The 93,488-nt window shown below is 65.7% G+C and carries 93 protein-coding genes and 1 pseudogene; 52 read left to right on the top strand and 42 right to left on the bottom strand.

The features are described 5' to 3' along the window. Positions 1–166: 166 nt before the first annotated feature. Together TBU01S_RS10585 and TBU01S_RS10580 are read right to left on the bottom strand one after the other, a co-directional pair. Entirely contained in the window at positions 167–1,162 is a 996-nt protein-coding gene (locus TBU01S_RS10585; protein WP_068636605.1) for an MBL fold metallo-hydrolase, read from the bottom strand. A 64-nt stretch (positions 1,163–1,226) separates the two neighbouring features. Then, positions 1,227–2,234 carry an LLM class flavin-dependent oxidoreductase gene (locus TBU01S_RS10580; protein WP_068636604.1) on the bottom strand — a complete coding sequence of 336 codons (1,008 nt, stop codon included), beginning with the start codon at positions 2,232–2,234 and terminating at the stop codon, positions 1,227–1,229. A 46-nt stretch (positions 2,235–2,280) separates the two neighbouring features. Here TBU01S_RS10580 and TBU01S_RS10575 point away from each other — a divergent pair, with 46 nt between their 5' ends. After that, positions 2,281–3,195: an ATP-grasp domain-containing protein gene (locus TBU01S_RS10575; RefSeq protein ID WP_068636618.1), complete on the top strand. Its 915-nt coding sequence runs from the start codon at positions 2,281–2,283 to the stop codon at positions 3,193–3,195. Between the two features lie 106 nt (positions 3,196–3,301). Here the strand turns inward: TBU01S_RS10575 and TBU01S_RS10570 are convergent. From TBU01S_RS10570 to TBU01S_RS10560, 3 genes and pseudogenes are all read right to left on the bottom strand, one after another. Then, positions 3,302–3,523, bottom strand: a pseudogene (locus TBU01S_RS10570) (MFS transporter); the annotation flags it as partial. 89 nt (positions 3,524–3,612) lie between these two features. Then, on the bottom strand, positions 3,613–4,602 hold the full coding sequence (locus TBU01S_RS10565) for an HpcH/HpaI aldolase/citrate lyase family protein (protein WP_068636602.1): 990 nt from the start codon (positions 4,600–4,602) through the stop codon (positions 3,613–3,615). A 96-nt stretch (positions 4,603–4,698) separates the two neighbouring features. Next, entirely contained in the window at positions 4,699–5,688 is a 990-nt protein-coding gene (locus tag TBU01S_RS10560; RefSeq protein WP_068636601.1) for a malate dehydrogenase, read from the bottom strand. A gap of 232 nt (positions 5,689–5,920) precedes the next feature. Here TBU01S_RS10560 and TBU01S_RS10555 point away from each other — a divergent pair, with 232 nt between their 5' ends. From TBU01S_RS10555 to zapE, 11 genes are all read left to right on the top strand, one after another. Next, positions 5,921–6,649, top strand: a complete 729-nt coding sequence (locus TBU01S_RS10555; protein WP_068636600.1) for a GntR family transcriptional regulator — start codon at positions 5,921–5,923, stop codon at positions 6,647–6,649. A gap of 110 nt (positions 6,650–6,759) precedes the next feature. Further along, a complete protein-coding gene (gene sdhC, locus TBU01S_RS10550; protein WP_068636599.1) occupies positions 6,760–7,149 on the top strand; it encodes a succinate dehydrogenase, cytochrome b556 subunit in 390 nt (129 codons plus the stop codon). Beyond that, a complete protein-coding gene (gene sdhD, locus TBU01S_RS10545; protein WP_068636598.1) occupies positions 7,143–7,490 on the top strand; it encodes a succinate dehydrogenase, hydrophobic membrane anchor protein in 348 nt (115 codons plus the stop codon). Before sdhC ends, sdhD begins: the two co-directional genes overlap by 7 nt. 2 nt (positions 7,491–7,492) lie before the next feature. Beyond that, positions 7,493–9,286: a succinate dehydrogenase flavoprotein subunit gene (gene sdhA / locus TBU01S_RS10540; RefSeq protein ID WP_068636597.1), complete on the top strand. Its 1,794-nt coding sequence runs from the start codon at positions 7,493–7,495 to the stop codon at positions 9,284–9,286. Positions 9,287–9,305: 19 nt separating this feature from the next. Further along, the gene (locus TBU01S_RS10535; protein WP_068636596.1) at positions 9,306–10,016 is read left to right on the top strand and encodes a succinate dehydrogenase iron-sulfur subunit; all 711 of its coding nucleotides are present in this window, start codon (positions 9,306–9,308) and stop codon (positions 10,014–10,016) included. Between the two features lie 15 nt (positions 10,017–10,031). Continuing rightward, positions 10,032–10,268 carry an FAD assembly factor SdhE gene (locus TBU01S_RS10530; RefSeq protein WP_068636595.1) on the top strand — a complete coding sequence of 79 codons (237 nt, stop codon included), beginning with the start codon at positions 10,032–10,034 and terminating at the stop codon, positions 10,266–10,268. A 60-nt stretch (positions 10,269–10,328) separates the two neighbouring features. Further along, a complete protein-coding gene (gene gltA, locus TBU01S_RS10525) occupies positions 10,329–11,624 on the top strand; it encodes a citrate synthase (RefSeq protein ID WP_068636594.1) in 1,296 nt (431 codons plus the stop codon). Positions 11,625–11,788: 164 nt separating this feature from the next. Continuing rightward, the gene (locus tag TBU01S_RS10520) at positions 11,789–14,641 is read left to right on the top strand and encodes a 2-oxoglutarate dehydrogenase E1 component (protein ID WP_068636617.1); all 2,853 of its coding nucleotides are present in this window, start codon (positions 11,789–11,791) and stop codon (positions 14,639–14,641) included. Positions 14,642–14,679: 38 nt separating this feature from the next. Next, the gene (odhB, locus tag TBU01S_RS10515) at positions 14,680–15,873 is read left to right on the top strand and encodes a 2-oxoglutarate dehydrogenase complex dihydrolipoyllysine-residue succinyltransferase (RefSeq protein WP_068636593.1); all 1,194 of its coding nucleotides are present in this window, start codon (positions 14,680–14,682) and stop codon (positions 15,871–15,873) included. An 83-nt stretch (positions 15,874–15,956) separates the two neighbouring features. Next, positions 15,957–17,381, top strand: a complete 1,425-nt coding sequence (gene lpdA / locus TBU01S_RS10510) for a dihydrolipoyl dehydrogenase (protein WP_068636592.1) — start codon at positions 15,957–15,959, stop codon at positions 17,379–17,381. Positions 17,382–17,466: 85 nt separating this feature from the next. Further along, the gene (zapE, locus tag TBU01S_RS10505; protein WP_068636591.1) at positions 17,467–18,579 is read left to right on the top strand and encodes a cell division protein ZapE; all 1,113 of its coding nucleotides are present in this window, start codon (positions 17,467–17,469) and stop codon (positions 18,577–18,579) included. Positions 18,580–18,759: 180 nt separating this feature from the next. On the opposite strand, the gene TBU01S_RS10500 is transcribed toward zapE, so the two are convergent. The 13 genes from TBU01S_RS10500 to TBU01S_RS10440 form a co-directional block, all read right to left on the bottom strand. Then, on the bottom strand, positions 18,760–20,715 hold the full coding sequence (locus TBU01S_RS10500; RefSeq protein ID WP_068636590.1) for a PhoX family protein: 1,956 nt from the start codon (positions 20,713–20,715) through the stop codon (positions 18,760–18,762). 106 nt (positions 20,716–20,821) lie between these two features. Beyond that, the gene (gene gspN / locus TBU01S_RS10495; protein ID WP_068636589.1) at positions 20,822–21,580 is read right to left on the bottom strand and encodes a type II secretion system protein N; all 759 of its coding nucleotides are present in this window, start codon (positions 21,578–21,580) and stop codon (positions 20,822–20,824) included. Continuing rightward, on the bottom strand, positions 21,580–22,062 hold the full coding sequence (locus tag TBU01S_RS10490; RefSeq protein ID WP_068636588.1) for a type II secretion system protein GspM: 483 nt from the start codon (positions 22,060–22,062) through the stop codon (positions 21,580–21,582). Before TBU01S_RS10490 ends, gspN begins: the two co-directional genes overlap by 1 nt. A 159-nt stretch (positions 22,063–22,221) precedes the next feature. Beyond that, positions 22,222–23,571 carry a type II secretion system protein GspL gene (gspL, locus tag TBU01S_RS10485; RefSeq protein ID WP_068636587.1) on the bottom strand — a complete coding sequence of 450 codons (1,350 nt, stop codon included), beginning with the start codon at positions 23,569–23,571 and terminating at the stop codon, positions 22,222–22,224. Beyond that, on the bottom strand, positions 23,568–24,506 hold the full coding sequence (gene gspK / locus TBU01S_RS10480) for a type II secretion system minor pseudopilin GspK (protein ID WP_245650894.1): 939 nt from the start codon (positions 24,504–24,506) through the stop codon (positions 23,568–23,570). The genes gspL and gspK overlap by 4 nt, the downstream gene beginning before the upstream one ends. Next, positions 24,493–25,056 (bottom strand): type II secretion system protein GspJ, encoded by a 564-nt coding sequence (locus tag TBU01S_RS10475; protein WP_068636585.1) that lies wholly within the window; start codon positions 25,054–25,056, stop codon positions 24,493–24,495. The genes gspK and TBU01S_RS10475 overlap by 14 nt, the downstream gene beginning before the upstream one ends. Next, positions 25,053–25,430, bottom strand: coding sequence for a type II secretion system minor pseudopilin GspI (gspI, locus tag TBU01S_RS10470; RefSeq protein ID WP_068636584.1), 378 nt, complete (start codon positions 25,428–25,430; stop codon positions 25,053–25,055). The genes TBU01S_RS10475 and gspI overlap by 4 nt, the downstream gene beginning before the upstream one ends. Continuing rightward, positions 25,427–25,912, bottom strand: coding sequence for a pilus assembly FimT family protein (locus TBU01S_RS10465; RefSeq protein WP_068636583.1), 486 nt, complete (start codon positions 25,910–25,912; stop codon positions 25,427–25,429). Before TBU01S_RS10465 ends, gspI begins: the two co-directional genes overlap by 4 nt. Positions 25,913–25,930: 18 nt before the next feature. Beyond that, entirely contained in the window at positions 25,931–26,416 is a 486-nt protein-coding gene (gene gspG / locus TBU01S_RS10460) for a type II secretion system major pseudopilin GspG (RefSeq protein WP_169802964.1), read from the bottom strand. Between the two features lie 2 nt (positions 26,417–26,418). After that, positions 26,419–27,621 (bottom strand): type II secretion system inner membrane protein GspF, encoded by a 1,203-nt coding sequence (gspF, locus tag TBU01S_RS10455; RefSeq protein ID WP_068636582.1) that lies wholly within the window; start codon positions 27,619–27,621, stop codon positions 26,419–26,421. A gap of 13 nt (positions 27,622–27,634) precedes the next feature. Beyond that, positions 27,635–29,098 (bottom strand): type II secretion system ATPase GspE, encoded by a 1,464-nt coding sequence (gene gspE, locus TBU01S_RS10450; RefSeq protein ID WP_068636581.1) that lies wholly within the window; start codon positions 29,096–29,098, stop codon positions 27,635–27,637. After that, positions 29,095–31,362 carry a type II secretion system secretin GspD gene (gene gspD / locus TBU01S_RS10445; RefSeq protein WP_083953561.1) on the bottom strand — a complete coding sequence of 756 codons (2,268 nt, stop codon included), beginning with the start codon at positions 31,360–31,362 and terminating at the stop codon, positions 29,095–29,097. Before gspD ends, gspE begins: the two co-directional genes overlap by 4 nt. 38 nt (positions 31,363–31,400) lie before the next feature. Beyond that, a complete protein-coding gene (locus TBU01S_RS10440; protein WP_068636580.1) occupies positions 31,401–31,898 on the bottom strand; it encodes a type II secretion system protein N in 498 nt (165 codons plus the stop codon). Positions 31,899–32,078: 180 nt separating this feature from the next. Between TBU01S_RS10440 and TBU01S_RS10435 the strand changes: the two genes are divergently transcribed. The 3 genes from TBU01S_RS10435 to yoaA are packed head-to-tail and all read left to right on the top strand — an operon-like array spanning position 32,079 to position 34,713. Next, on the top strand, positions 32,079–32,336 hold the full coding sequence (locus TBU01S_RS10435) for a FitA-like ribbon-helix-helix domain-containing protein (protein ID WP_068636579.1): 258 nt from the start codon (positions 32,079–32,081) through the stop codon (positions 32,334–32,336). Continuing rightward, entirely contained in the window at positions 32,333–32,755 is a 423-nt protein-coding gene (locus TBU01S_RS10430; RefSeq protein ID WP_068636578.1) for a type II toxin-antitoxin system VapC family toxin, read from the top strand. Before TBU01S_RS10435 ends, TBU01S_RS10430 begins: the two co-directional genes overlap by 4 nt. Then, positions 32,752–34,713 (top strand): DNA repair helicase YoaA, encoded by a 1,962-nt coding sequence (yoaA, locus tag TBU01S_RS10425; protein WP_068636577.1) that lies wholly within the window; start codon positions 32,752–32,754, stop codon positions 34,711–34,713. The genes TBU01S_RS10430 and yoaA overlap by 4 nt, the downstream gene beginning before the upstream one ends. Before the next feature lie 48 nt (positions 34,714–34,761). Here the strand turns inward: yoaA and TBU01S_RS10420 are convergent, their stop codons facing one another. Further along, positions 34,762–35,109: a WD40/YVTN/BNR-like repeat-containing protein gene (locus TBU01S_RS10420; protein WP_068636576.1), complete on the bottom strand. Its 348-nt coding sequence runs from the start codon at positions 35,107–35,109 to the stop codon at positions 34,762–34,764. Positions 35,110–35,262: 153 nt separating this feature from the next. Here TBU01S_RS10420 and mobB point away from each other — a divergent pair, with 153 nt between their 5' ends. From mobB to moaE, 4 genes are read left to right on the top strand one after another with little or no spacing between them, the layout of a single operon-like run. Continuing rightward, entirely contained in the window at positions 35,263–35,772 is a 510-nt protein-coding gene (gene mobB / locus TBU01S_RS10415; protein WP_068636575.1) for a molybdopterin-guanine dinucleotide biosynthesis protein B, read from the top strand. Beyond that, positions 35,769–36,974: a molybdopterin molybdotransferase MoeA gene (locus TBU01S_RS10410; RefSeq protein ID WP_068636574.1), complete on the top strand. Its 1,206-nt coding sequence runs from the start codon at positions 35,769–35,771 to the stop codon at positions 36,972–36,974. Before mobB ends, TBU01S_RS10410 begins: the two co-directional genes overlap by 4 nt. A gap of 11 nt (positions 36,975–36,985) precedes the next feature. Continuing rightward, positions 36,986–37,234 carry a molybdopterin converting factor subunit 1 gene (moaD, locus tag TBU01S_RS10405; RefSeq protein WP_068636573.1) on the top strand — a complete coding sequence of 83 codons (249 nt, stop codon included), beginning with the start codon at positions 36,986–36,988 and terminating at the stop codon, positions 37,232–37,234. Between the two features lie 3 nt (positions 37,235–37,237). After that, positions 37,238–37,711, top strand: a complete 474-nt coding sequence (moaE, locus tag TBU01S_RS10400) for a molybdopterin synthase catalytic subunit MoaE (RefSeq protein ID WP_245650893.1) — start codon at positions 37,238–37,240, stop codon at positions 37,709–37,711. Positions 37,712–37,816: 105 nt separating this feature from the next. On the opposite strand, the gene TBU01S_RS10395 is transcribed toward moaE, so the two are convergent. From TBU01S_RS10395 to TBU01S_RS10380, 4 genes are all read right to left on the bottom strand, one after another. Further along, positions 37,817–38,320: a phasin family protein gene (locus TBU01S_RS10395; protein WP_068636571.1), complete on the bottom strand. Its 504-nt coding sequence runs from the start codon at positions 38,318–38,320 to the stop codon at positions 37,817–37,819. 250 nt (positions 38,321–38,570) lie between these two features. Beyond that, on the bottom strand, positions 38,571–39,107 hold the full coding sequence (locus tag TBU01S_RS10390; RefSeq protein ID WP_068636570.1) for a TPM domain-containing protein: 537 nt from the start codon (positions 39,105–39,107) through the stop codon (positions 38,571–38,573). After that, positions 39,108–40,049 (bottom strand): TPM domain-containing protein, encoded by a 942-nt coding sequence (locus TBU01S_RS10385; RefSeq protein WP_068636569.1) that lies wholly within the window; start codon positions 40,047–40,049, stop codon positions 39,108–39,110. Between the two features lie 63 nt (positions 40,050–40,112). Beyond that, positions 40,113–40,736, bottom strand: coding sequence for a LemA family protein (locus tag TBU01S_RS10380; RefSeq protein WP_068636568.1), 624 nt, complete (start codon positions 40,734–40,736; stop codon positions 40,113–40,115). A gap of 227 nt (positions 40,737–40,963) precedes the next feature. On the opposite strand from TBU01S_RS10380, the gene TBU01S_RS10375 reads away from it, so the two are divergent. Further along, on the top strand, positions 40,964–41,287 hold the full coding sequence (locus tag TBU01S_RS10375; protein WP_068636567.1) for a DUF2249 domain-containing protein: 324 nt from the start codon (positions 40,964–40,966) through the stop codon (positions 41,285–41,287). A 76-nt stretch (positions 41,288–41,363) separates the two neighbouring features. Here TBU01S_RS10375 and ppk2 read toward each other — a convergent pair whose 3' ends face one another. Beyond that, positions 41,364–42,596 carry a polyphosphate kinase 2 gene (gene ppk2 / locus TBU01S_RS10370; protein WP_369404202.1) on the bottom strand — a complete coding sequence of 411 codons (1,233 nt, stop codon included), beginning with the start codon at positions 42,594–42,596 and terminating at the stop codon, positions 41,364–41,366. A 155-nt stretch (positions 42,597–42,751) separates the two neighbouring features. On the opposite strand from ppk2, the gene TBU01S_RS10365 reads away from it, so the two are divergent. Continuing rightward, complete coding sequence (locus TBU01S_RS10365) at positions 42,752–43,696, top strand: alpha/beta hydrolase (RefSeq protein WP_083953560.1); 945 nt, start codon at positions 42,752–42,754, stop codon at positions 43,694–43,696. 65 nt (positions 43,697–43,761) lie between these two features. On the opposite strand, the gene TBU01S_RS10360 is transcribed toward TBU01S_RS10365, so the two are convergent. Beyond that, complete coding sequence (locus tag TBU01S_RS10360) at positions 43,762–44,622, bottom strand: HDOD domain-containing protein (RefSeq protein ID WP_068636566.1); 861 nt, start codon at positions 44,620–44,622, stop codon at positions 43,762–43,764. A 220-nt stretch (positions 44,623–44,842) separates the two neighbouring features. On the opposite strand from TBU01S_RS10360, the gene TBU01S_RS10355 reads away from it, so the two are divergent. Continuing rightward, positions 44,843–46,690, top strand: a complete 1,848-nt coding sequence (locus tag TBU01S_RS10355) for an SLC13 family permease (protein WP_068636612.1) — start codon at positions 44,843–44,845, stop codon at positions 46,688–46,690. Here the strand turns inward: TBU01S_RS10355 and TBU01S_RS10350 are convergent. Beyond that, positions 46,687–47,490: a DODA-type extradiol aromatic ring-opening family dioxygenase gene (locus tag TBU01S_RS10350; RefSeq protein WP_068636565.1), complete on the bottom strand. Its 804-nt coding sequence runs from the start codon at positions 47,488–47,490 to the stop codon at positions 46,687–46,689. The genes TBU01S_RS10355 and TBU01S_RS10350 overlap by 4 nt on opposite strands. Before the next feature lie 211 nt (positions 47,491–47,701). Between TBU01S_RS10350 and tadA the strand changes: the two genes are divergently transcribed. The 4 genes from tadA to TBU01S_RS10330 are packed head-to-tail and all read left to right on the top strand — an operon-like array spanning position 47,702 to position 49,889. After that, positions 47,702–48,166: a tRNA adenosine(34) deaminase TadA gene (gene tadA / locus TBU01S_RS10345; RefSeq protein WP_068636564.1), complete on the top strand. Its 465-nt coding sequence runs from the start codon at positions 47,702–47,704 to the stop codon at positions 48,164–48,166. Beyond that, the gene (locus TBU01S_RS10340; protein ID WP_068636563.1) at positions 48,167–48,646 is read left to right on the top strand and encodes a L,D-transpeptidase; all 480 of its coding nucleotides are present in this window, start codon (positions 48,167–48,169) and stop codon (positions 48,644–48,646) included. Continuing rightward, the gene (locus tag TBU01S_RS10335) at positions 48,643–49,119 is read left to right on the top strand and encodes a GNAT family N-acetyltransferase (RefSeq protein WP_068636562.1); all 477 of its coding nucleotides are present in this window, start codon (positions 48,643–48,645) and stop codon (positions 49,117–49,119) included. Before TBU01S_RS10340 ends, TBU01S_RS10335 begins: the two co-directional genes overlap by 4 nt. Beyond that, positions 49,116–49,889, top strand: coding sequence for a spermine/spermidine synthase domain-containing protein (locus TBU01S_RS10330; RefSeq protein ID WP_068636561.1), 774 nt, complete (start codon positions 49,116–49,118; stop codon positions 49,887–49,889). Before TBU01S_RS10335 ends, TBU01S_RS10330 begins: the two co-directional genes overlap by 4 nt. 33 nt (positions 49,890–49,922) lie before the next feature. Here TBU01S_RS10330 and TBU01S_RS10325 read toward each other — a convergent pair whose 3' ends face one another. Genes TBU01S_RS10325 through ygfZ form a run of 3 tightly spaced genes read right to left on the bottom strand, consistent with a single transcriptional unit; the run spans position 49,923 to position 52,190 of the window. Beyond that, the gene (locus TBU01S_RS10325; RefSeq protein WP_068636560.1) at positions 49,923–50,714 is read right to left on the bottom strand and encodes an NRDE family protein; all 792 of its coding nucleotides are present in this window, start codon (positions 50,712–50,714) and stop codon (positions 49,923–49,925) included. Between the two features lie 4 nt (positions 50,715–50,718). Next, positions 50,719–51,096 carry a DUF4936 family protein gene (locus TBU01S_RS10320; RefSeq protein WP_083953559.1) on the bottom strand — a complete coding sequence of 126 codons (378 nt, stop codon included), beginning with the start codon at positions 51,094–51,096 and terminating at the stop codon, positions 50,719–50,721. Between the two features lie 44 nt (positions 51,097–51,140). Next, complete coding sequence (gene ygfZ, locus TBU01S_RS10315; RefSeq protein ID WP_068636559.1) at positions 51,141–52,190, bottom strand: CAF17-like 4Fe-4S cluster assembly/insertion protein YgfZ; 1,050 nt, start codon at positions 52,188–52,190, stop codon at positions 51,141–51,143. A gap of 135 nt (positions 52,191–52,325) precedes the next feature. Between ygfZ and mltG the strand changes: the two genes are divergently transcribed. The 7 genes from mltG to TBU01S_RS10280 are packed head-to-tail and all read left to right on the top strand — an operon-like array spanning position 52,326 to position 57,291. After that, on the top strand, positions 52,326–53,342 hold the full coding sequence (gene mltG, locus TBU01S_RS10310; RefSeq protein ID WP_068636558.1) for an endolytic transglycosylase MltG: 1,017 nt from the start codon (positions 52,326–52,328) through the stop codon (positions 53,340–53,342). Further along, positions 53,339–54,007: a dTMP kinase gene (gene tmk / locus TBU01S_RS10305; protein ID WP_068636557.1), complete on the top strand. Its 669-nt coding sequence runs from the start codon at positions 53,339–53,341 to the stop codon at positions 54,005–54,007. Before mltG ends, tmk begins: the two co-directional genes overlap by 4 nt. Next, positions 54,004–55,062 (top strand): DNA polymerase III subunit delta', encoded by a 1,059-nt coding sequence (gene holB / locus TBU01S_RS10300; RefSeq protein ID WP_068636556.1) that lies wholly within the window; start codon positions 54,004–54,006, stop codon positions 55,060–55,062. The genes tmk and holB overlap by 4 nt, the downstream gene beginning before the upstream one ends. Next, positions 55,059–55,424: a PilZ domain-containing protein gene (locus TBU01S_RS10295; protein WP_068636555.1), complete on the top strand. Its 366-nt coding sequence runs from the start codon at positions 55,059–55,061 to the stop codon at positions 55,422–55,424. Before holB ends, TBU01S_RS10295 begins: the two co-directional genes overlap by 4 nt. A gap of 37 nt (positions 55,425–55,461) precedes the next feature. Next, positions 55,462–56,238 carry a TatD family hydrolase gene (locus TBU01S_RS10290; RefSeq protein WP_068636554.1) on the top strand — a complete coding sequence of 259 codons (777 nt, stop codon included), beginning with the start codon at positions 55,462–55,464 and terminating at the stop codon, positions 56,236–56,238. Further along, positions 56,219–56,941 (top strand): ankyrin repeat domain-containing protein, encoded by a 723-nt coding sequence (locus TBU01S_RS10285; protein WP_068636553.1) that lies wholly within the window; start codon positions 56,219–56,221, stop codon positions 56,939–56,941. The genes TBU01S_RS10290 and TBU01S_RS10285 overlap by 20 nt, the downstream gene beginning before the upstream one ends. A gap of 11 nt (positions 56,942–56,952) precedes the next feature. Next, a complete protein-coding gene (locus tag TBU01S_RS10280) occupies positions 56,953–57,291 on the top strand; it encodes a zinc ribbon domain-containing protein YjdM (protein ID WP_068636552.1) in 339 nt (112 codons plus the stop codon). 23 nt (positions 57,292–57,314) lie between these two features. Here the strand turns inward: TBU01S_RS10280 and TBU01S_RS10275 are convergent, their stop codons facing one another. The 9 genes from TBU01S_RS10275 to murJ all read right to left on the bottom strand — a co-directional run bounded on the left by TBU01S_RS10275 (position 57,315) and on the right by murJ (position 71,099). Further along, the gene (locus tag TBU01S_RS10275; RefSeq protein ID WP_068636610.1) at positions 57,315–57,872 is read right to left on the bottom strand and encodes a mechanosensitive ion channel family protein; all 558 of its coding nucleotides are present in this window, start codon (positions 57,870–57,872) and stop codon (positions 57,315–57,317) included. A gap of 17 nt (positions 57,873–57,889) precedes the next feature. Beyond that, a complete protein-coding gene (locus tag TBU01S_RS10270; RefSeq protein ID WP_083953558.1) occupies positions 57,890–63,247 on the bottom strand; it encodes a DNA repair ATPase in 5,358 nt (1,785 codons plus the stop codon). 274 nt (positions 63,248–63,521) lie between these two features. Beyond that, positions 63,522–65,585: a flotillin family protein gene (locus tag TBU01S_RS10265; protein ID WP_068636551.1), complete on the bottom strand. Its 2,064-nt coding sequence runs from the start codon at positions 65,583–65,585 to the stop codon at positions 63,522–63,524. Between the two features lie 68 nt (positions 65,586–65,653). After that, positions 65,654–66,292 (bottom strand): OB-fold-containig protein, encoded by a 639-nt coding sequence (locus tag TBU01S_RS10260; protein ID WP_068636550.1) that lies wholly within the window; start codon positions 66,290–66,292, stop codon positions 65,654–65,656. Positions 66,293–66,324: 32 nt separating this feature from the next. Further along, positions 66,325–67,017, bottom strand: a complete 693-nt coding sequence (locus TBU01S_RS10255; protein ID WP_068636549.1) for a PspA/IM30 family protein — start codon at positions 67,015–67,017, stop codon at positions 66,325–66,327. Between the two features lie 37 nt (positions 67,018–67,054). Beyond that, positions 67,055–67,687 (bottom strand): biofilm formation regulator BacA, encoded by a 633-nt coding sequence (gene bacA / locus TBU01S_RS10250; protein ID WP_068636548.1) that lies wholly within the window; start codon positions 67,685–67,687, stop codon positions 67,055–67,057. A 40-nt stretch (positions 67,688–67,727) separates the two neighbouring features. After that, a complete protein-coding gene (locus TBU01S_RS10245; RefSeq protein ID WP_068636547.1) occupies positions 67,728–68,582 on the bottom strand; it encodes a DUF429 domain-containing protein in 855 nt (284 codons plus the stop codon). Positions 68,583–68,607: 25 nt separating this feature from the next. Further along, positions 68,608–69,528, bottom strand: coding sequence for a histone deacetylase family protein (locus tag TBU01S_RS10240; RefSeq protein ID WP_068636546.1), 921 nt, complete (start codon positions 69,526–69,528; stop codon positions 68,608–68,610). Positions 69,529–69,560: 32 nt separating this feature from the next. Then, positions 69,561–71,099, bottom strand: a complete 1,539-nt coding sequence (murJ, locus tag TBU01S_RS10235; RefSeq protein ID WP_068636545.1) for a murein biosynthesis integral membrane protein MurJ — start codon at positions 71,097–71,099, stop codon at positions 69,561–69,563. A 170-nt stretch (positions 71,100–71,269) separates the two neighbouring features. Here murJ and rpsT point away from each other — a divergent pair, with 170 nt between their 5' ends. Beyond that, on the top strand, positions 71,270–71,536 hold the full coding sequence (rpsT, locus tag TBU01S_RS10230) for a 30S ribosomal protein S20 (RefSeq protein WP_068636544.1): 267 nt from the start codon (positions 71,270–71,272) through the stop codon (positions 71,534–71,536). 135 nt (positions 71,537–71,671) lie between these two features. On the opposite strand, the gene TBU01S_RS10225 is transcribed toward rpsT, so the two are convergent. Then, a complete protein-coding gene (locus tag TBU01S_RS10225; RefSeq protein ID WP_068636609.1) occupies positions 71,672–71,962 on the bottom strand; it encodes a DUF3579 domain-containing protein in 291 nt (96 codons plus the stop codon). A gap of 232 nt (positions 71,963–72,194) precedes the next feature. Between TBU01S_RS10225 and TBU01S_RS10220 the strand changes: the two genes are divergently transcribed. The 17 genes from TBU01S_RS10220 (at position 72,195) to TBU01S_RS10140 (ending at position 88,289) form a co-directional block, all read left to right on the top strand. Next, complete coding sequence (locus TBU01S_RS10220) at positions 72,195–73,370, top strand: aspartate aminotransferase family protein (protein WP_068636608.1); 1,176 nt, start codon at positions 72,195–72,197, stop codon at positions 73,368–73,370. 9 nt (positions 73,371–73,379) lie between these two features. Beyond that, the gene (argF, locus tag TBU01S_RS10215) at positions 73,380–74,306 is read left to right on the top strand and encodes an ornithine carbamoyltransferase (RefSeq protein ID WP_068636543.1); all 927 of its coding nucleotides are present in this window, start codon (positions 73,380–73,382) and stop codon (positions 74,304–74,306) included. Positions 74,307–74,374: 68 nt separating this feature from the next. Next, complete coding sequence (locus TBU01S_RS10210; RefSeq protein WP_068636542.1) at positions 74,375–75,607, top strand: argininosuccinate synthase; 1,233 nt, start codon at positions 74,375–74,377, stop codon at positions 75,605–75,607. Between the two features lie 35 nt (positions 75,608–75,642). Then, complete coding sequence (locus tag TBU01S_RS10205) at positions 75,643–75,873, top strand: DUF2788 domain-containing protein (protein ID WP_068636541.1); 231 nt, start codon at positions 75,643–75,645, stop codon at positions 75,871–75,873. Between the two features lie 13 nt (positions 75,874–75,886). Continuing rightward, positions 75,887–76,210 carry a pyrimidine/purine nucleoside phosphorylase gene (gene ppnP / locus TBU01S_RS10200; RefSeq protein ID WP_068636540.1) on the top strand — a complete coding sequence of 108 codons (324 nt, stop codon included), beginning with the start codon at positions 75,887–75,889 and terminating at the stop codon, positions 76,208–76,210. 25 nt (positions 76,211–76,235) lie between these two features. Further along, positions 76,236–76,721 (top strand): YajQ family cyclic di-GMP-binding protein, encoded by a 486-nt coding sequence (locus TBU01S_RS10195; RefSeq protein ID WP_068636539.1) that lies wholly within the window; start codon positions 76,236–76,238, stop codon positions 76,719–76,721. A 122-nt stretch (positions 76,722–76,843) separates the two neighbouring features. After that, positions 76,844–77,050 carry a YjfB family protein gene (locus TBU01S_RS10190; protein WP_068636607.1) on the top strand — a complete coding sequence of 69 codons (207 nt, stop codon included), beginning with the start codon at positions 76,844–76,846 and terminating at the stop codon, positions 77,048–77,050. A 263-nt stretch (positions 77,051–77,313) separates the two neighbouring features. Further along, entirely contained in the window at positions 77,314–77,769 is a 456-nt protein-coding gene (locus TBU01S_RS10185; protein WP_068636538.1) for a type IV pilin protein, read from the top strand. Beyond that, positions 77,763–78,275 carry a GspH/FimT family pseudopilin gene (locus tag TBU01S_RS23020; RefSeq protein WP_245650891.1) on the top strand — a complete coding sequence of 171 codons (513 nt, stop codon included), beginning with the start codon at positions 77,763–77,765 and terminating at the stop codon, positions 78,273–78,275. Before TBU01S_RS10185 ends, TBU01S_RS23020 begins: the two co-directional genes overlap by 7 nt. 50 nt (positions 78,276–78,325) lie before the next feature. After that, positions 78,326–78,697: a type IV pilus modification PilV family protein gene (locus TBU01S_RS10180; RefSeq protein WP_088178861.1), complete on the top strand. Its 372-nt coding sequence runs from the start codon at positions 78,326–78,328 to the stop codon at positions 78,695–78,697. Continuing rightward, complete coding sequence (locus TBU01S_RS10175) at positions 78,681–79,814, top strand: PilW family protein (protein ID WP_068636536.1); 1,134 nt, start codon at positions 78,681–78,683, stop codon at positions 79,812–79,814. Before TBU01S_RS10180 ends, TBU01S_RS10175 begins: the two co-directional genes overlap by 17 nt. A gap of 23 nt (positions 79,815–79,837) precedes the next feature. Further along, on the top strand, positions 79,838–80,464 hold the full coding sequence (locus tag TBU01S_RS23015; RefSeq protein WP_083953555.1) for a pilus assembly PilX family protein: 627 nt from the start codon (positions 79,838–79,840) through the stop codon (positions 80,462–80,464). Positions 80,465–80,473: 9 nt separating this feature from the next. Beyond that, positions 80,474–84,724, top strand: a complete 4,251-nt coding sequence (locus tag TBU01S_RS23010) for a pilus assembly protein (protein ID WP_083953554.1) — start codon at positions 80,474–80,476, stop codon at positions 84,722–84,724. Between the two features lie 23 nt (positions 84,725–84,747). Continuing rightward, positions 84,748–85,407, top strand: coding sequence for a TIGR02281 family clan AA aspartic protease (locus TBU01S_RS10155; RefSeq protein WP_068636606.1), 660 nt, complete (start codon positions 84,748–84,750; stop codon positions 85,405–85,407). A 127-nt stretch (positions 85,408–85,534) separates the two neighbouring features. After that, on the top strand, positions 85,535–86,056 hold the full coding sequence (locus TBU01S_RS10150; RefSeq protein WP_083953563.1) for a CoA pyrophosphatase: 522 nt from the start codon (positions 85,535–85,537) through the stop codon (positions 86,054–86,056). A gap of 96 nt (positions 86,057–86,152) precedes the next feature. Continuing rightward, entirely contained in the window at positions 86,153–87,079 is a 927-nt protein-coding gene (locus tag TBU01S_RS10145) for a CobD/CbiB family protein (protein ID WP_068636531.1), read from the top strand. 28 nt (positions 87,080–87,107) lie between these two features. After that, a complete protein-coding gene (locus TBU01S_RS10140; protein ID WP_068636530.1) occupies positions 87,108–88,289 on the top strand; it encodes an acetyl-CoA C-acyltransferase family protein in 1,182 nt (393 codons plus the stop codon). A gap of 75 nt (positions 88,290–88,364) precedes the next feature. Here TBU01S_RS10140 and msrB read toward each other — a convergent pair whose 3' ends face one another. The 3 genes from msrB to ppsR all read right to left on the bottom strand — a co-directional run bounded on the left by msrB (position 88,365) and on the right by ppsR (position 90,931). Continuing rightward, positions 88,365–88,778 (bottom strand): peptide-methionine (R)-S-oxide reductase MsrB, encoded by a 414-nt coding sequence (gene msrB, locus TBU01S_RS10135; RefSeq protein WP_068636529.1) that lies wholly within the window; start codon positions 88,776–88,778, stop codon positions 88,365–88,367. Positions 88,779–88,812: 34 nt separating this feature from the next. Continuing rightward, positions 88,813–89,982, bottom strand: a complete 1,170-nt coding sequence (locus TBU01S_RS10130; RefSeq protein WP_068636528.1) for a DUF2863 family protein — start codon at positions 89,980–89,982, stop codon at positions 88,813–88,815. Positions 89,983–90,097: 115 nt separating this feature from the next. Next, positions 90,098–90,931 (bottom strand): posphoenolpyruvate synthetase regulatory kinase/phosphorylase PpsR, encoded by an 834-nt coding sequence (gene ppsR, locus TBU01S_RS10125; protein ID WP_068636527.1) that lies wholly within the window; start codon positions 90,929–90,931, stop codon positions 90,098–90,100. Positions 90,932–91,059: 128 nt separating this feature from the next. Here ppsR and ppsA point away from each other — a divergent pair, with 128 nt between their 5' ends. Further along, a complete protein-coding gene (gene ppsA / locus TBU01S_RS10120) occupies positions 91,060–93,426 on the top strand; it encodes a phosphoenolpyruvate synthase (RefSeq protein ID WP_068636526.1) in 2,367 nt (788 codons plus the stop codon). The last annotated feature ends 62 nt before the right edge of the window (positions 93,427–93,488 follow it).

Raw genomic sequence — 93,488 nt, 5'->3', positions numbered from 1 at the left:
AATGTTCCAGGAGCCGCGAGTGAGGTATGGATGAAAGTCGAGCGCATGGAGTTGCTGCTGGATCTCTGCCGGCCATGATCTTGCTACCGAGTCTCGTGGTCGCGAGTACCCGGTTCAGGTGCAGGTTCGCAGTTCGTGAACTGCGAACCTGGGCATTGCCCGTGCTTCAATCCCCCGATTGGGCATTCACCGGTCCGAACTCCAGCGGCACCCACTCATAAGCCTCACCTTCGGCGCGGACATGGCCGATGCCCGGGAAAGGCAGGTGCATGCCGCCGACCAGCAGTTTTTCCTCTGCCGAGCGGGCGAAGATCTGCTTGCGTGTCGCCACTGCCGCTTCGCTGTCCACGTCGAATCCGATTGCGACCTCGGGCTGGGCGAACTGCACCGCGTGGTTATGCACGATGTCGCCCCAGATCAGCAGCTTGTGCTCGCCGCTGCCGACGAGGTAGCCGCTGTGGCCCGGCGTGTGGCCGGGCGCGGCGACGCTGGCAATGCCGGGCACGATGTCGCGGTCGGTACCGAAGGTCTGCCAGCGGCCGCTGGCACGATAGGGCGCGGCGGCGTCACGGGCCATCTTGAAGAAGGGCTGGACCTCCTGCGCGGCCTTGGCGGCGGCTTCTTCGTCCAGCCAGAAGTCGTTGTCGGCTTGGGCCGACCAGATTTCGGCGTTGGCGAACACCGCCTTGCCGTCGGCGTCGATGAGGCCGTTGATGTGGTCGCCGTGCAGGTGGGTCAGCAGCACGACATCGACCTGGGCGGGATCGTAGCCGGCGGCGCGCAGATTGCCGGCGACGTGGCCGAGCGAGGGGCCGAACAGGTGGGCGGCGCCGGCATCGACCAGCACCAGCTTGTCACCGGTGTTGATCAGGTAGGCATTGACGGCGGTCTGCACTTTCGGCGCTTGCAGGAAGTGGCGCGCGAGCAGGCGGTCGCGGTCTTCGTCGCGCAGGTTCTTCAGCAGCCCGGTGTCGATCTCGATGGCGCCGTCGTACAGCGCGGTGACTTCGATGTCGCCGAGCATCATCCGGTAGTAACCGGGCACCTGGGTCTGGACCTGGGGGGCGGCCGCCGTGGCGAAGCCGGCGCCGGTGGCGATCAGCACTGCGGCGGCGCAGTGCAGCAGCGGGCGGAGCAGGCGGGATGGCGTGTTTTTCTGCATGGGATTCCTCCATCGGGGTTCGAGCGCCGAGTATCCCATAGGCGTGCAAGCGCGCGGCGCCCGTTCAAGCGCTGGTCAGCTCCCAGGCTTCGGCGAGGATCTCGAAGGAGCGGCAGCGGGCGGCGTGATCGAAGATCTGGGCCGTGACGATCAGTTCGTCGGCGCCGGTTTCGGCGATCAGTCGTTCCAGGCCGCGGCGCACGGTGTCGACGCTGCCGACCGCCGAGCAGGCGGTGGCTTCGTCGGCGTATCGCCGTTCTGCCGGCGTCCAGCCCTGTTCCTCATCCGGCGCAGGCGGCCGCAGCAGGCCGCGATCGCCGCGGGCGATGCCGGCGAAGCGGTTGCGCAGCGAACTGAACAGGAGCCGGGCTTCGTCGTCGGTGTCGGCGGCGATGGCGTTGGCACCGACCATGACGTAGGGGCGTTCGAGCGCCGCCGAGGGCCGGAAGCGGCTGCGGTACAGGTCCACCGCGCGCAGCAGGAAGCGCGGCGCGAAGTGCGATGCGAAGGCAAAGGGCAGGCCGAGGTGGGCGGCCAGTTCGGCGCTGAAGAGGCTGGAGCCGAGCAGCCAGATCGGCACCTCCAGGCCGGCGCCGGGCACGGCCTGTACTTTCTGGCCGGGCTGGGCCGGCTTGAAGTAGCTCTGCAGTTCCAGCACGTCCTGCGGGAAAGTCTCGTCGCTGTTGCCCAGGTTGCGGCGCAGTGCGCGTGCCGTCGTCTGGTCGGTGCCGGGCGCGCGGCCGAGGCCGAGGTCGATGCGGCCGGGGAACAGGGCTTCGAGGGTGCCGAACTGTTCGGCAATCACCAGCGGGGCGTGGTTGGGCAGCATGATGCCGCCGGCACCGACCCGGATGCGCCGGGTGTGCGCGGCGACGTGGCCTATGACGACCGCGGTGGCGGCGCTGGCGATGCCCGCCATGTTGTGGTGTTCGGCCAGCCAGTAGCGGTTGTAGCCGCTGCGGTCGGCGAGCCGGGCGAGCTCGCGCGTGTTGCGCAGTGCGTCGGCGGCGGTGCTGCCGGACGTGACGGGGGCGAGATCGAGGACCGAGAGCGGGATGGGAGAGCGGGGCATGGGGCTGCTGCTAGAATCGCGGCCTTTCATTACGCCACAGCCGCCGATGACTGCCAAGCCGATCGACGTGGTGATCCTGACCGAGGATCGTTACGTGCACCCCGACCCCGACGATTGGTATCAGGCGCAGATCGCTCGCGAGGACGGCCTGGTGGCTGAAGCGCTGCAGGCACAGGGCCTCAGCGTGGCGCGGCGTTCCTGGGCCGATCCGACGATGGACTGGCGCGCATGCGGCAGCCTGCTGTTCCGCACGACCTGGGATTATTTCGACCGCTTCGCCGAGTTCTCGCGCTGGCTGGACGCGGTGTCGGCGCAGACGCGCCTGTTCAACGACGCCGGCCTGATCCGCTGGAACGTCGACAAGCATTATCTGGCCGACCTGGCGGCACGTGGCGTGGCGATCGCGCCGACGTGCTTCGTCGAGCGCGGCGAGGCGATGACGCTGGCGTCGATCATGGCGGCGCAGGGCTGGGACGAGATCGTCTTCAAGCCGGCGGTGTCGGGTGCGGCGCGGCTGACCTGCCGTGTGGATCGGGCTTCGCTGGCCGGGCACGAACCGGTCTTCGCCCGCTGCGTGGCGCAGGAGGCGATGCTGGTGCAGCGCTTCGAGCCGGCCATCCTCGCCGACGGCGAGCTGTCGCTGATCGTGATCGACGGCCGCTGCACCCATGCCATCCGCAAGACCGCGCGTGCGGGGGATTTTCGTGTGCAGGACGATCATGGCGGTACGGTGCACTCGCACGCGCCGTCAGCGGACGAGCGTGCCTTCGCCGAGGCCGCGGTCGCTGCCTGCCCGTCCTTGCCGCTGTATGCGCGGGTGGATTTCGTGCGCGACGGCGGCGGCTTCCGGCTGATGGAGCTCGAGATGATCGAGCCCGAGCTGTTCTTCCGCTTCGATCCGCCGGCGGCAGAGACGCTGGCCGCGGCGCTGGCCAAAAAGCTGCGCGGGGTTCGCGCGTGAGATCTCCAGCCATCCTGCACCAGGGCCTGGCGGAAGAAAGCGGGCCGCCTGCGCAGCTTTTCGGCCAGCCGAAGAGCGAGCGCCTGCGCGTTCCTGTCCGGCAACCTCAAGCAGGCAGGCGGCGCAGCCGGAGCGCGACCGCGCCGGTCCCGAGCACGCAGATCCCCTGCAGCGCGGCGAGGCCGGGCCAGTGTCCGGCCGTCCACGCGGTGCCGGCGAGGCTGCCGATGACGCTGGCGCCGAGGTAGTAGCTCGACAGGTAGAGCGCCGAGGCCAGTGCGCGCCGCTCGCCCGCGCGCCGTCCCACCCAGCCGCTGGCGAGGGCGTGCCGGCCTCGAGATGCGTGGAGCCGGCAGCGCCCGGCACCTTGCTGGGAGCTTGCATGGACGTGATCGGAATGCTCGTGCTGCGGCGGACTCAGGCGGCAAAGAAACGCTGACGTGCCTCGCCCGGCAACTCCATGCCGGTATTGCGCGCACGCTGCAGCAGTTCCCAGTAATAGCGGTAGGAGGCGCGGTCGTGCAGCCGTCCGCCATGCTGGATCGGCCCCCAGTCGGCATCCTGGGCGGCGATCAGGATCTCGGCGGCTTCCTCGACTTCGGAGAAGTCCGGCTGCATCGCGGCGACGATCGGCAGGATCTGGTTGGGGTGGATGCTCCACATGCGCAGGTAGCCGAATTCGCGGCGTGCGCGCTCGGCGTCGTGGCGGATGACGGCGACGTCCTGCAGTTCGGTGGTGACGTTGTGCGAGGGCACGACGCCGTTGGCGAGCGCGGCGGCGGAGATTTCGGTCTTGGCGCGGGTGACCAGCGGGTGCTCGAACTGGCCCGGGCTCTTCATCGCGCTGCCGGGAATGGCGCCGTGGTGGCCGGAGACGAAATCCATCAGGCCGAAGTCGAGCGATTCGACGCCGTCGAGGGCGGCGATCTCCCAGGCTTCGCGCAGCGCACCGTGGGTTTCGATCAGCACGTGCACCGGCAGTGCGCGCACGCTGCCGCAGGCGGCCTCGATGCGGCGCAGCTCCTCGATCTGGGCGGCGGCATCGGCGGCCGAGCGGACCTTGGGCAGGGTGATGAAAGCCAGCCGCTGGCCGGCGCCGCGCACCAGGATGTCGAGATCCTGCATCCAGTGCGGGTGGGTGATGTCGTGGATGCGCGCGCCGACGCGGCCGAAGTGGTTCTCGGCGCCGTTCACCACGCCCACCACCATGCGTGCGTGCTCGGCTTCGGCGCCTGCGCGTGCGCCGTCCTCGCAGTCGCAGGTGATGTCGAACACCGGGCCGAGCTCCTGCTGCAGCTTGAGTGCCTTGAGCATCAGCTTCTCGGCGCCGGCGTAGTGGTCGACCGCGGGCAGGGCGGGGAAGGGCTTTTCGCCGGCGAACAGGACATCGGCAGGGTGCAGGCGCATGCGGGTTCTCCTCGAAGGCGGCACGGGAAACAAAAAGGGCCACGGATTCTACCCCGCGGCCCGGTGCAGACGCGGCCCGCAGGCCGCGTTGCGGTCTTACTTCAGCATGTCGGCAACGGCGGCACGCTCTTCTTCGAGTTCCTTCAGCGTGGCGTTGATCTTGCCTTGCGAGTACTCGTCGATCTCCAGGCCCTGGATGATCTTGAACTGGCCGTTCCTGGCTTCGCAGGGGAAGCCGAACACGACGCCTTCGGGGATGCCGTAGGAGCCGTCCGACGGCACGCCCATGGTGACCCAGTCGTCCGAGCCCAGCACCCAGTCGCGCACGTGGTCGATGGCGGCGTTGGCGGCCGAGGCAGCCGAGGACAGGCCACGGGCTTCGATGATGGCGGCGCCGCGCTTGCCGACGGTGGGCAGGAAGACGTCGTTGTTCCAGGCGTGGTCGTTGATCAGCGCCTTGACGCTGTCGCCGTTCGATTCGCAGAAGCGGTAGTCGGCGTACATCGACGGCGAGTGGTTGCCCCACACGACCATCTTCTTCAGCGACGACACCGGGCGGCCCGACTTGGCTGCCAGTTGCGACAGTGCGCGGTTGTGGTCCAGGCGCAGCATGCCGTGGTAGTTGTTCGGGTTGGTGCGGCCGACCTTGATCGCGGCCGAACGGGCGATGTAGGCGTTGGTGTTGCAGGGGTTGCCGACGACCAGCACGCGCACGTCTTCCTTGGCGTTTTCGGCGATGGCCTTGCCCTGCACGGTGAAGATCGCGCCGTTGGCGGTCAGCAGGTCGGCACGTTCCATGCCGGGGCCGCGCGGACGGGCGCCGACCAGCAGGCAGACGTCGGCGTCCTTGAAGGCGACGTTGGGGTCGTCGGTGGCGATCATGCCGGCCAGCAGCGGGAAGGCGCAGTCTTCCAGCTCCATCATCACACCCTTCACGGCCTTCTGGGCCTGGGGCAGGTCGAGCAATTGCAGGATCACGGGCTGGTCCTTGCCCAGCATTTCACCGCTGGCGATGCGGAACAGCAGGCTGTAGCCGATCTGGCCGGCGGCGCCGGTGACTGCGACGCGCATGGGGGCTTTGCTCATGTGAATACTCCCTCTATAAAGAAGACGGTCTGTGATGGCGGTATCGAGAATTCGTGCCCCGGCTGCATGGGGCGTGGATTCCGGCGCATCATGCCGGACATTCGCGTCGCACGCATCAGGGGCGCGGGAATACTAAGAAGAAATGCCGGAGCTGTCAAATCATGTCTTTTATCTTATATAAGACATAAGACGAGGTATGGACGACTTGTATTTTTTGTGCTCAAATGCGCGCATGTCACGGGAAGCTCCTACTTTCAGCCCGCTTTACCGCCAGATCAAGACCCTGATTCTTCAGGCTCTCGAGTCCGGTGAGTGGCGGCCTGGCCAGGCGATTCCGAGCGAGCAGGAGCTGGCGGCGCGCTTCAGCGTGTCGCAGGGCACCGTTCGCAAGGCGATCGATGAAATGGCTGCCGAGAACCTGCTCGTCCGCAAGCAGGGGAAGGGCACTTACGTTGCCTCGCACAATGATCCGAGGGCCCTGTTCCGTTTCCTGCGCCTGGTGCCGATGGATGGCGATCTGTCGCAGCCGCAGAGCGTACCGCTGGACTGCTGGCGGGCCAAGGCCGGCCAGGAAGCCTCGCGCATGCTGGGCATCGAGCCCGGGGCGCCGATCATCATCGTCCGCCGGTTGCTGAAGTTCTCGACCAAACCGGTGGTGATCGACGAAATCTATCTGCCCGGGGAAATCTTCCAGGGGCTGACTTCGGAAGTGCTGCAGGACTGGAACGGTTCCCTGTACAGCCTGTTCGAGACCCGTTTCGGTCTGCGCATGATCCGGGCGCAGGAACGCATCCGTGCCGTTGCCGCCGACCGCAATGCCAGCGAGGCGCTGAAGGTCGCCGAAGGCACGCCGCTGTTGTCGGTCGAGAGGGTCACCTACACCTACGGCGACAAGCCGGTCGAATGGCGGCGCGGCCTCTATTCGACGGCCGAGCACTTTTATCTGAATGAGTTGAATTGACGTAATGACGCACCGGGCGAGGGCGCTATAATTACTGATTACGTATAACGGTGTACGTATTTTCGAAGTCGACGGCGGATCTTTCGTCGTACATGTAGAGGGGAGTCTTCATGTCAGAAGTGACTGTACACAAACAGCGGCCGAAGCATCTGGCCGTGAATCAGATCCGGCTGCCGCTGCCGGGTATCGTCTCGATCCTTCACCGGATCAGCGGCGCGGGCCTGTTCCTGCTGCTGCCTTTCCTGCTGTATCTGCTCGATCGCAGCCTCGGCTCGCCCGAGACCTTCGAGACCTTCAGCGCAGTGGTGGGGCACCCGCTGGCCAAGCTGCTGCTGCTGGGTCTGCTGTGGGCCTACATGCACCACTTCTGTGCCGGCATCCGCTTCCTGCTGCTCGACCTGCACAAGGGAACGGAACTTCAGGCCGCGCGCAATTCGTCGCGCATCGTTCTGATCGTGAGCATCGCGCTCACCGTGATCATCGGGGTGAAACTATGGTGAGGCGTCAACCTGTCGGTGCGCACTACGGTCTGAAGGACTGGATCGCGCAGCGTGCCACTGCGGTCTTCATGGCCATCTACACGATCATCTTCGCGGTCTGTACGCTGACTCTGTCCGAGTTCAGCTATGAGGCCTGGAGCGGCCTGTTCTCCAGCGGCCCCTTCCGCTTCCTGAGCTTCCTGTTCTTCCTGTCGCTGTTCTACCACGCCTGGATCGGCGTGCGCGACATCTGGATGGATTACGTCAAGCCGGACGGCCTGCGCCTGTCGCTGCATCTCGTCACTCTCTTCCTGCTCGTCGGCTATGCCGGCTGGGTGGCCCAGATTCTTTGGAGGCTGTAAGCGTGAACGTCGCCAAGCGTACCTTTGATGCAGTCATCGTCGGCGCGGGTGGTGCTGGCCTGCGCGCTGCCCTGCAACTGTCCGAAGCCGGCCTGAAGACGGCCGTGCTGACCAAGGTCTTTCCGACGCGCTCGCACACGGTTGCGGCGCAGGGCGGTGTGGCCGCCTCGCTGGGAAACACCACCGAGGACAACTGGCACTGGCACATGTACGACACCGTGAAGGGGTCGGACTGGCTGGGTGACCAGGACGCCATCGAATTCATGGTCAAGAAGGCCAACGAGGTCGTCATCGAACTCGAACACTATGGCATGCCCTTCGACCGTACCGACAACGGCAAGATCTACCAGCGCCCCTTCGGCGGCCACTCGATGAACTACGGCCAGGCGCCGGTGATGCGCTCCTGTGCAGCCGCCGATCGTACCGGCCACGCCATGCTGCATGCGCTGTACCAGCGCAACGTGCGCGCCAACACCCAGTTCTTCGTCGAATGGAATGCGCTCGACCTGATCCGCAACAGCGAAGGCGACGTGCTCGGCGTCACCGCGATCGAGATGGAAACCGGCGAAGTCTCGATCTTCCACGCCAAGGCGACGATCTTCGCCACCGGCGGTGCGGGCCGCATCTTCTACAGCTCCACCAACGCCTTCATCAATACCGGTGACGGCCTGGGCATGGCGGCGCGTGCCGGCATCCCGCTGGAAGACATGGAGTTCTGGCAGTTCCACCCGACCGGCGTGGCCGGCGCGGGCGTGCTGATCACCGAAGGCGTGCGCGGCGAAGGCGGCATCCTGCGCAACGACTCCGGCGAGCGCTTCATGGAGCGCTACGCGCCCAACCTGAAGGATCTGGCCTCGCGCGACGTGGTGTCGCGCTCGATGGTGACCGAGATCAACGAAGGTCGCGGTTGCGGTCCGGACAAGGACCACGTGCTGCTCGACATCACCCACCTGTCGCCCGAGACCATCATGAAGCGCCTGCCCGGCATTCGCGAGATCTCGATCCAGTTCGCCGGTGTGGACCCGATCAAGGCGCCGATCCCGGTCGTGCCGACCTGCCACTACCAGATGGGCGGCATCCCGACCAACTACAAGGGCCAGGTCGTGGTGCCGAAGGACGGCAACCCGAACGTGCCGGTGCAGGGTTTCTACGCTGCCGGCGAGTGCGCCTGCGCCTCGGTGCACGGCGCCAACCGCCTGGGCACGAACTCGCTGCTCGACCTGCTGGTGTTCGGCAAGTCCGCCGGCGAGACCGTGGTCGAGGACTTCCAGTCCGGCAACCTGACGCTGAAGCCGTTGCCCGACGACGCCGCCGACATGTCGCTGGCGCGCATCGCCCGTCTGGAAAACCAGAAGAACGGTACCGACGTGCATGAAGTGCGTCTGGCCATGCAGCGCACGATGCAGAAGCACGCCGGCGTGTTCCGCTTCAACGAATTGCTGACCGAAGGCGTCACCCGCATCCTCGAAGTGGCCGAGCAGTCGCTGCACACCGAGATCGGCGACAAGTCCAAGGTGTGGAACACCGCCCGCACCGAGGCGCTGGAACTGGACAACCTGATCGAAGTCGCCAAGGCGACCATGATCTCGGCCGAGGCGCGCAAGGAATCGCGCGGCGCCCACGTCCGCGACGACGCACCGGACACGGCAGAGAACCCCAACGGCCGCGACGACAAGAACTGGCTCAAGCACACGCTGTGGTACCGCGACGGCAACCGCCTCGACTACAAGCCGGTGAACCTGAAGCCGCTGTCCGACGACGTGGAACCCATCGCGCTCGCCAAGCGCACCTATTGAGCGCGGGAGAACAAACGACATGAGCAAGCGTACCGTTCACTTCAAGATCTATCGCTACGATCCGGACAAGGACGAGAAGCCCTACATGCAGGACATCTCGGTCGAGCTGGAAGCTTCCGACAAGAAGCTGCTCGACGCCATGGTCCGCCTCAAGACCAAGGACGACACCTTGTCGTTCCGCCGTTCCTGCCGCGAAGGCGTGTGCGGTTCGGACGCGATGAACATCAACGGCAAGAATGGTCTGGCCTGCCTGACCGACGTCGACAGCCTGCAGCAGCCGATCACGCTGCGCCCGCTGCCCGGCCTGCCGGTCATCCGCGACCTGATCGTCGACATGACGCAGTTCTTCAAGCAGTACCACTCGATCAAGCCCTACCTGGTCAACAACGACCCGCCGCCCGAGCGCGAACGCCTGCAGTCGCCGGACGACCGCGAGGAGCTCAACGGCCTGTACGAGTGCATCCTGTGCGCCTGCTGCTCGACGTCCTGCCCGTCGTTCTGGTGGAACCCGGACAAGTTCGTCGGCCCGGCCGGCCTGCTTGCCGCCTACCGCTTCCTGGCCGACACCCGTGACCAGGACACCAATGCGCGTCTCGACAACCTCGAAGATCCGTACCGCCTGTTCCGCTGCCACTCCATCATGAACTGTGTCGACGTCTGTCCGAAGGGTCTGAATCCGACCCGCGCGATCGGCAAGATCAAGGATATGATGGTCCGCCGTGCGGTCTGAGGACGAGGTTGGCATATGAGCATCAACAGGGGGCGTGTCCGCTGGCAGTGTCGTCGGGCCTTGCTCGAGCTCGATCTCGTGTTCGAGCGCTTCCTGGAGCGGCATTTCGATCGTCTCGGCGACGATCAGATCGCGGATCTGGACGACCTGCTGCGTTGTGAGGACCACGACCTCTGGGCCATGGTCAATGGCAGCAAGGCATGTGAGACGGACCGCTGGAAGGAGATGATCGGTCTGCTGCGTCAGCCCTGACGCAGCAGACAGGATCACGATACGACAAGCAGTTAAACCGGCTAGTAGAAGGGACGATCTATGAGCACTGAACGCACTGCAACGCTGACCGTCGATGGCAAGACCGTCGAATTTCCGGTGATGACCGGCACCCATGGCCCGGATGTCATCGACATCCGCACCCTGGGCGGCAAGACCGGCCTGTTCACCTACGACTCGGGCTTCCTGTCGACTGCGAGTTGCAAGTCGAACATCACCTTCATCGATGGCGACAAGGGCGAACTGCTGTATCGCGGCTATCCGATCGAGCAACTGGCCGAGAAATGCAATTTCCTCGAAGTCGCCTACCTGCTGAAGAACGGCGAACTGCCGAATGCCGGGCAGAAAGCGGATTTCGAGACCACGATCAAGCGGCACACCATGCTGCACGACCAGATGACGAAGTTCTACTCGGGTTTCCGCCGCGATGCGCACCCGATGGCGGTCATGGTCGGCGTCGTCGGCGCGCTGTCGGCCTTCTACCACGAGGCGCTGGACTTCTCCGACGCCGAGCACCGCAGCATCTCGATCAACCGCCTGATCGCCAAGCTGCCGACGATCGTCGCGATGGCCTACAAGTACAACAAGGGCGAGCCCTTCATGTACCCGCGCAACGACCTCGACTACACCGCCAACTTCATGCACATGATGTTCGGCACGCCGTGCGAGAAGTACGAGCCGAACCCGGTGCTGGTGCGCGCGCTCGACGTCATCTTCACGCTGCATGCCGACCACGAGCAGAACGCCTCCACCTCCACGGTGCGTCTGGCGGGCTCTTCCGGTGCCAACCCCTTCGCCTGCATCTCGGCCGGCATCGCCTGCCTGTGGGGTCCGGCGCATGGCGGCGCCAACGAAGCCTGCCTGAACATGCTGGAAGAGATCGGCGACGTCTCGCGCGTCAACGAATACATCGCGCGCGCCAAGGACAAGAACGACAGCTTCAAGCTGATGGGCTTCGGCCACCGCGTCTACAAGAACTTCGATCCGCGTGCGACCTTGATGCGCAAGGTCTGCAACGAAGTGCTGGCCGAGCTTGGCCTTGAAAACGATCGTCTGTTCAAGCTGGCGATGGAGCTGGAAAAGATCGCGCTGGAAGACGAGTACTTCGTCGAGAAGAAGCTCTACCCGAACGTCGACTTCTACTCGGGCATCGTGCAGAAGGCGCTGGGCATCCCGACCTCCATGTTCACCTGCATCTTCGCCCTGGCGCGGACGGTGGGCTGGATCACCCAGTGGGAAGAAATGATCACCGATCCGGAATACAAGATCGGCCGCCCGCGCCAGCTCTACACCGGCGCGGCGCGGCGCGACGTTCCGGCGATCGCACAGCGTCCGTAAGAGACGATGGAGAGGGGAGGGAGACATCGCCGAACCTGACGAACAGCGGGATGAACGCGTGCGCGCGTTCATCCCGTTTTGTCATCGGGGCTCGATCGACGGTTTCTCCGATCACCGCATTACCTGCAAGCAGCGAAACAGACAAAATACAGGTGGCTTTCATCATGATGAAGCAACTCGAACAGACCTCGCATTTGTTCGGCTCGAACGCGCCGTTCATCGAAGAGCAGTACGAGAATTATCTCGCCGATCCGGGCTCCGTTTCGGACGAATGGCGCAACTATTTCGACCAGCTGCAGAGCCAGCCCGGCGTCGTGGCGCGCGACGTCGCGCACGGCCCGGTGATCGCGGCTTTCGAACAGATGGCCAAGCGCGGTCCGGTCCGCACCGTGGTCGCCGGAGAAGGCGAGGACAAGCAGCAGGTTTCGGTGCTGCAACTGATCAACGCCTACCGCTTCCTGGGCAACCGCTGGGCCAACCTCGATCCGCTCAAGCGTACCGAGCGCCCGCAGATCGCCGAGCTCGAGCCGTCCTACTACGGTTTCACCGAAGCCGACCTGTCGAAGAGCTTCAATGTCGGCTCCTTCCACGGCTTCTCGACCGAACGCGCCAGCCTGCGCGAGATCCTCGAAGCGCTGCGCCAGACCTACTGCAGCGCGATCGGTTCGGAGTACATGTACATCTCCGACATCGCGCAGAAGCGCTGGATCCAGAGCCGGCTGGAGAGCGTGCGCGGCACGCCGAAGTTCTCCGTCGAGATCAAGAAGCGCATCCTCGAACGCACCACTGCCGCGGAAACGCTCGAACGCTATCTGCATACCCGCTACGTCGGCCAGAAGCGCTTCTCGCTGGAAGGCGGTGAAAGCGCCATCGTCGCGATGGACGAGATTGTCCGCGTCGGCGGCAGCCTGGGCGTGGCCGAAACCGTGATCGGCATGGCCCACCGCGGCCGCCTCAACGTGCTGGTCAACACCCTGGGCAAGTCGCCGTCGATGCTGTTCTCGGAGTTCGAGGGCAAGGCCGCTGCCGACCTGACCGCGGGCGACGTGAAATACCACATGGGCTTCTCCAGCGACGTCATGACGCCGGGCGGCCCGATGCACCTGACGCTGGCCTTCAACCCGTCCCACCTGGAAATCATCAACCCGGTGGTGGCCGGTTCGGTCTATGCGCGCCAGATCCGCCGTGGCGACGCCGACAAGGGCCAGGTGCTGCCGGTGCTGATCCACGGTGACGCCGCCGTCGCCGGCCAGGGTGTCAACCAGGAAATGCTGAACTTCTCCCAGACCCGCGGCTACGGTACGGGCGGTACGGTGCACCTGGTCATCAACAACCAGATCGGCTTCACCACTTCCGATCCGCGCGACTACCGTTCCTCGCTGTACTGCACCGACATCTTCAAGATGGTCGAAGCGCCGATCTTCCACGTCAATGGCGACGATCCCGAAGCGGTGGCCTTCGTCACCGCGCTGGCGGTCGAATTCCGCCAGGAGTTCAAGAAGGACGTGGTCGTCGACATCGTCTGCTTCCGCAAGCTCGGCCACAACGAGCAGGACGAGCCGATGGTCACCCAGCCGCTGATGTACCGCAACATCCAGAAGCACCCGGGCACGCGCAAGCTCTACGCCGACCGCCTGGTGGCCGAAGGCAGCATCGGCGCCGACGACCCGGAGAAGATGATCGCCGAATACCGCGAGCACCTGGACCGCGGCGAGCTGCTGTACAACCCGGTGCTGTCGGGCCACAACCGCCAGTTCTCGGTGGACTGGACGCCTTTCCTGAAGCAGCCCTATACCGACGCAGCCGAGACCGCCATTCCGGTGCAGGAAATCAAGCGTCTCGGCGAACGCCTGAGCACCGTACCCGAAGGCTTCGCAGTGCATTCGCGGGTCAAGAAGATCATCGACGACCGCGCCGCGATGGCGCGCGGAGAACTGCCGCTCGACTGGGGCATGGGCGAGAACCTGGCCTACGCCAGCCTGCTCGCGCAGGGCTACGGTGTGCGCGTCTCGGGCGAAGACGTCAATCGCGGTACCTTCTTCCACCGTCATGCGGCGCTGCATGACCAGCGCCGCGAGCGCTGGGACGAAGGCACCTACAAGCCGCTGGATCACATCCAGGAAGGGCAGGCCCGCTTCCAGTGCTACGACTCGGTGCTGTCCGAGGAGGCGCTGCTGGCCTTCGAATACGGCTACTCCACCACCGAACCCAACGAGCTCGTGGTCTGGGAGGCCCAGTTCGGCGACTTCGTCAACGGCGCCCAGGTCGTCATCGACCAGTTCATCAGCTCGGGCGAAGCCAAGTGGGGCCGCCTGTCGGGCCTGGTGATGATGCTGCCGCACGGCTACGAAGGGCAGGGGCCGGAACACTCGTCGGCCCGTCCCGAGCGTTTCATCAGCCTCGCCGCCGAGAACAACTGGCAGATCGCGGTGCCGACGACGCCGGCCCAGATCTTCCACCTGCTGCGCCGCCAGATGGTGCGCCGCCTGCGCAAGCCGCTGATCATCATCACGCCGAAATCGCTGCTGCGCCACAAGGAAGCGATCTCGTCGATCGACGAATTGGCCAACGGCCACTTCCAGACGGTGATTCCGGAGGTCGAGAACCTCGACCCGAAGAAGGTCAAGCGCGTGGTGCTGTGCCAGGGCAAGATCTACTACGAACTGCTGGCGCACCGCCGCGACAACAACATCACCGATACCGCGCTGGTGCGTGTCGAACAGCTCTATCCCTTCCCGGCGGAAGCCTTCGGCAAGGCGATCGAGCAGTTCCCGAACGCCAAGGAAGTCGTCTGGTGCCAGGAAGAACCGCGCAACCAGGGCGCCTGGTACTGGCTCGCTTCGCGCCAGCATCTGGTCAACGTGCTCGGCACCAAGCGCAAGCTGCTGCTGGTCAGCCGCCCGGCCTCGGCATCGCCGGCGGTGGGCTACTACGCCAAGCACAACGAGCAGCAGAAGGCCGTCATCGAGAACGCCTTCGGCCCGATCCGCGACACCACGCCGCAGTCGCCGAACTGATGTCCCAGAACCGATAGAACGAACAGGGAGAGAACTCCATGCTGATCGAAGTGAAAGTACCGCAGCTTTCCGAATCCGTTTCCGAAGCCACCCTCGTGTCCTGGCACAAGAAGGTGGGTGACGCCGTCTCGCGCGACGAGAACCTGATCGACATCGAGACCGACAAGGTCGTGCTCGAGACGCCGGCGCCGGCCGACGGCGTACTGGTCGAGATCGTCAAGAACGATGGCGATACCGTGACCTCGGGCGAACTGATCGCCCGCATCGACACCGAAGCCAAGGCCGCCGCAGGTGCTGCGCCCGCCGCCGAACCGGTTCCCGCGGTGACTGCGCCGCCGGCTGCTGCCGCGTCGTCGGCCGCCGGTGCCGCGAGCCCGGCCGCGCGCAAGATCCTCGACGAGAAGGGCATCGCCGCCGCCGATGTCGCCGGTAGCGGCCGTGGCGGCCGCGTCACCAAGGGCGACGCCGTCGCCGCCCAGCCGAAGGCTGCCGCCGCCGCGCCCGCGCCCGCGGTGATCGCCGCCGTCGGCGACCGTCCGGAAGAGCGCGTGCCGATGACCCGCCTGCGCGCCCGCATCGCCGAACGCCTGATCCAGTCGAAGAACGAAAACGCCATCCTGACCACGTTCAACGAAGTGAACATGGCGCCGGTGATGGCGCTGCGCAAGCAGTACGGCGACAAGTTCGAGAAGGCCCACGGCGTGCGCCTGGGCTTCATGGGCTTCTTCGTCAAGGCCGCCGTGGCCGCGCTGAAGAAGTACCCGATCCTGAACGCCTCGGTCGACGGCAACGACATCGTCTACCACGGCTACATCGACATCGGCATCGCGGTCGGTTCGCCGCGCGGTCTGGTGGTGCCGATCCTGCGCAACGCCGAATCGATGTCGATCGCCGACATCGAGCTGAAGATCGCCGAGTTCGGCCAGAAGGCCAAGGACGGCAAGCTGTCGCTCGACGACCTGTCCGGCGGCACCTTCTCGATCTCCAACGGCGGCGTGTTCGGCTCGATGATGTCGACCCCGATCATCAACCCGCCGCAGTCGGCGATCCTCGGCATCCATGCCACCAAGGATCGTCCGGTGGCCGAGAACGGCCAGGTCGTGATCCGTCCGATCAACTACCTGGCGATGTCCTACGACCACCGCATCATCGATGGCCGTGAAGCCGTGCTGGGCCTGGTGACGATGAAGGAAGCGCTGGAAGATCCGGCCCGCCTGATCCTCGACGTCTAAACCACACGAACCGGGGCGCATTCCACCGCAGGGCCTGGAGCCGTGCGATGGGGTGGCGCCCCGTTTTTTCGCAGGAGAGATGAATGTCCCAAGAATTCGACGTCCTCGTCATCGGCGGCGGCCCCGGCGGCTATGTCGCGGCCATCCGTGCCGCCCAGCTCGGTTTCAAGACCGCATGCTGCGAATCCAACCCCTATGCCGACCCCAAGGGTGAACCCCGCCTGGGCGGCACCTGCCTGAACGTCGGCTGCATTCCGTCCAAGGCGCTGCTGCACACCTCGCACCTGTTCGAGGAAGCCGGCCACGGCTTCGAGAGCCAGGGCATCAGCGTCGGCACGCCGAAGATCGACGTCGCCAAGATGATCGCGCGCAAGAGCGGCATCGTCGATCAGCTCACCGGCGGCATCAAGGGCCTGTTCAAGAAGAACAAGGTCACGCTGCTGAACGGCCACGGCGCCTTCGCCGGCAAGGGCGACGCCGGCTGGCACGTCAAGGTCGGCGAAGAGCTGATCGTCGCCAAGCAGGTCATCGTCGCCACCGGCTCGGCGCCGCGCCACCTGCCGGGCATCCCGGTCGACAACAGGATCGTCTGCGACAACGTCGGCGCGCTCGACATCGACGCCGTGCCGAAGAAGCTCGCAGTGATCGGTGCCGGCGTGATCGGCCTCGAGATGGGTTCGGTGTGGCGCCGCGTGGGTGCGGACGTCACCGTGCTCGAAGCCATGCCCGACTTCCTCGCCGCCGCCGACCAGGACGTCGCCAAGGAAGCGCTCAAGGTCTTCACCAAGCAAGGCCTCAAGATCAAGCTCGGCGTCCAGATCGGCGAGGTCAAGGTCGGCAAGAAGGGCGTCACGATCAACTACAAGGACAAGGACGGCGCCGACCAGAAGCTCGAAGCCGACCGCCTGATCGTGTCGGTCGGCCGCGTGCCGAACACCGAAGGGCTGAACCCGGATGCCGTCGGCCTGAAGATCACCGAGCGCGGCATGATCGAAGTCGACGACCACTGCCGCACCAACCTGCCCGGCGTGTGGGCGGTGGGCGACGTGGTGCGCGGCCCGATGCTGGCGCACAAGGCGATGGAAGAGGCGGTGATGGTCGCCGAGCTGATGGCGGGCCAGGCCGGCCACTGCAATTTCGACACCGTGCCGTGGGTCATCTACACCAGCCCCGAGATCGCCTGGGTCGGCAAGACCGAGCAGCAGCTCAAGGCCGCGGGCGTCGCCTACAAGGTCGGCAAGATCCCCTTCCTCGCCAACGGCCGTGCGCTCGGCATGGGCGACCCGACCGGCTTCGTCAAGATGCTGGCCGACGCCAACACCGACCGCATCCTCGGCGTGCACATCATCGGCGCCAATGCCTCGGAGCTGATCTCCGAAGCCGTGGTGGCGATGGAGTTCGCCGGCTGCAGCGAAGACCTGGCACGCATCTGCCACGCCCACCCGACGCTGTCGGAAGTGGTGCATGAAGCGGCGCTGGCCTGCGACAAGCGCCCGCTGCACTTCTGATCGACCTGCAGCACCAGGAGGGGTGAGACGCGGGGACTGTCCCGCACTCACCCCTTTTTCCCGTCAAGCTCCCCCGCTTTCACCCATGCCCCATCGCACCCTCAACGTCCCCGAGCGCGGGATGATCGACGCCTACGAGGCCCAGCTCGCGGCACGCGGCTTCAAGTCCGACCCCGCCCAGCGCGGCGCGGTGCAGCGCCTGCAAGCGCTCTACACCGAACTGGTGGGCTTCAAGGCGGCTCGCCGCGGCACGCTGCGCAAGCTGTTCGCGCGGCCGAAGATGCCGCGCAGCGTGTATTTCTGGGGCGGCGTGGGGCGCGGCAAGAGCTTCCTGATGGACTGCTTCTTCGATTGCGTGCCCTACCAGCGCAAGCGCCGCGTGCATTTCCATGCCTTCATGCAGGAAGTGCAGAACGACCTGAAGCGCTTCAACAACGAGCCCGATCCGCTGCAGAAGGTCGCCGACCGCATCGCGGCGCAGACCCGGCTGCTGTGCTTCGACGAATTCCACGTCTCCGACATCGCCGACGCGATGATCCTCGGCCGCCTGCTGGAAGCGCTGTTCGCGCGCGGCGTCATCTTCGTGATGACCACCAACTACCCGCCCGACGGGCTGTATCCGAACGGCCTGATGCGGGTCAATTTCCTGCCGACCATCGAGTTCATCAAGAAGAACTTCGACGTCATCGAAGTCGATGACGGTACCGACTACCGCCTGCGCACGCTGGAGACGCTGGAGATCTTCCTGGTGCCGCACGATGCCACTGCCGAGCGCAAGCTCGAGGAGGACTTCGTCCGCCTCGCCGGCGGGCAGGGCGAAACCGGCGAGGTCGAGATCCTCGAGCGCAAGCTCAAGGTGGTGCGCAAGGCGCCGGGGGTGATCTGGTTCGACTTCGACACGCTTTGCCGCGGCGCACGTTCGCAGAACGACTATCTCGAGATCGCGCGCGAACACCACACGCTGCTGCTGTCCCGGGTGCCGAAGATGTCGCCGTCGGACGCCTCCGAGGCCAGGCGCCTGACCTGGCTGATCGACGTGCTCTACGACCACCGCGTCAAGCTCATCGTCAGCGCCGAGGCGCCCGCCTACGAGCTGTATACCGAAGGCCAGAATGCGCACGAGTTCGTGCGCACCGTCAGCCGCCTGATCGAAATGCGCACACGCGACTACCTGGCCGAGGCGCATCGGGTCGAATAGGGCCGGGTCGGGCAGGACTGGCTTGCCCTCGGAGCGCCCCGGAGGGCATGCTCGATCTCGCTGCGCACTGCCCCTGGGAGCTTTGAACAAGTTATCGATGCAGCAACGCCCGGTACCGCATGGTCCGGGCGTTTTTCCGACGAGGTGCCGATCCGGCCGCCGGGCCAGCCCTCTTCAGCCTCAACTGCCGATCACGCCACCGTCATCCTTGGTGATGACGATGGTCGCCGAGCGCGGCACCGAAGTGCCGCCGTCCGGCCAGTGGCTGTCGCCGTCCTCGCCCGGGTGCTGGATGTTGATGAACATCGTCCTGCCGTCCGGGGTGAAGCTCAATCCGGTCACCTCGCACTCTTTCGGGCCGACGAAGAAGCGGCGGATTTCCTTGCTGACCGGATCGGCGCACAGCATCTGGTTGTTGCCCTGGCCTTCGTATTCGCCGGCGTTGCTGTAGTTGCCGTCGGTCTGGATCCACAGCCGGCCGTCCGGGTCGAAGCCGAGGCCGTCGGGGCTGTTGAAGGTGTTGTCGGCGGTGACGTTGGCCGAGCCGGACTTCAAGTCGCTGCGGTCGGTGTATTTCACCGGGTTGCCGGCGAGCACGAAGATGTCCCATTCGAAGGTGGTCGCCTTCGGATCGTTGCCGGTTTCGCGCCAGCGCACGATCTGGCCGTAGCGGTTCTGTGCGCGCGGGTTGGCTTCGTCGGTGACGCTGCGGCCCGAGTTGTTCGTCAGCGTGACATAGACTTCGCCGCTGTCCGGATGCACCGCGACCCATTCGGGGCGGTCCATCTTGGTGGCGCCGACCGCATCGCCGGCGAGGCGGGCGTGGATCAGCACTTCGGCCTGGTTGGCGAAGCCGGCCAGTTCCGGCGTGGCATTGCGGTCGAGCAGCACCCATTCGCCATCGCCCATGAAGTCGCCGCTGGCCGCGCCAGACTTGAACTTCGCCACATAGAGCTCGCCCGAGTCGAGCAGGTTGGCGTTGTTGCGCTGGTCGCCGGCAACGTACTTGCCATCCGAGACGAACTTGTAGATGTAGTCGTCGGCCTGGTCGTCACCCATATAGACCACCACGGTGCCGTCTGCGGCGATGCGGTAGGCAGCGTTCTCGTGCTTGATGCGGCCCAGCGCGGTGCGCTTCTTCGGCGTCGATTCGGCATCGAAGGGGTCGATTTCGACGATCCAGCCGAAGCGGTTGGATTCGTTCGGCTCCTTCTTGTAGTCGAAGCGGTCGTGGAACAGCTCCCAGCCATAGGCGGTTGCGCCGGAGGACAGGCCGTAGCGCTTCTGCGCGGCGCTGCGGCCGTCACCGGCGATGGTGGTGCCGAAGTAGGTGTTGAAGTTTTCCTCGCAGGCGAGGTAAGTGCCCCACGGCGTCCAGCCGTTGCCGCAGTTGTTGAAAGTGCCCAGCACGAGGGTGCCGGTGGGGTCGGCACTGGTCTGCAGCAGCGCATCGCCGGCCGCCGGGCCGGTCAGGCGCATCGGCGTGGCGGCGGTGATGCGGCGGTTGTAGCGCGAGCCGAGCTTGATTTCCCACTTGCCCGCGGCATTCCTGGCGATGTGGATCACCGACACGCCGTGCGCGTTGATCGCCTTGTCGGCCTGGTCGAGCGTGGTGATCGTGGTGTCCTGGGTGCCGAACAGCCAGGTGTAGGTCGCAGCGCCGCTGGTGGTGACGTATTCGTGGTTCATCACCAGCAGGCCTTCGTCGCTGTTGCCTTCGGTCAGCGGGAAGAAGTGCATGCCGTCGTGGTTGTCGCCGACCTGGCGGGCCTGGGCGGCGGCATCGTCGCGGCCGTTCTGCCACGCCGGATCGCCGGCGAACAGCGGCGTGCCCCAGGGCGCGAACACGGTGGCGGTATAGCCGGCGGCAATGCGCACGTCGTCGCCGGTGAAGATCGGGATCGCCTGGAAGCCGAGCAGCGAAGCCGGTTCCTGCGGGGTTTCGGCGACGTCGTCATCGTCGTCGTCATCGCTGTTACAGGCCGACAGCGAGCCCGCCAGGAAAACGGCGGCCGACAGCCCCAGCCCGCTTTTCAGGAAGCCGCGGCGGCTGACGGCGCGTTCGACAACGGCCTGGAAGTGCTCGTTGTCGGAAGTGTTGCTCGGCAGATCTTCGAGCATTTCAAGCTTGTTCATTGGCTTCATTTCTCCAGGTTGGGATCCAGCGAGCGAGGATTCTCGTCATGCCGCGTTACGACACGGTGAAGCTTTCCTTACCGCTGTGTGCTGCGGGCGCGGCAACTCACCAGGTGACGCGCAGCGCACCGTCCGCAGCCGGGCGCGCGAGGTCGGCAGTCATCGCACCGATCTGGCGCAGCAGCTCGCGCTCGCCAGCCAGGGTGATCTCGCCCTGGCTGCGTCCGTCCGGCTTCACGTCGACCTTGCCGGTGGCCGTCAGCCGGTTGTGTTCGTCGCTGGCGAGGGCGAGCCGCAGGCTGCCGGCGCCGGCATCGGCGTCGAGTGTGTAGCTTCCCAAGCGCGCATCCGGCAGCACGTCCAGCGACAGGGCGGCCAGCGTGAGCTGCAGCCGACCATCGCAGGCGAATGCCCAACTGCAGTGTTCCAGCCTGCCGCCGGCATGCAGCCTGCCGTCCCAGCCGAGGCGGGCGGCCGGATGGGGCAGGGTTCGTAGCAGTGGCGCCAGCGGCAGGCTGGTGCCGGGCAGCTCGAGGTCGAAACCGCGTGGCGAGACGAGCAGCCTGGCGGGAGGCTGCTCGTCGACGGCAAGCGCAAGCGCGATGCGGCCTCGCCATAGCTCGCCGAAGTCGAAGCGCCAGGTAATGTCGGCCCAGGGGCGGAAATTGCCTGCCTCGCGCTCGACCAGCAGGCCGCTGCCGCGCCACAGCGTGCCCTGGCCGGTGCTCAGCCGGATGCGGCCTTCGCTCACGCGCTCCATGCCGCGGTCCAGCAGCGAGGCCGGTGCGCAGGCGATGGCGAAGCCCGCCACCAAGCCCGTCAGACACAGTGCGCGCAAGGCTGGGGAAGAGGCCAGCGTCCGCATCAGCGCGTCATGCCGTCGCGGTCGAGCACGGCGGTGTAGCGGCTGCCCGCAGCGCCGTCGAACTGCATCTCCACGACGCGCAGGCCGTATTCGGCGTGGATTTCTCCCAGCCAGGGCAGCAGGAGGGGGAGAGCAGCGTGGCCAGCGATGTGGAAAGCCTGGTCGCCGCCGACTTCGATGTCGACTTCGAGGCCGTGCGAAGTGGCGCTGGCGCCCAGCAGCGCGGCATCGGCCGCGGCGAGCGTGCGTGGCGCCTGGCGCAACCGGGCGAGTTCGGCTGCGTTGCGCTCCATGCGCACGAGGCTTTCGGCGAGCAGCGGAAGCTGGCGATCCAGGCGTTCCCGCTCGGCAAGCAGGCTTTCGGTGCCGAGCAGCAGGACCGCCGCCAGCACGACCGCGAGGGCGGCTCGCAGGGCGCGCCGTTCGCGTGGAGACAGGCGCTGTACGATCATGCGGCAGCGTTCGGCGGGAGTGAAAGTCATCAGGGTTCTCATATGGGCTAGCGCGATATCGGGATCGGATGGAATGTTGCCGGGGCGGCGATCACGGGCTGGACGGAAAGGAACTGCATCGATGCAGTGGGCCGGGAGCGGAGCCGAGTGGTGGAAACCGGGGAGGGGCGGGCCGGAAAAGGCATGGAATCAAGGGGCCGGAGACAGCGTCAGCCGCTGGCCGTCGCCTTCCGCTTCCACCGTGAAGCCGCGCCGGACGAGACGGGTGCCGAGTGCCGGGTTCGACGGGGTGGCGGTGCCGGGTGTGGCGGAGGACGCGGCCGGCAGGTCGACGCTCAGGCTCCGGTCGCGATAGCTGAAGGCGGTGGGCAGGGTGCCGCTTGCGTCGACGACGGCGCCGAGCATCGACAGCATGTCGTCTTCGACCAGTTCTCCCAGCATGCGGCGCGCATCGCGCAAGGCGCGCTGAAGCTGGCGTGCCGGCGCGACGGCGGGCATGCCGGGCAGGGCGCCGGCAAACACCCGTGCCTGGCGCTGCTCCAGCCGGGCGAGTTCGGTGCGGTCGGCGAGCAGGCTGGCAACCGTGATGATGCCGGCCAGCGCCAAGGCGCCAGCGGCGGTGAGGACAGGCCAGCGCAGCCGGGACCACAAGCCGGCGCCAGCGCCAGTTTTGGGTGTGAAGCCGCCGTGCAGCAGCGTATGCGCCTGTGCGCTGCGTGCCCATACCGCAGCGAAATCGATCGGCTGCATGGCGACGCCGGTGCGTCGGGCGAGGGTGTCGCAACAGGCCGGTGGCAGCGGCGGCACGAAGGCGAGTTCGATACGCTGCGGCATGCGGCTGCCCGGGTCGGCAAGGGCGAGGGCCAGCAAGTCGGCGATGGCTGCCGTCCGCCCGTCGCCGCTGCCGCCGTTATTTTCATCTTCGCCGTTTCCAGGCTCTCCATCCTTGTCGACGGCGGCAAGGCCGGGGGGCGGTAGATCAAGGGCGAGCGCGTCGCCGCCGCCGGTGCGCAGCGCCATGCTGCGGCTGTCGCCGCTTGCCAGCTGCCAGCATTCGGCGCTGGCCGCGAGGCATTCGAAGATGCTCACTGCGCGCTGCAGGGGCCGTTCGAGGGCGTCGAACTGGGCGCAGATCCGGCGCAGGCGGGCGGCATCGACCACCAGCAGCTCGAGCCGCCGTGCAGCCGGATTGCCGCTGCCGTTCGTCGTATCGCCTGTGCTTTCACTGGTCGCGCCGCCGCTGCCAGAGGATTCGGCGATGACGGTGAGGTGCTCGTGGTCGACGTCGCGCGCAAGCCGGGCTTCGAGCGCATAGGCGATCAGCGCCGGGCGGCCCTTGCGCTTGCCCGGCGGCACGGTGACGCTCAGCAGCCGGGTCTGGGCGCCGTCGAGGATGGCGACGTGTTCGTCCGCCGCCGGCCAGTGCCGGGGGGCGCTGCGGCCGTGCTGGCTGCTACCGTCGCGCATGCTCAGGCGCCACTCGCATTCGGGTATGCGTGGCCAGTGTTCGGGGATCAGCAGCGTGAGGCGGGATTTCATTCGTAGCGGTACCAGAGAAGAGTCGGCCAGTTCCGTTCGCGCTCGAGCAGCGCATGCAGGCGGGTCACGGCCTCGCCGTAGGCGGCATGGATGTCGACGCGGAAGTAGCGGCTGCGCACGTCGAGCACCTCGCGGCCGGGCGGCACCGCACCTTCGCCGAGGCGGGCGCGGAAATCGCCGGGATTGCGATACCAGATGCGTTCACGCTCGGCGGCGAGCAGGCGGGCCTGGTCGAGAGGCAGCCCTTCGACGACTGCTGCGAGCACTTCCGGCGTGGCGGTGTTGGCGTTGATCGGCGCACCGGCGGGCAGTGCGGCCAGGTGCGGCGCCAGTGCGGCGAGAATGTCGGCATCGAAGCCCGGCAGGCGCAGCAACTCGTCGACCGAAGCCAGCAGCGGGCCGTAGCGGGCCGCCGGTTTGCCATTTGCCGATATGCCTGTTTCGGTTGACGAAGGCGGTGTGCGCAGATGGACATCGAGCGCATGCACCAGCCGTGTTGCGGTCCCCGCATCGCCGAGCACGAGGCCGAACAGCCGCTCGCAATGTGTCCGTGCAGCTCCGTGCAGGCGCCGCGAGGGGTGCAGCGCATTGAGGTCGAAGCGCCCCGACAGCTCGCTGATGTGGCCGCCGATGATGCCTGCGGCGGGGTCGCCGTCGATCGGCGTCGGCGGAATCCGGATCGCCCAGGCTTCGCCCGGGTGGTCGCTGCTGCTGTTGCGTCCGTCCTGCGCCAGCACGCTGCGCGCCCAGTCCACTGCGCCGAGGGCGAGCTGGCGCGACTGGGCCTGCTCGTGGCGGCCGGCGTGGATGTCGTAGGCGTGGCCGAAATCGGCGAGCGCAGCCGCCGCCAGCATCGCCGCCAGGCTGGCGGCCAGCAGCGCGAGGATGATGGCGGCGCCGCGCTGGCATTTGCGCAGTCGCTCAGCGCAGCGCATAGGTCCGCAGCAGCGTGCCGGCATCGGGAAGATCCAGCTCCAGCGTGACCGCTGCCGGCAGCGGCGGCGCAGTGGCCGCGTCCTGCTGCGGCCAGCTGTCGTACCAGCGGCCCTCGTGCAGGAAGCGCCAGCGCACGGCATCGACCTCGTCCAGCAGCGTCAGCCGCTCGGGTGCGGCGCTAAGGTTACTACCGTCCCACATCCACCATTCGAGCCTGCGCTCGGTCAGCAGGAAGCGGGCGCGAGCGGGCAGGCCGTCCTGTCCTGCCGGCATGGTGAAATCCAGCGTGCCGGCCATGCCTGAAGTGCCGCCGGTGTCCAGCCGCAGCGCACCGGCTGCCGGCACGATCTGCTGCAGCTCGTTGCCGATGCGGTGCGTGGCGCTGGAAATCGCGCGCCAGCGTTCGAATTCGGCGCCGACGTGCTGGCGTGCATCGGCAAGCTGGCTGCTGGCTTGCCAGGTCAGCACGCCCAGCACCGCGAACACGGCCAGGGCGACCATCACTTCGATCAGGGTCAGGCCGCGTTGTGCGGCGGTCGTGGCGTTCATCGCGGCGGCCTCACGGCGAAGCCGGTCATGCTCGCCAGCGGTCTGCCGTCGGCGGCGTGAACCTCGACTTTCACTCGGCGAAACAGCGGATTCGGCGTGCCGCTGACCGTTTCGGTCCAGCGGTAGCGCTGCCTCCCCATCATGCTGTCCCCACGGCGCTGGCCGATGGCCGGCCAGGCCTGGCCGGCGCGCAGTTCGGCGAGGCGGTTTTCCGCCACCCAGGCCGCCAGTGTGTGCTCGCGCAGGCTGGCGGCGGCGGCGACGGTGCCGCCCATCGCGCGTGTCGCAGCGCTCAGCGCGAGGGCGACGATGGCGAGCGCGACCAGGGTTTCGAGCAGCGTGAAACCGGCGGCGGGATGTCTCATCGCTTTCATGCCGGCGGCCGTGCGGTGCCGTGCCGCACGCGGCCGCTCATGTCGCCGTCGAGCGTGTGCAGGGTGTTGCCGTGACGCAGTTGCAGGCGGTAGCGCGGCGGCCGGCTGCCGAAGACGATGCGGTGATGCAGCGGCGAGGCGAGGGCGCGTTTGCCGCCGATGTGCAGGCCGGCCCAGTCGAGGCCATCGGGCAGTTGCCTCGGCGCCAGCAGCGCATCGGTCTCCAGCGGGCGCCATTCGCCGTGGCGGTCGAGCTCGGCGAAACGGTAGCCGTCGGCAGCGAATTCGAGCGCCAGCCGATGGCCGCGGATCTCGGCGCGCGCGGCGGCGGTTTCCAGCGCGCGGCGCAGGTGATCGATGGCCGCCTGTGGATCGTGCGCGCGCACGCTGTCGACCATCAGGCCGACACCGCCGGCCGCGATGCCGAGCACCAGCAGAGTCACCATCAGCTCGACCAGCGTGAAGCCGTGCTGCCTGGACATGGCTTGGGGCTGGCGTGCTCAGGGTTGCCAGGAGCCGATGTCGGCATCGAAGCCTTCGCCGCCGCTGCGGCCGTCCGCGCCCAGGCTCATGACGTCGACCTCGCCGTTGATGCCGGGGTTGAGGTACTGGTAGGGATTGCCCCAGGGGTCGGCCGGCAGGCGCTCGACGTAGGGTTTCCAGTTGTCCGGCAGCGGTGCGATGGTCGGCCGCAGGACCAGCGCGTTCAGCCCTTGTTCGGTGCTCGGGTAGCGGCGGTTGTCGAGCTTGTAGAGCTTCAGCGCCTGCATCAGCGAGGCAATGTCCTGGCGGGCGGCGACCACGCGCGCCTCGTCCGGCCGGCTCATGACCCGCGGCACCACCAGCGCGGCGAGCACGCCGAGGATGACGGTCACGATCATGACTTCGATCAGCGTGAAGCCGCGCGGCAGTTGCGGACGGCGGAAACGCAGTGCCGAAGAGTGACGCGGGGCTGAATGGGCGGCAGGGCTTGGGATGGTGGACATGCTTACCTCATCAAGGTGTTGATTTCGATGATCGGCTGCATCACCGCGAGCACGATCAGCAGCACGACCGCGCCCATCAACAGCAGCAGGGCGGGTTCGATCAGGCTGGTCAGCGTCGCGGTGCGGGATTCGAGCTCCTGCTGCTGCAGGCGGGCGGCCTTGTCGAGCAGCGGTGCGATCTGGCCGGTGGCTTCGCCGTTGGCGATCATGTGCAGCAACAGCGGCGGGAAGGCGCGGGTCGCGGCCAGGGCGCGCGACAGGCCGACGCCTTCGCGCACCCTGCCGGCGGCGCTGGCGACCGCCTGGCGCAGCGGGATGCGCTGGACCACGCGGCCACCGGCTTCGAGCGCGGCCAGCAGCGGCACGCCGCTGCCGACGAGGATGGACAGGGTGCTGGCGAAGCGGGCGGCGTCGAGCGTGCGCAGGTGGCGGCCGATCAGCGGCAGGCGCAGCAGCAGGCGGTCGACGCGCAGGCGGAAGGCGGGCTTGCGCAGTGCGGCGGCGAAGGCGAGACCGAAGCCGCCCACGGCGGCGGCGAGCAGCGCGCCGTGGTGCTGGATGAAGGCGGACAACGCGATCATGATCCGCGTCAGCGGCGGCAGGCTCTGGCGGCCCTGCTCGAACACGCCGACCACCTGCGGCACGACCCAGACCATCAGCGCGATGACGATCGCCAGCGCGACGATGGCGACCAGCACCGGGTAGATCAGCGCCTGCAGCGTCTTGCGCCGCAGCGCCTCGCTTTGTTCGAGATGGTCGGCCAGTTGCATCATCACCCGCGGCAATTCGCCGGAGCGCTCGCCGGCGGCGACCGAGGCGCGGTACAGCGGCGGAAAGGCCTTGGGGAAGCGTTCGAGTGCGGCGCTGAGGCTGTGGCCGGCGACGATCTCGCTGCGCACGCCGGCCAGGATCCGCCGTGCCGATTCCTGTTCGGCCTGCTCGATCAGCGCCGCCAGTGCATGTTCGGCGGTGAGACCGGATGCCAGCAGCGTGGCCCACTGGCGCGACAGCAGCGTCAGTTCGGCGGCCGGCAGGCGGGCGCCCCTGGAACTGGTGGTCGTGCCGCTGCCGACCGGGTCGGCTTCCAGCGGCGCGAGGCCGCGTTCGCGCAGCGCGGCGCGTGCGGCGCGCGGGCTCTCGGCTTCGATGACGCCACGCTGCTCGCGGCCTGAGCCGTCGAGGGCGCGGTACTGGAATGCGGCCATGCCTGAGTTCCCCTCAGTCGCGCATCACGCGCTGCAGTTCGTCGAGCGAGGTGGTGCCGGCGCGCACGTGGCGCATGCCGTCGTCCACCAGCGAGCGCGCGCCGGCAGCGCGTGCGGCGCGGCGCAGTTCGGCTTCCTGGCGGCCGTCGTGGATCAGCGCCTCGAGTTCGCCGTCGACCCGCATCAGTTCGTAGATGCCGATGCGGCCGCGGTAGCCGCTGCTGCCGCATTGGCTGCAGCCTTGCGCGCGCCAGCGTGCCGGCGCGTCGTCGAGGCCGTTGGCGGCAGCGGCGGCCAGCGTGTCCGGTGTCCTGCACGCCGGGCACAGCTTGCGCACCAGGCGCTGGGCCAGCACGCCGCGCAGCGTGGAGGCGAGCAGGAAGGGCTCGACACCCATGTCGATCAGGCGTGTCACCGCCGACGGGGCGTCGTTGGTGTGCAGCGTCGCCAGCACCAGGTGGCCGGTCAGGCTGGCCTGCACCGCGATGCGCGCGGTCTCCAGGTCGCGGATCTCGCCGATCATGATCACGTCCGGGTCCTGGCGCAGGATGGCGCGCAGCGCGCGGGCGAAATCGAGCTCGATGCGCGGGTTGACCTGGATCTGGCCGACGCCCGGCAGATCGAATTCGACCGGATCCTCGACGGTGACGATGTTCAGGCGGCTGGCGTCGAGCGTGCGCAGCGCGGCGTACAGCGTGGTGCTCTTGCCCGAGCCGGTGGGGCCGGTCACCAGCAGGATGCCGTGCGGCTGGGCGAGCAGATCCTGGAAGGCGGCTTCGGTGTCGCCATCCATGCCGAGGGCGTCGAGGCCGAGCTGGCCGGCGGACTTGTCCAGCAGGCGCAGCACCAGACGTTCGCCGTGGGTGGTCGGCAGCGTCGATACCCGCACGTCGATCTGCCTGCCGGCCAGGCGCAGGCCGATGCGGCCATCCTGCGGCAGGCGCTTTTCGGCGATGTCGAGATTGGCCATGATCTTGATGCGCGAGGCCATCGCCGCATGCAGGCCGCGGTGCGGGCGGGCGATGTCCTGCAGCACGCCGTCGCGGCGCAGCCGCACCACCGAGGCCTGCTCGTAGGGTTCGATGTGCACGTCCGAGGCGCGGTCGCGCACCGCCTGTGCCAGCAGCGCGTTGATCATGCGGATGATCGGGGCGTCGTCCTGGCTGTCGAGCAGGTCCTCGACTGCCGGCATCTCGGTCATCAATTGCTCGAGATCGACTTCCTGGCCGACGTCGGCGACGATGTCTGCGGCGTTGCGTTCGCCGTTGCCGTAGGTCTCGGCAAGTTGGGCGTCGAACTGCGCGCGGGCGAAGGTGTGGAGTTTCAGCGGCCGCGCGAGCACGCGCCGCGCCTCTGCGAGCGCGCCGAGGCCGGCATCCTCGCGCAGCACGACTTCGGCATGGTCGGCATGCAGGGCGCGGACCAGCACGCCGTGGCTGCGGGCGAAGCCGTAGGGCAGCGGGGCGGCGCTGCTCATGGCTGTCCGTCCGCGCTGGCGCTGCCGGTCGGTGCGGAGCGAATCAGCAGTTCGGCCACGGGTGTGATCCGCGCCTCGACGATCGGCGGCAGTTCGGGGGGCGCCGGCTCGCCGCGCATCAGATCATCGGCCGAGGCGCTCGCGCGCTGCTGGCCGATCACGTAGTCGTAGCGCGACTGGCTCAGCGCGGCATGGCTGTCGCGGTCGCGCAGGATCACCGGGCGCAGGAACACCACCAGGTTGGTCTTGCTGCGCTTGCGCGTGCTGTAGCGGAACAGGCTGCCGGCGACGGGCAGGTCGCCGAGCACCGGCACTTTTTCCTCGCCGCCGGAATAGCTGTCCTCGACCAGGCCGCCAAGGGCGATGATCGAACCGTCATCGACCAGCACCATCGATTCGATCGAACGCTTGGTGGTGACCGGGCCGTTGGCGGCCTCGGCGCTGCCGAGCAACGCCGAGGCTTCCTGGTAGATCTGCAGCCGGATCGAACCGCCTTCGGAGATCTGCGGCCGCACCTGCAGCGTGAGGCCGACGTCGCGGCGCTCGATGGTCTGGAAGGGATTGGCCGGCGTCGTGCCGCCGCCGGTGTTGGTGTATTGGCCGGTGACGAAGGGCAGGTTGCGGCCGACGACGATCTTGGCTTCCTCGTTGTCCAGCGTGACGATGTTCGGCGTGGACAGGATGTTGGCGCTGACCTCGTTCTCGAGGAAGCGCGCCAGCACGCCGAGGCTGAACACTTCGCCGATGCCGGGGATGTTGACCCTGCCGCCGCCGATGGCGATGTTGAGGCCGTTGCCGGGCAGGCTGGGCGTGCCGCCATTGGCGGTGCTGCCGATCAACTGCAGCAGGTTGTTGCCGCCGCTGCCGAAGGCGGTGCCGCCGATGATGCCGACGGCGTTGCTGCCGCTGCCGCTCGAGCCGGCGCCGATCCATTGCAGGCCGAATTCTGCGGCGCGTTCGGTCGAGATCTCGGCGATCAGCGCTTCGATATAGACCTGCGCACGGCGGCGGTCGAGCTGGTCGATGACCTGGCGCAGGTTGCGGTAGATCGCATCCGGCGCATTGATGATCAGCGCGTTGTTGATCGGGTCGGCCTGCACCGCGCCGGAATTTTCGCCCTGGAGCGGGGCGCTGCGCTGGCCGGCGGCCGCTGCCAGGCCTGCGCCGGTGGCGAGGCCGCCATCTGCTTCGGTGGCCATGGTGCGCGTCAGCGGCGTGGTGCCGCTTGCGCCGTCCGTGCCGGTGCGCGCCTCGCCGGCGAGCGCGGCGTTCAGCGTCGCGGCGACCTGGCGGGCGTCGGCGTTGCGCAGATAGACGACGTGGATGTTGGCGCCGGCGCCGGGGCGGTCGAGCGAGGCGATCAACTGGCGGATCGAACTGAGGCGGCTGGGGTTGTCCACCCGCAGCAGCAGCGCGTTGCTGCGCGGCTCGGCCATGATGCGCGGTGCGTCCGGTCCGCCTTGCTGGCCGCCGCCAGTCTGTTCGCCCAGCAGCCGGGTCAGGATGGGGGCGAGATCGATCGCCGCGGCGTGCTGCAGCTCGAACACCGCGACATCGCTCTGGCTGACGTCGATGGAGGAGATCACCGCGGCGATCTGCTCGATGTTCGATGCGTAGTCGGTGACCACCAGGGTATTGTTCGAGGCGAAGGCGGTGACGCTATTGTTGGGCGACACCAGCGGCCGCACGACGCCGACCATCTGCGCGGCGGATTCGAACTTGAGCGGGAAGACCTGGGTCACCAGGCGGTCGCCGCGGGCTCCTTGGCTGCCACGGCGGGCGGCGGACACCGGCGCGGCGTGCTGCTTGGCATCGGCTTCGGGCACGATCTTGATCACGCCTTCGCCTTCCACCGCGGTGAAGCCCTGCAGGCGCAGCGCCGACAGCAGGATGGGATAGCTGAGTTCGCGCGCGATCGGGGTGTTGGTGACGATGTTGAGCTTGCCCTTGACGCGCGGATCGAGCAGGAAGTTGTGCCCGGTCAGGCGTCCGATCGCATGGATCACGTCGTCGATGTCGGCGTTCTGGAAATTGAGCGAGACCGGTTCGCCGGCAGCCTGCGGCCAGGCCGCGGCGGCGTGCAGCGACAGGGCACACAAACAGCATGCGCGCAGCCAGCGCCCGATTGCCGAGCGTCTGGCGGTGTGCCCTGTGGTGGCGCGCCCTGCGGCAGTGCTGATCGCCTGTGCATTGCGCGGTGCCGGTGACAGCGCATGAGCATGGCCAGGCGGACAAGGCGTCGGCGGACAGGAAGGCATCGTCATCGGGGAAGAAGGATTCAGGGCGTGTAGGTATCCGGAGTTCATGGCCTGGACGGGGCCTCGTCGGAGGAGTCCGGGCTGCGCGCTTCGGCAAGGGCGAGCTCGACAGTCCGTCCGGCGCGTTCGAGCACGACGCGGTCCGGCCGGATCGCGATCAGCGTCCAGCCCTCTGCCGTGCCGTCGCCGGCAAGCACGGCACGGCGCTGGCCATCGACCGTCTCGAACAGGGCGAAGCCACGCTCGCTGCCGAAGCCGGTCGCCAGGCCGACCAGCGTGAATGGTGGTGCGGCGGCCTGTGTTGCAGCGGCCGCGGATGCGGATGGCGCGCCGCCGGCATGGCGCATGATCTTCGCCGCCACCGAGCGTGGGTCGGCGTCGTGCTGGGGCAGGGCAATGAGCGGCGGCGTGTCCCGCCACGCCCAGAATGCGCCGGCCGCGAGCCAGGCGACCAGGCCCAGCGACAGCAGCCAGGCCAGCGCGGGCAGCCAGGCCGATTCCACCACTGCAGTCCATCCGCGGTGGTTGCCAAGCCATTGCATGCCGTCTCCCGAGTCATTGTTGCAAGTACGTTTCTGTCACATTTCCGACTCGCCGGATCGTACAGAGCGGACATGACGGAAATGTGATGGCTCGTGGCGCGCAATCTCTCCGCTCATTGAAAGATGATGTCTATTCGGATAAGTTGACAGCATTGAAAGCGATTCATAGGACAAGACGACATGGCCACGGTGACGGTAAGAAATCTGCCGGATGAAGTGCATCGCGCGCTTCGCGTACGGGCCGCCCAACATGGCCGCAGCACCGAGGCCGAAATCCGCGAAATCCTGGAAGCCGCAGCCCGACCGCCCGAGCGCGTCAGGCTCGGTTCCCTGCTGGTCTCCATCGCCCGCGAGGCGGGTGGCCTGACGGATGCCGAAGCCGAGCATTTCAATCAGCTTCGTGACAGGACGCCGGCCGAGCCGATGAGCTTCGAATGATCGTCGTCGATACGAGCGTCATTTCCGAATTGTGGAAGATCGAGCCGAATCCGAAGGTGTTGGCGTGGATCGATGCACAGGCTGTCGAAACGCTCTATCTGTCCGCCATCACGGTGGCCGAGTTGTGCTACGGCATTGCAACGATGCCCGAGGGCAAGCGCCGCACGGTCTACCAGCAGCGCCTGGAACATGAGGTGCTGCCGGTTTTCGCGGGCCGTGTGCTGCCCTTCGATCTGGATGCTTCGCGAGCCTATTCCGACCTGATGGCGCGGGCGAGGGCCGCGGGCAAGGCCATCGGCGAGGCGGACGGCCACATTGCCGCCACGGCCGCAGTGCATGGCCTGGCAGTCGCAACGTGCGACACCAGCCCTTTTCAGGCCGCCGAGCTGGACACCATCAATCCGTGGGAGGCAGTGTGACCGACATCGCCGCGGTGTTTGCCGAATCGGGACCGCTCGCGGCTGCGATCCCCGGTTTCCGCGCCCGCCCGCAGCAGATCGAGATGGCGCAGCAGATCGCCGAGGCGATCCGCGCCCATCGCGTACTGGTGGCGGAAGCCGGTACCGGCACCGGCAAGACCTTTGCCTATCTCGCGCCGGCGCTGCTGGCGGGCGGCAAGGTCATCGTCTCCACCGGCACCAAGACGCTGCAGGACCAGCTTTTCAACCGCGACCTGCCGACCGTGCGCGCGGCGCTGAAAGTGCCGGTGTCGATCGCGCTGCTGAAGGGCAGGGCGAACTACGTCTGCCACTACCATCTCGACCGCAATGCCCGCGACGGCCGCTTTCTGACCCCGCAGGACGCGGCCGACCTGCGCGCCATCGCGCGTTTCGCCCAGATCACGCAGAGCGGCGACAAGGCCGAATGCACCGACGTGCGTGAAGATTCGATGGCCTGGCTGGCGGCGACTTCGACCCGCGACAACTGCCTGGGCCAGGACTGTCCGAACAAGGAAGAGTGCTTCGTCATGCAGGCGCGGCGCAACGCGATGGAAGCGGACGTCGTCGTCGTCAACCACCACCTGTTCTTCGCCGACGTGATGCTGCGCGACGAAGGCATGGGCGAACTGCTGCCGGCCTGCAATGCGGTGATCTTCGACGAGGCCCACCAGTTGCCCGAGACGGCCAGCCTGTTCTTCGGCGAGAGCGTGTCGACCGCCCAGGTGCTGGAGCTGGCGCGCGACACCCGCTCCGAGACGGTGGCCGCGGCGCGCGATTGCGTGGCGATGATCGACCAGAGCCGCAATCTGGAAAAGGCCGCGCGCGACCTGCGCCTGGTGTTCGGCAACGACGGCGTACGCCTGTCCGCCGCGCAGGCTGCTGAGCGCGAAGGTTTCGACGCCCAGGTCGAGGCGCTGGAAAAAGCCCTGAGTGAATTCCACGCCGTGCTCGAAACCCAGGCCGAACGCTCCGAAGGCCTGGCCAACTGCCTGCGCCGCAGCGAGGAAATGATCGAACGCCTCGCGCGCTGGCGCAACCCGGAAGACAAGGAACTGATCCGCTGGGTCGAAGTCTTCAGCCAGTCGCTGGCTCTCAACGGCACGCCGCTGCATGTGTCGGACGTGTTCAAGCGCCAGCTCGAAGGCCATCCGCGCGCGTGGATATTCACCTCGGCCACGCTCGCGGTCGGCAAGGCGGATTTCGGCCACTACTGCCGCGAACTCGGCCTGGCCTGGATGGATCCGCCGCCGATGACGTCGGTGTGGGGCAGCCCCTTCGACTACGGCGAGCAGGCACTGCTGTACGCGCCGGCAGGGATGCCGGACCCGAACTCGCCCGACTATACCGAGCGCGTCGCCCGCGTCGCCCTGCCGCTGATCCGCGCGGCGCAAGGGCGCGCTTTCGTGCTGTGCACCTCGCTGCGCGCGATGCGCCGCATTCACGAACTGATCGTCGACGGCCTGCAGCAGAGCGGCGACGAACTGCCGGTGCTGCTGCAGGGCGAAGGTTCGCGCACCGAGCTGCTGGAGCGCTTCCGCCGCCTCGGCAACGCGGTGCTGGTCGCCAGCCAGAGCTTCTGGGAAGGCGTGGACGTGCCGGGCGATGCGCTGTCGCTGGTGGTCATCGACAAGCTGCCTTTCGCCTCGCCCGACGATCCGGTGCTGGCCGCGCGCGTCGAGCACATGCAGAAGCAGGGGCTCAGCCCCTTCATCCACCACCAGTTGCCGCGCACCGTCATCAACATGAAGCAGGGCGCCGGCCGCCTGATCCGCAGCGAGCGCGACTGCGGCGTGCTGTGCGTGTGCGACCCGCGCATGATCGACAAGTCCTACGGCAAGGTCGTCTGGCGCAGCCTGCCGCCGATGCGGCGCACGCGCATCGAGGACGAGGCAGTGGCCTTCCTGGAAACGCTGCCGCCGCCAAAGGCGGGGGATTGAGCATGCTGGGGTCGCTCTGCCGAACGGTTTCTTCGAATTCGATCCACTCTATCTGCTGAGAATTGTGCCGCCGAAGCCCACTGCCCAGGCGGAGCGGCCATCCTGTGCGATGCTGAGCGCGCGTAGTTCGTTCGGCGTGCCACTTCGTTGCGCCACCCAGGTCTGCCCGCCGTCGGTCGTGGCGAGAATGGTTCCGCCGAATCCCACGGCCCAGCCAGACCGGCCGTCGGGGGTGAAGCTGACCGAATGGAGTTCATTCGATGTTCCGCTGTGCTGCGGCACCCAGGTTTGCTCGCTGCGGGCACTCGATGGCAGGAGGAACATGATGGCGGGCAGCACGAATGCTGCAACGATTCGCAAGGAAAGCTTGGATTCATGGGCGTGCGGCAATTTCATCAGTTTCCTCCGCGCTCGACGATGGCATGGGGGTTTCATGGTAGCAAAACGATCGCCATGGTCTCCGTGCCGGCCCCCGGAAAGAAGAGGGAGCGCTTTGTTTGGTATCCTTTCGCTTTGTCAAACGCGGCGGGCGGGCCTTTTTTGTCCTCGATGAAAGTATTCGGTTTTGCCGGCTGGTCCGGCTCGGGAAAGACCACTCTGGTCGAACGGCTGATTCCCGAATTCACCGCGCGCGGCCTGCGCGTGTCGGTGATCAAGCATGCCCACCACGGCTTCGACCTCGACAGGCCAGGCAAGGATTCGTGGCGCCACCGCGAGGCAGGGGCGACCCAGGTGCTGATGCTGTCCAATGATCGCTGGGTGCTGATGCACGAACTGCGCGGTGCGCCCGAGCCGACGCTGGACGAGCAGCTCCGCCTGCTCGAACCCTGCGATCTGGTGCTGATCGAAGGCTACAAGGCCGCCGCGGTGCCCAAGCTGGAAATCCATCGCCCGGCGCACGGCAAGCCGCCGCTGTGGCCGGAAAACCCGCATGTGGTTGCGGTGGCCAGCGACGTGCCGGCCGCTGAGATCGGTGTCGACTGCCCGCTGCCGCTGCTCCCGCTCAACGAGCCGGCCGTCATCGCCGGCTTCATCCTGGATCATCTGGACCTGCAATGAACGGCAACATCCTCTCCTTCGACGAAGCCCATGAAAGGCTGCTCGGTTTCGTCCGTCCGGTGCGTGAGATCGAAACCGTCGACACCATGATGGCCGCCGGCCGGGTGCTGGCGGCGGCGCTGCATTCGACCATCGACCAACCGCCGATGGACAACTCCGCAATGGATGGCTACGCAGTACGTGCAGCCGACGTGCCCGTCGCAGGCACCCGCCTTCCGGTGAGCCAGCGCATTCCGGCGGGCAGCGTCGGCCATGCGCTGCAGCCGGGTACCGCTGCGCGCATCTTCACCGGCGCGCCCTTGCCCGAAGGTGCCGATGCGGTGGTGATGCAGGAGTTGTGCGAACACGAAGGCGAACACGTCGTCATCAACACCGTTCCGGCCGTCGGCGAATTCGTGCGCCGCCGGGGCCACGACGTCGCCGCCGGTGCCGAAGTGCTGCCGGCGGGCTTGCGCCTGACACCCCAGGCGCTGGCGCTGGCCGCATCGGTCGGCGCGGCGCAGCTACCGGTGTATCGGCGCCTGAAAGTCGCGCTGTTCTCCACCGGCAGCGAACTGGTGATGCCGGGTGAACCGTTGCCGCCGGGTGCCATCTACAATTCGAACCGTTTCATGCTGCGCAATCTGCTTGCCGGCCTGGGCTGTGAGGTCGAGGATTTCGGCATCATCCCGGACCGCCTCGCCGCCACCCGCGAGGCGCTGCGGCGGGCTGCCGAGGGCCACGATCTGATCCTGAGCAGCGGCGGCGTGTCGGTGGGCGAAGAGGACCACGTCAAGCCTGCAGTCGAAGCCGAAGGCAGCCTGGACCTGTGGAGGATCGCGATGAAGCCGGGCAAGCCGCTGGCCTACGGCCGGGTGCATGGCGCGGCCTTCATCGGCCTGCCGGGCAACCCGGTATCGAGCTTCGTGACCTTCCTGATGATGGTTCGCCCCTTCGTGCTGGCCAGCCAGGGCGCGGGCGAGGTGCTGCCGCAGTCGCTGATGCTCCGGGCCGATTTCGACTGGCCGAAACCCGACCGCCGGCGCGAGTTCCTGCGCGCGCGCATGAATGCGCAGGGCGGGATCGAACTGTTCCGGAACCAGGCTTCGTCGGCGCTCAACTCGACGGTGTGGGCCAACGGCCTGGTGGACATTCCGGCCGGCAAGGCCGTGGCCAGGGGGGAGATTGTCCGTTTCCTGCCCTATGCCGATCTGCTGCATTGAGGATCAAAACGATGAAAGTGCTGTATTTCGCCAGCCTGCGTGAAGCCGTGGGCCGTACGGACGAAGAGTTCGAACTGCCGGCAGGTGTGGCAACGGTGGGCGATCTGCGCGTCCACCTTGCCGCTCGCGGCGAGGGCTGGCAGGCGCTGGCCGAAGGGCGCAACGTGCGCGCGGCGCTCAACCAGCGCATGGTGGGGGCCGATGCGCTGGTGGCGGCGGGCGACGAAGTCGCGTTCTTCCCGCCGGTGACGGGAGGCTGAATCGTGCTCGCCAGCATCAGCGTGCAGGAAGCGGATTTCGATCCGGGCGCCGAACTCGCGGCCTTGAGTGCCGGCCGCCGGGATGTCGGCGCGCTGGCGAACTTCGTCGGTCTGGTGCGGGATGCCAATGATGGCAGCGGCGTCTCGGCGATGACACTGGAACACTATCCGGGCATGACCGAAAAGGCGCTGGGCGAGATCGTCGAACAGGCGCAACAGCGCTGGGCGCTGCTGGATGTGCGCGTCATCCACCGCGTCGGCCGGCTGGAGCCGGGCGATCGCATCGTCTTCGTCGGCGTCGCCAGTGCCCATCGCGGCGACGCCTTCGCCGCCTGCGAATTCATCATGGACTACCTGAAGACCCGCGCGCCGTTCTGGAAGCGCGAGGAAACGCCGGCAGGCGCCCGCTGGGTCGAGGCGCGCGACAGCGACGATTCGGCGGCGGCACGCTGGAGCGAGGCCGGGAAACAAGGGTGAGGCCTCCGCAACGGAGGCCGGGCGGTAAGCAGATCGGGTAAACGGGAAACGGCGCCGATGAGGCGCCGTTTTCGTCGTTGTGCGGTCTTTGCCTGTCGAACGATGTTACTTGCGGCCCTTGGGCTGCTGGGTGAAGGCCTGGAAAGCTTCGGTCGAGGCACGCGTCATCTGCTCGAAAGCGGCGCGGGTGGTGTCCATGGCGGTCTGCATGGCGCCCAGGGCGTTCTGATCCGAGATCGGCATGCCCTTGAACATCTTCTGCATGGCTTCGAACATGTCCTGGCTGCCGCTGGTCAGTTGCTCACCGACCAGCTTGCCGAAGGCGGCCTGGGTGGTGGCGGTGATCTCGGCGATTTCGCGCGCACAAGCCAGCATCTTCTCGGTGGTGTTCTGCGCGTACTGGGTACGCAGGTCCATCAACGCCTTCGGGTCCTTGGCCGTGGATTGGGCCTTGGCGTTTTCCACGCCTTCCTCGAACAGGGTCTTGGCGGTGGTGACCTGGATTTCCATGATGCGCTGCGAGTTCTCGATGGAGAGCTGGGCAAGGCGCATCGCGGCCTCGAGGTTCTTCTTCTGCAGCTCGTTGAATTGATCTTGCTTGCTGGCCATAAGTCATCTCCACTCGCGATATGGTTGTCTGGAATTTCGCGAGGCGTCTCGTCGCCCTCCCGGAGCAATCAGAGTCCGGACCGCGCTACTGTCCAGCTTCCCCCGCCTCGATGAGGACAATAGCACAGGCGATGCCTCGGAACCTCGCAATTCTCGAGACGGAAATGCAAAACTCCTGAAAATGTTGCACTGCAGCAACAGGCGCAAAATGATGCTCCGCGCGGAACGGGGCAGCGAAGCGGGGGAGGATTCAGCGCAGAACCGGATGATCGGGGAGCGAGTTCTCCCTGGAGGCACGATCACCGCCTGCCGCCGGGAAGTGTCGCGCGAGCCGGGCGTGGACGCCCTCCAATGCGTGGGTGAGCCCTTCTTCCAGGCGTCCGGCGCGCAGACTCGTGCTGGATTCCTGGATCACGGCCTGCCAGTCCGTGTCCGGGACATGGCGCGCAAGCCCACGGTCGGCAAGGATTTCGAGGTGGTGCTCGGCGAGCGACAGGTAGATCAGCACACCGTTGTCGTGCTCGGTGTCCCAGACTCGCTGCTTGCCGAAGGTGGTCAGGGCACGATCGCGCAGCACTTCGCCGATCGGTTCGCCATGCCGGATCGTTCGCCACAGGTAGCGCAGCGGCAGGCTGGCTTCGATGCACAGGCAGATCTGCCCGGTATGTGCGGATTCGCTTTCGGTGATGCGGGCCTCGAGCCGGGCGAGCGCATCGCCGCCGATGGCGCGCTGGGCGTCGTCGGCATCCAGCCACAGGTGGCGAAGCAGCCGTGTGAGCCTGTTCATTCACCATCTCCCCGAGGCGCCGCCGCCGCCGAAACTGCCGCCGCCACCCGAGCCGAAGCCTCCGCCCGAGCCGAAACCGCCACTCCGGCCGCCCCGGCTAGGGCCGCCCCCCCAGATGATTGGCCCGCCGCCGCGGTGGAAGCCGCCGCCACCCCGGCCCCCACCGCCGATGCCGAGCACGATCACGAACACCAGCGCCGCGATGCCGCCAAGGATGCCGATCGCCAGGCTGCCGGTGAGCAGCTTGACGACGAAGCCGGTCACGCCGCCGGTCGCCACCGCGCCGAGCTTGCGGCCGAACATGCCGGTCAGGAACGAGCCTGCCAGCGGCACGGCGATGAACAGCAGGACGGCGAGATCTTCCAGCGCGGGCGCACCATTGCCGCGTCCGGCGGGAGCGGGGAGGGGCAGGTCTTCGCCGCGAATCCGCGCCATCAGTCCGTCGACGCCGGCATCGATGCCGGCGGCGAAATCGCCCTGGCGGAAAGCAGGGGTGATCAGCCGGTCGATGATCTGATGGGCGGCGAGATCCGGCACCGCGCCTTCGAGCGCGCGCGCGACTTCGATCCGCACGCGGCGGTCGTTCCTGGCCACCACCAGCAGGATGCCGTCGCCGATTTCGCGGCGGCCGATCTTCCAGGTGTCGGCGACGCGCCAGGCATAGGCGGCGATGTCTTCCGGCGCCGTGGTGGGCACGAGCAGGACGACGATCTGGCTGCCGCGCTCGGCCTCGAAGCGGGCGAGCTTCTGTTCCAGCGCCTGTTGCTGCGCACTGTCGAGCGTTCCGCTGTGGTCGATGACCCGGGCGGTGAGTTCCGGTACCGGCTGCAGTTGCTGTGCCTGAACGGCGCCAGGCCAGGCCAGGACCAGCAGGGCAAGAAGCAGCAGGTAGACAAGAGGCCGCCAGCCGGGCGCGGCAGGCCGTGCTGCCGGGAAGCGCATGGGTCGGCCGGGTTGCCGGGCGCCTGTTGTCATTGTTGCCTCGTCATGGTCGCCATCCGGCTGTCACTTGCTGCCCTGGCCGGAGCTGCCGAAGTCGACCGTCGGCGGGCTGGAGATTTCGGCTTCGTTGGCGACGCTGAAGCTGGCCTTGGGCGAATAGCTGAAGATCATCGCCGTCAGGTTGGTCGGGAAGCTGCGTGCCAGCACGTTGTACTGCTGCACTGCGTCGATGTACTTGTTGCGCGCGACGGTGACGCGGTTTTCCGTGCCTTCGAGCTGCACGCGCAAGTCCTGGAAGCCCTGGTTGGCTTTCAGGTTGGGGTAGTTTTCCGATACCGCGAGCAACCGCGACAGGGCGCTGCCGAGCTGACCCTGGGCCTGCTGGAAGCGTTCCATCGCCTGCGGGTCGTTCATCATTTCGGGTGTGACCTGGATGGCGGTGGCGCGCGAACGCGCTTCGATGACGCGGCTGAGGGTTTCCTGCTCGAAGCTGGCTTCGCCCTTGACCGTCTCGACCAGGTTGGGAATCAGGTCGGCACGGCGCTGGTACTGGTTCAGGACTTCGGCCCAGGCCGACTTGGTCTGTTCGTCCAGGCGCTGGAAATCGTTGTAGCCGCAGCCGCCCAGAGCGAGGCTGGCACTGAGGATCAGGATGGCGGGAGCGCGGCGGGTGAGTCGAGCGAGCATGGAAGAATCTCCTGGGGTGGCCTACTTCGGGCTTGTCTGATTTGTCCGATGGAACTTTAGCAGGTCTGCTGCCAGGGAGTTACGGCTGCGGCGCATGGCGCATGCAGGCCGATTTCTTGTTCTGCCTCAAGGTTTCCGGCAGGGGCTGTCCCTTAGCATTCGCGTCACTGCGTGACCGGCCGCAAGCGAAGCCAAAGTCCGGAATCCGAATCGAAGGAATCTCTGCCATGTTCGACAATGCCGTCCACCCTTTCGACGCCCGTGGCGTCGCCAAACGCTTTCGCCATGCCGCCATCTTCGGCGCTCTCGAGTCGCTGGAGGACGGTGAGACGATGCGCTTCGTGAACGATCACGACCCGCTGCCGCTGCTCAACCAGATCCAGCAGCGCTACGGCAACCAGGTGGCGATCGACTACGTCGCCCGCGAGCCGGGCAACATCGTGATCGATTTCCGCATCCAGCTCGGTGCGGCCGCCGAAGCTGCGCCGGCCGCTGTGGCGGGTGCGGGAAGCTGCGGCGGCGGCAACGGCTGCGGCTGCTCCGGCGGCTGAAACCGCGGCAGGCGCCATGCGGCGGGCGGGAGCGGGGAAACCCGCTCCCGCCCGCTTGCGTCCGGCAATCCGGCGCCTACAGCAACGGCACGCCTTCCTTCTCGCCGCGCTCGTACACCACGTTGGCGCGGCCGACCAGCAGCGGGTCGAGCGGCTTGATGAGGCTGATGTCCTTGTTGGCGTAAGGCATCTTGTGCAGCACGTAGCGCAGCGCGTTGAGGCGCGCGCGCTTCTTGCAGTCGGACTTCACCACCGTCCATGGCGCATCGGCGGTGTCGGTGTAGAAGAACATCGCTTCCTTGGCCTTGGTGTAGTCGTCCCACTTGTCGAGCGAGGCGAGGTCGATCGGCGACAGTTTCCACTGCTTCAGCGGATGGTTTTCGCGCTCCCTGAAGCGGCGGCGCTGCTCCTCGCGGCTGACCGAGAACCAGAACTTGATCAGGTGGATGCCGCTGCGCACCAGGTTGCGCTCGAACTCCGGCACCTGGCGCATGAACTCGTTGTACTCGTCGGGCGTACAGAAGCCCATCACGCGCTCGACGCCGGCGCGGTTGTACCACGAGCGGTCGAACAGCGCGATTTCACCCGCCGTGGGCAGGTGCTGGATGTAGCGCTGGAAGTACCACTGGCCACGCTCGGTTTCGGTCGGCTTTTCCAGTGCGACGACGTGCGCGCCGCGAGGGTTGAGGTGCTCCATGAAGCGCTTGATGGTGCCGCCCTTGCCGGCGGCGTCGCGGCCCTCGAACAGGATCACGACGCGCTGGCCGGTTTCCTTGACCCAGGCCTGCAGCTTCAGCAGCTCCACCTGGAGGCGGTACTTCTGCTTTTCGTAGGCCTTGCGCGACATCAGATTGCGGTAGGGATAGCCCCCGCTGCGCCAGTCCTCGGCAAGCTCGTCGTCGGGATGCAGGTCGCCATTGCCGAGCTTCGCATCGGTCTTCATCAGCGCGCGGCGCAGCATATGGACGTCGTCGGGCGAGGCGCCGGCGAGGATCGCTTCGAGTGCCTGTGCGGCTCTGGCGGGAGCGGCGCGGGTTTCGCGCTGCAGGATGTCGGTGAGCGCGACCAGCTTGGAATCCTGCGCGCCTGCCACGGCCTGGTCGACTTCGAAGTTCTCGATGCCTTCCGGGCTCAGATCCGGAGCGATGTCTCCGCTGCGGGTGCTGCGTTTCGCCCGGGATCCGGATGCCGATCGCGACTGCGGAGCGGATTTCGGCTTCGATTTCACTTTCGGTTCGGCCTGGAGTTGTGGCTGATCGCTGTCCGGGCCGGGGTCGCGGAAGGCTGCGTTGTCATGGTCTTTCGTCATGCGGCGATCTCCAGTGGATGATGAAGTATTTTACGCTTCGTTCGGCCAACACATGGCGTGCGGTAATGCGCGCATGTGCCGCTGAACGGAGCGAGCAGCTAGAATTGCGGCCCCGAATCCGCTGACGGCGCACTCGCCGCGCCATGTAGAACACCATGCCCCTGAGTCCCGAGGCCCGTTCCCTGCTCGACATGGCCTATCGTGTCGGCGCGCCGAAATTCCACGAGCTGTCGCCCGCCCAGGCCAGGCACTCCTTCCAGAAGCTGCAGTTCGCCTTCCGGCCGGAAGCGCCGGCCGTGGCGTCGACCACCGAAGTGCCGATGGCGCGTGCCGACGGCAGCGCCTTGCTGTCGCGGCTGTATCGCCCGCTGTCCAGCTCGCCGCGGGACGTGCTGCCGCTGCTGATCTATTTCCACGGCGGCGGCTGGTGCGTCGGCGACGTCGCGAGCTATGACGTGCTGTGCCGCCAATTCGCGAATGTCTCGGGCTGCGCGGTGCTGTCGGTCGAATACCGGCTGGCGCCCGAGCATCCTTTTCCGGCTGCACTCGAAGATGCCGCGCTGGCTTTCGACTGGGCAGTGCAGCATGCCGGTCTGCTGGGTATCGATGCCGGGCGCATCGCCCTGGGAGGCGACAGCGCGGGCGGCAACCTCTCGATCGTCACCGCGCTGTCACTGCGCGACGCCGGGATCGGGCCGCGCTTCCTGCTGCTGATCTATCCATCCACCGAAATCCTCAGTAAACGGCTTTCGCGGCAGAACTATGGCGAAGGCTATTTTCTCGATTTCGGCACCTTGCAGTGGTTCTTCGAGCACTATCTGCCCGATGGCAATACCGAGGACTGGCGTGCCTCGCCGATGCGCGCCGCCTCGCTTGCCGGGCTGCCGCCGGCGATGCTGATCGCGGCGGAGTTCGACCCCCTGGTCGACGACTGCGCCGCTTTCGCCGGCCGCCTGCGCGAGGAAGGCTGCGAGGTGGACTACCTGCAGGTGGATGGCATGGTCCACGGTTTCATCACGCTGGGGAAACTCTTTCCGCAAGCGAACGACGCGGTCCGGGCCGCGGCCGGCGCAGTCGCCGCCGCGCTGCGGGCCGGGTAAGAGAGCCTGCAGGGACAGGCTGGCGCGGAGGGGAGCCAGCCGGGAGCGATGGCGCTGGCGTGGCGTCAGCCGCTGACCGCTGCGAGCATGTCCTTGCGTGTCGCGTTTGCTGCTTCGATCATCGAATCGAGTTCGCGCAGGCCGTCGTTGCCCAGGCTGGCGTCGAGCAGTTCGGGTCTGCGCCGCATGCCGAGCAGGTCGGCGAAGGGATCGGGTGTCTGCGCCGCCAGCGTGGCCAGGAAAACGACATCGTCCAGCGTGCGCGGCGGCCACTCGGTCGGGCCCTCGGCATTCAGGTCCACCGCCTGGACGATGTCGCCCGGAAGCTCGAAGGCCTCGAGCACTGCGCGCTTGATCGGCTCGTCCCACAGCATGACGAATTCGGCGAAGCGTGCAGTGTCGTTCTCGAGCGCCGGGTAGTCCGCCGCCTTGGCCAGCAGGTAGAACTGGCCGATATTGACCATCAGCCCGGCCAGCAGTGCGGTGTCGGCGTTGCCCTGCGACAGGTGGCGCGAGAAGGCATAGGCCCACGAGGCGACGTCGATCGAATGCACCCACAGGCCCGAGGCGATCAGGCGCATCCGGGGCGAGCGATGGTCGCGCGCCAACTGGTCGGCGGCGACCGCGTAGGCAAGACAGCGCAGCGTGGACAGGCCGATGCGCGAGATTGCGCTGGCGACGCTGGTGATTTCCTTCTGGTAGGGGTTCAGCAGAAGGGAGTTCGCCATGCGCAGGACTTTCGCGCTGAGCAGGGGTTCGGCGCGTACCAGTTCGGCGATGTTCTCGAGCGAGGAGTTCGGATCGTCGGCGATCTTCTTGATGCGCAGGGAAAGGTCGAACACCGTGGGAAAGCTGAGGTTGCCCGCCTTCAATTCGTGGTCCATGTCGGCGGCAAAGGCCCTGATCTGTCGTTCGAATGCTTCCATCGCGTGGCTACCTGTTCTTGTCTGATGTGTGATACCGGGCTCAGGCTTTCGCCCGCCGTCCTGGCGGCTTTGCGGCGGGCATGAGCCTGCGTCGGGTTCGATTCTAGCCTGCATGGTGAGCCGGTGCGCGGCCCGTCGTGGTTCTCGCTTATGCTTCACGCCCGCGGAAAGGAGTTGCCATGCCCTGCCGTCCGCCGTTCCTGCCATTCGATCGATGACCATGAATCCTGAAATGCTGTGGGTGTTCGGGCTGCTCGCCCTGTGTGTCGGCTGCTTCGTCGCGAACCGGCCGCGCATGGACGTGGTGGCGGTGTGCGCCATGCTCGCCCTGGTGTTGAGTGGAACCCTGAGCGTGGGCGAGGCGCTGGCCGGCTTCAGCGAGCCGAGCGTGATCCTCATCGCGGCCTTCTTCGTCATCGGCGAGGGCCTGGTCCGCACCGGCGTGGCCTTCCGCGTCGGCGACTGGCTGGTCGAGCGCGCCGGCAGCAACGAGACCCGCCTGCTGGTGCTGCTGATGCTGGCGGTGGCGCTGCTCGGCTCGGTGATGAGCTCGACCGGCGTGGTGGCGATCTTCATCCCGGTCACGCTGAGCATCGCTGCGCGCATCGGCGCCGAGCCGCGGCGGCTGATGATGCCGTTGGCCTTCGCCGCACTGATGAGCGGGATGCTGACGCTGGTCGGCACGCCGCCCAACCTGGTGGTGAATGCGGAACTGAATCGTGTCGGCGAGGCCGGTTTCGGCTTCTTCGATTTCACGCCGATGGGGCTCGTGGTGCTCGGCATGGGCGTGGCCTACATGCTCCTCGTGCGCAACTGGCTGGGCGGGCCGGCATCGCCGCAGACCCAGGTGCGGAGCCGCCGCCGGCGCCTGCGCGAGCTTGCCGAGGACTATCGCCTGCTCGGCCGCACGCGCCGCATGATGGTGGCGAGCGGTTCGCCGATGACCGGCCGCACGCTGGGGGAACTGCAGCTGCGGGCGCGCTACGGCGCCAACATCATCGCCATCGAACGGATCCGCCAGTTCGGCCGGACGATGCTGACCACCGCGGCCAACCGGGAAATCCGCGCGGGCGACATCATCCTGGTCGATTTCGGCCGGGGCGAAGATGAGATCGTGCGTTTCGCCGACGAAATGAAGCTCCATGACAAGGCTTTCCGCGACGATTACTTCGCCGACCTGTCGCGCGAGCTTGGGCTCGCCGAAGTGCTGATTCCGCCCGGCTCGAATCTGATCGGCAAGTCCATTCTCGAACTGCGCATGCGCACCCGGCGGGGAATCAACGTCATGGGCCTGCGGCGCGGCGGCCAGTCGCTGGTCGACAGGCTGCTCGACGAAAAGCTGAAGATGGGCGACACCCTGCTGGTCGCCGGCACCTGGAAATCCATCCGCCTGCTGCACACCCTGGCGCACGACTTCCTCGTGCTGACGCTGCCGGCGGAGATCGACGAAGCCGCCCCCGCGGCGCGCAAGGCGCCGCACGCGCTGGCCTGCCTGGCGATCACCGTGGCCTTGATGATCAGCGGCGCAGTGCCCAACGTCATCGCGGCGCTGCTCGGCTGCGTGCTGATGGGCGCGCTGCGCTGCATCGACATGGACAGCGCCTACCGCAGCATCCACTGGCAGAGCCTGATCCTGATCGTCGGCATGCTGCCCTTCGCCACGGCGCTGCAGAAGACCGGCGGCATCGAGCTGCTCGTCGGCGGCATGCTGTCGCTGACCGGAGAAGCTTCGCCGCGGATGGTGATGGCGGCGCTGTTCGCCCTGACCGCGGTGGTCGGGCTGTTCGTGTCGAACACTGCGACCGCGGTATTGATGGCGCCGATCGGCATCGGGCTGGCCGCCCAGCTCGGCATGTCGCCTTATCCGTTCGCGATGACGGTCGCGCTGGCGGCCTCGGCGGCCTTCATGACCCCGGTGTCCTCGCCGGTCAATACGCTCGTGCTGGGGCCGGGCAACTACCGCTTCGGCGATTTCGTGCGCGTCGGCGTGCCGTTCACCGCGCTGGTGATGCTGGTCTGCATCGGCCTGCTGCCGCTGCTGTTTCCCTTCCAGCACGGCGGCGGCTAGGCATGGCCGCTGAATACGTAGCCGTCCATCGCCAGTGTTCCGTAGCGCACGTCGTCGCCGGCGATGCGCTGTGCCTGCCAGGCCTCGCCCGCGGCTCCCAGCGCGAACAGTAGCGGCAGCAGGTGCTCGTCGGTCGGATGAGCGTGTTCGGCATGGGGCGCGCGGGCGCGGTAGTCCAGCATCGCGGTGGCGTCGCCGCTGGCCAGCGTGGCGGCGATCCATTCGGCGAAGTCACGCACGTAATCGCGCACCGGCGCGGATTCGCGGCGAAGTTCGTACAGGTTGTGCGTCAGACTGCCGGAACCGACGATCAGCGCCCCCTGTTCACGCAGCGGCGCCAGCGCGCGGCCGAGCTGCAGGTAATGCGCAGGGCCGAAATGCGGATGCAGCGAAACCTGCACGACCGGAATGTCGGCAGCCGGATACATGTGCATCAGCGGCACCCAGGCGCCATGGTCGAGCCCGCGCCGGGGATCGGCCTGGGCGGAGATGCCGGCGGCGGCGAAGGCGTCCAGCGCGCGCTGCGCCCAGGCAGGCGAGCCCGGAGCAGGGTAGGCCAGCTCATACAGCGGCTGAGGAAAGCCGCCGAAATCGTGGATCGTTTCCGGGTGCGAGCCGGATGTCACCGACAGGCGTGGCGCCATCCAGTGCGGCGAGGCGATGATGATGGCTTCGGGGCGTGGCAGGCGCGCGGCCAGCGCGTGCAGTTCGCTGCCGGCGATGCCGGGTTCGAGCGCGAACAGCGGGGAACCGTGCGAGACGAAGAGGCTGGGCAGCCCGGGAGCGGAGGACGGGGGCATGGCGTGTTGATGTCGCGCAGATGAGTGGAGTGGGGTGCAAATGGCGAGGCCGGCGGCCTTGATGGCACGGACCATCTTAAGCATGTGGCACGCCGGGATAAACAGCGTGATTGTTGATTGACTGTTCCATTTTCAGCGCCAGTCGCCAGCGGCTGGCGCCGGGGAAGGCGCCGTCCGCTAGAATCCACGGTATCGAAAGACAGGTATCCGGATGAACGACGAAGACTACATGCGTGCCGCGATGGACGAGGCCCGCCAGGCCGGCGCCTGCGGCGAAGTACCGGTCGGCGCGGTCGTGGTGCTGGACGGTGAGATCGTCGGGCGCGGTTTCAACCAGCCGATCGGCCGCCACGACCCCACCGCTCACGCCGAGATCATGGCCCTGCGCGACGCCGCCGCGCGGCTGGGCAACTACCGTCTGCCGGGCTGCGAGCTGTTCGTGACGCTGGAACCCTGCGCGATGTGCTCGGGGGCGATCATGCATGCGCGCATCGCGCGGGTGGTGTTCGGCGCCCGCGACCCCAAGACCGGCGTCGCCGGCAGCGTGCTCGACCTGTTCGCCGAGCCGCGCCTGAACCACCATGCCGCGATCGAAGGCGGCGTGCTCGGCGAAGACTGCGGGCGCATGCTGTCCGATTTCTTCGCCGCGCGCCGCAGCAGGACGCTGGTGGCCTGAATGCACGTCCGCATCGACATCGGCCGCCAGTGCCTGGCGCTTTTCGGCGACGACGGTGCCTGCATCCGCCGCTATCCGGTGTCGACCGCGCTGAACGGCGCCGGCGAGGAAACCGGTAGCCATCGCACGCCGCGCGGCCGCCACCGCATCCGCGCCCGCATCGGCGCCGGCGCGCCCTGTGGCGCGGTGTTCCGCGGCCGCCGGCCGACCGGCGAATGCTGGACGCCGGAATTCGCCGCCGCGCATCCGGGGCGCGACTGGATTCTCAGCCGCATCCTGTGGCTGTGCGGCGAGGAGCCGGGGCGCAACCGCCTCGGCCGCGTCGATTCGATGCGGCGCTACATCTACATCCACGGCACCGGCGACGACCAGCCGATGGGCGTGCCGCTGTCGCACGGCTGCGTGCGCATGCGCAACCGCGACATCATCGAACTGTTCGAGCTGGTGCAGGCCGGAACGTGCGTGGAGATCTGCGAATGAAGGATGGGGAGCTTGGGGGCAGGGCCGAGGACATCCGTATCGACATCGTCGACTGGCCGGCCGCGCAGGCGCGCGTGGTGCCGCTGCGCATGCGGGTGTTCGTCGTCGAGCAGGGCGTGCCGGCCGAAATCGAGCTGGACGAGTTCGATCCGCAAAGCCGCCACGCCATCGCCACCGATGCCGGCGGCGGCGTGGTCGCCACCGGCCGGCTGCTGCCGGACGGCCACATCGGCCGCATGGCGGTGGACGCTGCCTGGCGCGGATGCGGCGTGGGCGGGGCGGTACTCGAAGCGCTGGTGGCGGAAGCCGGCGCGGGCGGTATGGCGCAGGCGCTGCTCAACGCCCAGGTGCAGGCGCTGGATTTCTACCGCCGGCATGGTTTCGAGGAGTACGGCGAAGTCTTCATCGAAGCCGGCATCCCGCACCGGGCGATGCGGCGCACGCTCGCGGAGCGGCGGGACGGCACGGGATGAGCGGGCAGCAGCACGACAACCCCTGCGTGTCCGACTTCGGCGACCTGCGCTCGCTGCAGTTCGACGGCCTGACGGTGCAGAGCATGATGTCGATCACCTGGCCGCATCTGCTGGCGCTGGACTACACGCGGGCGATGATGGGCTTCCTGCTGTTCAGGCCGCAGCCTCGCCACATCCTGATGATCGGCCTCGGCGGCGGTTCGCTGGCCAAGTACTGCCTGCATGCGATGCCGGAAGTCCGTTTCACCGCGGTGGAAATCAATCCCGAGGTGATCGCGCTGCGCGAGCGCTTCGGCATTCCGCCCGACGACGAGCGCTTCCGCGTGATCTGCGCCGACGGTGTCGACCATGTGCGCGATTGCGGCGATGGCGACGATGGGCCAGACGTGCTGCTGGTCGACGGCTTCAATGCCGCCGGCATGCCCGAGCGCCTGGGCAGCGCCGCCTTCTATGCCGATTGCCGCCGTGCGCTGGCGCCCGGCGGGGTGCTGGCGATCAACCACTGGGCGGGAGACAGCCGCTACCCGATCTACGCTTCGCGGCTGCGCCAGACCTTCGACGGCCGCGTGCTGTCGATTCCGGCGGAAGAGGGCGACAACCGCATCAGTTTCGCGGTCGCCGATACCGCCTTCCCGCCGTCGCGCAGCCAGATCCTGGCACGCAGCACCGCGCTGGACGCGATGCACAGCTTCGACATCGGCAACATCGCCCAGCGCGTGCTGGCGCGGCTCGACCGGATGCCGGCCCATCGAGCCGGCAGCACGGGCTAGCGGGCAGACCCTCCGGGCGAGGAGAGGTGAAAGTCAGGACACAGGCTGCGGGTCGCCGGCCGGCTGTTGCACAGTGAAGCGATGGGTGACGTCGCCGTGCAGGTCACCGTGCGTGTCCCAGGTCCATTCGCGCAGGCGGGTGCCGCCCTGGCGGTCGACCGTCAGCAGGCTCGAGCAGCGTGTGCCGTAGCCCGGTGCGCGGATGAAGGCGGGCGACAGCCAGCGTTCCCATTCCAGGCTGACGCCGGTTTCCGGCAGATGGGGGTCGGGGGCCGGCGTGCTGTCGCGCAGCAAGGCCAGCAAGGCATCGTCGTCCGGCAGCTTCGGCAGCAGCGCGGCGAGGCCTTCGCGCAGCTTCAGCAGCTTGGGCCAGGGCGTGTCGAGCAGGTGGTTCGACAGGCCGTAGATGCCGGGTGCCAGCATCCTGACCGCGCCGGTGGCGCTTTCCAGCACGCCGAGACTGCGGCCGTCGCCGACCAGCAGGTTGAAGGCGGCGTAGGCCGCACTCTCGCCGGCGAGGCGTTTCAGCGTGGTCTCGGCATCGTCGGTGGATTCGAGCGCGTTGCGGACCAGTGCGCCGCGCGACGGTGCGCCTTCGATGTGGCGGCTGGGGTCGCGGTAATTGGTCAGCGCGGCGAAGCGGCCGCTGCGGCTCAACCCCATCCAGGTGCCGCCGGCTTCCAGGTCGCGGCCGGCGAGCAGCTCGGGAGCGTCGGTCCACCAGTGCGCGGGGACGGCCGGGCGGGCGAGGTATTCGTCGCGGTTGGCGGCGACCACCAGCGGATAGTCGGGATGGCGCTGCCAGGCGAAGACGATCAGGCACATGGGTTCAGGCTTCCTCGGTGAAGCATTCGACGTGGCGTGCGCCGCCGGCTTCGAGCAGATCGGCCAGGCCGTGGGCAAGCGCGGCGGCGTCCAGCGCCTGCATGAAGGCGGCGCGGTCGGCGACGCCTTCGTAGACTTCCATCCAGGTCAGCGGGTCGTCTGCACGCCGCATCAGCCGCCCCTGGATGCCGGTGTGCCGTGCCAGCCCGGCCTGCATCGCGCGCACACGGCTCCGTGCGACGTGGACCCCGGCATCGGGCCTGAGCTTGTAGTACAGATAAAGATGCACGGCGGCCGTGAACATGCCGGTCCGGGACGAGGCGGCTGCGGGTGCGATGTTCCCGGAGCCGCCGTCGGCAGGCATGGCGGGCGATGTGCTCATCTCGGAGGCGCCGGAGTGCTGCGGGCGGACCTGGCGCGAGCCGCTCAAGCGAGCGCGTAGGGCAGGTCGAGCAAGGCCAGGCGCGGACCATCGACGCTGCCGAGGTGGAGTTCGCCCGCTTCGGCGCTGCTGGTCTGCAGCACCGCGAGCGCCTCGAAGCCGCCGTCGGCCGTCGCTGCGGCATTGACGATCTTGCCGGCGGACTGCTCGCCGAAGGCCGGCGCGTAGACGTCGGTGCCGGCAGCCGGCAGCGCCGTGCCGGACGGGCCGGAGACGCGGTACATGCGTTTCTTCAGCTTGCCGAGGTATTGCGTGCGGGCGACGATCTCCTGGCCGGGGTAACAGCCCTTCTTGAAGTCCACGCCGCCGATCAGATCGTAGTTCAGCATCTGGGCGACGAATTCTTCCTGCGTCGGCTGGGTGATGAGCGGGATGCCGGCGCGGATCATCGCCAGTTGCCAGGCGCCGGTGCCGGCCTTGACGGCGCCGGCTGCCTGCAGCGCGTCGAACAGCGCGGGCGCGGCGTCGGCCGCCACCGCGACGATGAAGTTGCGCTCGTCGAGGCGGATGCAGCGTGGTCCGCTGGTGCCGCCGGTTTCGTCGCCGCCAGCCTGCTTCATCGCCGCGTCCGGTACCGCGACGCCGGCGCGGGCGAGCACCGCGCCGGCGTCGGTGCCGCCGACCCCGAGCAGCACCAGCGCTTCGCTGGCATCGGACAGCTTCACCTTGCTGCGCAGCACGTACATCGAGAACTTCTTCAGGAAGGCCGGCAGCACCTCGGCCGACAGCACCATCGAATGGCCGTCACTCTCCGGCCAGATCAGGAAGCTGGCGATCATGCGGCCCTTGGGCGAGTTGAAGCTGTTCCAGGCCGCGCTGTCGGCGGCCATCTTCTGCACTTCGTTGGAGACCAGGTTGTGGATGAAGGCGGCGGAATCCGGGCCTACCGAGCGTACCGTGCCGAGATGCAGCAGTGGCACGGCGACGGTGGATTCGGCCACGGCGCGGGCTTCGGCGGCGGGGTCGGCGAAACGAAGATGGTGGTCTGCCAGCTCGGCGCCCTGCCGGGCGAGGAAATCGGTCCAGGCGGTCATGTTCTTGCTTGTGTGTTCCAGCGGGTTGGGGGTGGAGAAGGGCTGCGCCGGGCGGGCCGGCGGCGCGATGCAGTATTATAGGCGCCCGCCAAACGGTGGTCGCCCCTGCGCCCGCCATGGTCTTGTCGATCGACGATGATACGTTTCCTGCTTCGTTCCGTATTGCTGCTCGTACTGCTGGCCGCCCTCGCGGCGGGCGCCGGCACATGGTTCGCCCATCGTCCGCTGGCGCTGAAGAGCGAAGTGGTGGACTTCACCGTGCAGCGCGGCCTGGGCATGCGCCAGGCCGCCAAGGTCATCGCCGAGGCAGGCGTGGACGTCGACCCGGCGTGGCTGAGCTGGCTCGCCCGCATCGGCGGCCGTGCCAACACGATCAAGGCGGGCAGCTACGAAGTCCACGCCGGCATCACGCCCTGGCAACTGGTATTGAAGCTCTCGGACGGCGACGTGTCGCAGGCGGACGTGCTGCTGGTGGAGGGCTGGACCTTCAGCCAGGTGCGCAAGGTGCTGGAAAGCCACCCCGAGCTGGAGCCGGATACCGCGGGCCTCGGCGACGCGGAAATCCTCGCCCGCATCGGTGCCACCGAGGCGCATCCGGAAGGCCTGTTCTTCCCGGACACCTATCTGTTCGACAAGCGTTCGAACGCGTCCGGCGTGCTGCGCCGCGCCTACCATGCGATGCAGCAGCGGCTCGACCAGGCCTGGGCCGCGCGCGATCCGGCGCTGCCGCTGAAGACGCCCTACGAGGCCCTGATCCTGGCCTCCATCGTCGAGAAGGAAACCGGCCGTGCCGAGGATCGCGGCCTGGTCGCCTCGGTCTTCGCCAACCGCCTGCGCATCGGCATGCCGCTGCAGACCGACCCGACGGTGATCTACGGTCTCGGCGCCGATTACGACGGCCGGCTGCGGCGCAGGCATCTCGAAACCGACCATCCCTGGAACACCTATACGCGCGGCGGCCTGCCGCCGACGCCGATCGCGATGCCGGGCCCCGACGCGCTGCTGGCGGCAGTGCGGCCGCAGCAGAGCGAATTCCTCTATTTCGTCTCGCGGGGCGACGGCAGCAGCCAGTTCTCGCGCACGCTGGCCGAGCACAATCAGGCGGTGAACCGCTTCATCCGCAACGCCGGCAAGTCCGGGAGCAAGCCTTGAACGAGGAAATCTTGAACGGGAAGGCCTCGAGCCGCGGCGAACAAGCGCCGCGCGGGCGCTTCATCACCTTCGAAGGCATCGATGGCGCGGGCAAGAGCAGCCAGATCGCCGCCACCGTCGAACTGCTGCGCGCCCGCGGCATTGATGTCGAGCAGTCGCGCGAACCCGGCGGCACGCCGCTCGGCGAGCGTCTGCGCGAACTGCTGCTGCACGAGCCGATGCACCTGGAAACCGAGGCCATGCTGATGTTCGCCGCGCGCCGCGAACATCTCGCCGCCCGCATCGAGCCGGCGCTGGCGGCCGGGCGCTGGGTGGTGTGCGACCGCTTCTCGGATGCCACCTTCGCCTACCAGGTCGGTGGCCGCGGGCTGGCGCGCGACAAGTTCGAGGCGCTCGAAGCCTGGGTCCATCCCCGGCTGCAGCCCGACCTGACGCTGCTGTTCGACCTGCCGCCGGAAACCGCCGCCGCCCGCGTCGCGTCGACCGGCGCCGATCCCGACCGCTTCGAGCGCGAGCGGCGCGACTTCTTCGAGCGTGTGCGGGATGCCTATCTCGAACGCGCACGGCTGGCGCCGCGGCGCATCCGCGTGGTCGATGCCGACCGCGCGCCCGAGTTGATCCGTGCCGACATCGAGCGCATCGTGCGCGAGAGTCTGTTGACATGATCCACCCCTGGATGCAGCCGGCGTGGACGCGCCTCGTCGAGCTCGGCGGGCGCCTGCCGCATGCGCTGCTGTTCGTCGGCCCGCCCGGCCTCGGCAAGCGCGAACTGGCCGAGGCGCTGGCGGCGCGGCTGCTGTGCGACAGCCCCGCTGCCGACGGCCACGCCTGCGGTCGCTGCGAGCCCTGCCAATGGCGGCTGGCGGGCAACCACCCCGATCTGCGTCACGTGGTGCCGGCTGCCGATGCCGCAGCCGACGGCGCCGAAGGCGAGGGGGCGGAAGCAGCGCCGGCCAAGGAAGGCAAGGCCAAGTCCGAGCAGATCCTCATCGAGCAGATCCGCGACCTGCAGTCGGCGCTGAGCGTCACCGGCCACCACAGCGCGCGGCGGGTGGTGGTGCTCGATCCCGCCGAGGCGATGAACGTGTTCACCGCCAACGCCCTGCTGAAGCTGCTGGAAGAGCCGCCCGAAGGCTGTGTGTTCCTGCTGGTGTCGTCGGCGCCGCGCCGCCTGCTGCCGACGATCCGCAGCCGTTGCCAGCAGTGGCCGTTCTCGCGCCCGGACGATGTGGCGCTGGCGCAGTGGAAGGCAGGTGCGGCGCCTTCGATGCAGGCCTTGCTGGCGATCGGCGGCGGCATGCCGCTGGCGGCCGAGCGCATGGCGCAGCGCGGCGCCGATGCCTTGCTCGATCGCTTCGTGCGCGACGTCTCCGGGCTGCAGGCAGCGGATGCGCTGCGCATCGCCGGCCAGTGGGAAGCCTGGCTGAAATCGAAGGAAGCGCTGGCGGCCGGTTTCGGCCTGCCCGAGCTCACCGACTGGATGCAGCGCTGGGTCAGCGACCTGGCGGCCTTGCGGCTGGGCGGCAGGGTCCGCTTCTTCCCGGCCCAGGAAGGGCTGTTGTCGGCGCTCGCCAGCCGCGCGAGCGTGGCCGCGGTGAGCGGCTGCTACAATGAGATCGCGCAGATTCGCAAGGTATCGCGCCACCCCCTGAGCCTGCGCCTGGTTCTCGAAGACATGTTGCTGCGCTATGCGCGCAGCTTCCCCGGAGCAAGAGGATGAGCAGCCACGCCAAACCGCAGACGGCGCGCCCCAGCGTGCTGTCGCTGAACATCAACTCGAAATCCGCGCTGTATGCGGCCTACATGCCTTTCCTGAGCAACGGTGGCTTGTTCGTGCCCACGCCGAAGCACTACAACCTCGGCGACGAAATCTTCATGCTGCTGCAACTGATGGGCGACCCGACGCGCCATCCGGTGGCAGGGCGGGTGGCCTGGGTGACGCCGCAAGGGGCACAGGGCGGCAAGACGCAGGGCGTCGGCGTGCAGTTTGCGGATGACGACGCCAGCAAGGTGCTGCGCGGCCGCATCGAACAGGTTCTCGCCGGCCATCTCGGCTCCAGCCGGCCGACTCACACGATCTGAACGCTGCCGACCCGATCCATCCTTTCCGGTTTTCCCGATGTTCGTCGATTCCCACTGCCATCTCGATTTTCCCGATCTCATCGCCCGCGAGGACGAAGTGCTCGCCAACATGGCGGCCAACGACGTCGGCACCGCGCTGTGCATCAGCGTCAAGCTCGAGGATTTTCCGCAGGTGCGCGCGCTGGCCGAGCGGCATCCACACCTGTGGGCTTCGGTGGGCGTGCATCCCGACAATGCCGACTGCGATGAGCCAGACGTCGCCCGCCTGGTCGCGCTGGCCGACCATCCCAAGGTGGTCGCCATCGGCGAGACCGGCCTGGACTACCACTGGCAGAAGGACGCGCCCGAATGGCAGCGCGAGCGCTTCCGCACCCACATCCGCGCCGCGCGCGAAACCGGCAAGCCGCTCGTCATCCATACCCGCAGCGCCGCCGAGGACACGCTGCGGCTGATGCGCGAGGAAAAGGCCGGCGAGGCCGGTGGCGTCATGCACTGCTTCACCGAAAGCCAGGACGTGGCCGACGCCGCGCTCGAGCTGGGTTTCTACATTTCCTTCTCCGGCATCGTCACCTTCCGCAACGCCAGGGAACTGAAGGAGGTCGCCCGCCGTGTGCCGCTCGACCGCCTGCTGATCGAGACCGATGCGCCCTATCTGGCACCGGTGCCGCATCGCGGCAGGACCAACGAGCCCGCCTGGGTCGTGCATGTCGCCGAAGAAATCGCCCGCCTGCGCGACGAACCGCTGGCCCGCATCGAACAGGCCTGTACCGACAACTTCTTCCGACTTTTCCACCATGCACAAAGACCAGCCTGAAACCTCCCTGCGCCAGAATCGCAAGCATTCGGTCCGCCGCCTGCTCGCCGCGGCCGCCATCGCCACCCTCAGCCTGAGCGCGCATGCGGCCGGCACCTTCGACGATGCGCGCAACGCCGCCGTGCTGGGCGATGCGAAAGGCCTCGCCAGGCTGATCGACGGCGGCATCGATCCGAACAGCGTCGATGCCAGCGGCAACACCTTGCTGATCCTCGCCGCACGCGAAGGCCAGGCCGCCACGGTCGAAGCCTTGCTGCAGCGCGGCGTGCCGATCGACCAGCAAAACCCCAGCGGCGATTCGGCGCTGATGCTGGCGGTGCTGGGCGGCTACGACGATGTCGTCCGCGCGCTGCTGAAGGCCGGTGCCAAAGTGAATCACGACGGTTGGGCGCCGCTGCACTACGCCGCCTTCGAGGGCCGCGAATCCATGCTCGATGCACTGTTCGCCGCCGGCGCGGACGTCAATGCCCGGGCACCGAACCGTGCCACGCCGCTGATGCTTGCCGCGCGCAACGGCCATATCGGCGTGGTGCGCCGCCTGCTCGCAGTGCCGGAGACCGACCTGAACGCGCTGAACGACGCCGGCCTGTCCGCCGACGCCTGGGCGCTGCAGAACCGCAACACCGACATCGCCAAACTGATCGAGGCCGAGCGCAAGCGCAGGGGCCTGCCGGCGCCGTCGATGCGGATCACGATCGAATAAAGGAAAGAAGCATGAGCAGTCTGCCCAAGTGTCCCGAATGCAGCTCCGAATACACCTACGAGGACGGCATCAACTACGTCTGCCCCGAATGTGCGCACGAGTGGCCGCAAGCCGCGGAGGAAGCGGGCGAGGCCGAAAAGGTGTTCAAGGACGCCAATGGCAACGTGCTGCAGGACGGCGACAGCGTCACCGTGATCAAGGACCTGAAGGTGAAGGGCTCGTCGCTGGTGGTGAAGGTCGGCACCAAGGTCAAGAACATCCGCCTGATCGACGGCGACCACGACATCGACTGCAAGATCGACGGCATTGGCGCGATGAAGCTGAAGTCGGAGTTCGTGCGCAAGGCTTGATCACGTCCGCCGGACAGTCTGGCTCAAAGCGGCGGCAGGCTGCGCCAGCGGCGGATCGCGCGCTGGAAGAACAGGCTGTTGGGGATGTGCAGCACGGTGTCGCCGCCGTCGGGCAGGCGCTCGTGCAGCGTGGTGTAGATCAGGTTGATGTCGGTCACCTGTCCCTTCAGTCCGGGCTTCTCGCCGTTCTCGATCACCTCGATGTGATCGTGGAGGCGGAAGGGCCGGGTGGTGAAGATCAGCAGCGTGCAGAAGATGTTGGACAGCACGCTCCAGGCGGCGAAGAAGGCGACGGCGGCGACTGCGGCAAAGCCGGTGAAGGCGGTCCACAGCACGGTGCCCGACACGCCGAAGCGGTCCAGGATCGTCAGCAGCGCGCCGGCATAGATGATGAATGCGATGCCTCGGCGCACGATGAGGGTCAGCTCGGGAGGCAGGTTGTAGCGCTCGCTCAGGCGGCGGACGATGCGCCGGACCAGCATGTTCAGCACCCAGGCGGCGAGCAGGATCAGCATGACCTGCAGGCCGAGCGTGATGAATTCGAGCCAGGGGTGGAGCCATTCGGGAAGCAGGGGTTTCATCGTCTTGCTGATGCGGCTCAACCCGCATTCTCTCCAGGGTGTGTGTCTTCTTCGAGCATGCGGGCGAAGGCGCGATCCAGCAAGCGCAGCTTGCGCTCGCTGTCTTGGGTGGCGCCGGATGCTTCGGCCTCGGCGACCACGCGCAGGCGTTCGGCGATTTCCAGCAATACGCGGTGAAGGCCGAGCTGCTGCTTGCGGCTTTCGTCCAGGTGGGTCCGGATCGGTTCCAGGGATTGCTGGAGCAAGGTAGCGAGGGTCTGTAGCGGCTGGCTGGTTCTCGCACGGGCCAGCGCGGCGACGTGGCGGGCCTGCTGGGTCTGTGCCTTGGCCGATTGCAGCAGGGCAGCGAGGATTTCCGCCCAGGGTAGTGCTTCCTCGGGCCGAGTGGCCGCCTGTTCGGCCAGTGCGGCGGTGTGGCGGGTGGCTTCGACCAGGTCCATCAATTGCACGACGATCTTGCCGGCGACGTCGGCGTCGCTGCCGCCGATGGCCTTGTTGCGCAGGTAGTCACGCTTGATCTGTGCCCAGCGAACGGCATCGTCGCCTCTCAGGCTGCCGCGAAGTTCGGCGAGCTTGAGCAGGTTTTCCTCCGCCCCGCTGGTGAGCAGTTGGGCCTCGCCGACGTAGTGGTCGGCCAGCAATTGCTGGAGCTCGGCGTCGTTCATTACCGCCGAGATCTTTTCCGCTAGCTTGTTCATGTTGCGGTAGGAGCCTTGCAGCTTGAACGGCGGCTCCGTGCGGTAGGCCTCGGCCTGGGCGGCGCTGGCGATGTATTGCTGGTTGATGCGATAGACCACTTCGCGCACCTGCAGCATGCGCTGCAGCGTGGTTTCGATGTCGCGCAGTTCGGCGGCACTGTAGCCGTGGCTGAGCGCGTTGGCGGAAAATTCCTTGCCTTGCAGCTTGTCGATGATGCGGTAGAGATCGTTCAGGTCGCGCGTAGCCAGCGGCGCCAGCACCGGGTTGCTGGTGAGGCTGTTCTCGATGTAGCTGAGTTTGAACACTTCCTCCATGCCGCCCAGCACGTCGCCGAGGTTGTAGATGTCGGCGCGGTTGGCGAGCATGTCGGGAATCTTGAAGACCTCGCCGGATTCGGTGTAGGGGTTGCCGGCCATCACCACGCAGAATTTCTTGCCGCGCATGTCGTAGGTGCGCGTGCGCCCTTTCCATACACCCTCGATGCGGCGCGTGCCGTCCGACAGCGAGATGAACTTCTGCAGGAATTCCGGGTGGGTGTGCTGGATGTCGTCCACATACAGCATCACGTTGTTGCCCATTTCCAGCGCCAGGTTGAGCTTTTCCAGCTCCTGGCGCGAGGTGGCGTCGGGTGCCTGGGCCGGGTCGAGCGAGCGCACCTCGTGGCCCAGCGCCGGGCCGTTGATCTTCATGAAGATCAGCCCGAGGCGGTGCGCCACGTATTCCATCAGCGTGGTCTTGCCGTAGCCGGGTGGCGAGATCATCATCAGCAGGCCCATCAGGTCGCTGCGCTTGTTGCTGCCGGCGGTGCCCATCTGTTTGGCGAGGTTGTCGCCGATCACGCCCAGATAGACGTCGTTGATCAGCTTGTTGCGCACGAAGCTGCTGAGCGGGCGCGGCTTGAACTCGTCCAGCCGCATCGCCTCGCGCTCGCGCACCAGGATGTCGTGGCGCAACTGCTGGTAGCGTTGCAGCTGCGGCATGAATTCGTGGCGGTGCCAGTGCTCGCGCCGTGCCACGTCGTCCACCGCCAGCACCAGTGCGCCATCGACGATGCGCGGGTGCTCGCCGAGCAGGCCGGTCACGCTGGCGCGCAAGGCCACGCTGCTGAAGCGGTGCGGCACGGCCTCGGCCGCCACCAGCCAGGCGGCGGCCTCGCTGGCGTAGTCGCCGAGCGCGGCCAACCCGGCGTTGGCATCGCCGGACGCGGCACACAGTGCCTGCGCCCATTGCAGCGCGCTTTGCCAGCGCGCTGCCAGCGGCAGGCCGTCGCCGGCGCTGTGGCGCCAGTCCTGCAGCAGACCGCTCCAGCGCCCGTCGGCCTCCAGCCGTGCCTGCAGCGCTTCCACCAGTTGCCGCGCCTGCCCGGTGAAGCTGAAACGCGGAGCCGCATCACCCAGCTCGCTCAGCAGGTAGTCGGCTGCCGGCGCACTCAATGCGGGGTCGATGGCGAGCGCGTGCTGCTCGATGAAGGTCCGCAGCGCCGCGGCCATGTCGTCCACCAGGCTGCGGCGGGCAGCCGCGCTGCCGAACAGCCGCCGCATGTCTATTGCATGGCGGGCCCGCGCCGGCCATTGCGCCAGCGCGGCGCTGGCCTCGGGGTTGAGCACCTGGTTGCGCTGCCCCCAGAACAGCACCGCCAGCGCCCGCGCGTCCGGTGCCGTGGCGAGCACGCCGGCGGCTTCGCGCATCGGCACCAAGGCCCGCAGGATGCGCGCGGCGTCGTGGTCGTGGATGCCGCGCTCGTAGCCTTCGCGGTAGCGCGGCGCAGCGAATTCGCGCAGCGCGCGGTCGAGCGCCTCGGGTTGCAGCAGCAGGCGGTGCAACTGGTCGCGGTCCCAGCCGTCGGCCTGCCGCTCGGCGGCATCGATGACTTGCAGCGCCAGATATTCGCCGCGGTACAGTTGCGGCGACTCTGAGGCCAGCGACACGTCCCAGAACGGCCGCAGCGCGGCCAGTTGCGGGTCGTGCAGCGCTTCCATGTAGTCGGTGCCGACCAGATGCAGGTACAGCGTGTCGCCGCGCGGCATCAGCGTGAGGTCGAGCACCTGGTTGTTGACGCTGAAGCGGTGGCGGCCCAGGCGGATCACGTTGCCGCCGCCCTCGAACAGCTCGCTGCGGTCGCGCAGCGAGCGTACCGCCTGGTCGCGCACGCCCTTGAGGCACGCCTCGACGTCGTCGGCCTTGACGCTGTCCTTGAGTTCGCGCAGCCGCTCGGCCAGTTCGCGCAACTTGAGGATCAGCGGATCGCCGGCGAAGAAGGCGTTCAGTTCGTCCAGCGTCGCCAGCCGCTCGGTGCGCCGGCCCAGGCCATCGACAATGCGCACGGCGGCGTCCTGCACCGACTGTGCCTTGCGCTGGCGCTCATCCAGCAAGGATTGCTTGTGGCTTTCGAAGCTCTCCAGCAGTTCTTCGCGCTTGGCGACGATGTCGCCAAGAAAGGCCTCGTGCTCGCCGAACTGGCTTTCCAGCTCTTCGAGCTGGATCAGCAGGCGCGACAATTGTTCGTCGCAGCGTTCCGGGTCCTGCGCCAGCGCCAAGGCGCTGACGATGCTCTGGCCGAACAGCGAGAACTGCGCGCCGAACTGCGCCACCCGTTCGCTGGCGCCGAGGCCGCGGCGGCGCTGCTCGGCGCGCGCCTTGGCCTGGTTGAGGCGCGCGTAGATGGCCGAGATGGCCTCGACGATACGGGTGCGCTGGGTGGCGTCATCCACCTTGAGGGTGGCCATCAGTTCGGACAGCATGTCGAGTTCGCCGGACATCGCCTGCATGGCCTGCAGCGGTTCGTCCAGCTGCATGCCGGTGTCGGCCTTCTGCGCCTGCTGGTCGAGTTCGGCGAGGCGCTCGCCATAGGGCAGCAGCGCTTCCTCGCTGGACAGGAACGCGGCGGTGTCGGCGGCCACGCTGGCCTGGCTGGCGAGCAGCTCGCTTTCCATCGCGTCGATGCGCGCGGTGTCGACGTAGCGCAGGTCGCGCACGCTGAGCAGGTGGCCGCGCTCGGCGGCGATGCGCTGCAGCGCCTGCACGTAGTCCTGCACGTGCTTCCAATCCTGCTGGCGCAATTGTGTCAGCAAGGCCTTGTGGCGGGTTTCGGCTTCGGCCATTGCGCGCGCCGAGGCGGCGCGGATGCTTTCGACTTTCTCGAATTCGTCGAGCACCGCTTCGCCCGAGGCGACGATCTCGTGCAGCGTCCGGGCCAGCGCGCCGTCGCAGGCTTCGGCCATCCAGTGATAGCGGTCGAACAGCCGCCGCGCCTGGTCGATGAGCCGCTGGTAGCGCTGCACCGACACTTCCGCGGCGCCGATCTCGCGCACCAGGCTGAACAGTTCGGAGATGCCGCGCACCAGTTCGGCGTTGCCGATGCGGCCGAAGAAGTTGCCGCCGGGCGCCTGGCGTGCGGCGAACTCCTCGCTGAAGAAGGGCGTGCGCCACACCTGCATCGGATGGATGCGTGTTGGCTCGTCGGATTCGGAGCTGAACAACACCATGCGCCCGTCTTCCAGCCGCGCGTAGCCGTGGCCGATCAGCGGCGCCTGCAACTGCCGCTCGATGAGGTTGTAGTTGAACAGCGCCATGCGGCCGCTGTGCGGCTCGTAGAACACGTACAGCACGTCTTCGCCGTTGGGCGAACGGATGCTGCGGCGGTAGCGCATGCCTTCCATCTGCTGCTCGAAGGCCTTGCTTTCGCCGTTCTGCAAGTAATAGCCGCCGGGGAAGATGATGCCGTGGTCTTCCGGCAACTGGATGCAGGCCAGGCCGATGGCGTCGATGCGCTGCACCTTCTGCGTCAGCGTGTTGAACACCAGATAGCGCCACTGCTCTTCGCGATACGGCAGGATCTTGAGCAGGATCAGGCTGCCGACGCGGGCGTATTCCACCGTGGCGTCGTCGAGCGACTGGGTCTTGTCCACCACCGCTTCGCGGTAGATGCCCATGCCGTCCTCGGTGTTGTTTTCCACCTTGACGGTGAGATCGCCGCCCAGGGTCTCGACGAACACGGTGTCGAGGATGTTCAGGTGCGGGTGGCGGCCATGCACCGCGCTGTCGCGCCCGGCGCGTATCCATTCGAAGTCGAACGGTGCCGGCAGGGCGATGTCGCGCTCGCCACGGTTGTCGATGTAGCGCACCTCGCGGCCATCGGGCGACACCGACCAGCGGAACACGCGGATGTCGGTGATGCGCGCGCCGATCTGGAAGCTCGCCAGCAGCTTGCCGTCGCGTACCGCCAGTTGCAGCAGGCGGGCGTCCTTGTAGTAGGTGTACAGCTCGCGGAAGTCCTGCACGAAGCTGGTGATGCCGAGAAAACTCTGCGCCGCGTCGAGCGGCACCACGTCGTAGCCGGCCTCGGTCTCTTCCAGCCGGTACAGCGAGAACACGTCTTCGATGCGGGTTTCCTGCTTCAGCCCGATGAACACGTTGTAGCCGAACAGCAGCGTGTCGCCGACCTGCACGACGTCGCGGCCGACGCAGTTGTTCTCGCTGCGCAGGCGGAAGCGCCCCAGCAAGGCCATGCCGCTGCTGCCGAATTCCTCGATGCGGCCGGCGTTGATCTGCGACGCCAGGCCGCGCAAGCCGGCACCTTGTTCGGCCAGCCGCTTGCGCAGCACTTCATAGGCGCCGCCGCTGGCGACGGCCTGATCGACGAGGGCGGAGTCGGATGAGGGCAGGGTGTCGGACATCGTCGTTCTTCGCTTCGGGAATTGGCTTGCTTGAATTGAAGGCGGATATGGGGGTAGGCAAGAGGGTGTCGGCGAGATGGGTGACGTGTCGTGTATGGAGTCTGCGACCTACCTGCTGAATACTTTTGCAGGAGTGGCGGGGTAGGATGGGTAGAGCCGAAGGCGAAACCCATCACATCGGTAAAAACTCTGCCTTTGCCATTGATGGGTTTCGCTGCGCTCTACCCATCCTACTTTCACTGCTGACACAGTGTGATCAGGGTCTGTCCGCGGGTCACGAATTGCGGTCGGCTTGCCCAGGCGCCGTGGCCTGGTCCAGCGCCCTGGGCAGGTCTGCCTTGCCGCCGCTGGTGAAGCGCTGCAGCAGCTCGTCGACGATGGGGCTCTTGCCGGCCACGCCCTCGATGAACTTGCCGACCGACAAGCCTTTGGCGAACTGGTCGAAGAAGGCGCCTTCGCCGCCGACGATGTCGATGTTGGCCTTGGACAGCGCCGACGACAGCACTTCGGCCTGCTCGCGGGCGATGTGCTTGCTGGCATCGATGCCGGCGATCGCCTGTTCGAAGTTCTTCTCGAGCTGCATGCGGAATTCCTCGTGGGCGCGGGCGTTGTCGCTGAGGCTGGCGAGCGCGGCGAATTTCTCCACCAGGCCCTGGGCTTCGGCGATGAACTTCTCGCGCAGTACTTCGGCCTCGGCTCCGCCGACCTGCTGCGTGACCTTGGCCTTGGCTGCGCCGAGCTCGCTCTCGCCCCGCGCCTGGGCAAGCAGGCGTTCTTCGAGGACCTTGGCATCGGCCAGGCCTTCCTTCTCCTTGGCGTCGGCCAGTGCCTCGGTGACGCGCGCCTGCGCCAGGCCCTTTTCCTGCTCGCCCTTGGCTTCGGCGATCAGTTTTTCGGCGGTCACATGCGCTGCGGCCATGCCTTCCTTCTCGATCGCCGCGGCAGTCACTTCGCGCACGCGTGCATCGGCCAGCCCTGGTGCAGCGCGCTCGGCTTCGATGCCTTCGGCGAGCTTCTTCTTGGCTTCGGCCTGCTTGGCGGCAGCTTCCAGCTCGGCCTGCGCGAGCACGGTGAGTTCCACTGCGCGGTGGCGTGCCGAATCCTCGTCGGCAGAGGCCTTCTTCACCTGGCGCACCAGTTCCTCTTCCGCCTGGGCTTGCGCAGCCAGCACCGTCACCTGCTTGAGGCGTTCGGCTTCCGACACTTCGCGCACTTCCTTGATGCGCTCTTCCTCGATTGCCACGGTCTTCTCGACCGCGATGCGTTCGCGGATCACGTTGGCGATGTGGGTGCGCTGCTCTTCCAGCGCCTTTTCCTTCTCGATGCGCTGGAGTTCCACGTCGCGTTCGCGGGCGACGATTTCCAGTTGCTGCGCGCGCACGACCTTTTCCTTCTCGATGACGACGGCGCGTTCGCGGTTCTGTTCGGCGACCTCGACTTCGCGGTTGGCGTTTTCCTCGCGGATGTCGATCTGTTCCTGGGTCTGGATGCGCGCCTGCTCGGCCTTCAGGCGTTCTTCTTCCTGCACGCGCAGGATCTCGGCCTGTTCGCGCGCCTGCACGGTCGCCACTTCGCGCTTCTGCCGCGCTTCGGCGTCGGCCTGCTGGCGTTCCAGCGCGAGCATGGCTTCGCGCGTCTCGACGTTCTTCTTGGTGATCGCCAGTTCCTCGTTGCGTTCGAGTTCGTTGGTGATGATGTTCTGCGCGGCGGTCAGCTCGGTGATCTTGCGGATGCCCTCGGCGTCGAGAATGTTGTGCGGGTCGAGCGAGGCCTTTGGCGTCTGCTCCAGGTAGTCGATCGCCACGTCCTCGAGGACGTAGCCGTTGAGGTCGTTGCCGATCACCTCGATGATGCGGTCGCGGAATTCCTGGCGGTTCTCGAACAGCTTGACGAAGTCGATCTGCTTGCCGACCGTCTTCAGCGCCTCGGAGAACTTGGCGTTGAACAGTTCGTTGACTGCCGCCTTGTCCGATGCGCGCTCCACGCCGATGGCCTTGGCGACCTTCAGCACGTCTTCCTGGGTTTCATTCACGCGCAGGTAGAAGGCCACGGTGATGTCGGCGCGCATGTTGTCGCGGCAGATCAGGCCGTCCTTGCCGCGCCGATCCACTTCCAGCGTGATCAGGGAGATCCGCATGAACTCCTTCTTGTAGATCACCGGGTAGACCAGCGCGCCGGTGAAATGCACCTTGGGTGTCGCCGACAGATCGTTGACGATCAGCGCCGTGCCTTGCGGCACCTTGATGTAGAAGGCCTTGAACAGCGCGAAAAGGCCGATCACGACCAGTACGAATGTGCCCACGCCGATCAGGAATGGCATGACCTGTGCCAGATTCATTGAAATGCTCCCTGCTTGTTCATTGCTTGGTTCATGGAGTCCGGACGTTTCGTCGCATGTGACTGGCATCAGCCCCTGAATTCGTCCTCGCCGACGACACGGTACAGATTCATGTCATTGACGTATTCTATCAGTATCACCCGGGCACCCCGCTGGAATTCAGCTTCTGCTGTCGCACTGCGCACTTGCAGGATCAGGCCGGCGCCGCCGTCTTCCACCCAGGCGTAGCCCTGCCCTGCGGTCACGCTGGGACTGCGCACCACGCCGACCTGGCCGAGCAGGCTTTTGCTGGTTGGCGGCGCGGCCTTGCGCAGCAAGGCGCGCACCGGCCGCAGCACCAGCGAGGTGAGCGGCACCGCGGCGAGGAAGGCGCCGGCGGCGATGCCTGAGCCCAGCAGGTAACGCATTGCGCTTGTGCCGAGCAGGGGAGACAACAACCAGGCTGCGTAGTAGCTGATGAGCCAGCAGAAGAACACCAGCACCGTCAGGATGATGGTCAGCGGAATGCCGGCCAGACCCAGACGCATCAGCAATCCCGCCAGCCCTTCCAGTTGCAGTCCGTCGCCATCGGGCAGGGCGAGGTTGTCGAGCAGCTCGATCTCGGCCAGCCCCAGCAGCGCGATCAGCCAGTACACCACCATGACGGCCAGCATGAAGCTGAACACCACGGTGGGAAAGGCAAGCGAAATGTTCAGGAATGCTTCCAAGGTCGTCCCTCGTGCCTGGTGTCTTCAACAGCTCATGCGCCGCGCTTTTCCTTCAGCCGTGCCAGCACCGCGTTGGCACTGCCGGTGTCGGAGGAGATGCCGGCGCTGCGCAGTTTGGCGTCGAGCGCATCCTCGCCGCTTTCCTGTGCCAGCTCCGACGCTGCCTGCATCCGCGCGCCGCGTTCGGCCTGCTTCTGCTTGATGCGTTCGAGCGAATCGAGCGCCGTTTGCACCCGTGTCTGCGCGCCGCTGTAGCGTTCGGCCACGGTGGCCTGTGCGCGCTGCACGCTTTCGGTCGCCTTCACCATGTCCACCTGCTGTTTCAGGCGCTTGATGTGGCTCTCGGCCTGGGCGATGGACTTGCGCAGGTCGGCGACGCTGGCGGTGTATTGTTCAACGACTGCGTTTTCCTCGTTGCGGCTGGCTTCCAGCGTGGCGATCTTGGCTGCGACTTCCAGCGCCAGCGCCTCGTCCTGCGCTTCGAGCGCCTTGATGGCGTAGTCCTCGTATTCGTCGATCCTGGCCTGTTGTTCCTTCACGCGCGATTCGGCGAGCTTCTGCTTCGCCATGATCTCGGCCAGCGCTTCTTTCGAGCGCCGCAGGTCGGCATCCGCGTCGCGGATTTCCTGGTCGAGAATGCGCAGCGCCTGGCCGTCCACCACCGCTTCGCCCAATTCGTGTGCGCCGCCGCGCAGCGCGGTCACCAGCTTGCTCCACATGTTCATCTTTGCTCTCCGGGTGTCTGAATGTCGGTTGGCTGCGTCAGTCTGCCGTGCGCAGTTGCGGCTCGAAGGCTTCGGTGGCGCGGATCACGTTGTCGGCCAGGGTCTCGATTTCGAGCACCACGTCGGGCAGGCCCGATGCCGCGCTGAGGGTGCCGAACATGATGTAGACCTCCTCGCCGTCGGGCAGGGTCTCGATGCTGATGCTCGACAGCGGGAAGAGTTTGTGGGTGCGCAGTACCTGGTCGTTGAATACCGCCACGTCCTGCACCAGCGCCACCGGCCACAGCAGGGATTCGACGACGATGTGCTCGCCGACCACCGCCAGGAACACCGGCAGGTCGCCGTATTCGTGCATCTGCAGCAACAGGCTGGGGTCGGCGCCATCCAGCAGTTCCAGCCGCGCCGTGCCCGAAGCCACCAGCGGGTTGCTCCGCAGCGCGTCGTGCAGGGCGGTGACCGTCCACAGGGCTTTTTCCGTCATCGTGTTCTCCTTCTCCTGGCCTGGTTGTACGAGACCTGCCGCGCTCCGCGGCTGGCGCATGCTCTTTTCGATCGAGGACAGCGTTTCCAGGTGCTCGGGCAGTACCCAGAGCTCCTTCTTCACCAGGCCTTGCTCACGCAGACGGGCGCGATGGAGGCGTTGGTAGTAGGCTGATGTCTTGCGTTCCATGCGGCATACTCTAGAGCATCACATGTGATACTGCAAGGGATTACATGTGATGTTTTCCGGTATAGGGGGTGCCGGCTATCCAGCCTTCGAGCGGATCGGTCTGCGCCGGCAGGCCGTAACGGGGAGCGCCGGCGCGTGCGCAGGCTGCTGCCTGCATCAGGGCAAGTACCGCATCGAGATGGTCGCCGCTGGCGTCGTCGATCAGGCTGCCGGCCTGTGAGGGGGAGAACTGCAGTTGCAGGCCGTTTGCCAGGTGGCCCGTGCCGAGAGCGGCAAGGATGCGCTCGCGGGCGTTGCGGCGCTCGGTCGTCTGCTTGCGCTTTTCGTCGCTTTTATAGGAGTCGCGGGTGATGCTGCGCGCAAGCAGGCCGGGATAGGCTTCCAGCGCGATCCGCTGCGGATCGCCGGTGTGCAGGCCAGGCAGGCTGAGGCCGGCGGCGAGCAGGCGCGGGGCGCCTTCGAGGAACATCAGCCCGACCGGCGGATTCACCAGCTTCAGCGGGCTATGCGAGCGTGCCGGCAGGTCGGTGGCGCGGTGCGCGTAGCGGCGGCCGGCGGGGCGCGATTCACGGTAGGCGTCGAGCGCGGCGCGGAAGCCGGCTTTGCCGAGGGCGGCGCAGTGGCGGACGAGCTCGGGCCAGCTTTGCGGCCAGCCGAGATCGACGACCGCTTCGCGCGGCAGGCCGAAGGGGAAATCGAAGGCGCCGAGCCAGGGGCCGGGACGGGCGAGCAGGGCTTCGAAAGCGGGCCAGTCGTCGAAGGCTTCCAGGCCGGTCAGTTCGACCCTCGGTTCGCTCCTCTGTTGGGGCTCCTCGCCCGCGAGGCGGCCGAAAGCGGCAGTGATCGGCTTGGCCCGGCGTGGTGCGGAGGTGAAATCGACGCCGATCAGCAGCATCCCGCTTGCCTGCGCAGGCTGCCGTTCAGCGGCCATTGCGCAGCAGGCGGGCGGCGGTGGTCACGGTGTTGAAGTGGATGCTGACGGTGTCGTCGATCGGCTCGGCGTAGCCGCCGGCCATCGCGATCGCGACCGGCACACCGGCGCCGTGGCAGGCGCCGAGCACGCGCTCGTCACGCACCCGCAGGCCGTCGATGCTCAGCGCCAGGCGGCCGAGGCGGTCGCCGGCATAGGGGTCGGCGCCGGCGAGGTAGATCACGAGTTCGGGGCGGGCGCGGGCGAAGGTCGTTGCCAGCGCCTGGTCCAGTACCGCCAGGTAGGCGGCGTCGCCGGTGTCGTCAGGCAGCTCGATGTCGAGGTCGCTGGTCTGCTTGCGGAAGGGGAAATTCTTCGCGCCGTGCAGGCTGCAGGTGAAGACTTCCGGCTCGCCGGCGAGGATCGCGGCGCTACCGTCGCCCTGATGTACGTCGCAGTCGATGATCGCCACGCGCCGTACCCGGCCTTCGGCGCGCATCGCCAGCGCGGCGATGGCGGCGTCGTTGAAGACGCAGAAGCCTGAGCCGAAGTCGCGGTGGGCGTGGTGAGTGCCGCCCGCCAGGTTGGCGGCGCAGGCGCTGCCGCCGTCGCCCGCCAGTGCGCTGCGGCAGGCGGCGAGCGTGGCGCCGGCCGAGCGGCGGGAACGCTCGACCATCGCCGCCGACCACGGAAAGCCGATGCGGCGGACTTCTGCCGCATCCAGCGTGCCGGCGACGACGCGCGCCAGATAGCCGGCGTCGTGCGCACGCAGGATTTCCTCGTCGCTGGCGGCGGCGGGCACGACGAAATCGATCTCGTCGAATTCGTCGCAGGCCAGCAGGCGGGCGCGCAGGCGCGAATACTTCTCCATCGGAAAGCGATGGCCTTCCGGCAGCGGCAGCACGAAATGGTCGGCGTAGTAGAGCTTCATGGCGTGCCTCGTCGATCGCTGTTGCGCATTTCTCAGACGGCGCCGTGGCGGCGGAAATCGCGCAGGCGGAAGCCGAGCGCGAACAGCGTGGCGAAATAGGCCGTGGCGCCGGCAAGCACCACGGCAGCCAGGCGCAGGCCGCGTTCCAGCCCGCCGATCTCGACCCACAGCGTTTCCGCGCCCATGCCGAACCACAGTACCGCGCCCATCGCCGCCAGCGCGGCCAGCAGCTTGAGCGCGAACAGGCCCCAGCCGGCTTGTGGTACATAGACGCCGCGCTTGCGCAGGCCGTGGTAGAGCAGGCCGGCGTTGAGGCAGGACGCCACCCCGATCGACAGCGCCAGCCCGGCATGGCGCAGCGGCACGATGAAGGCGAGGTTCATCAACTGGGTGGCAATCAGCGTGACGATGGCGATCTTGACCGGCGTGCGGATGTCCTGGCGGGCGTAGAAGCCGGGTGCCAGCACTTTCACCAGGATCAGGCCGGTGAGGCCGACGCTGTAGGCGACCAGCGCGCTGCGCGTCTGCATCACGTCGCCGGCGCCGAACGCGCCATAGTTGAACAGCGTCGCCACCAGCGGCACCGCCAGCAGCGCCAGGCCCAGGGCGGCGGGCAGGGTCAGCATCAAGGTCAGGCGCAGCCCCCAGTCGAGCAGCGAGGAGAACTCGCCCGCCTTCTCGTCGGCGTGCAGTTTGGACAGGCTGGGCAGCAGGATCGTCCCCAGCGCCACGCCCAGCAGGCCGGCGGGGAATTCCATCAGGCGGTCGGCGTAGTACAGCCAGGACACGCTGCCGCTTTCGAGGAAGGAGGCGAAGATGGTGTTGATCAGCAGCGAGATCTGGCTGACCGAGACGCCGAGGATGGCCGGCGCCATCAGCTTCAGGATGCGGCGCACGCCGGGGTCCGACAGATCGAGGTCGAAGCGCGGCAGCATGCCGATCTTGCGCAGCGGCCGGATCTGCAGCGCCAACTGCAGCAGGCCGCCGATGAATACCGCCCAGGCCAGCGCCAGCACCGGCGGGTCGAAGTACGGAACGGCGAACAGCGCCATGCCGATGAAGGCGATGTTCAGCAGCACCGGCGTGAACGCCGGGATCGCGAAGCGGCTCCAGGTGTTGAGCACGCCGCCGGCCAGCGCCACCAGCGACATGAAGAAGATGTAGGGGAAGGTGATGCGGGTGAGTTCGACCGTCAGCTCGAACTTGCCGGGGTCGCCCGAAAAGCCCGGTGCCGAAACATAGATGATCAGCGGCGCGGCCAGCGCGCCCAATGCAGCGACGAGGGCGACGGCCAGCCCGAGCAGGGTGGCGACGCGGCTGACCAGCGTGTGGGTGGCTTCTGCTCCCTGGCGGTTCTTGTACTCCGCCAGGATGGGCACGAAAGCCTGCGAGAATGCACCTTCGGCGAACATCCGCCGCAGCAGGTTGGGCAGGCGGAAGGCGACGAAGAAGGCGTCGGTGGCCATGCCGGCGCCGAAGGCGCGGGCGATGACGAGGTCGCGCACGAAGCCGAGGATGCGGGACAGCAGCGTCATGCCGCTGACGGTGGCGAGGGCGCGAAGCAGGTTCATCTATGGCTGGAAAACGGATTCATGGCGGGGCGAGGCCTGCATGATAGCCGGTGCCCTGGCAACTGTAAGCCGGAACGGTGGCGCCGGCTTGTCGGCCATGCTTGCGTTGCGCTCGATTGGCGGATAGAATCGCGGGCTTTCCAGAACCATTCATCAACGGAATCAAATTTATGGCCAACTCGGCACAAGCTCGCAAGCGCGCCCGCCAGGCAGTCAAGTCTCGCGCCCACAACGCCAGCCTTCGTTCCCGCCTGCGTACCGCGATCAAGGCCGTGCGCAAGGCCATCGTGGGTGGCGACAAGTCGGCGGCTCAGTCGGTCTTTCGCACCTCGATGAGCACCATCGACAGCATCGCCGACAAGAAGATCATCCACAAGAACAAGGCCGCTCGCCACAAGAGCCGCCTGTCCGCCGCCATCAAGTCGATGGCTGCCTGACCGGGGCACTGAGCGCTGCATGATCTCCGCCGTGGCCTTGGCTGCGGCAGGCAAAAGGCGACCCGCGGGTCGCCTTTTTGTCGTTCGGCCGTTCTCGCGCAAGCGAGACGAGCAGGATTCAGCGTGACGCAGCCTTCAAAGAGGCGCGTCTCCGACCCAGTCGATCTGAAGATCGTTGTCCTTGGCGAAATTGATCATGAAGTTGTACGCCATCGGCTCGACGTCGTAGAGGCCGGCATCGACCAGTACGGTCTTGTCGCCTTTCAGCGTGCAGCCGGGGCGGACGTAGGGCGAGTAGGTCATGCGGTTGTCGGCGCCGAAGGCCGACATCACGCCGCACAGGCGATCGGCCCAGTCGCTCGGGCGGAATTTCTTCCCGTCATTGGTGATGCCGACGATGATGAAATTTTCGATCTTGTGAGTCATGTATGCGCCCTGGCGGCAGAGATGGTGCGCCCGGCGCGCCGTCCTGCGGGCGGCGCCCAAAGCGCCGCGCATTCTAGCAGAATGTCGCCATCGACGGCGTATGGCGTGATATCGGTCGCCATCGGCGGCGCCTGTACAGGGCTGGCGGTTTTGGCTTAAGATTCCGCTTCATTTCTGCACGGCGGCACCTGCCGCCGTGCGCGTTTTCAGCTTCGTTCCGATCGAGGTTCCGATGTCCCATGTCATGAACACCTACGCCAGGCTGCCTGTTGCATTCACGCACGGGGAAGGCGCCTGGATGTATGACGAGACTGGCAAACGCTATCTCGATGCCTTGTCCGGTATTGCCGTCAATACGCTGGGCCACAACCATCCGCGCCTGGTCAAGGCGATTGCCGAGCAGGCCGGCAGGCTGATCCACACTTCCAACCTGTACCGCATTCCGCTGCAGGAGCAGCTCGCCGACCGTATCGCCGAGACTTCGGGCATGGACGAGGTGTTCTTCTGCAACTCGGGCTGCGAGGCCAACGAGGCGGCGATCAAGCTGGCGCGCATGTACGGCAACAAGAAGGGCGTGGCGCTGCCGCACATCATCGTCATGGAGAACGCCTTTCACGGCCGCACCATGGCCACGTTGTCGGCCACCGGCAACCGCAAGACGCAGGCCGGCTTCGAGCCGCTGGTGCAGGGCTTCATCCGCGTGCCCTACAAGGACATCGAGGCCATCCGCAAGATCGCCGCGCACGACAACAGCGTCGTTGCCGTGATGCTGGAGATGATCCAGGGCGAGGGCGGCGTCAATGTCGCCGACGAAACCTTTCAGCGCGAGCTGCGCGCCCTGTGCGACGACAAGGGCTGGCTGATGATCTGCGACGAAGTGCAGTGCGGCATGGGGCGTACCGGCAAGTGGTATGGCTGGCAGCATGCCGGCGCCATGCCAGACGTGATGACCCTGGCGAAGGGGCTGGCCTCCGGCGTGCCGATCGGCGCCTGCGTGACCTCCGGCCGCGCCAAGGGGCTGTTCGGCCCGGGCAACCACGGCTCGACCTTCGGTGGCAATCCGCTGGCCTGCGCCGCCGGCCTCGCCACTTTCGACACCATCGTCGCCGATGGCCTGATGGAGCAGGCCGTCGCCATCGGCGAGCAGATCCGCAAGGGCCTGGCCGAAGCGCTGGACGGCGTCGCCGGCGTGGTCGACATCCGCGGCCGCGGCCTGATGATCGGTGTCGAGCTCGACCGCCCCTGCGGCCCGCTGATGGCGCGCGCAGCCGAACAAGGCCTGCTGCTCAGCGTCACCGCCGAGCGCGTGGTGCGCCTGCTGCCGGCGCTGACCTTCAGCGCCGAGGATGCCAGGGCCCTGGTGTCGATGCTGGCGCCGATGATTCGCGACTTTCTTGCGAACGGCTGAGGAATGCCGATGACCTCGATCAAGCACTATCTCCAATTCAAGGACTTCACCCGCGAGGAGTACGACTACCTCTTCGAGCGGGCGAAGTGGATCAAGGACAAGTTCAAGCGCTACGAGCCTTATCACCCGATGTTCGACCGCACGCTGGTGATGATCTTCGAGAAGGCCAGCACCCGCACCCGCCTGTCCTTCGAGGCCGGCGTGCAGCAGCTCGGCGGCTCGGCCATCTACCTCAACACGCGCGACTCGCAACTCGGCCGCGGCGAATCGGTGGAGGACGCGGCCCAGGTCATCTCGCGCATGAGCGACCTGGTGATGATCCGCACTTTCGAGCAGGAAATGGTCGAGCGCTTCGCCGCCAACTCGCGCGTGCCGGTCATCAACGGCCTGACCAACGAATACCATCCCTGCCAGATCCTGGCCGACATCTTCACCTACATCGAGCATCGCGGCTCGATCGCAGGCAAGACCGTGGCCTGGATCGGCGACAGCAACAACATGTGCAACACCTGGCTGCAGGCCGCCGAGGTCCTGGGCTTCAACGTCCACGTATCGACGCCGCCGGGCTACGAAGTCGAGCCCGAGCGGGCAGGGCTGTACGGCACCGGCAATTTCGAGCAGTTCTCCGACCCGATGGATGCCTGCCGCGGCGCGCATCTGGTCACCACCGACGTGTGGACCTCGATGGGCTTCGAGGCCGAGAACGAAGCGCGCATGAAGGCTTTCGCCGACTGGTGCGTCGATGCCGAGATGATGTCCGTCGCCGCCGGCGATGCGCTCTTCATGCACTGCCTGCCGGCTCATCGCGGCGAGGAAGTCACCGCCGAAGTCATCGACGGGCCGCAGTCGGTGGTCTGGGACGAGGCCGAGAACCGCCTGCACGCGCAGAAGGCACTGATGGAGTACCTGATGCTCGGCCGCGTGGAGCCCAGGTAAGCCGCAACGAACAAGGAGGCGCGCACGGGCGTGCGCGCCGGCAACACAGCAGGAAACAGGAAAACAGCATGAGCGACGTCAAGAAAGCAGTGCTCGCCTACTCGGGCGGGCTGGACACTTCGGTCATCCTGAAGTGGCTGCAGGACACCTACCAGTGCGAAGTGGTCACCTTCACCGCCGACCTCGGCCAGGGCGAGGAGCTCGAGCCCGCGCGCACCAAGGCGCTGCAGTTCGGCATCAAGCCGGAGAACATCTTCATCGACGACCTGCGCGAAGAGTTCGTGCGCGACTTCGTCTTCCCGATGTTCCGCGCCAACACCGTCTATGAAGGCGAGTACCTGCTCGGCACCTCGATCGCCCGCCCGCTGATCTCCAAGCGCCAGATCGAGATCGCCCGCGCCACCGGCGCCGATGCGGTGTCGCACGGCGCCACCGGCAAGGGCAACGACCAGGTCCGCTTCGAGCTGGGCTATTACGCGCTGATGCCGAACGTGAAGGTCATCGCGCCGTGGCGCGAATGGGATCTGCTGTCGCGCGAGAAGCTGCTGGCCTACGCCGAGAAGAACGGCATCCCGATCGAGATGAAGCACAAGCAGGGCGGTTCGCCCTACTCGATGGACGCCAACCTGCTGCACATCTCCTACGAAGGCCGCCACCTCGAAGACCCGGCGGCCGAGGCCGAGGAATCGATGTGGCGCTGGACGGTGTCGCCCGAGGCCGCGCCGGACGCCGCCGAATACGTCGACCTGGAGTTCGAGAAGGGCGACCTGGTCGCCATCAACGGCACCCGCACGAAGCCGCACGAACTGCTCGCCAAGCTCAACGAACTGGGCGGCAAGCACGGCATCGGCCGCCTCGATCTGGTGGAAAACCGCTATGTCGGCATGAAGAGCCGCGGCTGCTACGAAACCCCGGGCGGCACCATCCTGCTGAAGGCCCACCGCGCCATCGAATCGATCACGCTCGACCGCGAAGTCGCCCACCTCAAGGACGACCTGATGCCGCGCTACGCCAGCGTGATCTACAACGGCTACTGGTGGAGCCCCGAGCGTCTCGCCATGCAGGCGCTGATCGACCAGACCCAGCAGACGGTCAACGGCTGGGTGCGGGTCAAGCTGTACAAGGGCAACGTCATCGTCACCGGCCGCGACTCGAAGACCGATTCGCTGTTCGATCCGACCATCGCCACCTTCGAAGACGACCAGGGCGCCTACAACCAGAAGGACGCGCACGGCTTCATCCGCCTCAACGCGCTGCGCATGCGCATCGCGGCGAACGCGAAAACCAGACGGCAGGGTTGAGTCCGGTTTTCGGAGCGCGTTGATTCGGGAGACGGATGATGGACGACATACTGATCTTCGGCCTGACCATGGCCGAGTTCGAGGATTGGTCGCTCAAGCTCGGCCTCGGGGCGCTGATCCTGTACATGATGTTCATCATCTGGAACCTGGGCAAGGAATCGAAAGCCGGCAAGTACGGCATGATGTGGATGTTCATCGGCCTCGGCGTCGGCTTCGTCGGCTTCGTCGCCAAGGGCATCATCCAGAAGCTGCTCGGCATCGAATGAGGAAAGCATCACCATGAGCATCACTGAAAAGATCGACGGCGTCGCCGTCGCCACCAAGGCCAGCGTCTATTTCGACGGCAAGTGCGTCAGCCACGGCATCCAGTTCGCCGACGGCACGAAGAAGTCGGTCGGCGTCATCCTGCCGGCCGCGCTGACTTTCAACACCGGCGCGCCCGAGATCATGGAAGGCGTGGCCGGCAGCTGCCGCGTGCGCCTGAAGGGCAGCGACGAATGGAAGACCTACGGCGCGGGCGAATCCTTCGACGTGCCGGCCAACTCCAGCTTCGACATCGAAGTGTCGGGCGAGCCCTACCACTACATCTGCCATTTCGGCTGAACCGAGCAGGACGAGGGGAAGCGATATGCCTTCATTCGACATCATGTCCGAGGTCGACCAGCCCTCGCTGCGCAATGCCGTCGAGCAGGCCAACCGCAAGGTTGCCGGCCGCCACGATTTCAAGGGCACCAGCGCGAACATCGAGCAGGCCGACAAGCTGCTGACCCTCTATGGCGACAGCGATTTCCAGCTCGACCAGATCAAGACCATCCTGCTGCCCGAGATGACGAAGAAGAACGTCGACGTGCGTTGCCTGGACTACGGCGACGTGCAGAAGATCTCCGGCAACAAGGTCAAGCAGGAAGTGAAGGTCTGCGTCGGCGTCGACCAGGACCTGGCCAAGAAGATCGTCAAGCTGCTGAAGGACAGCAAGCTCAAGGTGCAGGCCGCGATCCAGGGCGACGCGGTGCGCGTGTCCGGTGCCAAGCGCGATGTGCTGCAGGAAGCGATCGCGCTGGTCAAGAAGCAGATCACGGATTTTCCGCTGCAGTACGGCAACTTCCGCGACTGAGCTCCGGCGGCGCGGGAACATCCCGCAGATCACCCTCAAGCGGCCGCATTTGCGGCCGTTATCGCTTGAAGAGCGCCATGCCGCATTCCGGCTGGCACCACAAACGTTTTGGAGTACAGATCATGGACGTTTCCTCCATCGCCGCCGCAGCCAGCGCCAATGCGGCCGCCAAGGTTCAGGCCGAAGCTTCGGTCAAGGTGCTGAAGATGGCGCTGGACATGCAGGCGGAGAGCGCCTTGCAGTTGTTGCAGGCAATTCCGGCGCCGGTACAGCCGCCGGTATCGGCGGTGGGCAGTGCGGCGGGTGGGGTGGTGGATACCTGGGCTTGATATGGTGAAGGCGGGCGTAAATGCTTGCTCGTCTCACAATTCTTGCCTCGCTGTCGTCATGACTCGGCAGCTTCTGGTACAGACCGAGGGCTGGGCTCGGACGTCGTGCCGTCGGGCCCTTGCCTCTACGCTCGCGTTTCCCTGAAGCCATCAGAAGATGCGCGAGATGCCATTGGTCCAGGCTCGTATGCCGTTCGTCCTCTTGCGTGTGGGATGGAGCTTGAAAGGGAATACAGTAAAGCTAGCTATAAAAGGGCAGAGCCATGAAAAAGGCACAAGGGTTCACGTTGATCGAGATCATGATCGTGGTCGTCATCATCGGCATCCTCGCATCGATCGCTGTTCCGTCTTACAACGACTACATCATGCGAAGCAAGCTCATTGAAGCGACGAGCGAGTTGTCGACGGCTCGTGTCCGTCTCGAACAATATTTTCAGGACAACCGCCAGTATGCCCATTCCGAGGATGGCGATGAGTGTGGTGTGGATATGCCTGCTGCGCCTAGTGTCCGTTATTTTACCTACGCCTGTGTGCCTAGCGCGGATGGCCAGCAATACACCATCACCGCAACTGGGGTTTCAGCACAAGGAACCGGGGGCTTTGTCTATACCCTGAACCAGGACAATGCAAAGGACACCACAGGAGCGCCAACAGGATGGGGGAAGGCGGACGGTACGGCCCCAGGCTGCTGGATTACGCGAAGAGGTGGAGCGTGCTGAAGAAGTCGATTCGCCATCACGGAGTGACACTGATTGAACTCGTGACCGGCATCGCAATCATTGGCATCTTGCTTGCAATTGGCCTCCCGAGCTTTACCGTGTGGATGGGAAATTCCAAAACCCGGACTGTAGCTGAATCCATTCTGAATGGATTGCAGATTGCACGCGCACAGGCTGTCCAGCGCAATGCGCCAGTTGAGTTCGTGATCGAGGGGGCTGGATGGACGGTGCAGCTTGCCTCTGATAACTCCGTCGTGATTCAGAGCCGCTCTGCAAATGAGGACCGTACTGATGGAATCACCGTTTTGGATGGAGGCGCCGCGCCAGATGTGCTGATTTTCGATGCTTTTGGCCGCGCATCCCCCGTAGTTTCGCTGACCATCGACAATCCTGATCTTCCTGCGGCAGATCGCCGCACGCTTAATGTCACCGTTTCTGCCAGTGGAAGTGCACGCGTATGCGATCCCAGCCCCAAGCTCAAAGCCGACGATCCACGCCGATGCTGACCCGGTGCAATAGCCGGCGGTTCATATGGCGGAACATGCAAGGCGGCGCCATGCTGCTGGAGGCGTTGATTGCGATGATCATTTTCGTGATCGGCATTCTTGGTCTGATCGGCATTCAGGCGGCGATGGTACGCAACACTGCCGACGCCCAGTTTCGTTCCACGGCGACTTATCTGGCGCAGCAGGCAATAGGCATGTTCTGGGCCGATCCGAAACAGTCACAGCGCGATATCGTGATCGAGAGGATCGCTGCATTGGATGGCGAGGTGGCGAATCTCCTGCCGAACGGAGAGCGCGAAGTCTTTGCGCTAGTCGATGGTAGCCACACAGTCAGAGTTGTCGTGAAATGGGCTGGTCCGGATGGGATTGAGCATAACGTGACGCTACGTGCGCGAGTTGCGGAAAATGACGATATCGACTGAATATCGCCTGGTCGAGTTTTTCGGCAAGGCAGGGAAAAGAAGCTGGCAAGGCGGTTTCAGCCTGGTCGAAATTCTGGTGGGCATGGTGGTTGCGCTGCTTGCGTCGCTGGCAATCATGCAAGCGTTCTCCGGATTCGAAGGGCAGAAGAGGATCACCTCCGGCACAGCCGACGCCCAAACGAGTAGTGCACTGGCCATCTATTCGATACAACGGGAGGTTCAGCAGGCGGGTTTCGGCATGGCTTTGTATGATTATCGTGAAAATCGATTGTTGCCAATGGATTGTCCCTCCATCGTCAATATCACAGGTGATAGCTCCATCAGTCCAGCGCCGGTGGATTATGTGCCAGTTGTCATTGCCGATGGTGAAAATGACGAAAGCGATGAAATCGTTATTCGTTATGGTAACTCTCCGACAGGTGGTGCGATTGTCGAGGTGACTGCCGTCTCAGGCGGAGGTAGCGCACTCTCCGTCAATAACAACATGGTATGTCGCGTCAATGATCGGATGCTGATCACCGACAGAGGGAACAACCGTTGTTTCCTCGGAAAGGTAGAGGGGCTTGACGACACAACGGGCATCGATCTTGTTCAGGGGAGTGGCAGCATCGTTGCGAGCACCTCCTCCGCTCCGGTGCATTTGTCCTGCTTTGAACCCGTTACCCCTCGGAGTTTCGTTGCTGTCGGAGGTGAACTCAGGCTCAATGACGACCCGATTGCTGCTGATATTGTCGGCCTGCAGGCCCAGTATGGTATTGCAGCCGAAAACCCCGCAGTTGGCAGCGAAAACCAGGTTGTGGCTTGGGTCAATGCCACTGGTGAGTGGGCTGCGGATACCATTGATATGGCGCGGCGCAAACGCATCAAGGCAGTGCGGGTGGCAGTGATCGCCCGCAATCCGCTGTATCAGAAGGAGGCCGTCTCCCAAGCATGCAGTGCCGAAGATGCGCCCGAACCAACCGGCTTGTGTGCCTGGGCTGGAACGGAGGACTCGCCCGCTCCGAAAGTTGATTTGGCGGCGTTGACTGGCCTTGATGACTGGGATCACTACCGCTATCGGATCTTTGAAACCATCATTCCGTTGCGAAATGTCGTATGGGCCAAGGAGGCGATGTGATACCGCAAATGCGCCGTCGTGGGATGTGCAAATACGGCAGTTGCACGATAAGCAGCCGCTGGAGGCAGTCTGGGGCAGTTTTATTTGTTGCCCTCATTGCCTTGGTGGCACTTGCTCTTGCGGCAGTCGCCTTGGTTCGCTCCGTTGATACCAACATGATCGTTTCGGGGAACATCGCTTTCAAGCAGTCGGCTACGCTGTCCGGAGATAGCGGAACAGAAACTGCAATTGCCTGGCTGCGTGCAGAATTTGATACAGATCAAACGAAGCTCCATAACCACGATGCTGGCAATGGTTACTATGCGACCAACTCCACGAGTGAGTTCGATATAGATGATAGCAGCCATTGGGCGACAGATAATAAGTATGGCGTTGCATCGGGTGATAGCATCAATGACGAAGGCGTGGAAAGTGCCACCGGAAATCAAATCCGCTATGTGATCCAGCGCATGTGCAGCGAAGATGGGGAGCCGACCGAGGCGATCTGCATCAACGCACCAGGCGGCTTGAGCAACAGCAGTTCCAAGGGGGTGAGCGCAACGCCTCCGCTTACCGGAACCTCGAATCCTTTGAGTCCCCTATATCGGGTTACCGTGCGTGTTACGGGGCCGCGCAACACGGTCAGTTTCATTCAGGCATTCGTGTATTGAGAGGTCGCCATGATTACCAGGTCGAAGAGCTCGTTCTTTTTTTCCCGCCCGCTCTGGCTGGCCATCGCTGTATCGGTGGTGGCGCTGCCGGCCCAGGCTGATCTCGATCTTGCCACCTCGCCTTTGTTCAGTTCGACGGCGGCAGAAGTCAACCCAAACCTGATGTTCATTATCGATAACTCCGGCAGTATGGCTTATGACAACATGCCGGATGTGATCATGGATAATAATTATTGCAAGGGTACAAAGGCCAGTGGAACGAATGCACCTTGGAACCAGACTGCTCAAACCGGATCGAGATGCTGCCACGCAGCAGATAGTACCAGTGCTGTAAGTTCATGCTATCCGGGGAAAAACTCCAATAACCGAGGGATGCCGCTGTTTCATTCCTCGCCGTTCAATACGATTTATTACGACCCTGAGATTACATACAGCGCTCCGCTTTCTTATGACGGCACCGAAAAGACGCGGTTTGACGGTTCCTCTGGCTCGACCGTGCCGCTCGATGGATACGGAAAAATCACAACGGATAAGCTCGATCTGCTCAACGAATTCTGGGATCTGGAATATTGCACGAGCACCAGTTACACCGACTGCCTCCGTAACGACAACTACATTCTCCCTGGGAAAGTCGCTGGCAAAACCTATGTCTATCCGCGCCATACGGTCGCGAGTGGAACGGCGACCTTCGCCACGGGTCCGGTTGATGCACCGACCACCGAGAGCAGGCGGGTGGGACCATATTATTATGTAATCGTCGCTAGCGAATACTGCACGAATGACACTCTGGCCAATTGCATCGAAGCCGATGCGCCGAGCGCAGATTACCCAGTACCGGCACCGATCCGCTGGTGCACCGATCAAAATCGGACCGATTGCAGGGCCATTCAAGGCAATGGATACAACACGATCAAGTACCCAACAATCATTACCGACCTCGGATCGACGGCGGAAAATGACAGCTCGGGCGTCATTGAAGTCCGCAGCGGTTCTGTTTTGAGGAGCACCAAGACCGGCACGAACGCACAGTGCGATGATGCGACCGAGGTGGTCACGGTCGGTGCAATCACTGTCAATGGTACCAATATCCTGCCTTCGGGCGGGTTCCGGTATTGCAATAGCAGCAGTACGGCAAATACCCGGAGGCAAGGGCTGGCCACGGCGCTGGCAGGGTTCATTTCTGAAAACGGGTTCTCGGCAAGCTCGCCGGCAGGCACTGGTTCTTCCAACATATATCGAGTGAAGGTAGTTGCGCCCGATGGTTCATATAATGGGGCAACGGTCAGCTTTACCGTGAGCGGTGGGAGCGGTACGGTACTGACCTTGTCTTCGGCCTTCACGGGTGGTTTGGTGGCACGTTCGATGGCCTACCTGCCGGGCAGGTTCATGCGTATCGATATCGTTTCAGGGCGTGATTACGGAAACATCACTGATTCCAATGGCACGGTGGTGGTCGATCGCAGCGGCCGAACCGACTGCGAAGCGGCTCCGGTCTGCACTTATGCCGAAGAACTGAAAAATTTCCAGAACTGGTTCGCATGGTATCGGACGCGGATGCAGGTCATGAAAACTTCGGTCAGCCGGGCGTTCGTCTCGATCAACGATAATTATCGTGTTGGTTTTTACAGCATTAATAGCCCAGGTACACATTATCTGAAAGTGAATGATTTCTCTGGCGGAGCGTCTGGACACAAGAGTGCCTGGTATACGAAATTGTTCAATGTCAATGCGAGTGGTACCACTCCCTTGCGCCCCACGCTTGCCGATGTCGGGCGAATTTTTGCCGGAAAATTGCGGGATGATCCAATGCAATATTCGTGTCAGCAGAATTTTGCATTGTTGACCACGGATGGGTACTGGAATGAGAGCAAGACAACCATCGGCGAGAACCCGGACATCAAGAAAATAGACGGAACGCCAATGAGCAACCAGGATGGAAGCGGTACCGCGAGGCCGATGTATGAAGGCCCCAGTGCGAGTGCCAGCAGCCTCGCCGATGTTGCGAAATATTACTACGACACTGATCTCCGTACACCCGCATTGGATAACTGTACAGGCTCAAAAGGGCTCGAGGTCTGCCAGAATAATGTGTTCACCAGTGCTTCGGATAATAACTCGAAGCAGCACATGACCACTTTTACCCTTGGCCTTGGTGTGAACGGGACACTGAATTATCAGCCTGATTACAAAACGGCGCCCTCCGGCGATTTTCATGATATCCGGACAGGGTTAAAAAATTGGCCGGTACCATCGAACAATCATCCGACAGGTATTGATGACCTCTGGCATGCGGCGGTCAATGGGCGTGGAACTTATTTTAGTGCCGGTGACCCACAGCAATTGTCGGATGGATTGGCGGGTGCGCTGCAGGAGATCCAGGCAAAAACAGGGGCTGGCGCGGCTGCTGCTGCCAGTACGCTCAATCCTGTTGAAGGCGACAACTATTTTTACGTCGCGAGCTACGTCTCGGTGAAATGGACGGGCAATCTGGAGAAACGTGAAATTGATTTGAATACGGGGGCAGCCAGTACGATTGCAGTGGCCTGCGCCGAGAATGTGTTCGCTGTCGATAATTCTTTGCAATGTACCGGTACGATGAGAAGCATGGTGTCCGCGACATCTGACAGCCGGAACATTTACATGAAGGGCTCGTCTGGTTCTCTGGTCAGTTTTGATTATGACAATATGACCGCGACGCAGCAGGCGTATTTCGGCACTTCGGTCGTCAGCGGCTTGGGCCAGTGGTCTTTGTTGAGCACGGAGCAGAAAGCGAATGCGGTAGATGCTAACCTGGTCAACTACCTTCGGGGGCAAACAGCATATGAGGGTAGTATTTTCCGGGAGCGGGAGACGGTGCTGGGCGATCTCATTGAATCTGCTCCGTTCTATATTGCCAAACCTTATTTCAACTATCACGACAAGGGTTATGCAGAATTCAAAACCTCTCTTGCCGATCGTGCCGGAACGGTCTACGTGGGTGGTAACGACGGCATGCTGCATGCCTTCGATGCTGCCGACCTGACTGAACGCTGGGCGTATGTTCCCAGCATGGTGATGCAGAACATGTGGCGCCTTGCGGACAAAAACTATGCCACGAGGCACCGCTATTTTGTTAATGCATCACCCGTGGTTTACGATATTTGCTCTGCCAATTGCGATATTGAAGCATCTGCGGTTTGGAGGTCGATTCTCATCAGCGGCCTCAATGGCGGGGGAAAGGGATATTTTGCCCTGGATGTTACTGATCCAGCGTCGCCGTCGCTGATGTGGGAGTTTACTCACAATGATCTCGGCTATTCATTCGGCAACCCAGTTGTGACGAAGCTGGAGAATGGTACCTGGGTGGTGATTTTTGCTTCAGGCTACAATAACTCTGGCGAAGGAAAATTGTTCGTCCTCAATGCTGCTACAGGCGCGGTTATTAGAATAATCGGCACAGGGGTGGGCAGTGCGGGGGCTGCCAGCGGCCTGGCAAAGATCAAGGCCTGGGCCGATGATTTGAACCATGACAACACCGCTGGTTACACGTATGGAGGGGATTTGCTGGGTAACGTTTGGCGCTTTGATATCAATCATGGTGCTTCGGCGGAAAATCCGCTGAGGTTGGCACAACTGTACGCGGACGACGAGGGGACAAAACCCCAGCCGATCACGACAGCCCCGGAACTGGGTGAAATTGGTCATGTACGCATGGTGTACGTGGCGACCGGCAAGTATCTAGAGTTTGCGGATGTCAACGTTGACAATGCCATAACTCAGAGTGTGTATGCGATCAAGGACGACGATGTGACAAGTACGTTGGATAATCCACGTACCGTACTGGTGGAGCAAATCCTCACGGAATCGGAAGATGGAACCGAAAGGAGCTCCACGGCCCCTTCGGCTGTCAATCTGAGCACGGATAGAGGTTGGTATGTCGACCTCCCGACCGCAGGAGAGCTAGCTCACGTTGACCCGCAATTGGTGCGAGGGCTTCTTCTGGTTCCGAGCACTGTGCCTGCCGTTAGTGCGTGCGAACCGGGTGGCTATAGCTGGATGAATGCATTCAATTACAAGACCGGCATAGCAGACAACTCGATCCGTATCCATTCTCCAATTGTAGGTGTTAACGTGGTCGAAATTGACGGTGAGCTGGTGGTGTCCGTTGTGACGGCGGATAATCCGACGCCCATGCCGGTGCCCGGATTCGATTTTCTTTCTGAAGATTCGGGTAGGTTCCGTGCGCGTCGGGCATTCTGGCGAGAGTACGTCCCGCAATGATAGGCGAGCATCGGTGGGAGGGCATGGCCACGCTGCGTCGAGCCGTTGCAGTAGCGCTGGCTGGTGGAGGAGGGCTGTTGATGATGTCGTCGTCCGCTTTTGCGCTGGATCTGGCGCTTGCAGGGCTGTTTGCAACGCGTGCCGTGATAGTCGTCGATGGCGGCACTCCCCAGACACTCGCCATTGGTGCCAGCACGCGGGAAGGCGTGAAACTGCTTGCCGTGCAAGGCGAGGTGGCGACGGTGGAGGTCAACGGCAGGCGGCAGGCACTGCGGCTTGGAGAGCATGCGGTTAGCGTGGATTCTGTTGCTGCGCCTGTGCGGGTGATGATCGAAGGCGACAGCCAGGGGCATTTCGTTGCGCAGGGCAGCGTCAATGGTGCGTCGATGCGGTTTTTGGTCGATACTGGCGCGACCGCGGTGTCCATGGGGGCGGCGGATGCCAGGCGGGCGGGGATCGATTTCCGCCAGGGGCGGCAGGCGTACAGCCAGACGGCCAATGGCGTGGCGCCGATATGGATCGTCAGGCTGAATTCGGTGCGTCTCGGTGGAATCGAACTGGCGGGCGTGGATGCGGCCATCCACGAGGGCGACATGCCGGTGGTACTGCTGGGCATGAGCTTCCTGAACCGCATGCAGATGAGCCGGGAAGGGAACCGCCTGATACTGGAACGGCGTTATTGATCGATGGGAGGATGAGGTGAGTCTGGGGCAACACGTGGCGCCCGAAATCTGGTCCGAGCCACTGGATCGCCTGCGTACGATCCTGCAGCAGGCGCCGGGGCAGCCGGGCGGGGATTGGCCCGAGACGATGGAAGACAATCGTCATCGCCCCGCGGCGGTACTGGTCCCGGTGGTTGCCGGGCAGTTCGCGCCCGCGCTGCTCCTCACCAAGCGCACCGACCACCTCCATCACCATCCAGGCCAGATCAGCTTTCCGGGCGGGCGGGTCGAAGCACAGGATGCTTCGCCGGTCGAGACGGCGCTGCGCGAAACGGAAGAGGAGATCGGCCTGGACCGCAGCCATGTCGAGCTGCTCGGCGCCTTGCCCGATTACTATACCGGCACGGGTTTCCGCGTGACGCCGGTGGTGGGGGTGGTGCACCCGCCCTTCGAACTGCAGTTGGATACCTTCGAGGTGGCCGAGGCTTTCGAAGTGCCGCTGGCGCATTTTCTCGACCCGGCCAATCATCTGCGCCACAGCTTGATGCACGAAGGGCGGGAGCGCCAGTTCCACGCCATGCCCTACAAGGATTACTACATCTGGGGCGCGACGGCGGGAATCATCATGTCCCTGTACCGCCTGCTGTCCGGGCAGGGCGGCCGAGTCTGAGCCGGCAGTGAGGTGCCGGTGAAGGTGCCATCGCGGCGGTTCCGGGCCCTGTGGTATCTTGGCGATATCCTGATTGCGTTTCCACAGTAGTCCGGCATGACTCTTTTCGTCCTGATCATTGCGCTGCTCATCGAGCAGATTCGTCCGCTGTCAGTAGATCGCTGGGTACTCCAGCCCTTGCGTTCCCTGTCCGGGAATCTGTTCGCGCGTTTCGGCGGCGGCCAGGGCGGGCATGGCCGCCTGGTCTGGCTGAGTGTCGTGGTGCTGGGGACGCTGCTGACGGCGGTGCTGCACTATCTGCTGTGGGAACTGCATCCGGTGTTCGCGTTCGCGTTCAATGTCGCGGTATTATTCATGGCGATGGGTTTCCGCCGGGAGAACCGTTTCTTTTCCGAGATCCATCTGGCCTTGCGCATGGGTGAGCTCGATCGTGCGCGGGCCTTGCTGGCTGACTGGCGGGGGCGCGACTGCGGCGGGGCGGATGCCAGCGAGCTGGCTCGGCTCGCCATCGAGCAGGCGCTGGTGGGCGCGCATCGCAGCTTGTTCGGCGTCGCTTTCTGGTTCGTGATCCTGCCGGGGCCGAGCGGCGCGGTGATGTACAGGCTGGCGAGGTTCTTTGCCGACGAATGGGGGCGCGGCGCGCAAGCGGAGTCCGATGATTCCAGCCGGTTCGCACGGCGCGGATTCGAGCTGATCGACTGGCTGCCGGCGCGGCTGACGGCGGCATCGTTTTCGGTCGTGGGCGATTTCGAGGGCGCCGTCTATTGCTGGCGCACTCAGGCGGTGCTGTGGCCGGACAAGTCGTCGGCTATACTGCTTGCAAGTGCTGCGGGTGCGCTGGGCGTCAGGCTCGGCATGCCTGTCCATGAGTCCGGCGGCATCGTCGATCGGCCCGAACTGGGGCTGGGCGACGAGGCGAGCGCCGATTACATGCAAAGTACCGTAGGCCTGATCTGGCGGGCACTGCTGGTATGCTTGTTTCTGCTTGTCCTGGTTGGCCTGGCCGGCTGGGTGGGCGGATGATTTTCGTACCCAATAGGAGGGAGTGTGCATGGCAAATCGTGAAGTCGTTGTTCTGAGCGCTGTTCGTTCCGCTGTCGGTGGTTTTGGTGGCTCGCTGAAGGACATGGAGCCGTCCGATCTCGGCGCAGTGGTGATCAAGGAAGCGATCGCGCGTGCCGGTGTGGACCCGAAGGCGGTTTCGTTCGCTTCCGTCGGCCATGTCATTCCGACCGATGCCCGCTATGCCTATGTGTCGCGCGTCGCCACCATCAACGCCGGCATGTCGATGGATTCGGTCGCGTTCCAGGTGAGCCGCCTGTGTGGCTCGGCCCAGCAGGCGATCGTCAGCTCGGCCCAGGCGATCATGCTGGGTGATGCCGATTACGCCATCGGTGGCGGTGTCGAAGTGATGTCGCGCGGCGCCTACCTGCTGCCGGCGCTGCGCAGCGGTGCGCGCATGGGCGATACCAAGGCGATCGACTCGATGGTCGCGGTGCTGACCGACCCCTTCGGTGTCGGCCACATGGGGATCACTGCCGAAAACCTGTGCTCCAAGCACGGCATCAGCCGCGAAGAGCAGGATGCCTTTGCGCTGGAATCGCAGAAGCGTGCTGCCGCAGCCATCGCCGAAGGCCGTTTCAAGAGCCAGATCGTGCCGATCACCTTCGAAACCCGCAAGGGCACCGTGGTGTTCGATACCGACGAGCATCCGCGCATGACCACCATGGAAGCGCTGGCCAAGATGAAGCCGGCTTTCAAGAAGGACGGTTCGGTGACGGCCGGCAACGCGTCGGGCATCAACGACGCTGCTGCTTTCCTGCTGCTGGCCGACGCTGCCAAGGCGGCATCCGCCGGCCACAAGCCGATCGCCCGCCTGGTGTCCTACGCCATCGCCGGTGTGCCGAACGAAGTGATGGGCGAAGGCCCGATCCCCGCCACCAAGCTCGCGCTGCAGCGCGCCGGCCTGACGCTGGACCAGATCGACGTGATCGAATCCAATGAAGCCTTCGCGGCGCAGTCGATCACGGTCAACCGTGGTCTGGGCCTGGATCCGGCCAAGGTCAACCCGAACGGCGGCGCCATTTCGCTGGGCCACCCGGTGGGCGCGACCGGCTCGGTGATCATCACCAAGCTGCTGCACGAGCTGATCCGCACCAATGGCCGTTATGGCGTGGCCACGATGTGCATCGGCGGCGGCCAAGGCATCACCACGGTGTGGGAACGCGTGTAAACGCTGCTTCCACCCATGAAAAACCGCGCTTGCCTCAGGGCAGCGCGGTTTTTTTCTGACTACCCAACTGCCGGATTACGGCGGAGAGGGTTTGTCCGTGTCTTCTTCCAGCTCGATCGACGCTGAGTTGATGCAGTAGCGCAGCCCGGTCGGCTGCGGGCCGTCGTCGAACACGTGCCCGAGATGGGCGCCGCACTGGCTGCAGAGCACTTCGGTGCGCACCATGTAGTGGCTGTGATCAGCCGCGGTGGCGACGTTGTCGGGTTCGGCCGCGGTCCAGAAGCTGGGCCAGCCGCAGCCTGCGTCGAACTTGTGCTCCGAGCGGAACAGCGGGGCGCCGCAGCACACGCAGTTGTAGGCGCCCTTGTCCCAGGTATCCCAGTACTGCCCGGTGAACGCGCGCTCGGTACCCTTGCGGCGCGTCACCCGATACTGCTCGTCGGTAAGCTGGGCGCGCCATTCGGCGTCGCTCTTGTCGATCTTGCTCATGCTTTCCGATCTCCGTCAGTGGCTGCAACAGCGATTAGTGCAGATGGCGGGGCATTTGTTCCATCTGCTCTTCCGGCATTTCGGCATGCACGGTTTCGCCTTCGGCGGAGGGGTACATCGGCGCTCCGCAGTCGTCGCAGTATTCGAGCGGGAACTGGTGGTCGAGGTGGATGACGTCGGTGAGGCCGCATTCGCGCAGCACCGCTTCGATCTGGCCGGGAATGTCGGTGCTGTCGTCTTCGGCGCCGAGCAGGGGCCAGACCACGCCATGCACGACCTGCTCACCGCCGCGCACGCTGAAGCCGATGCGGTATTCCTCGAGCTCACGGTCCCAGAACGGCGCGATGACGGCGCGCAGGTTGGAGGCAGGGACTTCGAGCGCCGTTCCCAGGTAGGCGACCGAGGCGCGCACGGAGTACGGGCGGCTGTCCTTGTCGGCAGCGCGGCTGGCGGCGAAATAGGGCTCGGGCAGCACGAGGTCGACCGCACAGCCCGGCAGCAGGGGCGCCAGACAGGCGCCGCCCTGGATGCGCCATTGTTCGCGCGCACTGTCGCGGCTGCCGTCCCTTTCCTGCCAGCGGAAAACCGGCTTGCCGCGGGGCACGGCAGCGGCGGCGAGCAGGTAGCGGGTGTCGGACAGGAATTGTGCGGTGTCCGGCATGCCTTCGGTGTCGATGCGAAGGTCCGAATCGTTCATCGCCGCATTGCCGAGCATCTTGGCGAATTCCGCCGTGGCGCAATAGCCCTGGGGCAGTTGGTCGGGGCTGAACAGGAAGTTGGCGACGGCGAGGCGGGCGTCCTGGGCGAGGACGTGGGCCTGGAAATGGACGCGCAGATTGGCGAGCACGGCCGACGGCACGGCGACTGCCGGGATGCGGTAGCGCGACCAGGCAAGGATGGGTGCGGCGATGAGCACGACGTCATGGTCGGCGAAAGCACCGGTGGCACATTCGGCGCGCGACTCGATGAAATCGGCCAGTTCGTCGTACGCGCGTGCTTCGGTGCTGTAGAGGTGGTCCAGCGCGATGTTGAGTGCTTCTTCTTCGTTGTTTTCGAGGTGCTCGTCCAGCGCGGCACTCAACTGCTGCTCCCAGTAGCTGTCCTCGATGCGGCTGCTCGATTCGGCAAGGCCGTTTGCGAGCCATGTCAGTTGTTCAGCGATGCGTCCGAGGCCGCCGCGGCGCTTGATGCGCGTTCTTTTCATTGTGCAGTCCTGTTGCTTCTTGCGGTGACGCCTGTGTCGGATTGCAGGCGAGAGGATCACATTCTAACCGAATAAGCGGAGGCCGCCGCCGCCGACGGCGGCTCGACGCAGCGCTTCAGAACGCCGGGCGTTCGACATGCACGGTCTGCAGGATGGTGGCCGAGATCTCTTCGATCGACTTGGTGGTCGAGTCGAGCCAGCGGATGTTCTCGCGGCGCATCAGCTTCTGTGCGGCATCGATCTCGTAGCGGCAGTTTTCCAGCGAGGCATAGCGGCTGTTGGGGCGGCGTTCCTGGCGGATCTGCGACAAGCGTTCGGCGGCAATGGTGAGGCCGAAGAGCTTGCGGCGGTACTTGTGCAGTTCGCCGGGCAGCTTGTTGCGCTCGAAGTCTTCGGGGATCAGTGGGTAGTTGGCGGCCTTGACGCCGAACTGCATGGCCAGATAGAGGCTGGTCGGCGTCTTGCCGGAGCGGGAGACACCGACCAGGATGACGTCGGCTTCTTCCAGTTCGCCGTTGTTCGAGACGCCGTCGTCGTGGGCCATGGCGAAGTTGATCGCTTCGATGCGGTGTTTGTAGTCGATGCTGTCGGCGATGCCATGGAAGCGCCCGACCGCGTGCGTCGAGCGCTGGCCGAGCTCGGTTTCGAGCGGGCCGATGAAGCGGTCGAACAGGTCGAGAAACAGCGCATCGGCGTTGTGCAGTGCAGCGACCGTGTCTTCGTTCACCAGCGTGCTGAACACGATCGGACGTGCTCCGTCGCTTGCCGCGGCTTCGCGGATCTGGCTTGCACAGTCGATGGCCTTGTCGATGTCGTCGACGAAAGGTGCGCGCACTTGCCGGAAGCGGCCCTCCGGAAACTGCGCAAGCAGGCTGTGGCCAAGGGTTTCGGCCGTGATGCCGGTGCCGTCGGAGACGAAGAAGACGGTGCGGATGGGGGTGTCAGTCATGATCGCTGCCTGTATTTGCTCGGAGCGGGACCGGGTCGGCATTGGGGCAAACCCTGTCGTGCGGCAGAGCACAATAAAACGTTAAAATCGAATTTTGCTTTCTATCTCTCTTTTGCGGAAGGTCATCCATGACGCGCTACGTGATTCCTTTCAACGAACTTCGCATGACCGACGTCGAAAAGGTCGGCGGCAAGAACGCCTCGCTCGGCGAACTGATCAGCCAGCTGCCTTCGAGCGTCCGTGTTCCGGGCGGTTTTGCGACCACCGCGGAAGCCTACCGCGAATTTCTGGCGCACGATGGCCTGGCCGATCGCATCAATGCCGCGCTCGACGCGCTCGACGTCGATGACGTCGATGCCCTGGCGAAGACGGGTGCGCAGATTCGTCGGTGGATCATCGACATTCCGTTTCCGGCCAAGCTCGAAGCCGAGATCAAGGCCGCCTACGACAAGATTACCGCAGAAGGCGAGGGCAGTTTCGCCGTGCGCTCCTCGGCCACCGCCGAAGACCTGCCCGATGCCTCCTTTGCCGGCCAGCAGGAAACCTTCCTGAACATCCACGGCTACGAGAACATCCTGCACGCGATGAAGGAAGTGTTCGCGTCGCTGTACAACGACCGCGCCATCGCCTATCGCGTACACAAGAACTTCGCCCATGCCGACGTGGCGCTGTCGGCCGGCGTGCAGCGCATGGTGCGCTCGGATTCGGGCGCCTCGGGCGTGATGTTCTCGATCGACACCGAGTCGGGCTTCGACCAGGTGGTGTTCATCACCGCGTCCTACGGTCTGGGCGAGACCGTGGTGCAGGGCGCGGTGAACCCGGACGAGTTCTATGTGCACAAGCCCACGCTGGCGCAGGGCAAGCCGGCGATCATCCGCCGCAACCTGGGTTCCAAGCTGATCAAGATGGTGTTCACCGACAAGGCCGTGGCCGGCAAGTCGGTGCGTACGGTGGATGTGCCCGAGGCCGACCGCAACCGCTTCTCGCTGACCAACGAGGACGTGCTGGAGCTGGCGCGTTACGCGGTCATCATCGAGAAGCACTATGGCCGCCCGATGGATGTCGAATGGGGCAAGGACGGCCAGGATGGCAAGCTCTACATCCTGCAGGCCCGCCCCGAGACGGTGAAGAGCCAGGATGCCGGCCTGGTGATGGAAAAGTACCGCCTGAAGCAGTACGGCAAGGCGCTGACCCACGGCCGTGCGATCGGCCAGAAGATCGGCGCCGGCGTGGTCCGCGTGGTGGGCGATGCATCCGAGATGAATCGCGTGCAGGCGGGCGACGTGCTCGTCACCGACATGACCGACCCGAACTGGGAGCCGGTGATGAAGCGCGCCAGCGCCATCGTCACCAACCGCGGCGGGCGCACCTGCCACGCCGCGATCATCGCGCGCGAGCTGGGCATTCCCGCCATCGTCGGCTGCGGCAACGCCACAGACGTGCTGGGCGAAGGCGAATCCGTCACCGTGTCCTGCGCCGAGGGCGACACCGGCTACGTCTATCGCGGCAAGCTGGAGTTCGAGGTCATCACCACCGACATGGGCAATCTGCCGGAAATCCCGGTGAAGATCATGATGAACGTGGGCAACCCCGAACTGGCCTTCGAGTTCGCCCAGATCCCCAACGGCGGCGTCGGCCTGGCGCGGCTGGAGTTCGTCATCAACAACATGATCGGCATCCACCCGAAGGCGATCCTCGACATCGGCCAGGTGCCGGCCAATCTGCGCGACGAGATCAACCGCCGTTCGCGCGGCTACGCGACGCCCAAGCAGTTCTTCATCGAGAAGCTGGTCGAGGGCGTGGCGACGATCGCCGCCGCCTTCTACCCGAAGCCGGTCATCGTGCGCATGTCCGACTTCAAGTCGAACGAATACCGCAAGCTGCTGGGCGGCGAGATCTACGAGCCGGAAGAAGAAAACCCGATGCTCGGCTTCCGCGGTGCTTCGCGCTACATCGCCCATTCCTTCCGCGACTGCTTCGAGATGGAAGTGGCGGCGATGAAGAAGGTGCGCAACGAGCTCGGCCTGACCAACGTGCAGATCATGATTCCGTTCGTGCGCAATCTCGAAGAGGCCGAAGGCGTGGTCGATCTGCTGGCCGAGCACGGCCTGAAGCGCGGCGTGAACGATCTCAAGCTCATCATGATGTGCGAGATCCCGTCCAACGCCATCCTGGCCGAGCAGTTCCTGGAACACTTCGACGGCTTCTCGATCGGCTCCAACGACCTCACCCAGCTTACGCTGGGCCTGGACCGCGACTCCGGCCTGGTTGCACACGCTTTCGACGAGCGCGATCCGGCGGTCAAACAACTGCTGTCGATGGCGATCCGCGCTGCCAACAGGCTCGACAAGTACGTCGGCATCTGCGGCCAGGGACCGTCCGACCACGCCGACTTCGCCGAGTGGCTGATGGACGAAGGCATCCAGACCATTTCGCTGAACCCGGATACGGTGGTCGATACCTGGCTGAAACTGGCCGCGCACCGCGCTGGCTGATTCGTAATTCCGCTCGTTTGATGGAGGGGCATCCGCCGGCTGGCGGATGCCTCTTTTTTTGG

The organism is Thauera butanivorans NBRC 103042 (assembly GCF_001591165.1).
In the GTDB taxonomy this organism is placed as follows: domain Bacteria; phylum Pseudomonadota; class Gammaproteobacteria; order Burkholderiales; family Rhodocyclaceae; genus Thauera; species Thauera butanivorans.
Note: the sequence above shows the minus strand (reverse complement) of the source record. Positions and strands in the feature narration are given on the sequence as shown.

Bases quoted from the DNA above. Each gene is read 5' to 3' on its own strand.
- TBU01S_RS10585 (WP_068636605.1), bottom strand. From the start codon at position 1,162: ATGCAGAAAAACACGCCATCCCGCCTGCTCCGCCCGCTGCTGCACTGC.
- TBU01S_RS10580 (WP_068636604.1), bottom strand. From the start codon at position 2,234: ATGCCCCGCTCTCCCATCCCGCTCTCGGTCCTCGATCTCGCCCCCGTC.
- TBU01S_RS10575 (WP_068636618.1), top strand. From the start codon at position 2,281: ATGACTGCCAAGCCGATCGACGTGGTGATCCTGACCGAGGATCGTTAC.
- TBU01S_RS10565 (WP_068636602.1), bottom strand. From the start codon at position 4,602: ATGCGCCTGCACCCTGCCGATGTCCTGTTCGCCGGCGAAAAGCCCTTC.
- TBU01S_RS10560 (WP_068636601.1), bottom strand. From the start codon at position 5,688: ATGAGCAAAGCCCCCATGCGCGTCGCAGTCACCGGCGCCGCCGGCCAG.
- TBU01S_RS10555 (WP_068636600.1), top strand. From the start codon at position 5,921: ATGTCACGGGAAGCTCCTACTTTCAGCCCGCTTTACCGCCAGATCAAG.
- sdhC (WP_068636599.1), top strand. From the start codon at position 6,760: ATGTCAGAAGTGACTGTACACAAACAGCGGCCGAAGCATCTGGCCGTG.
- sdhD (WP_068636598.1), top strand. From the start codon at position 7,143: ATGGTGAGGCGTCAACCTGTCGGTGCGCACTACGGTCTGAAGGACTGG.
- TBU01S_RS10535 (WP_068636596.1), top strand. From the start codon at position 9,306: ATGAGCAAGCGTACCGTTCACTTCAAGATCTATCGCTACGATCCGGAC.
- TBU01S_RS10530 (WP_068636595.1), top strand. From the start codon at position 10,032: ATGAGCATCAACAGGGGGCGTGTCCGCTGGCAGTGTCGTCGGGCCTTG.
- gltA (WP_068636594.1), top strand. From the start codon at position 10,329: ATGAGCACTGAACGCACTGCAACGCTGACCGTCGATGGCAAGACCGTC.
- TBU01S_RS10520 (WP_068636617.1), top strand. From the start codon at position 11,789: ATGATGAAGCAACTCGAACAGACCTCGCATTTGTTCGGCTCGAACGCG.
- odhB (WP_068636593.1), top strand. From the start codon at position 14,680: ATGCTGATCGAAGTGAAAGTACCGCAGCTTTCCGAATCCGTTTCCGAA.
- lpdA (WP_068636592.1), top strand. From the start codon at position 15,957: ATGTCCCAAGAATTCGACGTCCTCGTCATCGGCGGCGGCCCCGGCGGC.
- zapE (WP_068636591.1), top strand. From the start codon at position 17,467: ATGCCCCATCGCACCCTCAACGTCCCCGAGCGCGGGATGATCGACGCC.
- TBU01S_RS10500 (WP_068636590.1), bottom strand. From the start codon at position 20,715: ATGAACAAGCTTGAAATGCTCGAAGATCTGCCGAGCAACACTTCCGAC.
- gspN (WP_068636589.1), bottom strand. From the start codon at position 21,580: ATGCGGACGCTGGCCTCTTCCCCAGCCTTGCGCGCACTGTGTCTGACG.
- TBU01S_RS10490 (WP_068636588.1), bottom strand. From the start codon at position 22,062: ATGACTTTCACTCCCGCCGAACGCTGCCGCATGATCGTACAGCGCCTG.
- gspL (WP_068636587.1), bottom strand. From the start codon at position 23,571: ATGAAATCCCGCCTCACGCTGCTGATCCCCGAACACTGGCCACGCATA.
- gspK (WP_245650894.1), bottom strand. From the start codon at position 24,506: ATGCGCTGCGCTGAGCGACTGCGCAAATGCCAGCGCGGCGCCGCCATC.
- TBU01S_RS10475 (WP_068636585.1), bottom strand. From the start codon at position 25,056: ATGAACGCCACGACCGCCGCACAACGCGGCCTGACCCTGATCGAAGTG.
- gspI (WP_068636584.1), bottom strand. From the start codon at position 25,430: ATGAAAGCGATGAGACATCCCGCCGCCGGTTTCACGCTGCTCGAAACC.
- TBU01S_RS10465 (WP_068636583.1), bottom strand. From the start codon at position 25,912: ATGTCCAGGCAGCACGGCTTCACGCTGGTCGAGCTGATGGTGACTCTG.
- gspG (WP_169802964.1), bottom strand. From the start codon at position 26,416: ATGTCCACCATCCCAAGCCCTGCCGCCCATTCAGCCCCGCGTCACTCT.
- gspF (WP_068636582.1), bottom strand. From the start codon at position 27,621: ATGGCCGCATTCCAGTACCGCGCCCTCGACGGCTCAGGCCGCGAGCAG.
- gspE (WP_068636581.1), bottom strand. From the start codon at position 29,098: ATGAGCAGCGCCGCCCCGCTGCCCTACGGCTTCGCCCGCAGCCACGGC.
- gspD (WP_083953561.1), bottom strand. From the start codon at position 31,362: ATGACGATGCCTTCCTGTCCGCCGACGCCTTGTCCGCCTGGCCATGCT.
- TBU01S_RS10440 (WP_068636580.1), bottom strand. From the start codon at position 31,898: ATGCAATGGCTTGGCAACCACCGCGGATGGACTGCAGTGGTGGAATCG.
- TBU01S_RS10435 (WP_068636579.1), top strand. From the start codon at position 32,079: ATGGCCACGGTGACGGTAAGAAATCTGCCGGATGAAGTGCATCGCGCG.
- TBU01S_RS10430 (WP_068636578.1), top strand. From the start codon at position 32,333: ATGATCGTCGTCGATACGAGCGTCATTTCCGAATTGTGGAAGATCGAG.
- TBU01S_RS10420 (WP_068636576.1), bottom strand. From the start codon at position 35,109: ATGAAATTGCCGCACGCCCATGAATCCAAGCTTTCCTTGCGAATCGTT.
- mobB (WP_068636575.1), top strand. From the start codon at position 35,263: ATGAAAGTATTCGGTTTTGCCGGCTGGTCCGGCTCGGGAAAGACCACT.
- TBU01S_RS10410 (WP_068636574.1), top strand. From the start codon at position 35,769: ATGAACGGCAACATCCTCTCCTTCGACGAAGCCCATGAAAGGCTGCTC.
- moaD (WP_068636573.1), top strand. From the start codon at position 36,986: ATGAAAGTGCTGTATTTCGCCAGCCTGCGTGAAGCCGTGGGCCGTACG.
- TBU01S_RS10395 (WP_068636571.1), bottom strand. From the start codon at position 38,320: ATGGCCAGCAAGCAAGATCAATTCAACGAGCTGCAGAAGAAGAACCTC.
- TBU01S_RS10390 (WP_068636570.1), bottom strand. From the start codon at position 39,107: ATGAACAGGCTCACACGGCTGCTTCGCCACCTGTGGCTGGATGCCGAC.
- TBU01S_RS10385 (WP_068636569.1), bottom strand. From the start codon at position 40,049: ATGCGCTTCCCGGCAGCACGGCCTGCCGCGCCCGGCTGGCGGCCTCTT.
- TBU01S_RS10380 (WP_068636568.1), bottom strand. From the start codon at position 40,736: ATGCTCGCTCGACTCACCCGCCGCGCTCCCGCCATCCTGATCCTCAGT.
- TBU01S_RS10375 (WP_068636567.1), top strand. From the start codon at position 40,964: ATGTTCGACAATGCCGTCCACCCTTTCGACGCCCGTGGCGTCGCCAAA.
- ppk2 (WP_369404202.1), bottom strand. From the start codon at position 42,596: ATGACGAAAGACCATGACAACGCAGCCTTCCGCGACCCCGGCCCGGAC.
- TBU01S_RS10365 (WP_083953560.1), top strand. From the start codon at position 42,752: ATGCCCCTGAGTCCCGAGGCCCGTTCCCTGCTCGACATGGCCTATCGT.
- TBU01S_RS10360 (WP_068636566.1), bottom strand. From the start codon at position 44,622: ATGGAAGCATTCGAACGACAGATCAGGGCCTTTGCCGCCGACATGGAC.
- TBU01S_RS10355 (WP_068636612.1), top strand. From the start codon at position 44,843: ATGAATCCTGAAATGCTGTGGGTGTTCGGGCTGCTCGCCCTGTGTGTC.
- TBU01S_RS10350 (WP_068636565.1), bottom strand. From the start codon at position 47,490: ATGCCCCCGTCCTCCGCTCCCGGGCTGCCCAGCCTCTTCGTCTCGCAC.
- tadA (WP_068636564.1), top strand. From the start codon at position 47,702: ATGAACGACGAAGACTACATGCGTGCCGCGATGGACGAGGCCCGCCAG.
- TBU01S_RS10340 (WP_068636563.1), top strand. From the start codon at position 48,167: ATGCACGTCCGCATCGACATCGGCCGCCAGTGCCTGGCGCTTTTCGGC.
- TBU01S_RS10335 (WP_068636562.1), top strand. From the start codon at position 48,643: ATGAAGGATGGGGAGCTTGGGGGCAGGGCCGAGGACATCCGTATCGAC.
- TBU01S_RS10330 (WP_068636561.1), top strand. From the start codon at position 49,116: ATGAGCGGGCAGCAGCACGACAACCCCTGCGTGTCCGACTTCGGCGAC.
- TBU01S_RS10325 (WP_068636560.1), bottom strand. From the start codon at position 50,714: ATGTGCCTGATCGTCTTCGCCTGGCAGCGCCATCCCGACTATCCGCTG.
- TBU01S_RS10320 (WP_083953559.1), bottom strand. From the start codon at position 51,096: ATGAGCACATCGCCCGCCATGCCTGCCGACGGCGGCTCCGGGAACATC.
- ygfZ (WP_068636559.1), bottom strand. From the start codon at position 52,190: ATGACCGCCTGGACCGATTTCCTCGCCCGGCAGGGCGCCGAGCTGGCA.
- mltG (WP_068636558.1), top strand. From the start codon at position 52,326: ATGATACGTTTCCTGCTTCGTTCCGTATTGCTGCTCGTACTGCTGGCC.
- holB (WP_068636556.1), top strand. From the start codon at position 54,004: ATGATCCACCCCTGGATGCAGCCGGCGTGGACGCGCCTCGTCGAGCTC.
- TBU01S_RS10295 (WP_068636555.1), top strand. From the start codon at position 55,059: ATGAGCAGCCACGCCAAACCGCAGACGGCGCGCCCCAGCGTGCTGTCG.
- TBU01S_RS10290 (WP_068636554.1), top strand. From the start codon at position 55,462: ATGTTCGTCGATTCCCACTGCCATCTCGATTTTCCCGATCTCATCGCC.
- TBU01S_RS10285 (WP_068636553.1), top strand. From the start codon at position 56,219: ATGCACAAAGACCAGCCTGAAACCTCCCTGCGCCAGAATCGCAAGCAT.
- TBU01S_RS10280 (WP_068636552.1), top strand. From the start codon at position 56,953: ATGAGCAGTCTGCCCAAGTGTCCCGAATGCAGCTCCGAATACACCTAC.
- TBU01S_RS10275 (WP_068636610.1), bottom strand. From the start codon at position 57,872: ATGAAACCCCTGCTTCCCGAATGGCTCCACCCCTGGCTCGAATTCATC.
- TBU01S_RS10270 (WP_083953558.1), bottom strand. From the start codon at position 63,247: ATGTCCGACACCCTGCCCTCATCCGACTCCGCCCTCGTCGATCAGGCC.
- TBU01S_RS10265 (WP_068636551.1), bottom strand. From the start codon at position 65,585: ATGAATCTGGCACAGGTCATGCCATTCCTGATCGGCGTGGGCACATTC.
- TBU01S_RS10255 (WP_068636549.1), bottom strand. From the start codon at position 67,017: ATGAACATGTGGAGCAAGCTGGTGACCGCGCTGCGCGGCGGCGCACAC.
- bacA (WP_068636548.1), bottom strand. From the start codon at position 67,687: ATGGAACGCAAGACATCAGCCTACTACCAACGCCTCCATCGCGCCCGT.
- TBU01S_RS10245 (WP_068636547.1), bottom strand. From the start codon at position 68,582: ATGCTGCTGATCGGCGTCGATTTCACCTCCGCACCACGCCGGGCCAAG.
- TBU01S_RS10240 (WP_068636546.1), bottom strand. From the start codon at position 69,528: ATGAAGCTCTACTACGCCGACCATTTCGTGCTGCCGCTGCCGGAAGGC.
- murJ (WP_068636545.1), bottom strand. From the start codon at position 71,099: ATGAACCTGCTTCGCGCCCTCGCCACCGTCAGCGGCATGACGCTGCTG.
- rpsT (WP_068636544.1), top strand. From the start codon at position 71,270: ATGGCCAACTCGGCACAAGCTCGCAAGCGCGCCCGCCAGGCAGTCAAG.
- TBU01S_RS10225 (WP_068636609.1), bottom strand. From the start codon at position 71,962: ATGACTCACAAGATCGAAAATTTCATCATCGTCGGCATCACCAATGAC.
- TBU01S_RS10220 (WP_068636608.1), top strand. From the start codon at position 72,195: ATGTCCCATGTCATGAACACCTACGCCAGGCTGCCTGTTGCATTCACG.
- argF (WP_068636543.1), top strand. From the start codon at position 73,380: ATGACCTCGATCAAGCACTATCTCCAATTCAAGGACTTCACCCGCGAG.
- TBU01S_RS10210 (WP_068636542.1), top strand. From the start codon at position 74,375: ATGAGCGACGTCAAGAAAGCAGTGCTCGCCTACTCGGGCGGGCTGGAC.
- TBU01S_RS10205 (WP_068636541.1), top strand. From the start codon at position 75,643: ATGATGGACGACATACTGATCTTCGGCCTGACCATGGCCGAGTTCGAG.
- ppnP (WP_068636540.1), top strand. From the start codon at position 75,887: ATGAGCATCACTGAAAAGATCGACGGCGTCGCCGTCGCCACCAAGGCC.
- TBU01S_RS10195 (WP_068636539.1), top strand. From the start codon at position 76,236: ATGCCTTCATTCGACATCATGTCCGAGGTCGACCAGCCCTCGCTGCGC.
- TBU01S_RS10190 (WP_068636607.1), top strand. From the start codon at position 76,844: ATGGACGTTTCCTCCATCGCCGCCGCAGCCAGCGCCAATGCGGCCGCC.
- TBU01S_RS10185 (WP_068636538.1), top strand. From the start codon at position 77,314: ATGAAAAAGGCACAAGGGTTCACGTTGATCGAGATCATGATCGTGGTC.
- TBU01S_RS10180 (WP_088178861.1), top strand. From the start codon at position 78,326: ATGCTGCTGGAGGCGTTGATTGCGATGATCATTTTCGTGATCGGCATT.
- TBU01S_RS10175 (WP_068636536.1), top strand. From the start codon at position 78,681: ATGACGATATCGACTGAATATCGCCTGGTCGAGTTTTTCGGCAAGGCA.
- TBU01S_RS23015 (WP_083953555.1), top strand. From the start codon at position 79,838: ATGTGCAAATACGGCAGTTGCACGATAAGCAGCCGCTGGAGGCAGTCT.
- TBU01S_RS23010 (WP_083953554.1), top strand. From the start codon at position 80,474: ATGATTACCAGGTCGAAGAGCTCGTTCTTTTTTTCCCGCCCGCTCTGG.
- TBU01S_RS10155 (WP_068636606.1), top strand. From the start codon at position 84,748: ATGGCCACGCTGCGTCGAGCCGTTGCAGTAGCGCTGGCTGGTGGAGGA.
- TBU01S_RS10150 (WP_083953563.1), top strand. From the start codon at position 85,535: ATGGAAGACAATCGTCATCGCCCCGCGGCGGTACTGGTCCCGGTGGTT.
- TBU01S_RS10145 (WP_068636531.1), top strand. From the start codon at position 86,153: ATGACTCTTTTCGTCCTGATCATTGCGCTGCTCATCGAGCAGATTCGT.
- TBU01S_RS10140 (WP_068636530.1), top strand. From the start codon at position 87,108: ATGGCAAATCGTGAAGTCGTTGTTCTGAGCGCTGTTCGTTCCGCTGTC.
- msrB (WP_068636529.1), bottom strand. From the start codon at position 88,778: ATGAGCAAGATCGACAAGAGCGACGCCGAATGGCGCGCCCAGCTTACC.
- TBU01S_RS10130 (WP_068636528.1), bottom strand. From the start codon at position 89,982: ATGAAAAGAACGCGCATCAAGCGCCGCGGCGGCCTCGGACGCATCGCT.
- ppsR (WP_068636527.1), bottom strand. From the start codon at position 90,931: ATGACTGACACCCCCATCCGCACCGTCTTCTTCGTCTCCGACGGCACC.
- ppsA (WP_068636526.1), top strand. From the start codon at position 91,060: ATGACGCGCTACGTGATTCCTTTCAACGAACTTCGCATGACCGACGTC.